The 115,343-nt window shown below is 46.9% G+C and carries 99 protein-coding genes and 1 other RNA gene (1 of these 100 running past the window's edge); 35 read left to right on the forward strand and 65 right to left on the reverse strand.

Going from position 1 to position 115,343, the window contains the following annotated elements; all coding sequences use genetic code 11:
- Positions 1–284: 284 nt before the first annotated feature.
- Positions 285–1,091, reverse strand: a complete 807-nt coding sequence (locus tag AC58QD_RS26495) for a sugar phosphate isomerase/epimerase family protein (RefSeq protein ID WP_497338046.1) — start codon at positions 1,089–1,091, stop codon at positions 285–287.
- On the reverse strand, positions 1,088–2,233 hold the full coding sequence (locus AC58QD_RS26500) for a glycosyltransferase family 4 protein (protein ID WP_497338047.1): 1,146 nt from the start codon (positions 2,231–2,233) through the stop codon (positions 1,088–1,090). Before AC58QD_RS26500 ends, AC58QD_RS26495 begins: the two co-directional genes overlap by 4 nt.
- 90 nt (positions 2,234–2,323) lie before the next feature.
- Here AC58QD_RS26500 and AC58QD_RS26505 point away from each other — a divergent pair, with 90 nt between their 5' ends.
- Complete coding sequence (locus AC58QD_RS26505; protein WP_497338048.1) at positions 2,324–3,481, forward strand: GGDEF domain-containing protein; 1,158 nt, start codon at positions 2,324–2,326, stop codon at positions 3,479–3,481.
- A gap of 45 nt (positions 3,482–3,526) precedes the next feature.
- Here the strand turns inward: AC58QD_RS26505 and AC58QD_RS26510 are convergent, their stop codons facing one another.
- Positions 3,527–4,369: a helix-turn-helix transcriptional regulator gene (locus AC58QD_RS26510; RefSeq protein WP_497338049.1), complete on the reverse strand. Its 843-nt coding sequence runs from the start codon at positions 4,367–4,369 to the stop codon at positions 3,527–3,529.
- A 121-nt stretch (positions 4,370–4,490) separates the two neighbouring features.
- On the opposite strand from AC58QD_RS26510, the gene AC58QD_RS26515 reads away from it, so the two are divergent.
- The 6 genes from AC58QD_RS26515 (at position 4,491) to AC58QD_RS26540 (ending at position 12,259) form a co-directional block, all read left to right on the forward strand.
- Positions 4,491–5,507: a Gfo/Idh/MocA family protein gene (locus tag AC58QD_RS26515; RefSeq protein ID WP_497338050.1), complete on the forward strand. Its 1,017-nt coding sequence runs from the start codon at positions 4,491–4,493 to the stop codon at positions 5,505–5,507.
- Positions 5,504–6,436, forward strand: coding sequence for an aldo/keto reductase (locus tag AC58QD_RS26520; RefSeq protein WP_497338051.1), 933 nt, complete (start codon positions 5,504–5,506; stop codon positions 6,434–6,436). The genes AC58QD_RS26515 and AC58QD_RS26520 overlap by 4 nt, the downstream gene beginning before the upstream one ends.
- Before the next feature lie 151 nt (positions 6,437–6,587).
- Entirely contained in the window at positions 6,588–7,280 is a 693-nt protein-coding gene (locus tag AC58QD_RS26525; RefSeq protein ID WP_497338052.1) for a response regulator, read from the forward strand.
- A gap of 7 nt (positions 7,281–7,287) precedes the next feature.
- On the forward strand, positions 7,288–8,622 hold the full coding sequence (locus AC58QD_RS26530; protein WP_497338053.1) for a sensor histidine kinase: 1,335 nt from the start codon (positions 7,288–7,290) through the stop codon (positions 8,620–8,622).
- 86 nt (positions 8,623–8,708) lie between these two features.
- Positions 8,709–9,431, forward strand: coding sequence for an ABC transporter ATP-binding protein (locus tag AC58QD_RS26535; protein ID WP_497338054.1), 723 nt, complete (start codon positions 8,709–8,711; stop codon positions 9,429–9,431).
- A complete protein-coding gene (locus AC58QD_RS26540) occupies positions 9,428–12,259 on the forward strand; it encodes an ABC transporter permease (protein WP_497338055.1) in 2,832 nt (943 codons plus the stop codon). Before AC58QD_RS26535 ends, AC58QD_RS26540 begins: the two co-directional genes overlap by 4 nt.
- A 68-nt stretch (positions 12,260–12,327) precedes the next feature.
- Here AC58QD_RS26540 and queC read toward each other — a convergent pair whose 3' ends face one another.
- The 11 genes from queC to AC58QD_RS26595 form a co-directional block, all read right to left on the reverse strand.
- Positions 12,328–13,047: a 7-cyano-7-deazaguanine synthase QueC gene (queC, locus tag AC58QD_RS26545; RefSeq protein ID WP_497338056.1), complete on the reverse strand. Its 720-nt coding sequence runs from the start codon at positions 13,045–13,047 to the stop codon at positions 12,328–12,330.
- 31 nt (positions 13,048–13,078) lie between these two features.
- Positions 13,079–13,759, reverse strand: a complete 681-nt coding sequence (locus tag AC58QD_RS26550) for a 7-carboxy-7-deazaguanine synthase QueE (protein WP_497338057.1) — start codon at positions 13,757–13,759, stop codon at positions 13,079–13,081.
- A gap of 3 nt (positions 13,760–13,762) precedes the next feature.
- Positions 13,763–14,230 (reverse strand): 6-carboxytetrahydropterin synthase QueD, encoded by a 468-nt coding sequence (gene queD, locus AC58QD_RS26555; RefSeq protein ID WP_497338058.1) that lies wholly within the window; start codon positions 14,228–14,230, stop codon positions 13,763–13,765.
- Positions 14,231–14,416: 186 nt separating this feature from the next.
- The gene (locus AC58QD_RS26560) at positions 14,417–15,715 is read right to left on the reverse strand and encodes an FAD-dependent oxidoreductase (RefSeq protein ID WP_497338059.1); all 1,299 of its coding nucleotides are present in this window, start codon (positions 15,713–15,715) and stop codon (positions 14,417–14,419) included.
- A gap of 42 nt (positions 15,716–15,757) precedes the next feature.
- Positions 15,758–17,308: an extracellular solute-binding protein gene (locus tag AC58QD_RS26565; protein ID WP_497338060.1), complete on the reverse strand. Its 1,551-nt coding sequence runs from the start codon at positions 17,306–17,308 to the stop codon at positions 15,758–15,760.
- Positions 17,309–17,364: 56 nt separating this feature from the next.
- Positions 17,365–18,225 (reverse strand): carbohydrate ABC transporter permease, encoded by an 861-nt coding sequence (locus AC58QD_RS26570; RefSeq protein WP_497338061.1) that lies wholly within the window; start codon positions 18,223–18,225, stop codon positions 17,365–17,367.
- Complete coding sequence (locus tag AC58QD_RS26575) at positions 18,219–19,079, reverse strand: ABC transporter permease (RefSeq protein ID WP_497338148.1); 861 nt, start codon at positions 19,077–19,079, stop codon at positions 18,219–18,221. The genes AC58QD_RS26570 and AC58QD_RS26575 overlap by 7 nt, the downstream gene beginning before the upstream one ends.
- Positions 19,080–19,252: 173 nt before the next feature.
- Positions 19,253–21,193 (reverse strand): FAD-dependent oxidoreductase, encoded by a 1,941-nt coding sequence (locus tag AC58QD_RS26580; protein ID WP_497338062.1) that lies wholly within the window; start codon positions 21,191–21,193, stop codon positions 19,253–19,255.
- Between the two features lie 124 nt (positions 21,194–21,317).
- Positions 21,318–22,820 (reverse strand): response regulator transcription factor, encoded by a 1,503-nt coding sequence (locus AC58QD_RS26585; RefSeq protein ID WP_497338063.1) that lies wholly within the window; start codon positions 22,818–22,820, stop codon positions 21,318–21,320.
- A complete protein-coding gene (locus AC58QD_RS26590; RefSeq protein ID WP_497338064.1) occupies positions 22,798–24,591 on the reverse strand; it encodes a cache domain-containing sensor histidine kinase in 1,794 nt (597 codons plus the stop codon). Before AC58QD_RS26590 ends, AC58QD_RS26585 begins: the two co-directional genes overlap by 23 nt.
- 49 nt (positions 24,592–24,640) lie before the next feature.
- Positions 24,641–26,617, reverse strand: coding sequence for an NHL repeat-containing protein (locus tag AC58QD_RS26595; protein WP_497338065.1), 1,977 nt, complete (start codon positions 26,615–26,617; stop codon positions 24,641–24,643).
- A 217-nt stretch (positions 26,618–26,834) separates the two neighbouring features.
- On the opposite strand from AC58QD_RS26595, the gene AC58QD_RS26600 reads away from it, so the two are divergent.
- The 3 genes from AC58QD_RS26600 to AC58QD_RS26610 all read left to right on the forward strand — a co-directional run bounded on the left by AC58QD_RS26600 (position 26,835) and on the right by AC58QD_RS26610 (position 30,605).
- Positions 26,835–28,454 (forward strand): RsmB/NOP family class I SAM-dependent RNA methyltransferase, encoded by a 1,620-nt coding sequence (locus AC58QD_RS26600; RefSeq protein ID WP_497338149.1) that lies wholly within the window; start codon positions 26,835–26,837, stop codon positions 28,452–28,454.
- A gap of 88 nt (positions 28,455–28,542) precedes the next feature.
- Complete coding sequence (locus AC58QD_RS26605; protein ID WP_497338066.1) at positions 28,543–29,394, forward strand: creatininase family protein; 852 nt, start codon at positions 28,543–28,545, stop codon at positions 29,392–29,394.
- 5 nt (positions 29,395–29,399) lie between these two features.
- Positions 29,400–30,605 carry an acyltransferase domain-containing protein gene (locus AC58QD_RS26610; RefSeq protein ID WP_497338067.1) on the forward strand — a complete coding sequence of 402 codons (1,206 nt, stop codon included), beginning with the start codon at positions 29,400–29,402 and terminating at the stop codon, positions 30,603–30,605.
- A gap of 55 nt (positions 30,606–30,660) precedes the next feature.
- Here the strand turns inward: AC58QD_RS26610 and AC58QD_RS26615 are convergent, their stop codons facing one another.
- Positions 30,661–32,949, reverse strand: coding sequence for a helix-turn-helix transcriptional regulator (locus AC58QD_RS26615; protein WP_497338068.1), 2,289 nt, complete (start codon positions 32,947–32,949; stop codon positions 30,661–30,663).
- A gap of 279 nt (positions 32,950–33,228) precedes the next feature.
- Between AC58QD_RS26615 and AC58QD_RS26620 the strand changes: the two genes are divergently transcribed.
- The 4 genes from AC58QD_RS26620 (at position 33,229) to AC58QD_RS26635 (ending at position 38,040) form a co-directional block, all read left to right on the forward strand.
- Entirely contained in the window at positions 33,229–34,197 is a 969-nt protein-coding gene (locus AC58QD_RS26620; RefSeq protein ID WP_497338069.1) for an ABC transporter permease, read from the forward strand.
- Positions 34,198–34,249: 52 nt separating this feature from the next.
- Positions 34,250–35,116 (forward strand): carbohydrate ABC transporter permease, encoded by an 867-nt coding sequence (locus AC58QD_RS26625; protein ID WP_497338070.1) that lies wholly within the window; start codon positions 34,250–34,252, stop codon positions 35,114–35,116.
- 89 nt (positions 35,117–35,205) lie between these two features.
- Positions 35,206–36,720, forward strand: coding sequence for an extracellular solute-binding protein (locus AC58QD_RS26630; protein WP_497338071.1), 1,515 nt, complete (start codon positions 35,206–35,208; stop codon positions 36,718–36,720).
- Positions 36,721–36,744: 24 nt separating this feature from the next.
- Positions 36,745–38,040: a neutral/alkaline non-lysosomal ceramidase N-terminal domain-containing protein gene (locus AC58QD_RS26635; RefSeq protein ID WP_497338072.1), complete on the forward strand. Its 1,296-nt coding sequence runs from the start codon at positions 36,745–36,747 to the stop codon at positions 38,038–38,040.
- 83 nt (positions 38,041–38,123) lie between these two features.
- Here AC58QD_RS26635 and AC58QD_RS26640 read toward each other — a convergent pair whose 3' ends face one another.
- The 4 genes from AC58QD_RS26640 to AC58QD_RS26655 form a co-directional block, all read right to left on the reverse strand.
- The gene (locus AC58QD_RS26640; RefSeq protein WP_497338073.1) at positions 38,124–39,290 is read right to left on the reverse strand and encodes a hypothetical protein; all 1,167 of its coding nucleotides are present in this window, start codon (positions 39,288–39,290) and stop codon (positions 38,124–38,126) included.
- Positions 39,291–39,709: 419 nt separating this feature from the next.
- Positions 39,710–40,510: a Cof-type HAD-IIB family hydrolase gene (locus AC58QD_RS26645; protein ID WP_497338074.1), complete on the reverse strand. Its 801-nt coding sequence runs from the start codon at positions 40,508–40,510 to the stop codon at positions 39,710–39,712.
- Between the two features lie 32 nt (positions 40,511–40,542).
- Positions 40,543–41,292 (reverse strand): pseudouridine synthase, encoded by a 750-nt coding sequence (locus tag AC58QD_RS26650; RefSeq protein WP_497338075.1) that lies wholly within the window; start codon positions 41,290–41,292, stop codon positions 40,543–40,545.
- A gap of 1 nt (position 41,293) precedes the next feature.
- Positions 41,294–42,805, reverse strand: a complete 1,512-nt coding sequence (locus AC58QD_RS26655) for an RsmF rRNA methyltransferase first C-terminal domain-containing protein (protein WP_497338076.1) — start codon at positions 42,803–42,805, stop codon at positions 41,294–41,296.
- Between the two features lie 140 nt (positions 42,806–42,945).
- Between AC58QD_RS26655 and AC58QD_RS26660 the strand changes: the two genes are divergently transcribed.
- Complete coding sequence (locus AC58QD_RS26660) at positions 42,946–43,491, forward strand: thioredoxin family protein (RefSeq protein WP_497338077.1); 546 nt, start codon at positions 42,946–42,948, stop codon at positions 43,489–43,491.
- Between the two features lie 62 nt (positions 43,492–43,553).
- Here AC58QD_RS26660 and AC58QD_RS26665 read toward each other — a convergent pair whose 3' ends face one another.
- The 3 genes from AC58QD_RS26665 to AC58QD_RS26675 all read right to left on the reverse strand — a co-directional run bounded on the left by AC58QD_RS26665 (position 43,554) and on the right by AC58QD_RS26675 (position 45,992).
- The gene (locus AC58QD_RS26665; RefSeq protein WP_497338150.1) at positions 43,554–43,976 is read right to left on the reverse strand and encodes a DUF309 domain-containing protein; all 423 of its coding nucleotides are present in this window, start codon (positions 43,974–43,976) and stop codon (positions 43,554–43,556) included.
- 38 nt (positions 43,977–44,014) lie between these two features.
- Positions 44,015–44,818, reverse strand: coding sequence for a GTP diphosphokinase (gene yjbM / locus AC58QD_RS26670; RefSeq protein WP_497338078.1), 804 nt, complete (start codon positions 44,816–44,818; stop codon positions 44,015–44,017).
- A gap of 76 nt (positions 44,819–44,894) precedes the next feature.
- On the reverse strand, positions 44,895–45,992 hold the full coding sequence (locus AC58QD_RS26675; RefSeq protein ID WP_497338079.1) for a quinone-dependent dihydroorotate dehydrogenase: 1,098 nt from the start codon (positions 45,990–45,992) through the stop codon (positions 44,895–44,897).
- 196 nt (positions 45,993–46,188) lie between these two features.
- Here AC58QD_RS26675 and AC58QD_RS26680 point away from each other — a divergent pair, with 196 nt between their 5' ends.
- A complete protein-coding gene (locus AC58QD_RS26680) occupies positions 46,189–46,323 on the forward strand; it encodes a hypothetical protein (protein WP_497338080.1) in 135 nt (44 codons plus the stop codon).
- Between the two features lie 70 nt (positions 46,324–46,393).
- Here the strand turns inward: AC58QD_RS26680 and AC58QD_RS26685 are convergent, their stop codons facing one another.
- The 4 genes from AC58QD_RS26685 to AC58QD_RS26700 form a co-directional block, all read right to left on the reverse strand.
- A complete protein-coding gene (locus tag AC58QD_RS26685) occupies positions 46,394–47,842 on the reverse strand; it encodes a L,D-transpeptidase (protein WP_497338081.1) in 1,449 nt (482 codons plus the stop codon).
- A gap of 77 nt (positions 47,843–47,919) precedes the next feature.
- Entirely contained in the window at positions 47,920–50,814 is a 2,895-nt protein-coding gene (locus AC58QD_RS26690) for a FecR domain-containing protein (RefSeq protein ID WP_497338082.1), read from the reverse strand.
- Between the two features lie 93 nt (positions 50,815–50,907).
- Positions 50,908–52,512, reverse strand: a complete 1,605-nt coding sequence (locus AC58QD_RS26695; protein WP_497338083.1) for a stalk domain-containing protein — start codon at positions 52,510–52,512, stop codon at positions 50,908–50,910.
- Between the two features lie 51 nt (positions 52,513–52,563).
- Positions 52,564–55,026 carry a FecR domain-containing protein gene (locus AC58QD_RS26700; protein ID WP_497338084.1) on the reverse strand — a complete coding sequence of 821 codons (2,463 nt, stop codon included), beginning with the start codon at positions 55,024–55,026 and terminating at the stop codon, positions 52,564–52,566.
- Positions 55,027–55,423: 397 nt separating this feature from the next.
- Here AC58QD_RS26700 and AC58QD_RS26705 point away from each other — a divergent pair, with 397 nt between their 5' ends.
- Complete coding sequence (locus AC58QD_RS26705) at positions 55,424–57,196, forward strand: CHASE2 domain-containing protein (RefSeq protein ID WP_497338085.1); 1,773 nt, start codon at positions 55,424–55,426, stop codon at positions 57,194–57,196.
- Positions 57,197–57,326: 130 nt separating this feature from the next.
- Here the strand turns inward: AC58QD_RS26705 and AC58QD_RS26710 are convergent, their stop codons facing one another.
- From AC58QD_RS26710 to queF, 4 genes are all read right to left on the reverse strand, one after another.
- Positions 57,327–57,563, reverse strand: coding sequence for a ferredoxin (locus AC58QD_RS26710; RefSeq protein ID WP_477545511.1), 237 nt, complete (start codon positions 57,561–57,563; stop codon positions 57,327–57,329).
- 133 nt (positions 57,564–57,696) lie between these two features.
- Entirely contained in the window at positions 57,697–58,272 is a 576-nt protein-coding gene (gene mobB, locus AC58QD_RS26715) for a molybdopterin-guanine dinucleotide biosynthesis protein B (RefSeq protein WP_497338086.1), read from the reverse strand.
- Positions 58,269–59,564: a DNA polymerase IV gene (locus AC58QD_RS26720; RefSeq protein ID WP_497338087.1), complete on the reverse strand. Its 1,296-nt coding sequence runs from the start codon at positions 59,562–59,564 to the stop codon at positions 58,269–58,271. The genes mobB and AC58QD_RS26720 overlap by 4 nt, the downstream gene beginning before the upstream one ends.
- Positions 59,548–59,907, reverse strand: coding sequence for a preQ(1) synthase (queF, locus tag AC58QD_RS26725; protein WP_497338088.1), 360 nt, complete (start codon positions 59,905–59,907; stop codon positions 59,548–59,550). The genes AC58QD_RS26720 and queF overlap by 17 nt, the downstream gene beginning before the upstream one ends.
- Before the next feature lie 200 nt (positions 59,908–60,107).
- Between queF and cimA the strand changes: the two genes are divergently transcribed.
- Positions 60,108–61,724, forward strand: coding sequence for a citramalate synthase (gene cimA / locus AC58QD_RS26730; RefSeq protein WP_497338089.1), 1,617 nt, complete (start codon positions 60,108–60,110; stop codon positions 61,722–61,724).
- Positions 61,725–61,786: 62 nt separating this feature from the next.
- On the opposite strand, the gene AC58QD_RS26735 is transcribed toward cimA, so the two are convergent.
- Positions 61,787–62,323: a TlpA family protein disulfide reductase gene (locus tag AC58QD_RS26735; protein WP_497338090.1), complete on the reverse strand. Its 537-nt coding sequence runs from the start codon at positions 62,321–62,323 to the stop codon at positions 61,787–61,789.
- 236 nt (positions 62,324–62,559) lie between these two features.
- Between AC58QD_RS26735 and AC58QD_RS26740 the strand changes: the two genes are divergently transcribed.
- Both AC58QD_RS26740 and AC58QD_RS26745 read left to right on the forward strand, forming a co-directional pair.
- Complete coding sequence (locus AC58QD_RS26740; protein ID WP_497338091.1) at positions 62,560–63,867, forward strand: MFS transporter; 1,308 nt, start codon at positions 62,560–62,562, stop codon at positions 63,865–63,867.
- Between the two features lie 53 nt (positions 63,868–63,920).
- Complete coding sequence (locus AC58QD_RS26745; protein WP_497338092.1) at positions 63,921–64,364, forward strand: M67 family metallopeptidase; 444 nt, start codon at positions 63,921–63,923, stop codon at positions 64,362–64,364.
- Here the strand turns inward: AC58QD_RS26745 and AC58QD_RS26750 are convergent.
- Genes AC58QD_RS26750 through AC58QD_RS26760 form a run of 3 tightly spaced genes read right to left on the reverse strand, consistent with a single transcriptional unit; the run spans position 64,327 to position 67,572 of the window.
- Positions 64,327–65,058, reverse strand: a complete 732-nt coding sequence (locus AC58QD_RS26750; RefSeq protein WP_497338093.1) for an exonuclease domain-containing protein — start codon at positions 65,056–65,058, stop codon at positions 64,327–64,329. The genes AC58QD_RS26745 and AC58QD_RS26750 overlap by 38 nt on opposite strands.
- Positions 65,055–66,185 (reverse strand): DUF294 nucleotidyltransferase-like domain-containing protein, encoded by a 1,131-nt coding sequence (locus AC58QD_RS26755; RefSeq protein ID WP_497338094.1) that lies wholly within the window; start codon positions 66,183–66,185, stop codon positions 65,055–65,057. Before AC58QD_RS26755 ends, AC58QD_RS26750 begins: the two co-directional genes overlap by 4 nt.
- Positions 66,178–67,572, reverse strand: coding sequence for an ammonium transporter (locus tag AC58QD_RS26760; protein WP_497338095.1), 1,395 nt, complete (start codon positions 67,570–67,572; stop codon positions 66,178–66,180). Before AC58QD_RS26760 ends, AC58QD_RS26755 begins: the two co-directional genes overlap by 8 nt.
- A gap of 318 nt (positions 67,573–67,890) precedes the next feature.
- Here AC58QD_RS26760 and AC58QD_RS26765 point away from each other — a divergent pair, with 318 nt between their 5' ends.
- Complete coding sequence (locus tag AC58QD_RS26765; protein WP_497338151.1) at positions 67,891–68,316, forward strand: MerR family transcriptional regulator; 426 nt, start codon at positions 67,891–67,893, stop codon at positions 68,314–68,316.
- A 23-nt stretch (positions 68,317–68,339) separates the two neighbouring features.
- A complete protein-coding gene (locus tag AC58QD_RS26770) occupies positions 68,340–69,026 on the forward strand; it encodes a zinc metallopeptidase (RefSeq protein ID WP_497338096.1) in 687 nt (228 codons plus the stop codon).
- An 80-nt stretch (positions 69,027–69,106) separates the two neighbouring features.
- Here AC58QD_RS26770 and gltC read toward each other — a convergent pair whose 3' ends face one another.
- Both gltC and AC58QD_RS26780 read right to left on the reverse strand, forming a co-directional pair.
- Positions 69,107–69,997 (reverse strand): glutamate biosynthesis transcriptional regulator GltC, encoded by an 891-nt coding sequence (gene gltC, locus AC58QD_RS26775; RefSeq protein ID WP_497338097.1) that lies wholly within the window; start codon positions 69,995–69,997, stop codon positions 69,107–69,109.
- A gap of 7 nt (positions 69,998–70,004) precedes the next feature.
- Positions 70,005–70,655 carry a rhomboid family intramembrane serine protease gene (locus AC58QD_RS26780; RefSeq protein ID WP_497338098.1) on the reverse strand — a complete coding sequence of 217 codons (651 nt, stop codon included), beginning with the start codon at positions 70,653–70,655 and terminating at the stop codon, positions 70,005–70,007.
- A gap of 154 nt (positions 70,656–70,809) precedes the next feature.
- Between AC58QD_RS26780 and tpx the strand changes: the two genes are divergently transcribed.
- Positions 70,810–71,328 carry a thiol peroxidase gene (tpx, locus tag AC58QD_RS26785; protein ID WP_497338099.1) on the forward strand — a complete coding sequence of 173 codons (519 nt, stop codon included), beginning with the start codon at positions 70,810–70,812 and terminating at the stop codon, positions 71,326–71,328.
- Positions 71,329–71,442: 114 nt separating this feature from the next.
- Here tpx and AC58QD_RS26790 read toward each other — a convergent pair whose 3' ends face one another.
- The 10 genes from AC58QD_RS26790 to cshA form a co-directional block, all read right to left on the reverse strand.
- The gene (locus AC58QD_RS26790; RefSeq protein WP_497338100.1) at positions 71,443–71,832 is read right to left on the reverse strand and encodes a DUF1499 domain-containing protein; all 390 of its coding nucleotides are present in this window, start codon (positions 71,830–71,832) and stop codon (positions 71,443–71,445) included.
- Positions 71,833–71,947: 115 nt separating this feature from the next.
- Positions 71,948–72,880: a 1-phosphofructokinase gene (pfkB, locus tag AC58QD_RS26795; protein ID WP_497338101.1), complete on the reverse strand. Its 933-nt coding sequence runs from the start codon at positions 72,878–72,880 to the stop codon at positions 71,948–71,950.
- Positions 72,877–73,746 (reverse strand): class II fructose-1,6-bisphosphate aldolase, encoded by an 870-nt coding sequence (gene fba, locus AC58QD_RS26800; RefSeq protein WP_497338102.1) that lies wholly within the window; start codon positions 73,744–73,746, stop codon positions 72,877–72,879. The genes pfkB and fba overlap by 4 nt, the downstream gene beginning before the upstream one ends.
- Before the next feature lie 108 nt (positions 73,747–73,854).
- Entirely contained in the window at positions 73,855–74,628 is a 774-nt protein-coding gene (locus AC58QD_RS26805; protein ID WP_497338103.1) for a DeoR/GlpR family DNA-binding transcription regulator, read from the reverse strand.
- 155 nt (positions 74,629–74,783) lie between these two features.
- Positions 74,784–75,749, reverse strand: coding sequence for a class II fructose-bisphosphatase (gene glpX, locus AC58QD_RS26810; RefSeq protein ID WP_497338104.1), 966 nt, complete (start codon positions 75,747–75,749; stop codon positions 74,784–74,786).
- A gap of 69 nt (positions 75,750–75,818) precedes the next feature.
- Entirely contained in the window at positions 75,819–76,547 is a 729-nt protein-coding gene (gene sleB / locus AC58QD_RS26815; protein WP_497338105.1) for a spore cortex-lytic enzyme, read from the reverse strand.
- A gap of 101 nt (positions 76,548–76,648) precedes the next feature.
- The gene (gene fsa, locus AC58QD_RS26820; RefSeq protein WP_497338106.1) at positions 76,649–77,308 is read right to left on the reverse strand and encodes a fructose-6-phosphate aldolase; all 660 of its coding nucleotides are present in this window, start codon (positions 77,306–77,308) and stop codon (positions 76,649–76,651) included.
- 94 nt (positions 77,309–77,402) lie between these two features.
- A non-coding RNA gene (ssrS, locus tag AC58QD_RS26825) (6S RNA) lies at positions 77,403–77,586 on the reverse strand.
- A 71-nt stretch (positions 77,587–77,657) separates the two neighbouring features.
- The gene (locus tag AC58QD_RS26830) at positions 77,658–78,509 is read right to left on the reverse strand and encodes a YesL family protein (protein ID WP_497338107.1); all 852 of its coding nucleotides are present in this window, start codon (positions 78,507–78,509) and stop codon (positions 77,658–77,660) included.
- Positions 78,510–78,801: 292 nt separating this feature from the next.
- Positions 78,802–80,433, reverse strand: coding sequence for a degradosome RNA helicase CshA (gene cshA / locus AC58QD_RS26835; protein WP_497338108.1), 1,632 nt, complete (start codon positions 80,431–80,433; stop codon positions 78,802–78,804).
- A gap of 372 nt (positions 80,434–80,805) precedes the next feature.
- Here cshA and AC58QD_RS26840 point away from each other — a divergent pair, with 372 nt between their 5' ends.
- The 4 genes from AC58QD_RS26840 to AC58QD_RS26855 all read left to right on the forward strand — a co-directional run bounded on the left by AC58QD_RS26840 (position 80,806) and on the right by AC58QD_RS26855 (position 83,466).
- Positions 80,806–81,369 carry a DUF4178 domain-containing protein gene (locus tag AC58QD_RS26840; protein WP_497338109.1) on the forward strand — a complete coding sequence of 188 codons (564 nt, stop codon included), beginning with the start codon at positions 80,806–80,808 and terminating at the stop codon, positions 81,367–81,369.
- A 24-nt stretch (positions 81,370–81,393) separates the two neighbouring features.
- Positions 81,394–82,188: a DUF4247 domain-containing protein gene (locus AC58QD_RS26845; protein ID WP_497338110.1), complete on the forward strand. Its 795-nt coding sequence runs from the start codon at positions 81,394–81,396 to the stop codon at positions 82,186–82,188.
- A gap of 96 nt (positions 82,189–82,284) precedes the next feature.
- Positions 82,285–83,121 (forward strand): YitT family protein, encoded by an 837-nt coding sequence (locus AC58QD_RS26850; RefSeq protein ID WP_497338111.1) that lies wholly within the window; start codon positions 82,285–82,287, stop codon positions 83,119–83,121.
- 156 nt (positions 83,122–83,277) lie between these two features.
- Positions 83,278–83,466: a hypothetical protein gene (locus tag AC58QD_RS26855; protein ID WP_497338112.1), complete on the forward strand. Its 189-nt coding sequence runs from the start codon at positions 83,278–83,280 to the stop codon at positions 83,464–83,466.
- A 17-nt stretch (positions 83,467–83,483) separates the two neighbouring features.
- On the opposite strand, the gene AC58QD_RS26860 is transcribed toward AC58QD_RS26855, so the two are convergent.
- Positions 83,484–84,641 carry an MFS transporter gene (locus AC58QD_RS26860; RefSeq protein ID WP_497338113.1) on the reverse strand — a complete coding sequence of 386 codons (1,158 nt, stop codon included), beginning with the start codon at positions 84,639–84,641 and terminating at the stop codon, positions 83,484–83,486.
- A gap of 179 nt (positions 84,642–84,820) precedes the next feature.
- Here AC58QD_RS26860 and AC58QD_RS26865 point away from each other — a divergent pair, with 179 nt between their 5' ends.
- Positions 84,821–86,002, forward strand: coding sequence for a putative glycoside hydrolase (locus tag AC58QD_RS26865; protein ID WP_497338114.1), 1,182 nt, complete (start codon positions 84,821–84,823; stop codon positions 86,000–86,002).
- A gap of 1 nt (position 86,003) precedes the next feature.
- Here the strand turns inward: AC58QD_RS26865 and AC58QD_RS26870 are convergent, their stop codons facing one another.
- The 5 genes from AC58QD_RS26870 to AC58QD_RS26890 all read right to left on the reverse strand — a co-directional run bounded on the left by AC58QD_RS26870 (position 86,004) and on the right by AC58QD_RS26890 (position 89,393).
- Entirely contained in the window at positions 86,004–86,549 is a 546-nt protein-coding gene (locus tag AC58QD_RS26870; protein ID WP_497338115.1) for an NADPH-dependent FMN reductase, read from the reverse strand.
- Between the two features lie 130 nt (positions 86,550–86,679).
- Positions 86,680–87,117, reverse strand: a complete 438-nt coding sequence (locus AC58QD_RS26875; protein ID WP_497338116.1) for a hypothetical protein — start codon at positions 87,115–87,117, stop codon at positions 86,680–86,682.
- A gap of 15 nt (positions 87,118–87,132) precedes the next feature.
- On the reverse strand, positions 87,133–88,134 hold the full coding sequence (locus tag AC58QD_RS26880; protein ID WP_497338117.1) for an ABC transporter permease: 1,002 nt from the start codon (positions 88,132–88,134) through the stop codon (positions 87,133–87,135).
- Complete coding sequence (locus AC58QD_RS26885) at positions 88,124–89,008, reverse strand: ABC transporter ATP-binding protein (protein WP_497338118.1); 885 nt, start codon at positions 89,006–89,008, stop codon at positions 88,124–88,126. Before AC58QD_RS26885 ends, AC58QD_RS26880 begins: the two co-directional genes overlap by 11 nt.
- On the reverse strand, positions 88,995–89,393 hold the full coding sequence (locus AC58QD_RS26890; RefSeq protein ID WP_497338119.1) for a GntR family transcriptional regulator: 399 nt from the start codon (positions 89,391–89,393) through the stop codon (positions 88,995–88,997). Before AC58QD_RS26890 ends, AC58QD_RS26885 begins: the two co-directional genes overlap by 14 nt.
- 222 nt (positions 89,394–89,615) lie before the next feature.
- Here AC58QD_RS26890 and AC58QD_RS26895 point away from each other — a divergent pair, with 222 nt between their 5' ends.
- Positions 89,616–90,896: a DUF4097 family beta strand repeat-containing protein gene (locus tag AC58QD_RS26895; RefSeq protein WP_497338120.1), complete on the forward strand. Its 1,281-nt coding sequence runs from the start codon at positions 89,616–89,618 to the stop codon at positions 90,894–90,896.
- A 99-nt stretch (positions 90,897–90,995) separates the two neighbouring features.
- Positions 90,996–91,424 carry a peroxiredoxin gene (locus tag AC58QD_RS26900; protein ID WP_497338121.1) on the forward strand — a complete coding sequence of 143 codons (429 nt, stop codon included), beginning with the start codon at positions 90,996–90,998 and terminating at the stop codon, positions 91,422–91,424.
- Positions 91,425–91,491: 67 nt separating this feature from the next.
- Here AC58QD_RS26900 and pfkA read toward each other — a convergent pair whose 3' ends face one another.
- The 3 genes from pfkA to AC58QD_RS26915 all read right to left on the reverse strand — a co-directional run bounded on the left by pfkA (position 91,492) and on the right by AC58QD_RS26915 (position 93,926).
- Positions 91,492–92,457: a 6-phosphofructokinase gene (pfkA, locus tag AC58QD_RS26905; protein WP_497338122.1), complete on the reverse strand. Its 966-nt coding sequence runs from the start codon at positions 92,455–92,457 to the stop codon at positions 91,492–91,494.
- Between the two features lie 3 nt (positions 92,458–92,460).
- Positions 92,461–93,489, reverse strand: a complete 1,029-nt coding sequence (locus AC58QD_RS26910; RefSeq protein WP_497338152.1) for a tetraprenyl-beta-curcumene synthase family protein — start codon at positions 93,487–93,489, stop codon at positions 92,461–92,463.
- A 122-nt stretch (positions 93,490–93,611) separates the two neighbouring features.
- Positions 93,612–93,926, reverse strand: coding sequence for a hypothetical protein (locus tag AC58QD_RS26915; protein WP_497338123.1), 315 nt, complete (start codon positions 93,924–93,926; stop codon positions 93,612–93,614).
- A 188-nt stretch (positions 93,927–94,114) separates the two neighbouring features.
- Between AC58QD_RS26915 and AC58QD_RS26920 the strand changes: the two genes are divergently transcribed.
- On the forward strand, positions 94,115–95,437 hold the full coding sequence (locus tag AC58QD_RS26920; RefSeq protein WP_497338124.1) for a polysaccharide biosynthesis protein: 1,323 nt from the start codon (positions 94,115–94,117) through the stop codon (positions 95,435–95,437).
- A gap of 30 nt (positions 95,438–95,467) precedes the next feature.
- On the forward strand, positions 95,468–96,700 hold the full coding sequence (locus tag AC58QD_RS26925; RefSeq protein WP_497338125.1) for an MFS transporter: 1,233 nt from the start codon (positions 95,468–95,470) through the stop codon (positions 96,698–96,700).
- A gap of 36 nt (positions 96,701–96,736) precedes the next feature.
- Here the strand turns inward: AC58QD_RS26925 and AC58QD_RS26930 are convergent, their stop codons facing one another.
- Positions 96,737–97,216, reverse strand: a complete 480-nt coding sequence (locus AC58QD_RS26930) for a DUF4871 domain-containing protein (protein WP_497338126.1) — start codon at positions 97,214–97,216, stop codon at positions 96,737–96,739.
- A gap of 243 nt (positions 97,217–97,459) precedes the next feature.
- Between AC58QD_RS26930 and AC58QD_RS26935 the strand changes: the two genes are divergently transcribed.
- Positions 97,460–98,392 carry an ABC transporter ATP-binding protein gene (locus AC58QD_RS26935; protein ID WP_497338127.1) on the forward strand — a complete coding sequence of 311 codons (933 nt, stop codon included), beginning with the start codon at positions 97,460–97,462 and terminating at the stop codon, positions 98,390–98,392.
- A complete protein-coding gene (locus AC58QD_RS26940; RefSeq protein ID WP_497338128.1) occupies positions 98,385–99,158 on the forward strand; it encodes an ABC transporter permease in 774 nt (257 codons plus the stop codon). Before AC58QD_RS26935 ends, AC58QD_RS26940 begins: the two co-directional genes overlap by 8 nt.
- A gap of 90 nt (positions 99,159–99,248) precedes the next feature.
- Here the strand turns inward: AC58QD_RS26940 and AC58QD_RS26945 are convergent, their stop codons facing one another.
- From AC58QD_RS26945 to AC58QD_RS26980, 8 genes are all read right to left on the reverse strand, one after another.
- Positions 99,249–100,118 carry a hypothetical protein gene (locus AC58QD_RS26945; protein WP_497338129.1) on the reverse strand — a complete coding sequence of 290 codons (870 nt, stop codon included), beginning with the start codon at positions 100,116–100,118 and terminating at the stop codon, positions 99,249–99,251.
- A gap of 19 nt (positions 100,119–100,137) precedes the next feature.
- Positions 100,138–101,016, reverse strand: coding sequence for a carbohydrate ABC transporter permease (locus AC58QD_RS26950; RefSeq protein ID WP_497338130.1), 879 nt, complete (start codon positions 101,014–101,016; stop codon positions 100,138–100,140).
- A gap of 97 nt (positions 101,017–101,113) precedes the next feature.
- The gene (locus tag AC58QD_RS26955; protein WP_497338131.1) at positions 101,114–102,064 is read right to left on the reverse strand and encodes an ABC transporter permease; all 951 of its coding nucleotides are present in this window, start codon (positions 102,062–102,064) and stop codon (positions 101,114–101,116) included.
- A 153-nt stretch (positions 102,065–102,217) separates the two neighbouring features.
- The gene (locus AC58QD_RS26960) at positions 102,218–103,861 is read right to left on the reverse strand and encodes a type 2 periplasmic-binding domain-containing protein (RefSeq protein WP_497338132.1); all 1,644 of its coding nucleotides are present in this window, start codon (positions 103,859–103,861) and stop codon (positions 102,218–102,220) included.
- Between the two features lie 167 nt (positions 103,862–104,028).
- Positions 104,029–107,094, reverse strand: coding sequence for a heparinase II/III domain-containing protein (locus AC58QD_RS26965; RefSeq protein WP_497338133.1), 3,066 nt, complete (start codon positions 107,092–107,094; stop codon positions 104,029–104,031).
- 86 nt (positions 107,095–107,180) lie between these two features.
- Positions 107,181–108,008, reverse strand: a complete 828-nt coding sequence (locus AC58QD_RS26970; protein WP_497338134.1) for a sugar phosphate isomerase/epimerase family protein — start codon at positions 108,006–108,008, stop codon at positions 107,181–107,183.
- Positions 108,009–108,246: 238 nt separating this feature from the next.
- Positions 108,247–109,500 carry an ROK family transcriptional regulator gene (locus AC58QD_RS26975; RefSeq protein ID WP_497338135.1) on the reverse strand — a complete coding sequence of 418 codons (1,254 nt, stop codon included), beginning with the start codon at positions 109,498–109,500 and terminating at the stop codon, positions 108,247–108,249.
- A 57-nt stretch (positions 109,501–109,557) separates the two neighbouring features.
- Entirely contained in the window at positions 109,558–113,166 is a 3,609-nt protein-coding gene (locus tag AC58QD_RS26980) for a heparinase II/III domain-containing protein (RefSeq protein WP_497338136.1), read from the reverse strand.
- A 294-nt stretch (positions 113,167–113,460) separates the two neighbouring features.
- Between AC58QD_RS26980 and AC58QD_RS26985 the strand changes: the two genes are divergently transcribed.
- Complete coding sequence (locus tag AC58QD_RS26985; RefSeq protein WP_497338137.1) at positions 113,461–114,108, forward strand: nitroreductase family protein; 648 nt, start codon at positions 113,461–113,463, stop codon at positions 114,106–114,108.
- Positions 114,109–115,034: 926 nt separating this feature from the next.
- On the opposite strand, the gene AC58QD_RS26990 is transcribed toward AC58QD_RS26985, so the two are convergent.
- Positions 115,035–115,343 carry the 3' portion of a YebC/PmpR family DNA-binding transcriptional regulator gene (locus AC58QD_RS26990; RefSeq protein ID WP_497338138.1) on the reverse strand. 438 nt of this gene lie beyond the right edge of the window, so the window shows 309 of its 747 coding nt (coding positions 439–747); its start codon lies off the right edge, out of view — the gene reads right to left on this strand; its stop codon occupies positions 115,035–115,037.

Here is a 115,343-nt window from a genome sequence, read left to right on the forward strand (position 1 = left end):
CGAAAACGATCCAACAGCACCCTTGGCTACATGTCACCGATGCGCTTCGAACAGGAGTACTACAGACACGTTGCCTGAGTTAGGGGGGTCTACTTTCTTGACAGAAGAGCATTTTCCTGCTTATTTCAACCGTTCCGCCTGCGGAGCTCATTTTAACACGGGTTTTCCTGCTTATTTCACTCGGACAGCCTCCAGCTTATTTTGCTCATTCCGTTCTCGGAGTTTAAACAATCAAAAATGCCGCCCTTTACAGGACGGCATTCCATATAAGCGTTCCTCGCGATCTAACAATATGAAGCAAACCGCTCCTTCAAACGTCCAGACATCCACGCAGTCAAATCCCACAGATCCGCAACAGGGTCATTGGTGAATGGCAGGGTATGTAAATAACCAGGAGGGCCAAATTCAGGAGTAACCGTCAGGATATCTTTGTTTCTCTTGGCATTCTGAAGCAAGATTTGCTCCCACCAGCCTTCGTGGGCTTCTAGTTCTTGCCTATATTCAGGCGCTGCTGGGTGCGGGACCTGCGGACCCTCCGCATAACCGACTCTTGCATGAATATGGATCGAATTATTAATAATGGTTCGAAGATTATCAGATTGATCCGCTAACAACGATTCACATACGCAGCAGAAATGACTGAAGTCAGCCGTAATCTTGAGCTCCGGGTATTCTTTCAGCATGTTAGCCGTGTTCCATGGCGTGAAGAATGCTCGCCCGCGATGAGTTTCATGTCCAATGCGTACTCCAACAGCATCCTCCAACCGCAATGCTTTCTCGAAGAAAGCCCGCTGTGCATCATACGGTGTGCTGTCTTTCAGGCTGTGTGAATTGATCAGGGTCGGTTCAAGCTTGGCGGCTTGTTCGACTTGTTCGCGCAAGGAAGGGAAGTGGTCCCCTCCTTCTGTGAATACTTGAACAATTAACTCGAGCTTATGCTCCTTGACCATAGCCAGGAATGGCTTAATCTCGTCCTCCTGAGGAATGACGGTCTCAATGCCTTCATAACCTGCTTCAATAATTTGTCTGGTCTTCTCTAGCAACGATGAGCCTGGCATACCCCAAGTCGATTTTATCATTTTCAATTTCATGATGGTTTTCTCTCCCTTTTTAATTGTGTAGTTTCATATTCTTGTTTTAATTGAATAATCACGCGGCTTAACGAATACGTTTGCTTCGCTTTCATCCACGCAGATCTTGCCAACTGATATCGATAAGTGGGATCGGCCATCACTAGCTCCAAGGCGTTGCACAGACCTATTGGATCATTAGGCTGCACTAACAACCCGTTGCGGCCATGCTCGATCTGTTCGGCAATTCCCCCGACATCCGTACCCACTAATGCCAAACAGCAGAGAGCTGCTTCTGCGAAAACAGATCCAAAGGCTTCCGCACGGGAAGGAAGGACGAATATATCAAAGAAAGGCATGAATTCCTCAGGATGCAGCATATATCCATAAAAAATAATTTCTTCATAGATGTTCAGGTCAATTGCCATTTGTTCCAGCTCTTCACGAATCGGACCATCTCCGATCAGGTGAAGAACGAATGGGTGCCCTCGTCTCTTAAGCTCCGCGCATGCTGCAAGCAAGGTGTCCATCCCTTTGGCTGGTACTAGCCGGCACACGGTAATTAGCTGCGGGACCACATTCTCATGGGCAAAAGGGCGGAATCTCCGCTCATCGAAGCCATTCGGGATCACACGAATATGACTGCCATCCACCATGTAGTCTGCCGCGTAGCTTTTGAAAGATTGCGACACCGTCAAAATCCCATCAAGCTGATACTCCAGCTCTCTGTATAAGGAAGTCAAGAAGTTATGCTCCGCCCCGCCTTCCTCAATCTTGCCATTCAAGATCAACTCACGCTCATAGCTGGAGTGGATGGTAAGCAGGACTGGAGTATTAGGGAACAGCTGCTTCATGACCAGAGCGGCTATAGGGTGATGAGCATGAATCAGGTCGTAGCTCTTCTTGATGCGAAGCCGCGTCCACCATACGTAGTCCTTATAAGTTTGAATGTACTTGTCTACAATCATGTTGCCTGCGTATTGGGTCCAATCGAAGGTAGCAAAGGCCACACTCTCCGTTCCTTTACTCCTTACCCGCTTAGGGATAGAGAACAGCTCCATCTCCCATCCTTTTTCGAGAAATTGCTCGCGTATATACGGAACCATGGAGGAAACCCCGCCCGGTTGCTCCGGAGGGAAAAACAAAGCTTGTAATATATTCATGTGTGTTCGCTCCCATTTCGTAATCTGCGTTGTGAGAAATCTGCTATAATACGGATACAGTCCAGTTTTCAGTTTGGAGGCAGCTTTGATTTGAATTTATCAGATTTGTTCGTCGGAGCATATGCGCAGGTATTCACGTTGTCCTGCATGTTAATCATATTACTCATGATGTTCATCATGTCCTTGCGGTTGCTCTGGGATCGCAAGCGTAAAGCGTATATGACGCTCACTGCAGCCCTGCTTCTCATTATCATTCAGCATATGATACTCATCGTGTTGGCGGTTCGCAGTGACACGGCATTACCTTGGATTAATATCGCGGAACAGGTATTGACTGTAGTTTCGTATACGACTCTGAACATGGCCATTTATCAATTATACAACTCAACAAAAACGAGGGATACCCTTTATTTCTATTCTTTTATGCTCGTCACCTTTCTCTTGACTTTTGTGCAGCTGCAAATCCCGAAATGGCTTCAGGGTACGGACAGACAGGTTCAATTGCTGCAAAATATAGGGCTGGAGCTTTACTTATTCCTACTTATCCTGATCGGACTAGTCATCATTCCTCCGCGTATCGGACAAGCCGTTAAATACCAGATCGCAACGGCAGGTTTTTTGGTCTGTCATATGGCTCACATTGTTAATTTATATCTCGTAGACGAACCGCTGCTAGTAATTAATTTGATTCAGTATTACGTACCTATCTTTATTTACTTTATTCTGTTCCTGTTTCTATTTGATCGGATTGTTGAGCTGATGCACACGATCTACCGCTCCTCTATCACAGATGGATTAACGGGACTATACAACCGCAAATACTTTGTAAAACGTGTTTCTCAGTATACTGCTCGCGAGTTGCCAGTATATATTCTTTTCCTGGACCTCGATAATTTCAAAAAGCTGAATGACACGAGAGGTCACCAAGCAGGTGATGATGCTCTGAGGCGAGTCGCTCACATTTTATTGGATGAGAGCGAACAGATTGGGATGGCTGGACGCTATGGCGGGGAAGAAATGGTCGTTCTAGTGACGGATCATTCGGTCAAACCAGGCGAAATGGCTGAACAAATCAGGGCCAGAATCGAGCAGGAGGCCGAGGTTACGGTTAGTATCGGATACAGTAAATACCGTAAGGGACAGACGGCAGAGGAATTAATACGCGAAGCGGATCATGCCATGTACAATGCCAAGGCGAACGGGAAGAACAAAGTTGTCAAGTTCACCAAAAGCATGGCAAAGATGTAGTCAGGAGTTGGGCTAGTTAATTATTGATGAGCTTCATAGCCCGCATTACCCGCGATTCCAGAATAAAGCACGGAACTCTAACGGTGTCATCCCCTCATGCTCTTGAAACTTTTTGTGAAAATAACTGATCGTAGTATATCCAGCTTGCTCAGCTATTCGATTCACCGGCCAGTCCGAATGTTCCAGCAATAGCTGCTTGGCCGTCTGTATACGGCATGTCGTCATGAACGTTGAGGGAGTCATCTGAGTCGCTTTTTTGAACAATTTGCAAAAATAAAAAGGGCTCACCTTGGCTTGCTCGGCCCATTCCTCAAGTATGAACGGCTCTGCAGATCTCCGCCTCATTTCCGGCAGAATGTGATGGATCCGCTCTAATGCTTCTGTACTCCTATTCGCCGTGAGCGGAATCGCTTGATTAATAAACTCGGCCAACACCCAGTAAGTTAACCCCGACAAACGCGGCACATGGAGGAAATTATGCTCCGATGACTCGTTTAATAGCTCCTCATGCGCCTCTTCCCAAGGCTTCAGTTGCTTAAGCGTCCACAACGGCGAGGTGCGGAAGCCTCTTTCATTAAGAAAGGAGTGAACCTCCTTCCCGTAAAAATGCACCCACCGTACACTCCATGGATCATCCTTGCTTGTATAATATTTCTGCTCCTGAAGCGGATAGTAAAGAAAAGCGTCTCCTCTTTGTAAAAGGCGGGTCTCCTGTCGATTCTCCAAATATCCCTTTCCTCCGACTATGACGTGAATACTAAATGTTTGCCAGGTGTTCTCAGCCCGATCCACTACATGCTCTTGTTCATCCCAATACCAACCTACCGATTCCGGCAAGCAAAAATAGGGATGTCCCGTTAAAGTCGGCAATGCCACGTGCAGTCTCATTTTCTCCCACCTATCGCAATATCGTGGTATCCAGACCAATAAAATGTCATGTTCATTTTATATTCTCCCTACTATAATAGCAATATAGTCCTATAATCTAACAAATAGAGGTGAATCCAGAATGAGTAGCACAAAGAAGCTTCGCTGGGGGATTGTCGGCTGCGCCGGTATTGCCATCCGTTCCGTAATCCCAGGTATTCAGGCATCACAGACGGGAGAGGTTGTTGCCATTGCTAGCCGGGATGGTGAGAAAGCCAGATCAACCGCCGAGAAATTAGGTATTCCAACTGCGTATGACAGCTATGAAGCGCTTCTTGAGGACGACTCGATCGACGCTGTGTATATCCCGCTCCCTAATCATTTGCACAAGGAATGGACCATCCGCGCCGCGGAAGCAGGTAAACATGTATTGTGTGAAAAGCCTTTTGCTCTGACGGCAGCAGAAGCTGTCGAGATGGCAGAGGCTTGCGCCAAAGCAGGCGTGCATCTTGCTGAAGCTTTCATGTATAGACATCATCCAAGATATGATCGCATCAAGGAAATTGTCGCATCTGGCGAAATCGGCACCATTCGCGGTATTCACGGGACCTTTACATTTAACTCATCCGGAGCAACCGAGAACGTTCGTTTCCATCGCGAAATGGGCGGAGGTGCTTTGTACGATATAGGGTGTTATCCGATCTCCGCTGCTCGGTACATCCTGGGTAAAGAGCCCGAGGCTGCAACCGTAACAGCATTCTTTTCGCCGCAACACGGCAACGTCGATATGATGGCATCCGGACTAATCGAATTTCCCGATAGCGTCGGATTAACCTTCGATTGTGCGATGTGGGCGGCATTCCGCAATACTCTTGAAATTCTGGGCACAGAGGGTCGCATCTACTTGCCTTCTGCCTTCATTTCACCTCCAGATCAAATATCTGAGTTCACGGTATTTGGTAAGGAAGAACGGGTGGAAACATTCGCGCCAACGAATCAATATGCTCTGCAAGCCGATGATTTTGCCCATACGGTATGGGGAGATCAAGCTGCCCGCTTCGAGTCGGCGGATGCTGTGAACAACATGAGAATTCTGGACGCCTGCCTACTCTCAGCAGATGATAGAATACGAGTGGAACTTGGAGGAACTAAATCATGAACTTTTTCTCAATTCAAGGTATTCAAAAGCAGGTCTCCCAGTTAATTATGGGAACGGATTACTTCAATCCCGATATTCAAGAGAAAGTGAACGGGATTCTCGATTCCTATCTCGGGATTGGCGGGAATACAGTCGATACGGCTTATGGTTATTCAGGCGGCGGGAGCGAGCGTGCAATCGGCAATTGGATGACAGCACGCGGCAATCGCGATCAAATTATTGTATTGACCAAGGGCGGCCATCCGAATGCAGCGGGCAAACGAATTAACAAGGCTGCCATTGCAGAAGAACTGGAGACGAGCCTGGAGCGTCTTCAAATCGATTATATCGATCTATATGCCCTGCATAGAGATGACACCGACCTGCCGGTTGGCGTAATTGTTGAGATCCTGAACGAACACATCGAGTCAGGCCGCATCCGGGCAATCGGGGGCTCGAACTGGAGCCACCAGCGGCTGCAGGAAGCTAACGATTACGCGGCTTCCCACGGTCTGGTCGGCTTCAGCTTCAGCAGCCCGAACCTGAGCCTCGCGAAACCACAGGATGCATACTGGGCTGGCTGTATCTCAGCCGATGCAGATACATGCAAGTGGCACGAAGCGACACAGATTCCGCTGCTTTCCTGGTCCTCACAAGCGCGCGGCTTCTTCACTGGACGTTACACACCAGACAACTTGGAGAACGCAGACTTGGTGCGCGTGTTCTACAACGATGCTAACTGGGAGCGATATAACCGTGCTTCGAAGCTGGCCGCTGAGAAAGGGTACACCACGATCCAGATCGCACTTGCGTACGTTCTGAATCAGCCATTCCCATCTGCCGCTCTGATCGGTCCGCAGAATCAAGAGGAAATGGACTCCTGCAAAGAAGGCGCGGCGATCAAGCTGACGCCGGAAGAGCTCGCTTGGCTGGACTTGTCGGCTGAATAAGTCTTTACAAGAACACACATCAGTAATTCAGATGCTCCGACACGCCTAATCGTGTGTCTGGGGCTTTTTTGTATTATATTGTAGTGTAGATCGCCTAAAGTTCCGCTATAATCACATTAAGATTGCAGAACGGGTTTACGGAGGTTTCAGCATGAAGCTTTTATGGGTGGAGGATGAAAAGCGTATTGTGGAAGAGGGAACTCTTTTTTTGGAGCAAGAGGGCTGTAAGGTAACACATGCCGCTTCTTCTGAGCAAGCCGTTACATTGTTGAACCAGGAAAACTTTGACCTGATGTTGCTTGATTGGATGCTGCCTGGACAACAAGGCATTGATTTATGCAAAGAAGTACAGTCCCGTTGGAAGGTTCCTGTCATCATGTTAACAGCTAAAACGGAAGAATGGCATAAGGTGATTGCGCTGGAGATTGGTTCAGATGATTATATAACAAAACCATTTGGCATGAGAGAGCTGCTAGCAAGGATCAAAGCCGTGCTCCGCAGATCAGGCAGATTACAGCATAATCCGGCTGAAGACAATAGTCAAACGATCCAGATTGATGGTTTGATCCTCGATGTTCATCGCCACGAAGTGAGCAAAAATGGTCAGCGACTACAATTAACTCCAACGGAATTTGCCCTTTTGATTACCTTAGCGAGGCAACCCAGGCGTGTATTCAGCCGCCTTGATCTGCTTGAACAAGCGCTTGGGGACGCTTATTTCGGGTATGAGCGAACGATTGATTCCCATATACGTAACTTGCGCCGTAAGGTTGAGGATGATCCAGCGAATCCAGCTTACATCGTGACGGTATATGGAATCGGATATAAATTCGGTGGTGGTTGACATGCAGATGGATAGCAAGAAAAGCCGATTATTTACCACCGTGCTTAGTATCGCGATACTTTGTGCAGCCTTCACTTGGGGGATAAGTAAATGGAAGCACTCCAAGGAAGAAGAGATCAATGACAGGCGTGCAGCTGAGCAGATATCCAGTTATCTCACCGCCATATATGCACTTTATGGAGATTGGTCTCCAATCATTGAACAGCTTGAATTTCCTCAAGCAGAGCAGCACAACGCATTTCTGAATGGAATTGGACGAAATGTTCGCATATGGTCTGTGGATAATAGCATTCTTTGGGAACCGTTAACGGCTGCACATACTCCAGGTTTTACAGAGGACCATAAGAAGAATAGGCACATTCTGCTTCAAGACAGACAGGTGATCGGATATTTTCAGCTTCAGCATGATGATCCAGCAACACCTTGGCATGTTTGGTATGCATCCATTGTTACGGGAACTATGGTCGGTGTGGTTATGTATGGACTCCTGCTTACACAAGCATCCGCACATCGCCGCTATCAGAAAAAAATCCTGCATCAATTGACTGAAATGGAGCAAGCACCTACCTCTAGCCATACTCCTACCAAATATGACCAGCTCATTGAGGATAAACTGAGCCAGATATCCCAGAGGCTATATCGATTGGAGACAGTTCGTAAATCAATGGTCGCTGATGTCGCTCATGAGCTGCGAACACCGCTGTCTATTATGCGTGCACAGCTAGACAATGCACTGTACAATCAAGCGAGTATTGAGCCGTCACACGCGGCATTGCTGCAGGCTGAAGTATATCGCATGAGTAAATTGCTTGGTGATTTGCAGCAGCTGGCTTTAGCTGAATCCGGTCATCTCCAGTTAAACCAAGCGTGGTTACCGTTACAACCCTTGTTGGCTGCCATTGTTGATGCGTTCGCGATCGATGCAGAAGAGAAAGACATTGATTTGCTCCTGAACTGCTCGCCCTCCTTCCGCGTGTATGCGGATAAGGATCGATTGCGTCAAGTGTTCGTCAATCTGATCGGTAATGCCTTGCGGTTCGCGCGATCCAAGATTGAAATTACGGTAAAGTTGGACAACCCCTACTATGTGATTACAGTAACAGATGATGGGATGGGGATTGAAGTCGAAGACCTTCCTTACATATTCGAACGATTTTATAGCGGAGTAGTGAAAAGGAGAGAACCTGCTTCTGCTTCCGCTTCAGGCCTTGGACTCGGTCTGCCCATTGTGAAGCAATGGATTGAAACACATAATGGAGCTGTAAGTGTGTCGAGTCGATGGAATGCAGGTACTGTGTTCCATGTTCAATTGCCTGTATTCTACGAACAGCGTTTGTCTTAATCTGCACAACTTCTCCATATTTTCTCCATTAACACTTCATATTTGTTTGGTATCTTGGGAGAACAATGATGATATGAAGAGGTGTAATGATGATTCGAGCTAATCAACTGACTCACACATTCGGCAAAGAAAGCACTCTCCTGTATGCATTGAAGGAAGTGAATCTACATATCGCACATGGAGAAATGGTGAGCATGGTGGGACCATCCGGATGCGGTAAAACAACATTGCTGCAAATTCTATCAGGTATCGAGACCCCTACTTCTGGCAGTGTGTATATTGACGGTTTCAATCTCCATGATGCAGATGAGAAGAAACGAGACGCTTTCCGTCTGAACCATATGGGGTTCATCTTTCAAATGTATCATCTGGTGCCTGTTTTAACGGCTGAGGAGAACGTAGCGTTACCATTAATTGGACAAGGTGTTTCAACTAAAACCGCTAATGAACGAGCACGGACCGCATTAGCCCAAGTAGGACTTGCTGATAAGTATGAAGCATACCCAGCTATGATGTCAGGGGGACAAAATCAGCGGGCCGCTATTGCCAGAGCTATTGTTGCCGAGCCAAAGGTAATATGGGCGGATGAACCGACCGGAGCGCTCGACAGTCAAACCTCACAGCAAATTATTGGACTGCTGCGTCACATCAATGAAACGATGAACACCACAGTTGTAATGGTAACCCACGATAACCATATAGCGGCTCAAACAGACCGGATCATTCGTATGGAGAACGGACGCATCACGGAATCGGAGACGACCGGAAACATACCGAAAGTCCATTCAGCCTCCATGGTGAGACCATGAAAACTTTAATGATAAGCTCTATTACATGGAAAATGGCTTGGAGAAACCTACGCTCTCAGCCCCGCCAGACGCTGCTGTCAATCCTGGGCGGTTGTGTAGGGGCAGCTCTGGTGATGGCTGCTGTCATATTTTTTCAATCATTCGACGAAAGCGGAAACCGATGGCTGGAAAAGCACTACGGTCCGTTGGATTGGGAGATGCGTCCTGCCAATCATAATACCTATTTCACAGCAGACGAGCTTCCTCCGATTAAAGAGCAGTTAAAACACGCTAAAATTTGGATTGTTCCTGCAATTACGTTAGAGTCGACTGTGACCAAGCTGGATGGTGAGCTTCAACCAGTACATATTAGCGCAAGAAACCTTGTCATTGGGGTTGATTTCAAGGAGATGGGGACTGTTGAATCAGCAAATCCGCTATGGAGTATTGGCTTGAGTTCGGATCAAGTTGTCCTTTCTTCCGCAACTGCTGCACAATTAGCTTTACGTTCAGGCGATACCGTGAGATTAACCGCAAAGGATGGCACCGATCATCTGTTTCAGGTAACCATGATTGTTAATGAACAGGGAATAACTGGGTATCGAGGGGTGACCGCGTCGGAAGGCACACTGCTCATGAGTTTGGATTCTGCGCGTCGTTTGGCTGCCATTCCTGATCACTCGGTTACCTCCATCTTTGCTGGTGCCCACAGGACTACCGGTCAACAAATCAGCGCCCCGCACTTTCCGATTCCATCGAATCTATTCGAGGTAGCGGAGTTGAAGCAGTCGGCTATGAATCAAGTTCAGCAATTAAAGGAATCGTATGGAGTTCCGTTTGCCTTATGCAGCTTGATTGCTATTTTTGCAGGTGCCCTTCTAATGGTGCAAATCCTGCTCATGCTTGCTGACTCCCGCAAAGAGACTATTGCGATTCTACGTGCGATCGGCTTTCATCGCCGGCAAACCCAGCGCATATTTTTTGCTGAAACGCTACTCTTAAATTTACTTATTACCAGTATCGGTTTGATTGTCGGGATTGTGCTGGGTGTTAGTGTAATTGGGCTTTATAATTGGTTTCACAGTGACATGATGGATGCTTATAGCACTTATTCGATTCCCATTCTTCCATTTATCTCACTTAAGGGAATTCTACTCTCTGGTGCTGCCGTACTGATTCTACTCTCATTGTGCTCTCTTATTGCTTGTTACTGGCTCGGAAAGCACAGAATCGTATCTGCTATGCGTGGGGACTCCCAACTTACATCTGAGCGCACGGGCTTACGAAAACGAAGGATTAGAATTGTACTGACAGTTGCCGCCTGTGTCACCCTGATCACTCACATCCTTCAGCTAGTGAGCGGGAATGCAGTTGAGGTGCTTGCTAGTGGGACGCATCCCTTCCTACCACAAGGCTTGATCGTCATCCTGTTATGGCTTGCATCATCCGTGGCTGCTTTATATATCGTCATTCAGTCACTCCCGCAGCTGCAAAAGCTGTTGAAGCCAGCATTTCGTTTCATTGGTGTTGATCAGGCTGCTCAATTCCTGGCTTTCCGCTACCCGACAGGTAAATACCGGCGGGCCTTAATCGTGACACTATTATTTAGCTGCTGTTTTATGCTGATGACATTTATCCTCATCCTTAACGAGCATTTCTACAGTAACCTGAAGCAGAAATCTTATACGGTGCTGGATTATCATGCTTTTGTCAAATATGACAGTGAGGACGAGAAGCAGGAAGTGCTGACCGCAATTCGCATAAACCCGGAACTTGTCAAACTGGCTCCAACCCCTTCCATTCTTGAGCCTTATATGCTTCAAACCAATATCCAGGGGGTAGAGCCAAGAGCCCAACTTAACATCATAGCGCCGAATGATGCATTCCTGCACAACGGGATACCAAAGCTGCTGTCCAGATCATCCAAGTTCGCAACTGATGAAGAGGCATGGTTGGCTGTTAAGAACGATCCACGATATGTCATATGGGATAAGAAATACAGCTTCGCTCCTGAGGAATGGCCGGAGATGTTCACAATGAATCGACTCGTATCCAGAAAGTTAAATGTCGGGGAGAAGCTGAACCTTGTAATCTACGAAAAACCTGACGGACCTAAACCAATTGACCACGTTCCGAATCAGGCTGGCACTGAGGAAGTAGAGATAGCCGGATTCGTCGATACGAATACTGGCATGCAGTTTTATAATGTTGTGTTTGCAAATGAGCTGTTGTATGACAAATTTAAGAACCAGGGATTTCGCTGGGACTATTTGACCGAAAAAGGCTATGTCATGCTGAATATGTCCTCTCCTACACTAGCTGATATTCGAGAAGCTGAGGAACTTTTCGCTATTCAAGGTGTGCAGGGGTTCATCGCACCTGCGCTAACCGAAGGGCCGAAGGATTTGGGCAGCGTCCAGATGATGTGGATGCTCGTTGGCTTCATGGCACTTTCCGTGAGTATAGGACTTGCGGGACTCGCCATTCTCCAGCTTCGTGCCGTGCAAGAACGCGCCAAAACATTCGCCATGCTGCGTTGCATGGGCTTCAGCAAGCGTATGATCAGGCAAATCATGCTGCTTGAAGGTACATCGATAGGCTGGATAGGATTGTTGAATGGTGTATGCTTTGGTTCTATCGGCGGTTACTTCATTGTCAACCTAATGGAATCTTATAAGCCGCCGACTGCTGCTGAGCTTTCCTATCAATATCCATGGCAATTGCTTGTACCTATTACTGCTCTCTTCTTACTCCTTACATGGCTGATGAATTTGCTTCCCCCCGCTTCCATTCTGCGTCTGTCTCCTGGCGAAGCCATTCGCTCAGCGGACGAAACAGCAGTCAAGTAACAGATTGCACAACAAGCCCTCAAATCGAGTTGATTTGAGGGCTTGTCTATTCAATCATTCATGTTTGTTCAATCCTGTATCGCATACACAATCGGATCCCGCAGTCCTGCGTCCGCGAAGCCTTTCAAACGCAGCCGGCAGCTGTCACAATCTCCGCAGGCTTCAGCTTTACCGTTATAACACGAGGTTGTAAGCTCGTAAGGGACACCTAATCTGCTGCCCTCGCGAATGATGTCTGCCTTCGTAAGGGAGATCAGCGGAGTCTCAACAGAGATCCCCTTTCCTTCCACTCCAACCTTGGTCGCTAGTGCAATAACTTCCTCCACCTTGCCGATAAACTCTGGCCGACAATCCGGGTACCCGCTATAATCTAGTGCATTCACACCGATGTATATGGCTTCACAGCCCATGACTTCCGCAAAGGAAGTAGCAATCGATAAGAAAAGCAAGTTGCGCCCAGGCACATAGGTGACCGGAATCTCACTTTCCTGTTCACTCGCTTCTCCTTGATCCGCTGTAGGAACAGAGATCGTATCATCGGTCAATGCACTCCCGCCGAAGTCACGCAAAAAACCAAGCTGAACGACTTTATGACGATCTTGCACCCCATAAAACTCAGCTACTTGACGTGCGTTAGTAAGTTCTATGCGATGCCGCTGCCCATAGTCGAACGTGAGCGGATAGAGTTCATATCCAGCTTCCTTCGCCATCCCCATACAGGTTGTGCTGTCAAGCCCTCCGCTCAAGATTACAACGGCTTTGCGAACCGAATGATTGCTGTCTTTCATATCCGAACAATCCCCCTTTAACAATGTATATCTATACGCCTCGGGTCGCAGGATCCCAAATTATTTTATGCAGCTGCATATTAAGCTTGATTCCGGACAACCCGTGTTCCAGCATCAGATTAACCAGCTTATGCGGAGGCATTGTCTCCCAGACAGGACTGAACAGTGGCAATGCTTGCGTCGGGTATTTAATCAGCACCTGCTTCGCCGTATTGAAATCCAACTCGCTCCCAATCACGAATTTGAGTTCGTCTTGCGGCCGCAGCAGTCCCAGATTACCAGGCAACATACGCTCCATTTCACCAGAATCAGGAAGCTTATAGTCCATAATATACCGCACTTTGGGAGAGTCAATTCCATCCATGAACGCTGCGAGATCAATAGCCCCATTCGTCTCGATATGGATATCGGTTAATCGCTCAATTTCTAGCAAACCCTGGATCAGCGCCATAGACTGCTCACCATATAATAGGGGCTCTCCGCCTGTCAGACAGAGATGAGTCGAACGATATTGCCTCACTTGCTGGACAATTTCAGAGATCGTCATCACCTTATCGGCTTTCTCCGGGGGGTAGCTATATTTGGTATCACACCACACACATCTTAGATTGCAGCCGAACAGCCGTACAAAAACAGTAGGGAACCCTGCACGAGTTCCCTCACCTTCCACCGTTTCGAATATTTCCACCATGGGTATTTTGATTTCACTCATCACTCATTCCCCCATCATGGCTTTGGTAATGGCTGCGTAACTCGTAGGAGTTTCCCACAACCGCACTTCTTCAAGCTCTACTTGCGGATATAAGGCTTCCTCTACTAACCCGCGATGAATCTCCTCATACATCCAAACCACCATATTCTCAGCCGTTGTGTTCATAGGAGGCAGTACGTCATTCAAATAGCGGTGGTCCAGCTTGTCAATAATTCGTTCTTTGGTAATCCGCTTAATATCAGCAAAATCTATCGTTATTCCGCGATGATCTACTCTACCCGCCATAATAACCTGCACCTTGTAAGTATGGCCGTGCAAGCTTTTGCACTTTCCTTCATAACAATGCAAGTGATGGGCGCTATCGAAAGTGAACTCTTTGGACACCAGCACACGTTTATTGTGGTATTTCAACTGCGACTCTTGGATATCTCGTCCCAGCTGCTGAACAGATTGGGGAATTTCATAAGTCATACTATCACCTCAGGCCTTTATGGGCAAAACTATGACTATTATACCACCAGGCCGAGGTTCTCACAATGTGTGTTGGAAGCTGGCAGGCAGCCAGGAACCAAATACAAGCGAAAAGCCCCCCATGCCGTTGAACGGAATGAAGGGCTTTTACCATTTAATACTACTAATAATTCACTAAAGTACAGTCTATTCCCCCGCTGGGCTAGGAATTTCAGTCTGAAGGCCGATTACCGCCCCTTGCTTGGTCAGCGCCTCTTGGACTTTTCGGACATCAAGCTCTCTGGGCAGTAAATGCCCGTTCACGCATAACGCCGCCGCAGTGCCCGCAGCCTGACCTATCGCCATTGCGATAGGTTGTACGCGAATAGCCGAGTGTGCTTCATGCGTAGCCGAAATTGGACGTCCACCGATCAGCAGGTTCTCGATCTTCTTCGGTACAAGCGTCCGGAACGGAATATCGTACCATTCCCCCTCAGGCAGATGCTTCAGAATGGTGCCTTCTCCATCCGGATTGTGAATATCGACCGGGTAAGCGCCCCGCGCAATCACATCCTCGAACCGGCAGGAGTCCAAAAGCTCCTCAGCCGTTAGAATGTATTCCCCCATAACCCTGCGGGATTCACGTACACCGATCTGCGGTGCGGTCGTCTGCAGGTAAGCATCCTCAAAGGCAGGAACCTCTGCGCGGAGGAAACGGACAAGCTGTTGAACTTGACGCCGCCCTTCGATCTCCGCCTCCGTTAAGTCCCAAGGATTCGTGGCGTCCTTTCGAAGGACCCTTGTTGTATTGAAGTGAATGACACCGGGCTGGTTCGCATAGAACCAAAGAACATTTTCACGCGGACAGTCGATCTCACCCCGGCGCTTCGCTTCCAAATACAGGTCTGTTATCTCCTGCCTCGTCAACATCCGGTCCATATCCACATTCGCCATCCTGAAGTTCAGAGTCATCGGCTGACTCAGACTGTCGACTGCTCTCCCCTTCTCGACGATCGCACCAGCAAGCGCTGCCAAGTCCCCGTCACCGGTGGCGTCAACGTACATGCTCGCCTTTAGGTCGACAAGCCCGGCCTTGTTAGCGAAACGAACGGACTCGATCCGTACTCCCGCCTCATCCATGGCCGCTTCTCCAAGGAAGGAGTGGTACAGCAACTGAACTCCCGCTTCCTTGCATAGCTCCTCGGCCGCGACCTTCAAGGCTTCCGGATCGAACGCGGTCTTTTGCATCGGATGCCCATACATGCCCATTGCCGTCATCCGGTCGATCAGCTCCTGCAGGACACCGAAGATCAACTGCACATTCCTTCCGCCAGCGGCCCAATACGACATCCATGGATTCACCATCATTGCTGTCCCGGCCCCTCCCAGGAAACCATACCGTTCTACCAAGAGTGTGTCGGCACCCATGCGGGCTGCTGCTACTGCAGCGGCAATTCCGCTCGGCCCGCCTCCGGCTACAAGGACGTCATACGCTTGCCTGCTCACTGTAATCCTCTCCTCTCTTTTCATTCACGCAATGGGTAGCGATTATTTCACGAAACCTTGATCCTTGATCTGCTTCGCTCCAGCATCGACATATGCTTTATACTTGAACGTTGTTTCAAGCGTCTTGATAAAGTCGTTGTATTCGCTGATCGGACGTTTACCTGAGACAAACTTGATCATTTCCTCTTCCGCATATCGGTCTGCATCGGCTTTGTTGAAATCCGTAGGCGGAATGACCGAGCTGTCAAAGGACTTGATACGCGGAGTCTTTATGGCAAAATCGGTAGCCGCGGCTTGGTTCGGGAATTTGATCTCCAAGTATTCTTTGTTCGGGCGGCCTGTAATTTGATATACGTTAAAATAGTTGCCCTCCTTGGCCATAAGTTCCGTGGGTACGACTTTTCCGTCCTTCATGTTGTAATGCTTGCCTTCAAGTCCGTACATCGTGAGTACATTTCCCTCTCGGCCGGATACGTAATTGATAAGGTCTATCACCTTCTGCAGTTTGACTTTGTCTTTCTCCAACGCCTTCGGGATGACCCAATAGCGGGATGGCCGATCGTAATCGTAAGAGCCGTCTAACTGGCCGCCTGGCCCCTTAATAGGAGTCATTTGGACCCAGTCTGCATTCGGGTTAATCGCTTTGTATTGGGCGACGAATTCGTCCTTGGCTATATCCGTCCATCCCTTGAATATAAGGCCGGCTTTGCCCTGGAATGCCTTTTGTACCTCTACATTTCCTTTATTAGTCATGATCTCGGGATCGACCACACCTGCATCAAATAATGACTTGATATATTTCAGGGCTTCGGGCATTGCTGGATCATAATAGGCGTTAATCACCTTGCCGTCCTTTTCGTAGAACGAGCCTGGGTTACCGACTCCGTATGCTCCCATAACCGTCGCAAAACTGCCAAGCTTGGCACCCGTTATACCATAAGTGTCCTTTTTGCCATTTCCGTCTGGGTCTAGCTCAGTAAATGCTTTGGCAACTGCCATAAATTCTTCAAGGTTGGTCGGCGCCTTAAGATTCAGCTTCTTCAGCCAGTCATTGCGCACCCACATAGAGGTGAAGGGGACGTCTCCGATCCGGGGAACGGCATAGATTTTGTTGTTCACATTCACTTTCTTCATAATATCCGGGGTTAGGCCGGTGACGAAGTCCTTGGCCGGCTTCAGTTCTTTGTCAAAATACGGCGTCAGGTCAAGCAGCAAGCCTTTGTCTGCAAACTCCTTCACATCCGAGAATTCGACCGAGAACAGATCCGGATAATTGCCTCCGGACAGCCTGACCCGGATTTGGCTCTTGTAGTCTTCACCTGAAGCGATTGCCGTCAGCTGGAGATCGATATTCAGCTTCTTATCAATTGCCTTCTTAATATCATCCGCTTCCGGCGCCGGAAGCCCTGAGGCTGACATCGCCATCTGAATCTTCACTGGCCCGGACGGTGCCGCAGGCTCCGCTGTCTTAGTTGCAGCAGAATTGTCGCCTGGCTTGTCGGTAGTCTTGCTGTCCCCTGAACCGCAGCCTGCCAAAACACTTCCCGTCAACAACGCAGCTAATCCAAGAGGTACCCATTTGCTCCTATTCATCCCACTACCCCTTCCTTCCTAATCGGATCTATATTGAAGCCGGCAGTACCGGTCATTCAACCTTTGATTGAGCCTAACAGCATGCCCTTGGTGAAGTGTTTTTGCAGAAAAGGATACACAGCGAGTATCGGAACACTGGCAAATACGACAGCGGCCATTTGCATTGTAACCGTCGGGACCTGATCTTCTGCGTTCTCCAACGGCTGCATAGACAGCATAAGAATCTCTCTTACAACAACCTGCAGCGGATATAGCGAGCGGTCGGTGACGTACATGATGGCACTGAAGAAGGAATTCCAATGTCCAACTCCGTAGAACAGACCGACCGTGATCATAACGGGAAGGGACAATGGCACCGCCAGCTGGAACAGGATGCGGAATTCTCTTGCCCCGTCTATCCGCGCGGATTCGAACAGTTCTTCAGGCAGCTGCTCAAAAAAACTTTTCATAATCAGCACATTAAAGCTCGAAACGGCCGTAGGCAATATTAGCGCCCATAGGCTGTCTATTAGTCCTGTTGCTTTCACGATCAGGTACGTAGGAATAATGCCGCCGCTGAATAACAAGGTCAGGACGACCATCATCAGGAAAAAATTGCGTCCGGGCAGCTGCTTGCGGCTAAGCGGATAGGCGAGCAGCGATGTCAATATGAGGTTAATCATGGTTCCGATGACGGTAATATATACGGTGACGACAAGTGCTCTCGGGATAGCAGACGTCCCGATCAACTTCTTATAAGCGTTCAACGTAAGCTCCTTCGGGAACAAGACGTAACCGCCGTGCTTGAGAACGACCGCGAACGGGGTCAGGGAGACGGACAACACATACAGTAAGGGAACGACTGCGGCCAAGCCTACCAGCGTCAAGATCACATAGCTGAATATCCGGAACAGTTTGTCTTCTGCATTTCTCACCATATGCCTTCCCCCCATCTCTTGGCTAAGGAATTCGAGATGTAGACAAGGACAAGCCCTATCGCCGATTTGAACAGTCCGACAGCCGAAGCCAAGCTATAGTTCCATTGCTCAAGCCCTGTACGGAACACCCAAGTGTCAAGAATATCCGCAACAGGATATACTTGGACATTATACAAAATGTAAATCTGCTCAAACCCAGCATCGAGCATATGGCCAAGCCGCAGAATCAGCAGCAGAATAATCACGTGGCGAATACCGGGCAGCGTAATATGCCATACCATGCTCAGACGGCTGGCTCCGTCCACGCGCGCTGCTTCGTAGAGCGTTGGATCGATTCCAGCGATTGCGGCCAAATAAATAATCGCTCCCCACCCGAGATTTTGCCAGATTTCTGAACCAACCAGCACACTTCGGAACCACTCCGTAGAGGTCAAAAACGGGATGGAATCACTGCCCGAGTCGACAAGCCAACGGTTAACGATACCAGAATCCTGGGACAGGAACATGAGCAGAATTCCGTAGATGATAACCCATGACAAGAAATGCGGCATGTAGCTCAGCGTCTGGATCAGTGTCTTGAACCACCGAACCCGGCTTTCATTCAACAAGATCGCTAGAATGATAGGCGGAACCATGCCGAAGATAAGCTTATACACACTGATGAGAAATGTATTCGTAAGCAGTTGGGTGAAATAAGGCGACTCATAAAATTGCTGAAAATATTTGTACCAAGGATCGGCCCAGGGACTGCCCAAAATACCCTCCATCATGTCAAAGTTCTTAAATGCAATGATGACTCCGTACATGGGGAAGTATTTATAGATCAAGTAATACAGTACACCTGGCAGCAGCATAACGTAATATTCTTTGAACCCCCACACGGTCTTCAGCCGCTTTCTTAGCCGTGTACGGATTGGTGGAGTAATGGCGTTGTTCACTTCCAATGCACCGGGTTTTGGTTGCAAACAGGTCACTTCCTTTCTACGTTTCTCCAATGATGGGCGAAGTGAAAATATGAGTAACCCATCTACGTCGACCGCTTTTCTTGCAAAATCGCGTAGAGGCTTGCGACGAATTCTCCCCGAGTTACGGCACGATCCCTATCGGCCGCGGGCAAGCTTCCCACAGCCGAACCGTTTGCGCGATGTCCCCGCGCCGCAGCCATCCAACGTCTCGCATGCGTAAGCGGCAACAGCGGCTGCTCTGCCCACATTTCGCGCGGGGTCGGCTCGGTCTTTGGCATCCGCGGGCCCATGTCGGTGCCGGCGGGCAATAGCCGCAAGGAGGCGGGCAAGGCGGGTAGAGAGCGACCGCCATCCAGCGAACGCGAGCGCGCGATCCAACGAGCGGCGTCAGCCGCAGCCAGCGGCTCATTGAGCCTGATGCTGCTGCTGTCTTCGAAGAAGCCTTTGGCCATGAAGTATTGCACTGCCGCTGCTGCGTCGTTATACAGCTCTTGGGGATCGACCGGGGAGATGAGTTGACCACTCGCCAGCAGGCGATCCTGCAATTGGTCGATTGACAGGCTGCGGACGGTGCTTCCAGCAGTGATGCTGAGATCGGCCGCCACGCCAGCTGCGAAGCCGATTTGCATCCAGCACGGTTCCATCCGAATGGTCCCGAACCCCATATGCGATGCGGAGACGGCAACTGGAACGAGCAAGCCGTCAACCTTCTGCGGTACGATTACCCCGTAGGGAATTTGGTAAATCTCTGTAATCCACCCCAAACCGAGAAAGCCTTCCAGTGCTTTATTGTTCCCAACCGGCTCCCGCTTGCGAGTAGCGTGTGAATCGATTGGATAATGTCCGACGGCTATGCTGTCGAACTGCAGCGGGGCTCCTTCAAGGCCGGGGGCCAACCGCGCATCATTCTCTGTGAAGACATATTCGCCCCGAATGCGTCGAGCCTCCCGCACGTAAATTTGAGGCGGAAAATGCTCCGACTCCATAAATTCGTCCGCGGCGTAACCCCATTCCAGCGCTTCGCTCCTGAAGGACCCCGGCAGCTCCTCATCATTCTGAAGAAACCACAATAGTCCTTGAATATAATCGCGGTGCCGTTTCACAATTGCCTGCCGTGTTTCTTGACTCCCAGTAGGGTAATCCAAATTCTCTTCCGGATAATCCGTTGAGCACATGCAGAAATGATGGTTGTTGCAATCTGTCTTGAGATTAGGTACCGGAAGCATGTTCATAACGTTTCGAATCGAGGATATCCTGTCTTCCATAACGTCTTCCAGCAAGCTCAGATATTTGTCCCTTTCATAATTGGCTGGCTTCTGGAACGGAACTCGGTTATTCGGTACTGTAGTCAGACACAACCGGAAGTTGTAGGCTTGTATAAGCTCGTCTCCGTCCCCGGTACTGCCCGGGAACACTTCCTTGGACGAATCGAAGTTCATGTACAGCTTACCGGCATACTCTTCGTTCCAGACGTCCCTGGATTCGCGACCCAGATCGAACGGCACCCCGGCCATGGCGGCCAGATCTCCCTCATAAGTACCGTCAATAAATGCACCCGCTCGTACTTTGACAGCGCTTTCTTTTATTTCGTCGCGAATTGTGATTTCGCTCAACTTAAGTTCTTCCACTTGCACATCAAGCAGCATGCAAGAGCTTCTCACTTCCAGCAACGCTTCAGCAGAGATCATCTCTCGTAATATACTCGCCGCAACAGAAGGCTCAAACCATAATCCCCGATTGCAGTCCTGAACCTGCACGGAATCTGCTTCAAATGTATCGTTATAGTGCGCAACCACTCTAGCCGCAAACTCACGAAAAATGGAGCCTGCCGATTCCAACGACACGATATCCGTTCGGCCAAGTCCTCCGGTCATCATCCCACCGATATGCGAGGAAGGCTCTATCATTACAGTTCTTCGACCGCATCTCGCGGCTGCAATTGCGGCACCGATTCCACCCGGAGTCGCTCCATACACCGCTACCTCATAGTGTTGCGTTTCCATGACCCATACCCCCGTTCGTTGTCGCTTTTACATTGTGCTTCTATCAGCTTTATGTCTTAACGATAGCACGAGGGTAAGTACTAGCATAAGGAACATTTTTCATCATTTCATGGAACAAATTTAGTTACTTCGGGTCGGAGCGGTATTCGCTCGGTGTTCGCCTCGTCCACCGCCTGAATATCTTAATGAAATAGTTGGCGTTCGGAAAACCGACCCGCTCCCCTATTTCGGCTACAGACAGCTCGGTCTGTTCCAACCATCCTTTGGCATGGTCGATCCGCACCTGTTGGATGTAATGAATCAGCGTAGCTCCAGTTTTCTTCTTGAATAAGCCGCTGAAATACGCCTCGTCCATTGCTACTAAGGCGGCTACTGCTTTGAGTGTAACGTCCGAGCTATAGTGTTGGTGAATATAAGCAACTGCTTTATCAACTTCCCGGTGTCCTGTAAGCGGTTGCGTAATTGCACGATTCCGGTTGCAATAGCTCTCGGCACTTGCCAACAGACGCTCTCCAAGCTCGGAATGACTGGTGCATAGAAGGAACTCTTCCTCGGCCGTAGCATTGCAGCCTGCAATTCGGGAGAGGAGACGATCAACGCGGAGTGCCATCTCTTTCACCGCTGCCATCGGCAAACGGCGCTCCCGGGTCGTTTCCCAGCCAGCCTGCAGCCGAAGCTTGAATTCATCCAGCTTGCGCTGCTCGAAGCTGCGAATCCATTCACGTTCTGTCTTCCAAGTCAACCATTCGGACGAAGCCTGTAAAGATTCTGCTGCGGCTGTCGCTTGGAACAGACCAGTCCTCTCTTCATACCAGGCATGATCCAACTCGCGCAAGACATGATTCCAAGCTGCAGGCATCTCCCGGCTCGAAACCACTGAAGAGCATGCTGCTGTCCAAGGAAAAGCTCCTTTCTCTTCTAACGGCCGGATTATCGCCGGATTCCATATGAATACCGTCGTTTGCCCTGAGTGAGCGAACGCATGCATAATCGACCGACTTCCCGGCGTCACTAACCCAAGTTGATGGAAATCCTCCAAGTTGAACTGGTTTGCGCCGTGCAGAAATGATCCGATCCAGACCGAATCAGCCTTCACTTCCTCCAACATCGACCTGTATTCCTCCAACTGTTGAAGCTTCAGCCGTTCCCCATCACCGGCTTCTGTGCCGTTATAATGTATCGCCTGCCATGTCTCGCGATACATGCGTTGGAAAGAATGAGCCATCGCTTGAGACCTCGCTTGAAAGTTGCGAACTAATTCCCGCTTTATCTTAGTCAGCGTCTCCTCCAGAGATTGGGCGTTCATCGAGAGCTTTAACAAATAAGATGTAGCTCCGAAATCCAGCGCCTGGCGGGCATACTCAAATTCATTCATACAGGTCAGCATGACGAATAATGACTCCAGCCCTTCTTCCCTTGCCCGCTTTAATAGCTCAATACCATCCATCTCCGGCATAATGATGTCAGACACGACGAGATCAGGCCGTTCGGAACGCATGATATCCAACGCTTCCTGTCCGTTTCCAGCTTCGCTTGCAATCGTGAACCCCATGTCCTCCCATCGGATCAATTGTTTGAGCGAACGTCTTACGAACACCTCGTCTTCAACGAGCAGCACTTTCCACATCCCCTGTCCCCCTTTCACTAAAAGGTGCCGAGATCAACAGCGGGAAACTGAGTCGCACCCGCGTTCCTGCCAGTGTCGGAATAATGTCTAATCGAGCGTCCTGTTTGAATAACAGCTCCAGCCGTTCCTTTATGTTCTTCAACCCAATACTTTTTCTCTTACGTCCTGCGTGCGCAGAGGCATCCGGATTCCACCCGATTCCATTATCCTCCACTTCGAGGCAGCAACGGCCCTGCTCGGCGTAGGCACGGATCCAGATTACACCCTCCCTTTCTTTATGCGCCATCCCGTGGAAGATTGCGTTCTCCACAAGCGGCTGCAGGCTAAGCTTAGGAACGAGTGCAAAGGCAATACTTTCGTCGCACTCCCATCGGATCTCAAAGCTCTTTTCGTAACGGAACGACAGAATTGATACATAGGCCTCTGTGAGCTCCCGCTCCACCTTAAAATGAATCAGATCGGCCTCCTCATTCAAGCTTGTTTCCAGCAGCTTGCCGAGTGCTATACAGATGTTGGCCGTTTCTTCATCTCCTTTGCCAAGAACGTTCCATTTAACCACATTCAGTGTGTTCAGCAGAAAATGGGGGTTCATCTGCGAAAGCAGCATCTGGAAGCGTACTGCCTCCTGCTGTCTCTCTTCCTCTTTTAGTCTTCGCAGGAGCTCCTGGAGATCATGTACCATTTTATTGAATGCACGGGCTAAAGCGAGTACTTCGCCTTTATACTTGCCTGTTGGAAGCTTGGTTAGGAAAACTTTATCCGACACCTCCGACATCTTTTTCTGAAGCAGCCTTAACGGACGGGTAATCGTCGACAGGATGAAAAATGTGATGACGATGAAGAGCAGTGTGAACAGAAGGAAGGAAGTGATCATCTGCTGCTTCATTTGTTCGATATCGCCGAAGAACAATTGTAGCGGAAACCGGCTCATGAGCGTCCACTGCATGGCCGGCACAGACATTTGATTGTACAAGTATGACCCTTCTATCAAGTGGAAAGTGCCCGAGTGTTCCGAATCGGCATGTATAAAAGCTGCAAGAGTGAGGTCCGACTGCTCCCCTGTCCCGCCTATGATGGCATTCTTTTCGTTCAGCAGAAAAAAATCCTGAGTAATGGGAAAGCTCCTCGCCATAGAAGAGAGCCAGGTCTGGAAGTCTATGCTTATGCGAAGCAGCCCTATCTCACGGCCTTGACTATCATGCAGCACCGAATACAAGGTGACGAGACGGGGGCTCTTGCTGTCTTCTCGCCCGAGATCCGACTCTTGATCCGATACCCAAAGATAGGAGGCTTGCCCACTCTTGAGGCTTTCGATTCCTTTTTGCCCCATATAGCCGTCATAAGATAACTGTTTGCTAGGGGAGTATGAGGCATACTGATGGTCTTGCCGGTCCGTCAGCCAGTAATATACGTAAGGGGAAGTGAGCGTCTTGCTCTTGATTTCATTCCAAATGCTGTCCATCATCTTACGGTTTGCTGTTTCTTCTTCCTTGGTGAAAGTATTCCCGCCCGTCAGCATTTCGACAACAGCAGGATCTTTCTCCAACCGGACGGCGATGAGGAATACGGTCCTCCGAAGATCCTCAAACGTAAGCTTCAGCTGCTCCAGCTGTTCGGTGTTCTGCTCGATGATTTGTTGCTCGAAGGTTCGTTCAATCTTGCTAATACTTTGAAATTGGAGAAATGAATACGGCAGAATTATAAGCAACAAAAACGCTAGAAAAAGACGATTTTTCAAAGAAGATAGAGCGAAAAAGTCGGCAACTTTCATGTCTCACACTCCCGCGTTACGGTTTTAATTAACTCTACCTAAATTGGGGTTATAAAGGAAGAGCATCTTTCGGAAACTCACGGACAGCTATCGGCATTTTCATTAACTGAGAACCTTGCGCATAATAAATAGTGCCGTCCAGGCCGAGTGTCATCAAGTGTACAGGCTCACTTACCAATTTCCGATACTCGAGGGTAAGAGAGTCGAACACAATAAGCTGCCGGCCAAGTGTGGTATACAGATGATGATCCGCTCCCCAACGCATAAAAAACGGACGCCAAGAGCTGGCTTTCTCTCCTGAAGTTACTATCGTGCTCTTCACCACTGCCTTGGTAATCGGATCCATCGCGAATAAGGCAAAAGCGCTGCTCACCGACTCCGTCTCCCCCCACATAATACCCCATAGATTCCCATCAGGGCCTATGCTAAGCTCTCCAATCATCTTGGGCTTCAGGAATCCGGGAACAACAGGCTGCAGCTCTGAGAGTTTCATATCAGCCGCAACATCCCATTCGAACAGCCTCGCTTCCGTCTCTGACGGTTCAATGCCGAGTCCGCCCCAAATCGTAGATCCCCCATATAGCTTCCCATTATTATAGGCAAGTCCAATGATGCTCTGATTCGGAATAACATTCCTATGAACGGTCCACGTGTCTGCTTCTTCATCATAGATTGTTAATGCGCCGCCTAATTGACCGTAATCCGCAATGGTCCCTATGAACAGCTTGCCTTCTCCAGTGGTGAATGTGAACGGCCTGCTCTGCTCGTCATCTATGTCGTAAATTACCTTAGGATTCACACCTTGCTCTAACACTTGCTTAGGATCGTACTGGGCAATAACGGCTCCCCCATATAACCCCAAGTAAACTTTTCCATTCAAGAATCCGATTCCTTCTATCTGGTGAGGCTCTTTCTCTTGAACGGAGAACAATCCTCGTGTTGTGTCATAGACACTCATTGCCCCTTGATATCCGCCCATATACAGGTTGCCGTCAGGACCGGTTTCCAGTGACTGAATCTGGATCCCGCTCTTCATTACCTCTGGCTCAAGTTGAATAAAAGTCCGGTCAATCGGATCGTAAATGAGCTGCACAATTTCATTCGTAAGCATCACAAGCACGGCTCGGCCTGCATTCGGACCGTCCTTAGGCACCGTCCAATTGATAGCTTTCAACGATTGATTCGGAAGGATAAGATCAGGATCAGCTAGAGCAATTTCATCCTTTGACAAATCGTATGTCCATAGCCGGGATGTGTTTTTATTGCGGAAATAGAGCATGTTCGGATTATACGGTGACGGGGGGGAGATCATGCCATCGAACGTATTCGCCGATTGCCAGTCCATCTGATGGATAACCTCATAATTCGTCTCATTCAGAACGAGTAAGGAAGTGCCGTAAGCGACAAGCAATCTGCCCCCGTAAGACCAAACATTGGAGATTGAGCTGTCCTTACCTGTAATAGGAAGTTGAATCTCCAGCTTTTCCCCCGTAACTCTGTCATAGCGGAATAAGTAAGCTTTTGTTCCAATTCCCGCATAAAAATAACGATCGGTTACACCGGAGCCTCTGGCATAATCCTGCCCTTCTTTGACCGTGCCCATATCGGTAAACTGGGCGGATTGAATATCGTACACGAACACTTTGGAATTGGGATAAGTTGAACCATATATAAATCCGTCAGAAGAAGCATCCAAATCCCACACCCAGGGGTTAGAAGGGTTGTTTCCAAGATTGTCCAGCTTCTGCTCTTCCGGTATGTAACGATATAAGATCCCGGTCTGTGTCCCGCTCAAATAAACATTGCGATCCGATCCTATCGTAACGGCCCAGATCACATCGTGACCAGGCAACGCTTCGCGGAATTTCACTTGTCCCGTCCATGCATCGAGCACAAAGAAAGAAGCGGGAGAACCGCTAGCTCCTACATAAATCTCTCCATTCCCGATCGCAGCTCCCTGCGTTTTGGCTACCAAGGTTGCATCTCCAAGCGATATAGCTTTCTCGTATTTAAATGGTACTGTCATTTCAGCAGCCTCCCTCTATAGTATTGGTGCTTTATTATTTCAATTTAAGGATAAATGCTCCGAGTATAGTCATTATAATGGAGTTCATTTCCGATTGCACGACCAAGTTGGTGTTGCTCTGCTTCTCTCCCTTTTGCTCTGGTTTTCTTTGCTGTCACTTGAGGATGTGGATATAATAGAAGAAAAATGCAACGTCAAGAAAGGATCATCTGTTCCTATGTCAGACTCTATTCCATCAAATACTAGTCCAATCGGTCTTCCGTTCGCGTTCGTAACCCGTATGACAGAGCTGCTTGGCAGCGAAAGTGAAGCCTTCTTCCACAGCTACCAATCTCCACGGACACAAGGATTAAGGCTGAATCCTCTGAAAATATATGCCTCTCCAGACAAGCAGCAGCTTGACTTGGAGGAAATGACCCGCTTCTTCGGATTGGAGCCTATCCCTTGGTGCCCAACCGGCTATTATTATGCGGAGTCCGCTCGACCTGGCAAGCATGCCTACCATTCTGCAGGGGTGTACTATATTCAGGAGCCCTCTGCTATGTCAGCGGCCGAGATGCTTCGTCCATTACCAGGGGATATTGTGCTCGATCTGGCTGGTGCGCCTGGAGGAAAGTCTACGCAGATCGCTGGAATGATGAAGGGTGAAGGGCTGTTAATTGCGAATGAGATCCATGCAGCACGCGCCAAAATTCTTAGTGAAAATATAGAACGCTGCGGGGTTCGGAACGCAGTCGTCACAAGCGCGACACCTGATCAGTTGGCTGCGCGGTTCCCTGCTTTTTTCGATAAAATTATGCTTGATGCCCCGTGCTCTGGGGAAGGGATGTTCCGTAAAGATGCGGAAGCTCGGGAAGAATGGTCTCCTGAGCATGTGGCGATGTGTGCTGTGCGCCAGCTCGATATTCTGGATTCAGCCGCGCGAATGTTGAAGCCAGGAGGAGCACTGGCGTATTCTACATGCACGTTCAACCGCGAGGAAAATGAAGAAGTACTCGATGCCTTCACATCGAAGTACCCGGAATTTTCCGTCCAGCGGACGGAACGAATCTGGCCGCACCTTGAGCGCGGCGAAGGCCACTTCGTGGCACTGCTGCGCAAGGCGGGAACGTCAGCGGGAGCAGTGCGCGAGGAGGGCGAAGAGGGCAAAGTGGACGACGGAAGCGGCAGCCAGCAAGGAGTGCCCGGCGGGGAGACGGAGAGCCGTGAACAGCGCGGGCGCAGGGGCAGCGGAAGCGATGAGCGGTTAGACGACCGCGGCGCTCCGCTTGGTGCACAGGAAGCGGCATATGCTGCCGCTGTCAGTGCACCAAGCGGAGCTCGCAGTCGCGGCATCCGCGCACCCAAGCGCCGCGACGGGAACGCTCCAGCTGCAGCCGCTGCTGCGGCCGCTATGCGCGATGTGAGCGCGTTCCTCGCCGCCGTGCTGCCAAGCCTGGCGCTCGGCCCAGGCGAGCCGCTGCTCTTCGGCGAGCAGCTGTACTGGCTGCCGCACGCCGCAAATGCCCCGTTCCGCGCTGCCGCGCTCGACGGGCTCAAAGTGCTGCGGCCAGGTCTGCACCTGGCCGCCATCAAGAAGGGCCGGGTCGAACCGGCCCATGCGCTGGCGCTCGCGTGCGCGCCGCACGAAGTGCCCGCAAGCAGCGTCGCCAGCTTCGCTGCGGACCACCCCGCCGTCGCCAGCTACTTGCGGGGAGAAGCGATCGCGGCCACAGACAACTTGGCCGCGGGCTGGTGCATCGTCGCTGTAGACGGATTTCCCCTTGGTTGGGGAAAGGTCAGCGACGGCCTGATCAAGAACCACTATCCCAAAGGTCTCCGTTGGGTGGGCAAATAATAAATTTGTCCCAGCAGGGTTCATCCTTTTTTTGTGGAATGTAATTTAGGAAAACAAACCCGTTTTAGTTGTTGGAGGAGGATCACGCATGTTCTGGGAGCATCTAACTGCACCTGCATTCCGACGAGCCGTCCAGGAGGTCAAGGGAGTTTGTATTGTGCCTTTTGGCGTGCTTGAATCACATGGCCCGCATTTACCGCTCGCAACCGATATGATGTTGGCCAAATCGATTGCCGCTGAGGCTGCTAAGCTCGAGCGAGCTGTTATTTTCCCCGATTATTACATAGGACAGTTGGCGGGTGTGCAGCATATTCCAGGGAACCTGATTATTAGACCGGAGCTGTTGTTAGCCATGCTGGATGATGTTTGCCGCGAGATCGGCAGGAACGGGTTCCAGAAGATCCTCATCCTTAATGCACACGGGGGCAACCCCAATCTCATTCGATTTTTTATACAGAATACATTGCAGCAGCCCCGCGACTACATCGTATACTCCATGGAGGCTCAGTCGATGTTAAACCATGCCTTCAAACAAATGGCCGCCAGTCCTTTTGGCTCCGATCCGGAATTAACCGAAGAAGATCATACACTCATTGTGGATTTAGTGGAATCCGGATATGGCACGGACCATGCGGGATTCATTGAAACATCTGCGATACTTGCGATCAACCATGAACTTGTACATATGGAGCTCATTAATGATGAGGATTTCCGTGATCAAGGGAGGTTGTCCGATCTGGGGCGAGCAGGTGTTTTTACCGCGATGGGTTGGTACGGCAGTTATCCGAACAATTATGCCGGCAATCCGGAAGGCGCGAATGAACGAGTCGGTCATGCGATTCTCCGGCGTGTGGCCAAGCAAACAGCAGATGCAATCCTAATAATCAAAGAGGATGGAGACGCTCTTACCCTGCAGCGTCAATTCTACGAACAATGGTAAATCAAATGACACTCGAACAATTAACCGAAGCTCTCGCCATCCCGGATGCTCCTGAGTCCTGGAAACGCAATTGGGAGCATGCACAAGCCAGTTATCCGACGGATAGTATTCCTTTTCTGCAGTCTTCCTACTTGGAGTCTGTGTGTGCATACTTGAGTTTACCCGAGGATCAGTCCAAGGCTGTGCTTTCAGCTGTTTTACAGATCAGCAAAGATGAATATATAAGCCAGCTGGCCTGGCTATGGCATTATATTCTGTTCGTTGCACTCGATCAAACAAGGGATGGACTCCGGACATGGCCTGTTCCTTCTGCCAGCGGACCTTTACTTGCAGCCATTTTTCCTTTGATCATTCTATTGTCTGGAACTACTCGCCTTCGTAATTTATACGCAAGCCGCAGCATTCCTAATGATATCGCAGCAGACACCGTATGGGACGTCAGCAACACAGTAGGTTTGTATCAAGAGCGTAACGGGCTCATTGGACTGGATATGACCTATTTCGCTTGGCTGATGAGTCATTATTCGGGTCAGTTGTATAAGGTAGGACGGCTCCAATTCCGCCTACAAGCATTCGGTAATTATCTGAACGCCTATCGCAATGTTCAGACGGGACAACTTGCAGCTCTATCCGCACCAGGTATCCAATATAGGAATGACGGCCTTCTCGATGGGACAAACCAGATCTACGATCGTGAGAATAGCTGGACCTCTACATTCTGTGAATCGGATGAGGCTGTTCAAGGGAATCCGATCTCTTCAGATGGATATGCGTCCCAAGAGCTGCTCACCCTTAACACAAAGGAATGGCAGCTTGTACTTAAGCCTGGAGATACGCTTTTGGATGTGCACATTCCGGCTGCAGGCAAGCTGTCTCAAGAGCTATACAACGATTCTTACGAGCAAGCGATCTCTTTTTTCAGCACCTGCTTTCCGGAACAACCTATAAAAGGGTATGTCTGCTTCACTTGGTTGTTCGATCCGCAGCTTCGAACACTGTTAGGAGAATCCTCGAATATTGTTCGATTCCAGCAGGACTACCATCTGTTCCCTATAGGCGGCGGAGATGATGCTTTCTATCTATTCCTGTTCAAATGTGTCAAATGTGAGCCTCATCTGCTGCCGGAACGCACCTCTATGCAGCGGACGATCAAGGAGTTTATGCTCTCAGGAGGACGGATGCGTACATCCGGCGGATTCATCCTCCGATAGACTTTTGTACACAGACGGGCTAAAACAGCCCGTCTTTTATCTCTCTCCCAGCACCTCACTCCACCAGCTCCTTCTGCATCTCCAGCCTTCGGAACTCCCCCGGTGTTAGTCCGCTGATACGCTTGAACATGCGAATGAAAGAATTTACGTTATGATAGCCAATCCGCTTAGCAACGTCCTGGATGCGTACATCTCTTTTGCAGAGCATTTCCTTGGCGCGTACGATTCGCAGCTCGTTCAAGTAGTCCGTAAAGGTCATTCCCGTCTTCTCGCGAAAATATGTAGACAAATAGCTTCGCGACAGATTCAGCTTATCCGCCACCAGCTCAAGCGAAATATCGTCCTCGCCGTAATGCTCCTCCACGTAATCGAACACGAAGTCTCGAATAGGATCCTGCTCCGCTTTTTTCTCGCGAATGAATAACACCGCATCCCCGATCATTCGTCTGAACAAGGTCTCGAATTCCTCACGGCTCGCGCATTCCTGCACATTCTGAAACGGGTTATGCGTGCTAAGCAGCAGGGTAATATCGACATTATGTGACAATAGCGCCTTAATGACCTTCATCGTCACTTCCTTGCCGAACTGAGAGAACTGGTACACACTGGCCTGCCGCTCCTCCAATTGGACCAAGCTCCGGCTAACCAACTCCTCTGCCCTGCTTCCTTGCCCTTGCTGCAGACTTGCATACAGCTCCTGCTCCTGAGCTGTGAAGAACATGTATAGTTCCTCTTCCGTATGGTCTTCGGTAATGATCTGCGTTTCCTTGCCGAGCAGCCGGCGTTGGATCATCGCTTGTGTTTGTTCGTATGCCTTTGTTATATCGGCCTGATGCTGCAGGACCGGGCGAAATGCAATGGTGAGATAGCAGGTATCGCGGTCGCGATCGAATACCTCCTTCAGTTTGTATAACATTTGCAGGACAACGGTCGGGTTCTCAGCGGAGAATATAAGGGTGGAAATTCGATTCTTCTCCATCTGCACGGTAACCGCATCGTGGAACATCTCGCCTAGCTCAATGTGAATAAACTCCTTAATATAGTTGGCAGCCTTCGCTTGTTCATCTGACACGAGACTGCGGAACTGCTCCGTGAACACAAGTTGAAATACGATCAAGTAAAAAGGCTTGCTCGTCTCCATTAAATCATGAACATCATTCCACTGATAAGTATTGTTAATTTTGCTTATATACCCGTAGTTTTCTAATAATTTGTTTTTCCGGGTCAAATCCTTGTTCATCGCTTCATTCTCGTCGATCATATGAGCGAGATTCGTACTGATGAGATCGAACTCGCGTATTTTGCTGTGAACATTCCCCCTCTTCCCATTTTTTTGCACCATTTCAACCATTCTTTGAATCGGATTGTTGAATTTGATGCTAAGCAGGATGGAGATCAGAACGCTAAGGAGTACAGCCACCGCGAGCAGAGTTAACAGTAGGATGGTTAGTCTCTCTACTTGTACGGTGATGCTGGTCACGGGAATTACGTTCATATAAGATAGTCCGGATATTTCACCCTTGGCATAAAAGTAATAGCTGTCGTTGCGCTCGAAATATCCTTGTGTGTCTGAATAAGAGAATCGGTCCAAAGCATTTTGGGCTACGATGCCCGGATCCGTTTCCTTCTCACTATAAGCTCGATATATGGTTTGTTTGTTATCATCCATAATAAGAAAGCTGTCATTGCCTGAGTAATGGAAAGTCTGGAACATCGCTTCCGCATCTAGTAACGCCATAATGATGTATTGATTATTGAACCTGTTCTTCACTACAAAGGGGAACATTTTGCCAATTGGATTCAAGGTGCGGTCAATCTTCGTTTCCTTGAATTCAGCAGCAGGAAATACCCGATGAGGATACTCTTCAATAAATTGTTGTTTCCAGAATACCGAATTGTACTTATCACTGATGTAATGCTTGGAGAATAAGTCCGGTGCGTTATCCAAGCCGCCCATCTCGATCACAAGAGAGTGATTGCGGAAGAACACGAATAGATTGTTCAGATGTAACATTTCATTGGAAAGCAGCGAGTTGATTTCTGTTTTAACCGCATTCACCGCATTATAGTCCACTTGCTCTCCACTGTTCCCTAACAGCAGCAATCGATCACTGAAATAGAACCGAAGCATTACGCTTTCCACCAGACGGAATTGCTTCTCATAGCTATCTACTGTGTTTTTCAGATTAAGGGTGTTGTGGTCGATAATTTCTTTTTTAATATTTTCTTTGAAGAAGGTGAACGACAGGATGTTGAAGGAAACAAGCAGCAGGATGACAATGAGAAAACCGATGAGCAGCTTTACAAACAACGAATCACGGTGGACCGGAAACCGAAAAATCATGCATGTACCTCCTCAAAGTTTGAATATATCCATCCATACCAGCCCCAGTGTCTATGCGGTACGTCTATCTTTATCTACTTTAGGTTCGATTATATTCCGTATGTTCGATTTAATAAAAACGCTTACATGTGGACGCATTGAATATATACAGCTTTCCCTCTTGCCCGTACTATAGGGGTGAGCTCATTGTAACAACACATGTGTTTGCTTGGCAACGTAAATCGGCTAGTCGTCGTGAATGAAAGTATCCTGCAGTCGACTAGTAACGGAGGCGGATCAATGAAACTGACTAAGACTGCGCAAGCATTGCCACAGGTGCCGCCGCAATCAGTGGAGCCTAGACAAATCTCATTTCGAAGAAGGTTAAATGAAAGCAAGTACTTATTATTACTCGTTCTTCCCACTGTGTTGTATTTTGTTATTTTTCATTACGTCCCCATGTTCGGAATCGCGATTTCGTTTCAAAAGTACAACCTGTTCAAAGGAGTATGGGGCAGCGAGTGGGTCGGGTTTAAGTATTACACGATGTTTTTCCAGAACCCTGATTTCTTCAAGCTGCTGCGGAATACGTTCCTGCTTGGCTTTTACAGTCTTGTATTCGGCTTTCCAGCTCCCATCCTGCTTGCTCTCCTGCTGAATGAGCTAAGAAGTATGGTGTTCAAGCGTTTCGTTCAGTCTGTCAGTTATTTGCCCCACTTTATCTCAAACGTGGTTATTGTCAGTATGATTGTCGTATTTCTATCTCCGTCTGGAGGAATAGTCAATCGACTGATCGAGGGAATTGGGCTCGAGCAGGTCAATTGGCTGATGAGTCCAGAGTGGTTCCGCACAATCTTCGTCACATCCGGGATTTGGCAAGGTGTCGGGTGGTCCTCTATCATCTATTTGGCAGCGCTTACTGCCATTGACCCTCATCTTTACGAGGCTGCTGATATGGATGGGGCGGGAAGGTGGAGTAAGATTCGACATATCTCAATCCCCGGCATCATGCCTGCTATCGTCATTTTGTTCATTCTGAACATCGGACATGTGCTCGCGGTAGGCTTCGAGAAAGTGTTCCTGCTCTATAATCCCGCAACCTATGAGACCGCAGATATTATAAGTACCTATGTGTATCGGGTCGGACTTGTGGAAGGCAATTACAGCTATGCAACCGCTATAGGTCTATTCACCTCCCTGATTGATTTGGCCTTCCTGTTAAGCGCCAACTATCTTAGCCGAAAAGCCGGAGAAACGAGCCTATGGTAGCTGGACATCCAATATCAGTTATTCCCTCCGGAGTAACCGTCAGGAGGCATTCATGAAGAGAAGACTGCAATTATTTGACGTCATCAATGTCATTCTTATGCTTGGTCTTGTTGTGGTAATGGTTTACCCGTTCGTCTACATGGCTGCTGTGTCATTCAGTGACAATGTATCTGTGCTGAAGGGGGAAGTTTCGCTCTGGCCAAAAGGATTTAACCTCGCCAATTACGAAATTGTATTAAACGATCCGAGGATCTGGAGAAGCTACCTGAACACGATCATGTATACCGTGGTCGGAACGGCTGTCTCTCTCTCCTTGACGGCAATGGGAGCTTATGCGCTATCCAAGAAAAAAATGCTGTTCCACAAACAAATCACCTTGCTGGTCGTGGTCACGATGTTCTTCAGTGGAGGAATAATCCCGACCTTCCTGGTTGTAAAAGGCTTGGGACTCGTGGACACCTTCTGGGCTATGATTATTCCAGGGGCGATGAGCGCGTGGTATTTGATCCTGATGCGAACCTTCTTCAGCGGTCTTCCGAATGAGCTTGAGGAGGCCGGCAAGGTGGATGGGTTAAGCGACATCGGATTATTCCTCCGAATCGCCCTGCCCTTATCCAAGGCTTCTCTAGCCACTATAGGATTGTTCTATGCCGTTGGAATATGGAACAATTTCTACACCGCCCTTCTCTACTTGCGAAATCCGGACCTAGTTCCACTTCAGGTGATCTTACGCAATATTGTTCTAGCTGGACAGTTCAATCTCGATGGCGGCAACTCAATCGGCAAGGATCACCAGATTGTCGAGGAATCCTTGAAATATGCCACCATTCTTATCGGAACTTTGCCGATACTGCTCTCCTATCCATTCCTGCAAAAGTATTTTGTCAAAGGGGTTACACTTGGTTCTTTGAAAGGCTGACACAACCTGTCCAATTAAAAGGCTTGCTAAATTCGAATGATGAGGGGGAAAGGCGTAAAGGTCCTTGCACTAAAAGGACTTAAGCCGCAATGATGAAAAAAACAATCGTTATCCTGCTAAGCTTCATCCTTATGTTCACATTAGCCGCTTGCGGTGGGGACTCCAACGGTGATGGAAATACTCCACAGGGCACGCCAAAAAGCACGGAGAAGAAAACATTAACCATGCTCGTAGGGGCACAGGCCAACTGGTCTTATGCCAAGGATAAGCCGATATGGAAGGCGATCTCAGACAATACGAATTATATCATCGACGGTCAAGTGCCTCCGGGCGACAATTACAAAGAAGCAGTCAACCTGACGATCGCATCAGGAAATATGCCGGATATGCTGTACATGTCGGATTTTCCAACAGCTAATAAATATGGTCAACAGGGTGCTCTGGTCAACATCCTCGACCACTTGGATATAATGCCGAACTTCAAGAAGTGGTTGGCTGCATATCCCGAGCTGAAGGAGCGCTATCTGGCTGACGGAGGCAAGATGTTCATGTTTCCGAACCAAGGCTTCGGGGAAACGAATCGGATCACCTGGCTGTACCGCGACGATGTGTTCAAGAAGCATAATCTGAAGGCTCCTACTAACTACGACGAGCTCTATGAGGTGCTAAAGGCACTGAAGCAGCAATATCCTGATAGCTATCCGCTCGTCACAAGATTCGCATTCGGCACCCTTACCCGGATGGCGCCCAACTTCGAAACAGGGAATGGCCCGTATTACGATTTTGACAAGAAAGAATGGAGATACGGACCAACGGAAGACAATTTTAAGAAAATGGTTGTTTATATGAACAAGTTTTATAAAGAAGGGCTTATTCCGCCAGATTGGTTGTCCGTCAACACGAAGAAATTCGAGGATTTCATCTCTAATAACAAAACCTTCGTGCTGCTCGATTATATGGTTATGGACACCTATAATACACCGCTGCGTAAAGAGAACCCGCAATTCGATCTGCAGTTCATGGCGCCGCCAAGCGGATTCGCAGGTGCCAAGAAACAGAATCCGAACGAGAACGTCGTCGATTCAGGTATGACGGTCGCCTCCACTTCTAAGAATGTGAAGGACGTCATGAAGTATATGGATTTCTTTTATACCGAAGCTGGTCGGGAATTGTCCAGCTGGGGGATTGAAGGCGTCACCTATGAAGTGAAAGATGGAAAGAAGAAGTACCTGGATCAATTCAAGACTTTGTCTGAATTACGTGAGAAGCCAGGTCTGGTCAACTATGGAACTTATACCTGGATCGATTATAGTGCTCACTTGTCTATTGCATCACAAGCCACCCGAGATGCTTACAAGGAAGCAACCAAGTATGATCCGAAGCTCCAGCCGAAGCCGCCATTCACCGATAAAGAGCAGGACATTCTGAACACGATTGGCCAATCGATAACGAAGCATCGCGAAGAAACGATTACGAAATTCATCCTGGGTGACAAAAACATGAACGAATGGGATGCCTATGTAAGTGAAGTGAAAAAGCTCGGAGTCGATCAATTACTCGAAGCACATAAGAGCGCTTATGAGCGGGTGTTAAAAGCTAAATAAATCGAAATGCGGGAGGTTTTTCAGATGATTCATTGCGGTATGAGTGAGGTGATCATTACCCCGCCTCTAGGCTGTTCTATGCCCGGTTACTTCCATGATCGCCGATCAACCGGGATTCTGGATGAGCTTTATGCCAAAGCCGTTGTATGGGAGTCGAGTACAGATACGGTTGCCATCATTGCCCTGGATTGTATTGATCTGACCCGACCCATCGTAGAAGCCATACGCAGTCAAGTGCGGGCTGGTACCGGAATATCTGAATCGTGTGTGATGGTATCGGCCACTCATACGCATACAGGGCCTCCAGTTAAAACCACAACATTCCTGCAGGATGATCAAGCTTATCTGGACTGGATGATCGAGAGGGCTACAGAAGCAGCGATTACGGCTTATCACAGTCGCCAAGAGGCGATCATCGGGGTCGGTCTTGGTCAGGAAGACCGTATTGCCTTTAACCGCCGTTTCTTCATGCAAGATGGAACTGTACGTACGAATCCCGGAATTGGCAACCCGCATATTGTTCGTCCTACCGGCCCCATAGATCCGCAAGTGATCGTACTGCGTATTGATGATACGCAAGGACGGCCTATCGGTGTCATTACGAACTATGCCACCCATACGGATGTGGTTGGCGGTACTGAGTATAGCGGAGATTATCCAGGTGAGCTCTCTGTTGCGATCAAGGAAGCGTTGGGTAGTCAGACGGTAAGCATGTTCTTAATGGGCGCTAGCGGGAATATTAACCACTACAATGTTGTGAGCGGTAAGGCAAGCGATTATGCCAAGCCCTCGGATTATTACCGCCGCATGGGTCGAATTCTCGCAGCCGAAGTACTAAGAGTGAGAGACGCTGTGAATACCGACAATGGGCAGAAGCTATCTCTGCACACGCGCCGAGGCACAGTGACAATACCGTATCGCAAGCCTAGCGAAGAGGATATTCGCGCTGCCGAGCATACATTGCGAACTGAAGCTCCAGAGCATGTAGAGTGCGCATTTGCCGCTGAATTGTTGCGTGCGAATGAGAGACAGGAGCCTTCCGTTGATGCAGAGATCCAAGCCATATTGTTGGGCGACCTCGCCATTATCGGACTGCCGGGAGAATTGTTCGTAGAGTTCGGGCTAGAGCTGAAGGAGAAGTCTCCTTTCCCGATCACCTTGGTAAGCGAGCTGAGTAACGGCTCGGTCAGTGCTTATTTATGCACCAAGGAATCGTATGCACAAGGCGGATACGAGCCCCGTATCACAGATAACAATCGCCTTGCAATCGATGCTGGCGAGCTGCTGACGGAACATACTCTGAAGCTGTTGAACCGCTAGATTTCATTATTGCATTCCTATACGAAGATGGCGGATCAGAACCTGTTCAAGTGTTCTGATCCGCCATATTTGATCAACTCGAATTAATGTAACGGGTCCGTCTCATACGTGATCTCGTCAATCGGCCTGTTGTTCAGCAGCATGGTGAAGTGGACGGACTCGTAATCACGCTCCTTATCCAGCTCATGCAGCAAAAGTGCGCCAATCTGCTCCCGATCCGTGGAGCTGGCAAAATCACGAAACTCAATAAACCCGGTCAGCTTACTTAGGCTAATATCGACTGTAGCTGTCCCAATAGGGTAGCTGCCTTGTGATTTTTCGAATATTTCGTAAGTCAACGCGTCCCCGTCATCTCGAGCTAACACAAAGGAGTACTTGGAATGCTCATCCGAGTCGGATACCTCATATTCTTGACGATTGGAGCGGGCTGAGTAAGTCCACTCTTCTTCTTCTTCCTCGTCATCCAATTCCAAGTCTTCCTCATCTAGCATATCCTCATGAGTCAGCTCCAGGGATTCTATGATCTCCCCTTCATACAGCATGTCCAGCTGAATCGTATCGACCTCAGAATCATTCAAGTCCGCAATGATAAGCTCTGCAACGTGCTCAATCTCATTTTCAAGCGGTTCGTAAATCCAATTGATCTCTCCTGATACATCGGCTCCGCGAATGCGCAAGTAAACTTCCGCTATCCATTCATCGTCTCTGTCATATACATGATACTCGACCCGATTGCGGCTCTCCCCAACAATAACGAGCTCATAAAAGGTTGGATCACGCAGCACTTGTGAAGAGATTTCGCTCTCTTCCGAATCCACTAACGAATAGGACGTCTCCTCGTCCTCTCCATCGCCAATCACATACTCATCATACTCATCATATTCATCATCGTCTTCCTCATCCTCGAATAGCAATTGACCCTCGTCGTCCATATCGACAAACTCTTCAATCATTCCAATCTGGTCTTCCGAAGCAATAATGACATCGTAGGGGCTGCAGGTCACAACGACTTCACAATCTTCTGCTCCTACTGCTGCTACGGTTTGCTCCACATAACTTTGAATAAACTGAAGGGCTTCTTTTCGTTCCGATCGGGTCAAAGATTCTTGTTCCAATTGAACGGAGCCGGCCACTCGATGTCCTTCTCGAATGACAAGAACTATAGTTCCAATATATCCGCCATCTAAACAAATGTCACATACTTCCCCGCCGGATGTTTTCATATCAGGTCTAATTGTGAATTGAGCCACTTCCATTCGCCTCCAGTTTACAGTTTCTGTTTACATTATTCATATTTAGCCCAAAATCTATACCTTATAGTTATCTGTCCATGCGCATTGACCCTGTAAGTAATACATTAGAGTATACCGAGTGCAAGATAAACGCACTACATGCTGATGCGACTTGAACATCTCCCAGTTTTCACGGATCGCACACACCAACAACACTTGCTTCGGATCAATAAACATACGGGGAGGAATTAGAATGTCTGCTGGTATAGGTTTTACTTCTGTAGGTGTAATTCTTGTTTTGTACATCCTGCTGGTGATTGTAACCCGTCCGGTCATATGCTAAGACGGAGTCCTCACCAATCTTCGTTCCAAACAAAAGAAGGATTGACGCATTAGGCGTCAATCCTTCTTTGCTTACCGGCTTATTCAACTTACGATCAATCACTCAAGCAATGCTTGAGAAGCGATAAATAGACGCCTCCGTCATTGTTGGAAACGGTAATTTCATCTGCTATCTGCTTCACTGCATCTGGGGAGTTGTCCATCGCTATGCCCATTCCAGCAAACTTCAGCATATCCACATCATTATAATAATTTCCCATAGCAAGCACTTCCGACGGCTCTATGCCAAGAGATTGCGTCAAAGCACGCAGGGCATTTCCTTTGGAAGCTTCAGCATGCATCACGTCGATGAATTCATCGCTGCTGCGTAACACTTGCAATCCCCAGCTTTCCTGCTTCCAATCTGCCTCTACACGATCCATGACCAGCATATCAGCTGAATAGGCAGTGAACTTGACAGGCAGCTCTTGCAGAGCGATTACATCGGTAACACGCACAGGTTCAATCACGAACTTAGCATACATTTGACCAACCGCACCCGGATATTCCGTGTCCGTGTGCAGTTCAGTTGGTGTGGACAAATCGTAATGGATCCCGTGCTCTCGGCAATAGTTGACGAAGTAGGCCAAATTCTTCGGTTGGAATGGATACTGGTGAATGATTGAACGGTCCTCCGTCCTGATCGTAGCAGCTCCATTATGCGTTATAACGGTCCCTGTCAAGCCAAGCTCCTCCATAACGGGAATGGCATTGCCTGGTCCTCTTCCTGTACATAGGACAATCGTTGCTCCCAGATCATGGACTAATCGAATCGTTTGTTTCGTCTGCTCAGTCAGCTCATGCTCATCGTTAAGCAGCGTTCCATCGACGTCTAAAGCAATTATTTTGTATTTCACTTGAAATCCCCCTATCCTTCTATCGTTGCTCCTTATTCATCTTGTAGAGAAGGTTGAAGCGACTCCAGCTCCTTATCCGTCAGTTCCCGGTATTGTCCTGGCAATAAATGCTCATCTAGCAACAACGCACCCATGGACATTCTTTTCAGGTACACAACCTTTTTCCCTACAGCCTCAAACATGCGCTTCACCTGATGGAATTTTCCTTCCATAATGGTAAGCTCGATCTTGGAACGGAACCCCTCTCCCTCGCCTATAACACTTAGAATGGTAAGCTTGGCCGGCATCGTAACATATCCGTCATCCAGCCTCACACCTTCACGAAAAGCTTCCGCATCTCGTTCATCCACTTGCCCCTGTACTTCTGCAAAATACATCTTGGGCACATGCTTGCGCGGAGACAGCAATTGGTGAGCCAGCTTCCCATCGTTAGTCAGCAGCAGTAATCCTTCTGTATCCTTGTCCAATCGACCAACAGGAAAGGGCTCGAACACCTGATATGCAGGCTCCAACAGATCTATGACGGTACGATCCCGGTTATCCTCCGTTGCAGAGATTACGCCCGGCGGCTTGTTCATCATGAGATAAATAAATTCCCTGTAGACCACGAGCTCTCCATTCACATGGATTTGATCCTCATAAGGATTGACCTGTAATCCGAAATCTGTTACCGTAAGTCCGTTCACAGCCACTGCCTTTTGTTTGATCCATTTTCTTAACTCACTTCGCGAACCATAACCCATATGGGCCAACACCTTATCTAATCTTTGAGTCTTTCTCATCCTAGGTCCACCTCCACCCTGGCGGGTATTCATTCTTCAGCATGCCGTCCTGCCATTTGGCCCAACCTAGCGGATATCCATCCATACACACGAGCGTATACCCTTTAACAGGCACAGTTGCTGCAGATCGCACTAGAGCGGAATCCGGCAGATGGAGCGTTTCCCCTTTTAAGTACCGGATTACATCCGCGGATTCTCCATCTAGATCTACACGGCGAACGGATTGATCGGCCTGAACGCCCATTGCCAAAGCCTGCGACGGTTCGAACCGTTCCTTTCGAATCGAGCCGAGAAACCAGCCCGGACGCACTACCTTAATGCCTGACAAATCCGGGATATCCGGGGGGACTTGGTATACATAATCCCCTCTTAATTCGAGCTGACCAGCCCTATCGATTACAAAATGCTCACTCCAAAAACGTTCCAAAACCGCTGCTGAAGGAGCATCTCCAGTATGATTAGATCTAGAAGACGGCTTGGACACTCTTGCAGTCTTCGCCTTGTTACTTGGCCGATGCAGGGCTTGCTCAGACTCATTGGATACTGGAACAACATCGGGCTCATTATCCCGCTCTAATACAGCCACATAGTGACCTTCTCCCCGCACCAAATGAGGCCACAGTCTTACAGTATCGCGAGTCGCTTCAACTGCCTGGTTTCTCGTCTGACTAACCGCTTGAACTGGTGTCTCGTTCAACCACTCCGGTCTGCCCGCGGCAAAACCATGCGAATAAGGCACCTTCACGACTCTGAACTGGGGATGCTCCTCCAGAAATTCAGCAATGGTCGCTTCGTTCTCCTCCGGAGAGAACGTGCAGGTCGAGTACACCATTCTTCCCCCTGGTCTCAGCATCTTGGCCGCACTGATCAGAATAGCTCTCTGCATGGAGGCGTATCGACTTACTTCAATCTCATTCCAAGACTTGGTCATCTCCGGCTCTTTGCGAAACATCCCTTCCCCGGAGCAAGGAGCATCAACTAATATTTTATCGAAATACTGGGCAAAGGGCAGTGCCAACCGCTCCGGCAAATCATTCACCACGACCGCATTCATCACACCGAACAATTCCAAATTTTTGACCATTGCCTTCACCCGGTCCGGATGATTATCATTAGCTACAAGAACTCCTTGCTGCTTAAGCTTGCCTGCTATTTGCGTTGACTTGCCTCCAGGTGCGCCGCACAGATCCAATACTTTATCACCAGGCTTCACATCGAGCAGCTCCACAGGCGCCATCGCGCTTGGTTCTTGAATATAATAGAGTCCCGCATGATAATAGGGGTGCTTGCCAGGCCGATCTCCTTCGTTCAAATAATAGCCTTCCTCTGACCAGGGAATGGACTCGCTGCCAAAAGGAACCTGCCTCTCGAATACAACCGAGCTAATCTTGAGAGGATTCCTTCTTAAGCCAAATACGCGCGTATCCTCGTAGGATGCAAGAAAAGAGGGATATTCGTCCTGTAATAACCGGTTCATTTTATGTAAAAAGGTTGTTGGAAGTTTCGTAGTCATAGAGGTGCCTGCACTTTCACTAGTCGTTAAAGGAATGTTCAATAAATCCTCAAAATTTCCTCCATAGGGAAGAAGGATAAGAATCGTTAGAGGAAGAACTTAATAAAGAGAAGCAACTATATTAATGAACCTAGGGGTGTATGATGAAAAAATTATCGATTTATCTTGGAATTATCGTGGCTCTCTTTGCCCTTTTGTTTATTGTAAACCAACAGAGCGAAAAGTCCAAGAACGCAGCACGTCTCGGCAATTTGGATGAGGCCACCAAGGCTAAGGCTGAACAGCTATACGGAGTAGATGCAAGTAAGCTTAAAGCGGAGACCGTGCAGCAATTGAAAGATGCTAATTACCAGAACATCATTCAGCCCGATGAGCTTAAGAAAAAGATTGCAGCTAAGGAAGAAACATTCGTCTACTTCTTCTCCACCACATGTGTGCATTGCCAAGCCACTACTCCAATCCTGAACCCAATCGCCAAGGATGCGGGCGTCGACTTGAAGCAGTTGAATCTGTGGGAGTACGAATCGGATTGGAATACGTACAAAATTACAGCAACCCCTACACTCGTCGTATTCAGAGATGGTAAGGAAGTAAGCCGTCTTGAAGGCGGAGTATCTCATGATGGCCAACCAGGGCTGTCCCCAGATGCATTCAAGCAATTTTTCGCAACGAACAAGAAGAAGTAAAAAATACAAACGCCGGAGCCATTATAGAAATGGTTTCGGCGTTTTGTGCGTGTGTAACCCCATTACGTCTCCTCATCGTGCTTAACGGGAGGAAAATCCCGCATTTCCTCGACCATTCCAACCAAATCCGAATGGATGATGGCAATGTTCAGATCGTAGAAATCGAATGGTTTCTCCTCTATATTTTCCAGCTTGGCCAAGTACTGCCTTGAGTCTTCTACAAGCTTCCCCAGATCAATGCCCATGCTGATCCGAGGGTAATTTTCCAACTTCTCAATTGCCTGATCGAATAGCTTGATCGCGCCCCCGATATTGCCATTCCGATGATGGTACAGGCCTACAGCAACCTGCAACAAACCTTGATGCAGAGGATTGCGGCCTTCCTCCATCCATAGCTCCTCCATTACTTCATGACACTCGAAGTAGTCCCTTTCTATGTTGAAGTAGTACAGGAACTCGATGTACAACTGATCGTAGCCTATCATCAACGGAATTACTCCTTTGCTTCGCTCTACATTATCGGCTAATGATTCCCCGATTTCTTAGCTCTCAGTAACGCTTCTTGCAGATCTTGAGACAGCTCCCTCAAGCTCCACACATCTTCCGTCTCCCAGAGCTCATTGAATTTCAACTGGAATTGAGCTGCTTCCCTAATACGATGGTAGTAGTATAAATCCTGGATCCCATTCAATACATTGGATACCAGATTCGATTTGTCTTCAAAATGCTGCTGTGCCGCTATGATCTCATTCCGGATGCTCGCCATTTCTTGATCCAATTGGTAGGCTGCTTCGGCCGCTGTTTGCAGTCTGGCTTTGATGTCCGCCGGCAAATGCTCTTTGAATTTATAACTCAAGGAGTGCTCGATCGTAGCCCAGAAATTCATAGCTAATGTACGGATCTGAATCTCCGCCAGTACCGGCTTCATCCCGAGCGAGGTTTGAACAGGATACTCCACAATAATGTGATAGCTGCGATAACCGCTCTCTTTGTTGTTCGTAATATAATCTTTTTCGAATATGACCGCCATATCTTTTCTGGTTCGAATCATTTCCGCCAAACGATGGATATCTTGTACGAATTGACACATGATCCGGATGCCGGCAATATCTTCAATACCGGTCTCTAATTGGTCCATTGGTACATTTAATCGTTTCGCCTTTTCCAATATACTTGATATTCGCTTAATCCGCCCCGTAACAAATTCAATTGGGGTGTATTCTTCTCTGCTTTTAAACTCTGTACGAAGCGTCTTGAATTTGACTTTAAGTTCTTCAACCGCCTGCTCGTAAGGGAGCAGGAATCTCCCCCAGTCTCTGCTGTCCATAGAATGAAACCTCCGTCCTGAAATTCCGAAGAAATCCAGTTGTTCTGCTGTGTGAATCGAACAAGGCTCGATCCTGTTACTTATGATCTGCACCTACCGCTTGTGAGATATGGCTGTAGCCGTCAAGTCTTAATAGCTCCAGCAACCCTTCATTCAGTTCACGGATTAATCTTGGTCCTTTATAGATTAACGCAGTGTACACCTCTACAAGCGATGCTCCAGCCCGTATTTTGTCATATGCATCCTTTGCCGAAAAAATACCCCCGCAGCCGATAATCGGCAATGCTCCTTGCGTATGTTTGTAAACACCTCTGATAATCTCGGTAGAGCGAGTTGTAAGCGGCTTACCGCTTAAACCTCCGGTTTCCTTGCCATTGTGATGCGTTAAGCCGTCGCGAGAAATCGTTGTATTCGTGGCAATGATCCCTGATACACCGCCTTGCACCAGTGTCTCCACCATATATTCTAACTCATTTTCTGTTACGTCTGGAGCGATTTTGACAAACATCGGCTTGGACGCTCCACCGAATCGTTTTTGCTGCTGGGCCATTTCCTCTTTGACCGCTGCTACAAGTCTTTGCAGCTCGGCTCCATGCTGTAAATTACGCAGCCCTGGTGTATTCGGTGAGCTAATGTTAACTACAAAGAAGTCTCCATATGTATAGAGCGTTCTGACACATTTGCGATAGTCTTCCTCCGCATCTTCATTGGCGGTATCTTTGTTCTTCCCGATATTGACAGCTACAGGAATCGTATGCCTGCCTGTCTTCCGTAGATGCTGGGCCATCGTTTCTGCCCCTACATTATTAAAGCCCATCCGATTAACGAGGGCTTCGTCAGACGGTAGACGGAATAATCTTGGTTTATCGTTGCCTTGTTGCGCTCGGGGCGTTACGGTTCCCACTTCCATGAATCCGAAGCCTAGGGACGAGAAGCCTTGAACGGCTGCTGCATTCTTATCGAGTCCGGCTGCGAGTCCCACTGGATTATGAAAATCCAGACCGCATAGCTGAACCGCGAGCTCCGGGTGTCTGGCCACTCCGTACATTTGCTTAAGCAACGACAATGCACCAGGGATCCGAGAAGCTTGTCCTAGTCCGTCCACCGTTAGATGATGAGCTCGTTCTGCATCCATACGAAATAATACAGGTTTTGCAATGTTACTGTAAAGCATGATAGGTACACTCCGTTCCTCATTAGACTCTATCGAACAGTTTATCTGTTTCATTGTCAAAAAGAAAGTACCTATTTACAGAATAGATTACCCTAACGTTTTGTTTCTATGTAAACCTTTTCATTTCCATATTAGGTTTGCTATAATGAAGACAGTTCTAGTCTTCAGAGTCCAATAGGATGTGAGGTCGATTTCCATGAGCAAACGGAAGCCAAGTTATATGGAACGAAGGCATAAGGAAACGGTGAACAAGAAGGCTATTATATGGGCCGGCTCTATTGTGGCAGGGATTATTATCCTGATGTCCGTGTTATTGATCTGGAATCCATAACGCAACATGTATCAGACATCATTCATTGAAAAGGCGTGCAGAGAAACCTGCACGCCTTTTATATTGCAGCTTATGTCAACCAACGATAAACTTTGGTCGGGTTGGTCTCGTTCCCTTTGACAGGGAGGCTGAAAGGGGACTTGGATCGTAATATGTCCGCAGGCAATAAGCCTGTTCCTATAATCACCTTGGTTCCCATGGGAACCATATCGAAGAGCTCCTCTACGTCGCCCTTCAACATTCGAACACATCCTAGCGATCGATCGGAACCGATACTGGTAGGTTGATTCGTGCCATGAATTGCGAACAGAGTATCGGACAGTGTCATGCCGCGGCTGCCGAATTCTCCATTGTCTCTTCCATTCGGATTCCGCACTTTTTCGCTTATCGTGAATTCACCCTCCGGGGTGCGGTTGCCTCCAAGTCCTACTGGATATGAACGCACAATCATATTACCGTTAACCAAAGCCAGCCTATGCGTCGATTTGTCCACGATAATCTGCAGCGGTCCACTTAACAGGTCAGTGGAAGAGATGGATTGTGGTGCTGCTGATTGGGATTGTTGGAGATTGGGCTGCTGCTCGATGGTACTGGTTGGAGAGGATGGATCATTGATCACCTCTTCCGCTGCTGCTCTCATTAACGGAGTGAGTCCGGACAAGAAATTATTCGGATAATCCTGAGTCAGCTTATCTACCGACTCCGGAAGCTTGCCGGTTATGGATTGATAGCCTTTGAGCGCAGAGCGTACAATCATCCTCTGTTCTTCCTCCGACTTCCAAGCATTGAACTGCTGCTTCGCTTGTGAAGCATCTCCAGGCTCACAAGAGCACAATTCTTTATCATATTCCGACAACTTGTATGCGCCATCGCTTTCAACCGTTTTCTCGGCACTGAACAGGAGCTTCGGCTCTGCCTGCCAATCCTTCCACTTCGTCCCGACTGGCGGAGCTTGGACCAGCAGAGCAGTCAGAGCTCCATCCATCACTTCAGATAGAATGGGGCTGACAAGATCAGATTGACGCTTGATTGTGCTGAGATTGCCCTCCGCATAATGTACAACGGTTTGTGGCTTCTTAAGGAGAGCTTCTTCCCCATGTGCCGCTGGCGATTGCATCCCTGTTGCCGTCGATTGAGAGTTGGAATTGGCAGCCGCAGCAGCAAGCTTGGATCCCGAGTTATCCGCGGCATGATCGGTCTGTACTAGCAGCAAGACCATGGCGAGCCAAGCCAGCATCCACTTCCAGGATTGTCGCATTGAACTTCTCGATTTACGGCTTGACTCACGCAAGGGATTATCGGATTTATCCAAGGGACGATCAACTTTGATGTCCGGCAGCGGGATGTCCTCGTAAGCTTCGTATACTTCCCCTGCTCGAATGTAGCAATACTTCGCTTTGGCTATTTCTCCATGTTCCGCATAATCCTTTCCAAGCAAGTACCAGGCCATCTTATTGTGTGGATGCTTCTGAACGTATTCCTTTAATGCATCTCGTTGATTGATGTGGAGGTTGTTCACTGCTGACGGCCACCACCCTATTCGATAGTAAGTGTTATTTGTATCCTATTGATGTTATCGGTAATAGGACCGTTGAATTACACTGGATGCCCCCATTCAAGATCGGATCCATAAATCACATCCATTTGTTGGAGAGTTTTGTTGATTACCCGTACTTCGCTAATGCTAAAGTATCCGTATCCTTCAGATCGTTGGAAGGGAAGTTTAATCAGTAACCCTTCACCATTAACTGTTATATTATCACTGCCGGTCCCGGTATCGAAGTTAGTAACAATGTAAACAAGAGAGGAATAGTCCGCGTTCACAATTTGAGCACTAGCTTCTGGATCAAAGATCGTAGGTTCTGCGTCAGGTGACCCTTCACTCAAATAAAAGCCTCCATAATTCAAATGCACCTCAACGGCATAGAAAGCATTTGGCCCAGTGAAATTAGCCATTCTTAATTCAAGATTAGTAACCTCACCAATACCATCGCTCGCTTCTAAATATACCTGATTTAATAATTGGATCGAAGCGCTATAAATATTTGTTAACTCTGCCTGTGCACTGTCTCTAAATTTCACATAAATGGTGTTGTGCGCTTTTCCAGTTGATAATGTGAAATTCACATTGCCCGATTTTGGAACCCAGCTCTCTTCATAAACATCCGCAAAGTCATCATATTCTGAGAGCAACATTTCAGTTGCTTCATCAGGTGGAGTTAATTGTAGATTAACATTCCTTGATGCTGTTGTGAGAGAACCTCCATTAATAACAATTACGTAATTCGTTACCATCACATGAACGGATGTAGTAAATACATTGCCCGCCTCATCTCTCAAACGCATGCTTACAGTCTTGGCGCCTATCCCCGCTGATAAGTGATAATTAGATTTTGCGGGGCTGAAGGTTTCCCAGTTACTGTAAGGTCCGGAAACATCCGAATTCGAGACACTCATCTCCGTATAAGCATGGGCACCGTCAGTTGTGAGTTTAAGATCCACTATGTTCGAATGAACAACATTCCCTACGGCTCCAACAATTTCGATCGTACCCGTTGGTGCTATGGTGTCGACTTTGATAAGAGGTACTGTCGCCGGAGTGCTCTCATTACCTGCTGCGTCAGTTGCCTTCACAGTAAAGTTGTACTCTCCATTGTTAGGAACGCTAACGGGTATTGATACTGGTGTTGTACCGTTGCCTGTGCCTGTTCCCACAAGATGCGTCCCATTATTGTAGACATGAATGACAGATCCTGCCTCTGCTCGAACCTGTAAGCTCTTGTCGCTGCTTGCATTCCAGTATGGAGGAGTTGTACTCACTGCAGGTTGGGCAGGTTTGATCTTATCTAGGGTCACACTTACTTGGCTTTGTAAGCTCGTAATTCCTGCATCATTAGTAGCAGTCACTCGGAATGTATACACTCCATCCTCACTTAATGCCACTGGAATTATCGATGTGTTGGCAGTGGTTTTGGGTGAAGTATAGAACGGAGTTGCACTGCTTCCTATATAAGCTTTGATGATTACACCTATTTCAGCTTGGACCTCGATTCGTTGGCTGCTTGCAGCATTCCAATAGGTTGGAAGAGCTGTTAGCACAGGCTTCGAAGGAGTTGGCGTTGGTGTTGGAGTCGGCGTTGGCGTTGGTGTTGGTGTTGGTGTTGGTGTTGGTGTTGGTGTTGGTGTCGGTGTCGGCGTTGGCGTTGGTGTTGGTGTTGGTGTTGGTGTTGGGCTGTTACTGCTTCCCTTTACCTTATCCTCTTCGAACTTAGCCTTTTCCTCCTCCGATAAGCCGCTCTTATAAGCTTGCTCTGCTTGTTCCTTCTGCTCCTTTTGTGCTTGGCGATTAGCTTCATCCTGCTTTTTCTTTTCTTCTTCTATTTGAGCAAGCAATGCAGCATTTTGACGTAGTTTTTCTTCTTCTTGCAAGCGTCGCTCTTCTTGCTTTGCTCTCCGCTCTTCCGCAAGTCGAGCAAGCTCCGCTTCCTTTGCTTTTATGACGTCAGGATTGGTTGCAATGCTTTTGTCGAACGGTTTGACATTGTTCAAATCGATTTTCTCTCCTGAGCTGCTCTCATTCACTTTATTAATAATCGATTTCATCTCATCCGGTTCGAATTTCTTGGCGTCCAGAGCAGCCTTTGCCACGTTAGCTACTAGATTGTTAAGGTTGGCGCCAAAACTGGAAAGCGAAGCTTGATCACTTAACAAAAGTCCGGATTTTGGATCAATCACCTTCGATCCATCCCCAACCTGTTTCACCATCGTTTCATTTTCCTCACGAATTTGTTCAATGGTTGTGATTAACTTCTCGATCATTTCTTTTGGGGCTTTTGCTATAAATTCATCGATATCTAGAGGCATTACTCCCGTTGAAGCGTCTGCTCCATCGCCGGAGAGCTGAATCTGTTGTCCTGGATATACATATGCTGATCCGCCGTCTCCGCTGCCTGAATCATCATTGCTATTGCTAGGGGATGCTTGGAGTACTCCAGAGGCCATAATCGCGAATATTTGTCCAAACCTGGATTCAATAAACCCATTAGAGCCGCGAACACCCATAACTGCTGTTGGGGTATCCACCTCAAATTCATCTTCTGCGCTCACAAGTTTCTTGACCTTGAACCACATCGAGCCTGCCCACATCTTAAGCTTAGATTTCTTCCCCCCGCCACTTGCTTCAACCAGACTTGAGATGTACATGTCAGTATTCTCACCGATCGTCACCTCATCCTCCTGGTCAACAATTTGCAGAATTAGGCTAGCTCCTGATTCTGTCCGGATATGATCTCCCTGATTCAAGCTCATTTCTTGGAATGCTTGATACTCATTTGATCCTCCAGCTTTGGTCACCATAACGGTTCCTGACACGCTCGTTACAATAGCAGCACGATTTTCTTTGGCAGATGCTTTACTTGCACCTAGTACTGGAAATGAACTCATACTTAATACGATACAAATGATTACAATTGAACTTATTATCCGTGTCATCTAGCTTCTCCGCTCCTTCGCTAAACCAGCATTTACAAAAAAAGAAGCCAGCACTTGTGCCGGCCTATGATAGTAAAAGAATCAAGTATGTAGTTATCTTATGATAACGGTCTGGGTATCCTGATGCCATTGTACATTTTGTCCAAGCTCTTCAGCGAAGAAACGAATCGGAACGTAAGTTAGATCATGATTAATATACGGAGCCACATCGATTGGCTTGACCACATCTGGTGTGTTAGGTACTATTCTCTTAATCTCTTGCTTGCCGATCGTTAACTCTACACTTATTGTACCTTTGGTCAGACGAACCGTTCTTTCCCCTGTGGCCACATTCTCGTTGTAGCTAACTGTATAACCAAGCGCTTCTGTAACAGCTCGCACTGGAACTAATACACGGCCATTCACATTCTCAGGTTGAGCTTCGAAAGGAATGAGGTTAGTCCCGTTCACAACTTTCACTACTCCATCATTTGTAATGCCTGTCGGAAGTTCATAGAATTCTAATTTACGAATTTTATTGTTATAGGAATCCGCTATCCAGATGCTGCCATCCGTTGCAACAGTCACATCAGTCGGATTTTGCAATCCGGAAGACCGTTCCGCACCATCCGTGAACCCGCTTAACCCATCTGTATCTCCAGCCAGTGTATAGACAACTTGATCTTTCAAATAACGTATAGAGTGGTTCAAGCTATCCGCGATAATAAGACCTCCCTGGTCCGTAACGGCAAGACCTTTAGGGAAATTGAACTGAGCCTTGCTTGCATCGCCATCAATAAGGTCACCTGCAGCATATAGCGCACTTTTCTCATATAGAGATGCGTTATTGGCTGGCACAAGACCAGCAACCGTAGTAACCTTTCCAGCAGACAGGTCAATATATCGAATCAATTGATTGCCGGTATCACTTACATATAGATTGCCTTTGCCATCAAGAGCGAGTCCCGCGGGCTCATTGAACAAGGCAGTCTTCAAATCGCCATCCTTATAATCTCCTCCCGGAACAGCCTGCCCCGGTACTACCTCTACAACTCTAGTAGATAGAGCATTCAGCGTAGATACATCACCAGTCGCTGAAATTATCCGTATAGCGTGATTTAAAGTATCTGCAACATAGAGCGTACCATTAGCCGCTATCGCTACATCCTGCGGGGAGTGGAAGGAAGCATCTTTCCCTTTTCCATCCTTACTTCCAATTACTCCATTCCCTGCAACCGTCGTTACATTACCGGCAGTGTCTATTTTGCGTATAGCATGATTGCCTGAATCTGCAATATATAAATTCCCTTGTAGATCGGCAGTGATGCCCTTCGGTTGTTCAAAGACGGATACTTCCGCTTTGCCATCTGCGAGCCCGCCTATCGGATTCTCATAAGCATCTTTTTTAAATGTAATACCAGCGAATGTCGACACAGCATTATTACTTAGTTTACGTATTAAGTGACTCTTGGAATCCGCAATAACTACGGAGCCATCTGGCATAGCTGCAATACTCCATGGACTGCGGAACAATGCGGATGCAGGCGGACCATTCTCCTCACCTAATTCCCCTTTTCCGGCAACCGTAGTCACACTTCCTAGAATCTGATTGTCGATGCCTACTGTTGCTTGATCGATCTTACCTGCCCATGCGGTTGTGCTGCCCATAAGAAGGGAAACTGCAAGCATTGGAATACTAAGTTTACGCAGTGGTTTCATCTCGTTCTCCTTTATATATCCAAAATTATTTGGCTCAGTTCTCTCAAAACACTACAATTTTGCACCACTGCCATCAAATAGGATCTCAATAAGGATCGGACTCACGGAGTTAAAAATGACTTCTCCGTCTTTATCGACTAACATGATCTCGAATTGTAGTGTTCTTGTAAACGACTCGGAACTATCGAACGAAGGAGCAGCAAGTAAAGGAATTTGGATCAATCGTTTGAAACCCGTAACCGGAATTCCACTAGTACCTGAATCCGCTGATGGATACTTCGAAATCGTATATACGATTTCTTTAATATGATCTTCATTCGCTGGGTATTCCTGTAAATTCGCTATACTGGATTCACTTGCGAATATTTGATTCCCATTGAAGCTTGGGTCTGTACCATGTAATGGATGAAAGGAAAGCGCACTATTATACTGCATATGAATTTCCGCGCCATAGACGGCTTGCGCATCGACCAAATCATTCAACACAATATTCACAAACAAATTATCATTAGGTCTTAATGTAATCTCGTCCCCTGAAGCTGTTAATTGATCGGATGAAGCTGTGATTGTAACAGCCTTACCTGGCATCGATGACGGCAGTAACTCGATATTGCCCGTGAATGGATTGGATTCATTGCCGGCTCGATCGACCAGCTTCACATAGATGTCTCGTGTCACAATACTTGTTCCGTTATTCGCAAGCAGTGTATGCGAGATCCCTGCAGGATCATAGCTCTTCGTGACAGCAGAAGTAAAGCTTGAATTATCCGCAATAATTACGGAAACGATCTGTTCTGTAACATCCAAGAATTTCAAATTAACTTCAGCTGATGATGCAGTTGTATTCCCGTTGTTAACGATTAAGCGGCTCGCAGAAGGCAGGGTTGTATCGAGTGTAACCTCAAACGTAGCCGCCAGACTCTCATTGCCAGCAGCGTCCGTAGCGGTAACACTGAGCTGGTTATTCCCATTGGTCAATGTAATAGGAACATTCGCGACACCTGCGGGATTAGCAGATGCATTCCCTCTAATACTCGAGCCCAGCTTCACTCTAACAGTCGAACCCGCTTCAGCATCTACCGTAATCGTGATATTCGGATTCTTGACCGCAGCAGGTACGGAGCGGACAACCGGTTTGCTAGGAGCAGTTGAGTCAACCGGATCTTCGCCAGTATTGTTGTTATTCGTCGGCTCTGACGGCGTCTGCTGATTCTGCTGCTGTTGTTGCTCCTGCTGCAATTTTTCTTCCTCTAACTTTGCCTTCGCGGCTTCAAATGCTGCTTTTGCGGCTGCGTCCATTTGTTGTTTCAACAACTCTTCTGCTTTCTTCTTTTGCTCCTCTTGAGCCTTTTTGTTCGCTTCTTCGATCCTCTTCTTATCTTCTTCCAACTTCTTCAATAAATCTGCGAGCCGTTTTTGCTTCTCTTCCAATTCTTTCTTTTCTTTTTCTTGCTTCTCGAGCTTTTCCTTCTGCAGCTTATCTAATAATTCCTTCTTCGCTTTCTCCGCCTCAGGGTCGGTTCCCACCGTTTTGTCGAAAGGCTTCACGTTGTTCAGGTCAAGCTTCTTATTCGGATCTGTAATGGATGCATTGGCTTTATCTATCAAACTCTTAATCTCGTCCTTGCTCAGCTTGTTCTCATCTGCTGCTGTCTTCGCCACGTTTCCGATCAGGTTATTCAGATTGTCTGCAAATTTGTTCAATACACTTGCATCAGTAAGAGCGAGACCCGTTTTGGAGTCAACGGTCTTCTCACCCGCTTGAATACTGCGGACAAATGCATCATTTTCTTCTTGAATGGCTTGCATGGACTCAATCAACTTCTTAATTACACTCGGTGGTGCATTTTTTACAAATTCATTCACATCTAACCCAGTCGGTCCAATATCGGAATCCTGCCCCTCAACAAAAGTGAATTGCTGGCCTGGGTAAATAGGTGTTGTCGAGCCGCCGGCCTCGTTATCAGAAGAACTGGTTGTACTTTGAGACTCTAGGATCCCCGATGTCATCATGGCATAAATTTGCCCTAGCTTCGCTTCTATATATCCATTGGAACCGCGTACACCCATGACTGCAGTAGGCGTTTCTACTTCGAACTCGTCGTCCTCGCTCACCAGCTTCTTCACCTTGAACCAGACAGATCCGGCCCACATCTTGAACTTGGACTTCTTGGCGTTGCTATCGGTTTGCAGCAAGCTTGATATGTATAAGTCGGAATTGGGTCCAATCGTAATTTCATCCTCTTGATCGACAATTTGCAGAACAATACTTGAGCCGTCTTCTGTCTTGAGATGGTCTCCCTGACTAAGACTCATTTCCTCAAATGCACGATAAGCGTTCGAACCGCCCGCCTTGGTAACCAGGACGGTTCCTTCTACGGTGACAGCAATTGCTGCACGTGTTTCCTTAGCAAGTGCTACCCCCGTAAACCCTTGCGATACCATACCGAACACTACAGTAATGCTAATGAGCTTAGCTATCCCTTTACGTCTAAATTTACTCGTTTTCCTCACAATCGACACATGCTCCTCTCCGTTATTGAATCTCTGTCTCTCTTAAAATAATCGGCTAAATCTATGTAATAGTTTACTTAAAACTTCAGAAAAACCATGTCAAAAATCCCCAAAAATCCGCATCTAAATTATACCAGAAGATTTTCATTTGTGACATATAAATCAGAACAAATTACCTAATAGGCGACTAACGAACTAACATTGCGACTCTTCTCGACATCTAATAAATAATTCGAATTGCTCTTTTCGGCATATAGGATCTTTTGATATGGAGCGACATAAAACAAACATTTTGAAAATACATTGGAATATTGTTGTTTCTGAAGGAAAATTATGCTACGTTCTGTTTGATAATAAGGAATTTGATATTTTCAAGGGAATGAAAGGGGAAGCGGAATTGAGTAAAAAAACGGCTATTATATTAGGAAACTTTATTGTTTTATTGCTTACAGTGCTCTTATTTACATTAGGCAGCTTTCAATCGTTTTCGAACACTATTTACAGCTACATATCCAAGTGGTCGATGACCGGAATGCCGCATGAGGACATTATTGTAATCGGGATTGATGAGAAATCACTCCAAGATTACGGAGCTTATCCGTTCGACAGAAAGCTTTACGGCAAACTTGTCAATATTATGGAAGAGTCTGGAGCTAAGGTTATTGCTTTCGATGTAATGTTCAATAACTCAAGTAATCCCGAGAGTGACAAAGCATTCGCGGATGATCTAGCCAAGTACAAGAACGTTATTATCCCCTCTGTGGCCGTATTAGAGAATCAATTCAGCCGATCTACGAAAGTCAAAGCGGATGAAAGAATCATGGCTCATGATGTAACCAAACCTATTGACGTCTTGGGCAAAGTATCTCAAACCGCCCATATTAACGCCTTGTTCGATGACGATGGAGTGATTCGCAAAACTTGGTTGGAGCTTGATACAGCAGACGGAGTGCTTCCTTCCCTTGGTTTGAAAATCGCCCAGATGGTCGGAACAGATGTAGACAAATATTTAGTCAATAATCCTCAAAAAGAACTTACCATCAATTATCAAGCGATGACCAAAGACTTCTTTACGATTTCTTTCTCAAAAGTATTAAGCGGAACGTTGCCTAAGGACACATTCAAAGACAGAATCGTTCTGATCGGTTATGTAGCACCAGGCTCAGACCAAGGAATCACGCCAATTGAAAAGCATATGAACCTGGTTTACGCCCATGCTAACATCGTATCCCAGTTGCTGAGCGGTCAGAATGTCACTAATTTGAATCAATGGACAACGATTGGCATTATGTTTGGCGTCATCCTGTTGTTCGCCTTTGCCTCTTGGCGTATCAAACCTTTCCTTACACTAGCCGGTATATTCGTGCTCACCTTGGGCATTTTATTCCTGCAGTATCAGCTTTTTGCTACCAAAGGACTGTTCATCGATTCCGTTAATCCATTGGTTGCCATTTATTTGACCTTCGTCGTCAATATTGCAACCAAGACATTTTACGAGACCAAACAGAAGAACTTCATCACGAAGCAATTCGGTAGATACATCTCCCCTGAGCTGGTCAAGCAGATCGCAGCCAGTAACCAGGAGCTTCAATTAGGTGGGATGAATAAAGATCTAAGCATCCTGTTCCTGGACATTCGCGGTTTCACGGCTCTATCCGAGAAGCTGAAGCCGGAGGAAGTCGTTGATTTCCTTAACACTATGTTCGACGTGATCACGAGTGTTACATTGCAGAATAAGGGAACCGTAGACAAATTTATCGGAGATGCGGCGATGTTAATCTTCAATGCGCCATTAGACGTTGCGAATCATGAGTACTATGCTGTTAAGACGGGTTACGATATCCAACAAGCGATGGTTGGCGTTCGAGAAGAGATCGAGAAAAAGCATGGCATTACAGTCAATGTCGGGATTGGGATTAATTCAGGAAATGTGGTCGTGGGTAATATCGGATCGTACTTGCGGGTTGACTATACTGTAATTGGAGATAATGTCAACACGGCAGCTCGAATCGAATCCAGTACGACAGCCGGACAAATTCTAGTATCCGAGCAAACATACCTGAAAACACACCAGTACATCGAATACACATATGCAGGGGAGAAGTTGTTCAAGAATAAATCCATCCCAACCAAATTGTATGAGGTTATCGGAATTACGAATCCTTTATAAGCATAGAACCGACAATAGCCGTATCCTTCTCTCAGCGAGAATGGATACGGCTATGTTTATTCGATGTAAAAGAAGCCTATAGCCTGGTTTCCCAGGGCTATTGACTTCAAATAATATACAACATCGTATATTACTTATTGAACGGGCTGTCACCAATCTTGATGGAATCTGTCGGACAACCGTCAGAAGCATCCTGCAAATCATCATAGAGATCGTCCGGAATCTCAGTGTTTCCGTGGTTGTCGTCTCCGTCAAAAATTACTTCAGCCAAACCTTCATCGTCATAGTCATAAATATCAGGTGCAGTCGCTCCGCAAGCACCGCAAGCGATGCAAGTATCTTTTTCGACCCATGTGTACTTTGCCATCGTGGTAATCCTCCTTAAATAATAGCCTCATTATAGAATATAATACAAATCCATAGAAAGTTCAAACACTTTGAGACAACCTGTTCCATCCCAAGCTAACTTATGTCTATTACGAACAACTTATTCCTAGATCTCATCCTGACCGTTCCTCCATATACTGGATAATGAAACGAACTATTTGCGAGGGATCGTCCAAATCAAACATGGGCACGTTAGCAGAATCAGTATATAGTTCCTTGGAAGCCGCTATCGCAAGCAATTCAGTACCAACATGATCGAGGATGGATAAATGCTTAACCTCCCGCACAACAGCGATTTTAGGAATGGGACTTGCTTTAAAGCCTTCCACCACAATCAAATCAAAGCTGTTCTCGTTATGATAGAGCTTTTGGAGCACGTCTTCTAATGTCGGTTCGGCCTTTTTCTCATAGATCACTAGACTATCCGGAGAAACAACCGCCACCGTTGATGCGCCTGCAGCCCTATAAGCAGCAGAGTCTGTACCTTCTGCTTCCTTGTAGTGTCCATGACCATCATGCTTGACGACGGCAACCCGCTTACCTTCAAGCTCCAAGCTCCTTATGACCTCGACAGCAAGTGTAGTTTTCCCGCTTCCTGAGAATCCGGCAAACCCGATAACTGGAATCCGGCTCTTATTCTGAGTTTCCTGTTTCAACTTATCGGTATCGGCTCCACGCTCTCTCCTCATGCTTCGTCCTCCTCTTTAGGTTGGCGGAGGTGATCCATCTGCAAAGATGTACCCCGAACCTTATGATTCCGAATTAAGGACGAAGGATCATCCCCCAGCATGCCTGCTGTAAGAATGGCGCTCTCCCCGTATTTATCACGGATCTTATCCATCGTTTTGTTTAACTGCTCTTTACGCGGCTTCTCCTCGTAGTCGAACAGATCTAATTGAATGGTGGCCGTTTGCTTGGGTTGAAGACTTTGCAGCGTAATTCCTAGCAACCGAATCGGCTTGCCTTCCTTCCAATGCTTGGCGAATAAGCTGCATGCGGTTTTATGAATCTCGTCCGCATTTTCTGTCGGAGCAGGCAAAGTTAGGGCACGATTGATTGTTTTCATGGCTGGGTCGCGAATCGTAATCTGAATCGTACCCGTGACAAACTGCTGTTTTCTGAGCCTGCGGGCTACTTGATCGGCCAGGTTCAGGAATATGCGTGACACTTCGGTGAAGCCCGCAATATCTTGCGGTAATGTAGTTGTATGCCCGATTGACTTGCTTGGTTCCCGTTCTTCCAATACCGGCGAATCGTCGATTCCATTGGAAGCCAGCTTCAACCAGGATCCGTTTACTCCGAACTCTCGAACCAGGAATGCTTCATCAGCAGCGGCTAGTTGTCCAATAGTAGTAATATTGAGCTTCGACAGCTTCTCAGCCGTCCGGGTTCCAATACCGTACAAATACGAACAGGGCTTGTCCCACAACAGCTGCGGTACATCCCTTTTGCGAAGCACAGTTAATCCGTTCGGCTTCTTCATGTCCGACGCCATCTTGGCGAGAAGTCTGTTCGGCGCTACTCCGATCGAGCATGGCAGGCGAAGCTCCTCCTTGATCCGCTGCTGGATCTGGGAAGCAATGTCGAGCGGTGTGCCGAATTGACTGGAGCCTGTTATATCCACGAAGCACTCATCAATCGACATCGCCTGCATTAGAGGGGAATACTCGTACGCGATCTTCATGAAGCGGCGTGAGAATTGACGATACAAATCAAAGTCTGGCTGCAGCAAGATCAAGTCTGGACAAAGCTTTAGCGCTTGTCTGACTTGCATCCCCGTCTTCACACCTAGCGACCTCGCGGTATAGGACGATGTAACGATGATCCCTTTGCGTAATTCTACACTTCCCGCGACAGCCAGAGGTTTATCCTGATACAGAGAAGGCTCTACCGCTTCATGAACGGAGCAGTAGAACGCATTCATATCAATATGAAGGATCACTCTGCCATTCTTCGGGTAATGATTACTTAGGTTGTTCATACTCCGTCCGAACTGTTGTATAAATCCCGCCGCGAACGTTGAACTTGCCGATAACTTCCAGCTTGCGCGGCTGAATCATATCAACGAAATCTTTCAGTATGCGATTCGTTACATCTTCGTGAAAGTGCCCTTCGTCGCGGAAGCTCCACAAATATTGTTTCAATGACTTCAATTCTACTATAGAGGGCCCAGGAATATATTTAAAAGTAATAGTGGCGAAATCAGGTTGGCCCGTAACCGGACAGAGCGCAGTAAACTCAGGACATTCAATCTCGACCAAATAATCACGATCTTGGTGCGGATTAGGGACAGGCTGTAAAGTTCTTGATGGTACTGTTGACATCGGTATAACCTCCAAAAGTATGTTTAAACATCAGAAAATCAATTAAAGCATACCTTTTCGATCTATACAGGTCAAGTCAATGTATGTTGCAATGCCTGCAAATTCCCTAATGAAAATTAATTCAACAAATGGACAGGGAAATGGTATAATGAAAGGAAACTTTTTTGGCGTATTCTGAAAGTGTTTAAGGAGGAAGTTCCATGTCAAGCGCAGTAAGTATTTTCGACACCACCCTACGGGACGGAACACAGGGTGAAGGGATCAGCTTGTCCGTTGATGACAAGTTAAAAATAGCCCAGAAGCTGGATCAACTGGGCGTTGATTATATTGAAGGCGGCTGGCCTGGAAGCAACAGCAAGGATATTGAATTTTTCCGTCGTGCGAACGAGCTGAACTTGACTCATGCCAAGATTACAGCATTCGGCAGCACAAGACGCAAGGATTCCAACGCAGCAACGGATGCTAACCTGAACCGTCTGGTTGAATCTGGCGTCAGCGTAGCTTCGATTTTTGGCAAGTCCTGGGACTTTCACGTCCATACTGCCATCCAGACAACTCTAGAAGAGAATCTGGCGATGATCTTTGATTCGGTTCAATATTTGAAGACGAGCGGCTTGGAAGTCATATATTTGGGGGAGCATTTCTTCGACGGCTATAAGAATAACCCTGATTATGCGATTCAGACTATTATGAAGGCCGAAGAAGCAGGTGCTGATTGGATTGTACTGTGTGATACGAATGGCGGATCATTGCCTGGTGAGATCTACGACATCGTTTCCAGCGTCTGTAGTAAAGTAAACGTCCCTGTAGGGATACATGCTCATAATGATTGTGAATTGGGTGTGGCCAACAGTATCGCCGCTGTTCAAGCAGGGGCCCGTCAAGTGCAAGGTACGATCAATGGCTTTGGGGAGCGGTGCGGGAACGCTAACCTATGCTCCGTCATTCCGAATTTGCAGTTGAAGTTAAACTATTCCTGTATCTCTGGCGAGCAGCTGCAGAACCTGACATCTGTCGCTCGATATGTAAGCGAGATCGCTAATGTTAACATGCCGGTGAACCAGCCGTTTGTAGGGGCGGCAGCTTTTGCGCACAAAGGCGGGATTCACGTATCCGCCATTATGAAGCATCCGAAGACCTATGAGCATATTACGCCCGAGCTTGTCGGGAATAAGCAGCGTGTATTGGTATCGGAGCTTGCCGGTCAGAGCAATCTGATGGCCAAGGCACAGGAGCTGAAGCTGGATCTCAACAAGCAGCATAACCAAACTCGAGACATCATCGAGAAAATCAAGGAACTTGAGCATCGCGGTTACAAATTCGAAGGCGCAGACGCTTCACTGGAGCTTCTCCTTAGACGGGCTTATGGCGATATTAAAGAAGCCTTCACCGTGGAATCCTTCAAGCTTCTAGTTGAGAAATCAGCAGGCAACACGGTTGCATCAGAAGCAATCGTAAAGCTTAAGGTGCATGGCGAGACCGTATATACGGCAGCCGAAGGCAACGGACCCGTTAACGCCCTGGACAACGCCTTGCGTAAGGCGCTGATCCCTTATTATCCTGATATTAAGCAAATGCACCTCAGTGACTATAAAGTCCGTGTATTGGACGAGAAAGACGCCACAGCCGCCAAGGTCCGCGTTCTGATCGAAACGACTGATTTCCAGAACACGTGGAATACGGTAGGTGTGTCCGAGAACGTAATTGAAGCAAGCTGGGAAGCACTCGTAGACAGTATCCAGTACTCGCTTATTGGCAAGCTTCATGTAGAAGGCCAATCCGCTCAGGAAGAGCATGTTGGGATCGCCAATCATTAATCGTTCACAAAACCAAACAACCTGCTCGCTCGCTTCCAAGCGAAGAGCAGGTTGTTTCTGTTTCACTTAATCAATTGTTGTATCCGTTTCTCTAGCTCCGCAGGATTCAATAAGTTGAATACGTCTGTAATGACGCCCTCCCTATTGACTAGATACGTGGTTGGAAGTCCGCGAACCCGGTACAAGTCAGCTGCACTCCCTTCCTTATCAAGAAGAACTGGAAAATCAAAGTTAAAATGCTTCACGAATGATTGAAGATTATCCATTCGATCTTGTGAGGTTACATTCACGGCATATAGATCCAACCCATCCTTGTACTTATCCGCCAGCCTCTTCAAGTCCGGCGCTTCTGCCTCACAGGGTCCGCACCAGGATGCCCAAAAGTTAATGACCAGCACCTTGTCACGAGGGCCGCCAACCTGATATGGATTTCCATCCAGGCCCTCCAATGAGAAGGAAGGGGCTTTATAATTCGGTTTGGGCGCTGTTTCATTCGGCGCAGACACTTCTTTATTAGCAGTCGCCATGTTCTGATACACCGCGAACCCAGCAAGCACAAGCACTAACAGCATCACAGCTATATTTTTTTTGTTCTTCATAGGAATTGTCCGTCCTTTGTCGTTTGACTTGGAGACTAATAACGCATCGAATCCTTTATTAGGCTATCCATTTGGTACGCGCTTCAATCTTCCGCTTCAGTTTAGCATGCCCTCTTCCTTATTTTCCACAACAGATATGGCAATTAGCTGAAATTTGGCAAAACAACCCGGAATGGATGAATCTGACTGAGGAGATAGTATATTTATCAGAGAACTCCCTCAGGAGGAATATACGCATGTCAGCAAATACGAAGTCACGTAAGCTACAGATCGTGTTCGAGAGCGATATAGACAGTCTAACACCCGAAGAAGAGCAATCGTCCAGCAAGAAATCATCCAATTCGACAAGTGGTAAAGGAAACCGGCTCACTTTTATGGCGATTGCAACAATCCCTTTAGTGCTCGTTCTGGGCAATTCGATGCTTGTTCCCATACTGCCGGACATGCAACGCGAGCTGCAAATCTCACAATTTCAAAGCAGTCTTATCATCACTCTTTTCTCCTTCTCGGCAGGCATATTCATCCCGGTAATCGGATACCTCTCAGACAAATTCACTAGAAAATCCATTATCATTCCCTCCCTAATCATATATGGAGCAGCGGGTATCCTGGCTGGGTTCGGCGCAATCTGGAAATCCTATACGATCATCATCATAGCTCGAGCGATTCAAGGAATGGCGGCAGCAGGAACAGCTCCAATCGCAATGGCGCTAGTAGGCGATCTCTACAGCGGTCCTACAGAAAGCAAAGCGCTCGGCTTGACGGAGGCTTCTAACGGAGCAGGGAAAGTGTTGAGTCCTATTATCGGCTCCTTACTCGCCCTTATTATTTGGTATGCATCGTTTTTTGCTTTTCCTGTGTTTTGCGCACTATCCCTAATCGCTGTGATCTGGTTGATCAAAGAACCCAAGAATAAGAAAAAGCCGCTTAAACTAAAGGCATACCTGAAGTCCATCGGAGATATTATGAAGAAAAAAGGGCGTTGGTTAATTACCTCTTTTTTCGCCGGTTCGTTAGGTTTGTTTATCTTGTTCGGGGTGTTGTTCTATTTATCCAATAGCTTGGAGGAGGAACCCTATAACATCGACGGGATAGCAAAAGGGTTAGTATTGGCGATACCGCTGCTCGGATTGGTCGTAACCTCTTATACCACGGGAAGCTTCATTAAAAAGAATGGTGTTCTTATCCGGTGGTTAATGCTTATCGGACTTTCTCTTATGGTGATTTCTTTAGGCTCGACGATCTTTTTCTTCAAAAATTTATACATCTTTATCGGCTTGTTGACCCTAAGCAGCATCGGAACAGGCTTACTTCTTCCGTGTCTGAACACCATGATTACTGGAGCTGTGGAGAAGGAACAAAGAGGAATGATCACCTCCCTCTATAACAGCTTGCGATTTCTGGGTGTCGCTATAGGACCTCCCCTGTTCGGCTGGATGATGGATAAGTCAGAACGAATCATATTCATCTCCGTATCCGCTCTTTCACTAATTACACTTGGTCTTGTTTTTTTCCTTATCAAGCCGGATAAACAAGTGAATTAGCACCCTGAACTCCGTTATACTGTAGGGGAATCTATTTCCCGCAGAGGAGCAGCATGGACACCATGGTTGTAATTGATCAGATGACAGTTGAACAGCTAAAGGCTTACTGCAGATCAACATTGCCCGAGGAAGCTTGCGGAGCATTAGAAGGATTTGTACGGGGTGAGGAGGTTTATATAAGCGGGTTTATCCCAGTCACGAACCGCGCATTTCACCCGTCTGTGAGCTTTACTTTTGACGCAGAAGAATGGGTGGAGCTTGTCTTGAAACGGGAGCATAGTCTGATCGGGACTTTTCATTCCCATCCTGCTGCTTCTGCTTATCCGTCTCAAGCTGATCTGCTGAGTGCATGGCCACACTTCCCTGTCCACCTTATTCTCTCAATGAAAACAGAGGTTATATTCGCATACAATCAAACAAAAAACCATTCAACCGCCAAGCAGCGCGATGGTGAATGGTTCAATGGCTTAAATATTCGTATAAGTCCCCGAGCGTAGTCACTTCACGTTCCAGCACTTCCTGCAACAGCTTCCCCCAAAGCTTCGCGGTCATTACCGAATCGTGCAAAGCATGATGGCGACTAGCTGATTCGATCTCATAGCTGTCTAACAAGGCATCCAGACTGTAGCTGGCCCGTTTCGGATGGATGCGTTTGGCTAGAATCATACAATCAAGCAACCGATGAGATAAGTTCACTTTTGACGTCTTCCATAACGCCGAGTTCAGAAAATGTTTGTCGTGTCCGCTTCCATGAACGATCAATACTCGATGTTGAACAAATTCGAGAAATTCCCGCAGAACAGTAATGAGTTCCGGCGCATCCGCGGCCTCTTCTTCCGTGATACCTGTGAGTTGTATTACTTCATCCGGAATTCTACGCTTAGGTTGAGCCAAGCTGTAAAAGGTTTGATCTGTGATGATCTGCTCCCCGGTTACAGATATCGCGCCAATGGATATAATCTCGTCACCATTATAAGGAGAGAAGCCGGTCGTCTCCAGATCGAAGACGACCGCATCAAGGGATTCCAAGGATACGTCGTATAGGCTATTCTTTCGCTGCTCTTTCATGAAAGATCGGATGAAGGCCATATGTTGGGCATTCTGAGCATCGAACATAGAAGCAACAGCAGGCGTAATACCGCCTTTTTTGTATAAGTGCCACATGCGTCCAACGGCAGACATATCTTTCATTGGGTGCCCCCCCGTTCCGTCCGGTATTCCGACAGCAACCGCTCGGTCCGCTTCTTCACAAGTGTCTGGAGCTCCTGGCCGCTCCGGAGAGCTCTGCGCAATCTTTGCTTCAGTTCCCGATCCAGCTGTTCTTCCTGAAGAATCCCTCTGGTCGAATAAATGCCATTCTCTAACTGAAAAGGTGTCTGAGTTCGCAGCCATAGTGTGAACTGTAGCGCTTCCCTCCACCTCAGGCCAAGCTCCTGCTCAATGAACCCTTGCTTTATTAATGCTTCTATACGCTGCATAGAAGAAGTATACTGAACATCACCTTCAACAGATAGCAGCCGGATGCCGTTGATCAGCGGAATGTAGGCGCCATATTTGATATCGAGACCGCCTGCATCCAATCCGTACCGTTCCGTGATCAGATTGCCGAAGGGTCCGAGTGAAGGCTTATGATGAAGCGTATTGCGCAGCATATCTCCCATAATCAAGGGACGCTTCTTCACTTCATGATGAATGGCATTCTTCAGCGTCTCGACAAGCGATTCGTCACCGTGCACACATCTCATATCTACCGCGATCAGCAAGTAACGCACATTTTCCCATTGCGGATCACCGAACCAGCCTTGAAGCATACGCACCCAATCGGATACCGACTTTCTCCACTGCGGGTTCGTGCTGATCACATTGCCCTCGCAGGGCGGATAACCGATCTCCCGTAATGCCTGGAAGGTCACTTCAGAGAGTTCCTGATAATATTTTTCCGTCTTCTCCGCCTCATTCACCGAAGGTTCCGCATACACCAACCCATTATCTTGATCACTCCACTGAGTCTGTTCGGCTCTCCCTCCGCTGCCCACGAGTACATACGCATAAGGAACGGGAGGAGAACCCATCCCTTCTTCACGTAGCCGACGCTCGCTTAGAATCAAGGTTCTCCTGATAAAATGATCATGAAGCCGATTTAGTTGGTCATACCATTGTCCGATGAACAATAGAGCAGGAGGGGCCGGGAATTTCTCTACCATCTCTTCCCGCAAGGAGCGCAATTCCGGGATGCTTGCCGCCCGTTTAATACGTTCTTCCAGTCCGGACATCTTATACCCTTCCATAAGCCCCTCCAGCAGCTTGAATTTAGACACTTATCGTCTCGTTGCCTGCCTTTTTCATTTGCTCCGGGTAGCCATACGTCCCGTGCTCACTGATGTCCAAGCCCATGATTTCTTCTTCTTCCGTAACACGCAGTCCCATTGTCTTCTTCATAATACTCAAGATCACATATGAAAGGACGAAGACGAAGACGAACGATACAGCTACACCCATCGCTTGAATACCTAATTGATGTAATCCGCCGCCATAGAACAGACCCTCTCTACCTACACCTACAATTTCTACTAACCGAGGCGCCGCGAAGAATCCAGTGGATAACGAACCCCATATACCTGCGATACCATGAACCGAGAAGGCATAGATCGGATCGTCGATACCCGCTTTCTCAAACCATTGAGCCGTGAAAAATGTAAGTGTACCTGCTATTAGACCGATCACTACTGCTGCCCATGGCTCTACGAATGCGCAAGATGCAGTAATGGCGACTAACGCAGCCAGAACACCGTTCAACATACTAGGAATATCTGCTTTACCGAAGTACATCCAGGATACGACCAATGCAGCCACCCCGCCTGCTGCTGCTGCAAGGTTCGTGTTCAAAGCGATGAATCCGAAGAATCCATCATTCACAGCCGTCAACGTACTGCCTGGGTTAAATCCGAACCACCCGATCCAAAGAATGATTACACCGAGTACGGACAACACCTGGTTATGTCCAGGAATCATATTCGGCTTACCGTCTTTATTGTATTTGCCAAGACGCGGTTTCAGCAAGAGGGTTGCAACTAACGCAGCTGTAGCACCTTGTAAGTGAACAACCGTTGATCCTGCAAAGTCTTGTTTACCGTGTTCAGCGAGCCAACCGCCACCCCAGATCCAATGCGCAACGAATGGATAAATTACAACCGTGAACAGTATTCCGAACACGAAGTATACCGACAGCTTCGCTCTTTCAGCGAATCCGCCCCACGCGATGGCAAGCGCAACTCCAACGAACGCCAACTGGAACAGGAACTTAATGCCTATTGGGACTACTGAGAAGGATAAAGAACCAAATGCTTCAGCTGCTTGCTCTTCAGTCCCATTTACGAAAAATCCACCCCAACCAATAATCTTGTTCAGGTTCCCTCCGTCGCCGAACACTAATCCGAATCCAATAGCCCAGAACGCAAGAGCAGCGATTCCGAAGGTTAAAATCGTCTTACCTGCTACGTGACCAGCATTCTTCATTCTGGTCGAACCTGCTTCCAGGAGTGCAAACCCAGCTTGCATGAAAATGACTAAGATTGCCGCTAACATGACCCATACAGCATCTACTGCGCGAAACAACTGCTCATTTGTAGGAGGGTCACCTGCTGCTAAAGCCAGTGTCGGAAAGGCCAACACCATTAAACCTACCATTAATAGTACCCGTTTCATTCGATTACCCACCTTCGTGTCAATTTTTATAACATGATATGAAACCGATAGTGTCATTATAACTAGGGAATCAGGATTTGACAATATGCTATTTCATGTTTTTCGCAAAAAACCGTACATTTATCTTGGAAATCTATCGTATTATTCGTAAGTACAAGCTATTCATGTTAGGTTATATGACTCGAATTAATATTTTCCGCAATTTCACCATATTGTCGGAAGCATAACGTTTGACTGTATGGTTGGCATTCGTTATGATGAGAGAAGAAATAGAAATCGGTACATAATAGAGGGGGGAGCAGAGATGGGGTAACGACTCTGTATAAGATTGGGGAACTTGCACGCCTCTCCAATGTCAGTCCGCGCACGATCGATTATTATACGAAGTTAGGGCTGCTTGCACCCGACAAACGATCAGACAAGAATTATAGGTTGTACAGTGATGAAACCGTTGCACGTTTGAAACGTATAGAAGATATGAAGAAAGAGAAATACACCCTAGAAGAGATTAAGGAAAGCTTGGATTTGTGGCAGAAAGTTAGTCGAAGCGAGGCTGTGACAGAAAAGCTTACATCCCTCCAGATGCGCCTTGTGCAATTGGAGCGGGAAGTGAAGGAAATAAGTCCGCTGCTCTCGCAGATGAAGCCTAAGCAAGCCAACAATGCTTTTAATAACTTAGCCACACAGAGCGCAGCTTGTATCGAAGCCTTATTGCTTCTTCTTGGGAAAGGTCCACTCATGTAGACTATATTAATGGAGGGTATGACATGTTTTTTCATCCTATGGACTTTTTGATTATTATCGCCTTCGGTGTTTCTTTGTGGGCACAGTTCAGAGTCAAGGGAACGTTTAAGCGATGGTCCACCGTCCCTGTCTCTTCCGGAATGAATGGTTATGAAGCCGCAAGAAGGATGCTCGATGATAATGGTCTTGAAGATATTCCGATTGAACCTGTACCGGGCGTTCTATCCGATCATTACGATCCGATTAGACGTGTTGTCCGATTATCCGAGCCTGTCTATTATGAGAGCAGCATCTCCGCCGTGTCGGTTGCTTGTCACGAAGTAGGTCATGCTATCCAGCATAAACAGAGTTATCCGATGCTTGTTGCTCGTCACAACTTGTTCCCTGTAGTCAATATCACATCAGGGGTAGCACCTCTCCTTATCATTGCAGGATTGATCTTCCAACAGTTCTCTTTCTTGCTTGGACTTGGGATTGTCTTCTTCTCCGCTGCCGTAGTGTTTCAGTTGATCACTCTGCCGGTAGAATTCAATGCTAGCAGTCGAGCTAGAGATGCCATGGTTATGAGCGGTTACATCTCCAATGATGAAGAGCGCGGAGTAGCCAAGGTTCTGAACGCTGCTGCACTCACATACGTAGCGGCTGCATTAATCTCCCTGCTTGAGTTGGTAAAGTATATTATGATTTTCAACAGTCGCAGCGACGATTAATGAACGATATAACCACAAAAGCTTTCTTCCATTGTCGAGTTCCGACGTGAGAAGAAAGCTTTTTTTGCTGCTGTTTTCCTTCATTGGGTTTTGAATTGTTCGAATAAGAACTTTTGGAACATCTCAGCTACAATCGGCAGCTTTTCCCCTTTGCGTCTGACTAGCCCGATCGTTCGCGTTACGATCGGCGCTGTCAGCCTCACTTTGACAGGCATAAGCGGACTAATCTCAGCCAGCGCCATTTCCGGAAGAATGCCGACCCCCATCCCAGCCGCTATTAGCCCTCTTATAGTATCCGTCTCTTCCCCTTCAAATCCTATCTGAGGTGTGAAGCCCGCTTCCTTGCAAGCTTCATACACGATAGTCCGCAAAGAATAATTATCACTGAACATGACGAATGGATCATCCTTCAGCTGCTCGAGACGGATAGACTCTTGCCCTGCTAACGGATGGGTACTTGGGAGGACGGCATACAGCTCTTCCGTCAACAGCAGCTCCCCTGCCACCTGATCATGCTTCTCCGGGAACGGAGAGATGAAGGCCAAGTCTACCTCTCCTCTGGTTACATCATGAATCAAGCTAGTGAACGTGCCTTGCTTTAACCGGAACTTGACATCCGGATGTCCTTTGCGAAAGTCCGCTACAACCGTTGGAATCAAGCTAATGCCAAGTGTATGAGGGAATCCAATGCGAATTTCCCCTTTTTCCGGATCGAGAAATTCTCGCATCTCCATCACCGTTTTGTCCAGGCCATTCAACATCTCATCTATTCGAATCAGGAATAATTTACCTACTGGTGTCAGCTGAAGGTTGCGTCCCTTCTGAACGAACAGCTGCATCCCCAGCTCTTCCTCCAATTGGTGGATTTGCCGACTGACTGCCGATTGCGCTACATGAAGCTCCGCAGCTGCTTGCGTGACGTGTTGCTTCTTTGCCACCTTCACGAAGTACTGTAATTGCCTAAGTTCCACTGCCTTGTTACCTCCTAATCATTTGACGAAACAGCAGCATACCGCCCAAAAAGCCGCCCAGATGCGCATACCAGTTTACATTGGGCACGATTAGAGAGTACACCACTCCGACAACCAGAACGGTCTTGATTGTAGTGGATGATTGTTTATCCATCGCTTCCTTGCGGAATAATGCAATGTACAGATACGCCGCGAATATCCCATATACAGCTCCTGATGCTCCAGCCGAAAGATGTGTCCCGCGAAACAACAGTTCACTAATAAGATTTCCTGCCAGCCCGCTTCCCAGATAAAAGACTGCATAGCGCCATTTTCCAAGCAATCGTTCTAGTGGGGGAGCAAATACGAAGATGGAGAAGCTGTTGAACAACAAGTGATCAAATCCGATATGTAGAAAAACGGCCGCGAGATACCTCCAATATTCCCCAGAGTAAGGAGGAACGTTCACCAAGGCACCAAATTGGATTAACGTCTCACTATCCGTAGAGCTCCCTACAATGGACATCCATACGAATAGAGCGGTCTGAATAAGCAATATGGCTGTTGTAATCGGATAGGATCGCACATACTGGGAGAAGCTTTCGTAACGTAAAAATAAAATAAGGATCCCTCCTCGTTCTTCTGACTGTCCATAGTTTAGTGTTCCTCTTACCATCATACCTTAAAACAATGGGGCGCATAAGAGAGCTTATTATTTATACGAAATGCCTCGGCACTCGTTTCATATGACCTCTTATTGGACAAGTGTAGAAATGTTAGATTATAATAAGTATTGGTAAAAAGCTTAAAAATCATGATAGGAGATGGTCCTTTTGGCACAAGAACGTACTGGAGTCGCTACATTTAAGAGCAACCCGATCACATTGGTAGGTCCGGAATTGAAAGCAGGAGATCAAGCTCCTAATTTTACAGTAAACAAGAACTTGTTGACTGAAGTTACACTTGCAGACTATGCAGGAAAAGTGAAATTGATCAGCGTAGTACCTTCACTCGATACAGGTGTCTGCGATCAACAAACTCGCCGCTTCAATGAAGAGGCAGCAGGACTCGGCGACAATGTTGCCATTCTGACGATCAGTGTGGACCTTCCTTTCGCACAAGCACGTTGGTGCGGAGCTGCAGGGATCGACAAAGTAGAAACACTGTCCGATTACAAAGCGAAATCATTCGGTCTTGCTTATGGCGTAGTGATCAAGGAATTCCAGCTGTTGATGCGATCGATCTTCGTTATCGATGCTAATGACAAAATTGTTTACGTTGAATACTTGCCAGAAATGACTGAACACCCGAACTACGAATCAGCAGTTGCAGCAGTTAAGGGTCTTCTGTAAGATTTTTACTGCTACATAATACGAGAACGACCTGGCCAATGTTATTGGTCAGGTCGTTTTTGGATCCATAAAAAAACAGCTCTTAAGCGATATGCTCAAGGCTGTTCTCCTGCATTACTTGTCAACTTTATAACTAGCCAACTTCTGATCGAAAATCTTGAACAATTCCAAAATCGTTCTGTAGTTCGATCCCAAATCACCAAGCGAGCCTCGTGAAGCGGAATAAATATCAACTGCCGATTTCACGGGATTAATCGCAAATAAAGTAAGAGTAATATCCTGCGTGCGACCTGTCATCGTCTTCTTCGTAACTACAATTTCCCCGACGTTCTTCACTTCGTGAAGGATAGTATACTTTGGAACCTTCTTCAGCAAGGTAACGACTTCTTCCCAGAGCTGATCCTTGGAAATTTTGTAATAGCGGGTTTTCAGTTCCGGGTCCTTTGCTTTCTCTCCCGTCACTTCATGGCTGCGCATAAGTCCAATCAAGGTTCTTTTCAACAACGGTGTTATCCCCCTCTATCCATTCAAGCAAGATATGCTATTTGTCCTACCTTACATATTATCATGAAAACGCCAAACAAAAAAGCCAATCCTAGCAGATTGGCATACGTTTCTATTAAATAATTGCTTCTATTTCAACTTCCAGCTGCAAACGCGCTACGTCCTCCAACCGAACGTTCCCTGCTTCCGCCATAAGCGCATTTGCTGTTCCTGTCGCTGTTGCAAGGCGCAAAGCATCCTCAATTGAGTCACCGCGCCGCAACGATACAGCCATGCCGGCAACAAAGGAATCGCCGCAGCCTACTGTGTTCACCGGTTCGATACGCGGTGCATGGACACGGTACAAGGAACCATCATAACCAGCTACACATCCATTCGCTCCCAACGAAACTACTATACACGTAATCCCATCCCGCATAAGCTGATGTATACTGTCGTACAGATCACTCTCTTGCTCCAGTTTCTTGCCGAGCAGCTTCTCAACCTCCTGCTCATTCGGCTTGATCATGAATGGCTTCGCTTGAATACCGTGGAGCAACGCATCACCGCTCGCATCCAGAATGGCAAGCGCCCCCTCCTCACGAACAATTCCTATCAGTTCAGCGTAGAATGAACTTGGCAGTCCCTTGGGCAAGCTGCCTGACATAGCAACAATTCCAGAGCCGGCTGCCAACTCCCTTATACGGCGTTTCATTTCTTCAGCTTGAAACTCAGAGATCTCAGGTCCGGGTTCGAGCAGCTCGGTTGATGAGTGATTGACCGAGTCAATAATGTTCAGGCACAACCTCGATTCACCCTCGACACGAACAAATCCACTACGAATCCCTTGTTTCTCCAGCTCACGTTCGATGAATTGCCCATTGCTGCCGCCAACGAAGCCTGTCGCCTGAACAGAACCGCCTAATAAATGCGCAACACGAGCAACGTTCACTCCTTTTCCCCCTGGGTAGCTAATCAGCCGGCCTATACGAGAAACTTTACCTAGCTCAAAACCTTCAACAAAGTAAGTTTTATCTATCGCTGCATTCAAAGTAACGGTTGTAATCATCCGCGGAAATCGCTCGCTTTACCGATACAACCGCACAAGCGCATCTTCTCAATCGCTGCCGCTTTTAATGCTTTCTTGGCAGGGATCATATATTTGCGCGGGTCATTCTCATCAGGATTAGCTGCGAATACTTCCTTGATAGCATCAGAGAATACAATCCGCAGCTCGGTAGCTACGTTCATCTTCGCCATCCCCAGTGATACCGCTCTGCGCACTTGCTCTTCTGGAATACCAGAGCCGCCGTGCAAAACTAGAGGAACAGGTACTTTATCCGCAATCCGCTTAATTCGGTCAAAATCAATCTTCGGCTCACCTTTGTAAATGCCGTGGGCTGTACCAATTGCGGGGGCAAGTGTGGGAACCCCTGTCCGTTCAACGAATAACACACACTCATCGGGATCGGCCATTAACGCTTCATTATCCGCTACTACAATATCATCCTCAACGCCGCCTACCTTACCCAGCTCGGCTTCAACGTTGACACCTGCTGCGCGAGCAACCTCAACGACCTTAAGTGTCTGACGTACATTCTCCTCAAATGGTGAATGGGATGCGTCGATCATGACCGAAGTGTAACCCGCCCTTATACAACGAACGATTAAGTCAAAATCCGTGCAATGATCGAGGTGAAGAGCGATCGGCACTCTGGACAAATTCGAAGCAACTGTCGAAGCAGCCGCGATATACTCAGGTCCAAGATGTTTTACAGTTCCAACTGTGGATTGAATAATAAGCGGCGAGTCTGTTTCTTCTGCAGCCTCTACTACCGCCTGTAACATTTCTAAAGTGTGCACATTGAACGCACCGATACAATATCCGTTGGCGCGGGCAGTCTGGAGCATTGGGGTAGATGATACTAATGGCATGATTAATTCCTCCCGTTTAGTTACATTTATGATAATTTGCTTTCGTTTAGTTTCTTTTCTTATTGTAACGGATGAACCTTCTTAATGACAAGATGAGGGAACAAATTTTTATACGAGTATGAGTTGAATGCCTTTATCCCTGATCTTGTCACATGTATCCTTATTCAATCCGCGATCGGTAATCACGGTATGCACGGCTTGTAAAGGCGCTATGTGAGAGAAGAACACTTTACCGAATTTGCTGTGATCAGCAACGACGATGACTTCTTTGGCTATAGATATCATTTGCCGATCCATGCTCGCTTCCGAAATATTAGGCGTGGTGAGCCCTTCCTGCAGATCAAAGCCATCAACTCCGAGAAATAACTTGTCCACCCGCACGTTCTTCAATGTGTCTTCAGCCAATGGACCAACAAGGGCAAAGGATTTCGGTCTAAGCTTCCCACCAATCAGTATAATTTCCAGATCAGCATAGTTACCTATTTGAACCGCTATATTGGCTGCATTTGTTACAATCTTAAGCTTTTTCTTCCCTACTAGCCTTTTGGCGATAAACATGCTGGTCGTACCAGGCGTCAGCATAACGGCGTCCTCATCATGAATGAGCTTGGCTGCTGCTTCCGCAATTCGTTCTTTCTCTTCCACTAACGCTTCAGCTTTCTCAGAAAAAGACTTCTCGTGCGCCACTTCATTCACATGGGCATGAAGCGCCATAGCTCCGCCATGAGTGCGAAGCAGCAGTTCCTTCTCCTCAAGCTTCTCAAGATCACGGCGAACAGTTACTTGCGATACACCCAACGCTTCACTTAGCTCAGACACTGTCGCTTTCCCCGCTTGATTGACGACTTCCATAATACGTACATAGCGTTCCTCAGCGAACATGAAGGCCTCCTGTATAAGGATAATATATAGTTACCTTTTCTTTATTGATCATTTCCCTTCTTTTTTGATCATAATCAATATTCGATGATTAATCCAGAAGTTTTTATTTCAAGCAAAAAAACCGCCGGTATTTCCCGGCGGTTCAACCCTGCAGTTCATTTGTGGAACAGCTGCTTATTCGGCAAGTAGTGTTGAGTCTGAATATGACGGATGGTGCGCGTTTTTGCACGCATAACAAGTGAATGTGTCTCAGCTCGTTCCCCTGCTAAATATCGAACACCCTGCAGGAAGCTTCCAGAGGTAACACCTGTAGCTGCAAAGATTACATCGTCCTTGCCTACCATGTCATCCATCGATAATACCTTGTACGGATCGCTGAGTCCCATGGATACACAACGTTGATACTCTAACGCATTACCTGGCATCAAGCGGCCTTGAAGCTCGCCGCCCAGGCATTTCAGAGCAGCTGCAGCCAACACACCTTCTGGCGCTCCTCCAGAACCCAGGAACAGATCAATCCCGCTCTCTGCCATCGCAGGTGCAATAGCGCCGGCCACATCCCCATCGGTGAGGAACTTGATACGAACGCCTACTCGGCGCAAAGTATTCACGATTGTTTCATGACGTTCTCGATCCAACATCATAACCGTGAGGTCACTGATGTTCTTCTTCTGGGCTTTGGCTGCAATTTGCAGTGTTTCCTCAAGCGGAGCATTAATATCTACTTTACCAACCAAGGAAGGACCTACAGCAAGCTTCTCCATATACATATCAGGTGCGTGAAGCAAGTTACCTTTCCCTGCAATAGCCAACACCGAGATCGCATTATCGAGTCCTCTAGCTACAATATTCGTGCCTTCCAGAGGGTCAACCGCAACATCCACCTCAGGTCCTTGCATACTGCCTACCTGCTCGCCAATGTACAGCATCGGCGCTTCATCCATTTCCCCTTCACCGATTACGACTGTTCCCCGGATAGAGACCGTGTCAAACATTCGACGCATTGCGCTCGTAGCGGCTTCGTCTGCTTCATTCTTTCTCCCTCTACCCATCCAGTGTGCTGCAGATAACGCCGCCATCTCTGTAACTCTAACTACTTCTAGCGCAAGCTCCCTCTCCACTTCCAGTCCCCCTTATATAATACGTCCTATTGCTAAATATTGTAGCATATTAAGAAGGGTTCGTTAAGTTTATTTGCAGAAAATGTGCTTCCCAATTTTTTTGATTTGCGGACGGGTCCAGATCCATGCGGATGTTGCTGTATCCGGATTGAAATAGTATAACGCATTACCGCTAGGATCCCAGCCGTTGATTGCATCCCGTACGGCTCTCAAAGAGGTATCATTCGGCGTTAACCAGATTTGCCCGTCCGCAACCGCAGTGAAAGCTCCTGGTTGAAAGATGACACCTGACACCGTATTAGGAAAGGACGAACTCCTTACCCGATTGAGAATGACAGCTGCTACCGCTACTTGTCCAACATAAGGCTCTCCCCTGGCCTCTCCGTATACCGCTTGCGACATGATGCGAATTTCCTGATCGCTGAATGATTGGGCGCTTGGCAAGCCGCCGCTTCCTCCAATGGCTCCGGGAGCCCAATTCTTAGTTGCATTATACAGCCTGAGCTTAGTCTTAGCTCCTGCCACTCCATCCACTTTCATCCCGAATCTGAATTGAAAGTCTTTAACCGCGCGAAGTGTCTGACTTCCGAAATCACCGTCTATTCGTCCCCTGTAATAATCCAGATACGCCAATCGGCCTTGAAGCTCCCTTACATCCGCGCCTCTAGATCCATAACGCACATCATTCGTGCTGAATGAATACGAAACCTTAGGCAGCAGAGCACCTGCAAGCATAGCTATGCATAGGAATACAATAATCGTCCAGCTTATTCTCAATTGATCCGAATTCCTCGACATAGTAAAAACCTCCATCCTAAAAGGAAGCTGCCTCACGCAACATTCAACTTAGTATGAAGGAATATAAGAGGTTCTATGCAGTTCAAGAGCATAAGCATCCATTAAAATTTACTTAGCTTGGCACTTTCCCAATCGGCTGTAAATTTCTCAATACCTTGATCTGTAAGCGGATGTTTGATCATTTGTTGAATGACTTTCAGAGGTACAGTCGCGATATGCGCTCCCAACAAGGCGGCTTCAATAACGTGAGCCGAATGACGAACGCTTGCTGATATAATTTCGCTCTTTATGTCATGGACTTGGAAAATCTGGCTGATCTCTCGAATCAGATTCATGCCCACTTGATTAATATCATCTAGTCTCCCAATGAAAGGAGATACATATGTGGCGCCTGCACGGGCAGCTAGAATAGCCTGGGTAGAGGTGAAGATCAATGTAACATTCGTCTTGATACCGTGCGCTGTAAGCCTGCTTGTAGCTTGCAGACCATCTGCTGTCATAGGAACCTTAACTACAATATTAGGACTGATCGCCGCTAATTTGCGACCTTGCTCAACCATTTCATCAGCTTGCAAAGAAATAACCTCTGCACTTATCGGAATTTCATTCCCGACAATAGAAATAATCTCTTTCAAGGTTTCGAAGAAGTCTTTACCTTCCTTAGCAATTAGCGAAGGATTCGTTGTTATCCCAGCCAGAATACCAAGTGAATGCGCTGTGCGAATTTCCTCTACGTTGGCCGTATCGATAAAAATTTTCATTTTCTCGTCCCACTCCCACTATGTAGTTGATCTAATAACATCCATAAGCAAGGATACGCATTAATACTAAAAAAACAAACCGAATGAATAACACAAAAAACCCGCATATGTCGTTCGATTCTCTTGTTTCAAACCCGCTCTCGCAGGTGGGTGTCCGCAACCATCAGTCTGAAGTCCCCTTTAGAGGGCATGTCATCGGGACGGCAATATTGGACTCCCGAACAATGTTTCATTGGTTTAAAACATTAGGAAAATCGTGACGAACATCGCAGGACCATTCGTGCTTCATTCGATTGTAGCTCAATTATAGGCTTAACGTTACTAAAAGTAAACCAAGAGACAACTAATGTTATTTCCGTTCCTGATTTCCATTTGCCGGAGGATAATCATTAGATTCCTCATGACGTTCAAGATTAGAGTTCGGAGACTCCGCTTCCAGGCGTTCAGCCTCCTGGCGTTCGGCCTCTTCCTTCTCCTCCTTGATCTTCTGTTCCTTCTCGGTCTTCATCTTGATCTTATCGAAAATCCGATGGAAGTAAAAGAACGAAACCGTTGCCAAAATACTACCCATGAAGAAAGGAATCAAGAATGTAAATTTGTAGAAACTGACGTATAGAACAGCCACATTGGTGACCATTAATAAAAACGTGCTAATCGGATTCCCGATGGTCAAAAGAATGGCATTCTTGATTAGCTGGAAAATCTTCATGTGAAAATGAACCATCAGGGAGAAGAAATGAAACATAGAGCTCGTTAAAATAACAAGGAGAACAATAAATAAAATCGACAATACACTAAGTGTGTTCCCTTGCTTCAAGTAAAACGTATAGTTTACGTATACGATTACATACAGCAGGATAAAGAAAATACCGCCAAGCATACTCTGCAAATAATTTTCCTTATATGCGCGAAAATAAGTTTTGAACAGTGGCACATCCGCATCACCTGTTACCCACTTACGAGCTACCGCGAAGGTTGCTGCAGTTGCAGGAAACAATGTAAATGGCGTTACAATCGCAATTAATGTAAGGGATTGTATGGCTATCTCCGGATTCTCCGATACAGCCAAAAGTCCAGCCAGCACCAAATAGAAGAACGGAAACGAACAAATGACCCACAATACATTAATGACTGACAATCTCATAATCCATTCCGATATTCGGTAAAAACCACCCATTAGCCCACGAAATTCCAATCCCATATCCTCCTTCAACCTCTTGTCCATTACCATAATAACTTATCCCGTTCTGGAAATGCAAAAAAATGTTTCAAGTGTTCCCCAGAAATTGGTCATCCACGTTTATGTAAACAATCCGAATGCCAGACGGTTATTTGTAGCTGAGTTCAGATTTAATTGCTTTTTTGCAACTAAACCACCCATCGGCAGTCTTAAACCATGCTGTAAAAAGCAAATATACGACATTGCCGTCCTTTTGAGCGTGAAAAAAGCCTCCGTAGAGAAGATCTCTACAGAGGCTGGTTGCATACACCAATTAGTTATTCACGAACTCTTTGGAGCCGTTCGGCTTGCGGCGATCGTCGCCGCCTTCACTGCGCTTGCGCTCTCCGCCTTCACGGCTTCCTCCGCGATCGCGGTCATAGCTGCTGCGGCTTCCGCCACTGCTGCCGCCACTGCTGCCTCCGCGGTACGAACTGCCTCCGCGATCGCTGCTGCGACCACCGTATCCGCCACCGCCGCCATATCCACCGCGGCTAGCGCCGCTGCTGCTGCCCTGACCGTCGCGAACATAAGAGCCCGGCATTCTGCGTCCGGAGCTGCGAACGTCTGGACGACGCTTCTTAGCGCGAAGCGGATCTTCAGGTGTCAACTCGACTTCTACATCGCGTTTCTCACCTGTCATAAGCTTCAATGCAGCTGCAATCAGCTGTACGGAATCATATTGCTCCAGCAGTTGAATCGCAATACCCTTAAACTCACCGAAGTTGTCAGAGTTCATAACTTCAATTACACGCTCAGCAGTAACACGTTGCTTGCCTTCAATCGCCTCAGCCAAGCTTGGCACAGGCTTGCGGGTAATTTTGTGACGAGTAAGCTTCTCAATGAAATGCAAGTGATCAATTTCACGGTGAGTAACGAATGTCCAAGCACTTCCTTCGCGTCCTGCACGGCCGGTACGGCCGATACGGTGAACATAGCTCTCAGGATCTTGCGGAAGGTCAAAGTTAATAACGTGAGTTACACCGGATACGTCCAGCCCGCGAGCTGCTACGTCGGTTGCAACCAGGACATCGATGCTGCCATCGCGGAATTTGCGCATAACGTGATCGCGCTGGTTCTGCGACAAGTCGCCGTGTAATCCTTCAGCAGAGTAACCGCGCTTTTGAAGTGCCTCAGATAGCTCATCCACCCGACGCTTCGTGCGTCCAAAGATGATCGCTAGATCAGGTGACTCCATATCGATCAGACGACAAAGCGCATCAAACTTCTGCTTCTCGTGCAGCTCGATATAGTATTGAGAAATAAGCGGTGCGCTAACTTGCTTAGGGATAACCGACACATGCTCAGGGTCACGCAAGAATTGCTTAGCAAGCTTCTTGATGTTCTCCGGCATTGTAGCTGAGAACAGCATAGTGTGGCGTTCTGCAGGCACAAGGCTCAGAATGGATTGGATATCTTCCATGAAACCCATATCCAGCATTTCGTCTGCTTCGTCCAAAATAACTGTGGATACATTATCCAGTTTGATCGTCTTACGGTTAATGTGGTCTAACAATCGTCCTGGTGTTCCGATAATGATTTGCGGTTTCTTCTTCAAAGCACGGATTTGCTTCACAATATCCTGTCCGCCGTATATCGCTAATGAGCGAATACCTTTGAAACGGCCCAGTTTGCTAATTTCTTCCGCTACTTGAATGGCCAACTCCCGCGTTGGGCACATAATCAGAGCTACGATGCGGTCTTCTGTTACCTGAATGCGATTAATAACCGGAATACCAAAAGCCGCTGTCTTCCCTGTTCCTGTCTGTGCTTGACCGATCAAATCCTTACCTTCCATAGCTAACGGGATCGTCTTTTCCTGAATGGGGGTTGACTCTTCAAAACCCATCTCAGTGATCGCCCGAAGCACGTTCGGGTCTAGATTAAAATCTGCAAAAGCTTTCAAATTGTTTATACTCCTTTACTCTAAGGGCTTTATATATCCCTTACCAAGTATTAAATTTACCCTTAAGCACGACTTTTATTGAAGACATCGGGTTCTCCGAATAGTGTACCTTTTTCCAACCGGCACGGTGCAACGTCTGACAAGTTTAGCATGCTGATCGCAAAAAAAAGCATTTTCCGCCTGGAAAATACTAGCCGAACTTAAGAATATCTTTGTTATTATAACACAGCACAGTTGTACATTTCCAGTGGCGGGTGCCTTTTACTTATTTTTCGATCGCAATCCCCTCTGCTTGGCATTATTTTTTGCAACGTTCCTTAGGTTTTTCCCGTATAATGTAACAAGAACATGTTTCGTGAGGAGAGACTACCTATGTCCGTTTGGAAAAGAATCCGTTCAATAATCAGAAGCGAATCTCATAAACCAGAACCTGCATCAGCCCAAACTTTGCATCCTTTGGAACAAACGACGGTTGGCGATATCCTGAGCATTGATTTGGAAGAGTACATCGTTACCGGGAAGGTCAGCTACTTCGATCGCGGTTATGCACCGCACCGATTTGCTTATTATGTACAGAATGGCCGAAAAATTGATTGTTTAATTGTGGAGAAAGGTCGAGCGATGGATTGTTATCTATGTGAATTTCTCGAAGGTTCATTGGATGATCCGAACGATGTGCCAACAAAGCTTGTCCTTGACGGAGAGACTTCCTTCGAGATGGAATACAACCGTAAAGATGTCTCCCGAACAGAGGGAAACACCGACTTGCGTAATGGAGACGATGTGCTGATATGGCGGTATTTCGCAGATCAGGAGCGGCATTTCTTCTTGCAATGGCAGGACGGCAAATTCATCGCTATGCAAGGGAACCGAATTCCGACAGCCGAGATCAAACGACTTCAGTCCACAACCACATCGGCGTCAACGAAAAAATAGCAGCAACAGGAGGTGAACGCCCCTATGAGACGATGGAAAGTTTGGATAGCCTTCCTTCTGATGGCGGCCTTAATTGCAGGTTGTACGAACGCTAGCAGTTATGTAAAAGATTCTTACCAGCTTGTCGACGTAGACGGGAAAGGGAAAGCCTCCGCCAAGATATACTCAGCAGAAGGGAAGACCGTCCCGCAGACAGCGCAAGACATCGCCGCCCATGAGAAACCTAAGGAGATCAGCAAAGAAGATCCCGAGCAGATGTTTCTTGTTTATGGCAATCGTATTATTAATGTTCATAAAGACCCCAATAACGAGAACAATGCACTGGTAGAAATTGATTCGATTGAGTATGCCAAGCAGAATTATAACTCTTCGTTTCTCGAAGGGTACATGACTGCTGTGCTTTTGCAATCTTTGTTCGGATCGGATTGGTCCAGTTCCAAGAAAAGCACCACATACACCGGATATGGCAGTAGCAGTAAGAACACGACAAGCTCAACCTCGACTAAGCAAGGGACGGATGTCTCCAACCCTTCCACCTCAGATCGAACGGGGAGCTTCAACTCTAAGGGGAGTACGAGCAGCAGCACCGATACGTCCAAGAGCGGCTCCAGCTCAGCGACATCGCCGTCAAGTTCCAGCTCTGGAAGCACAGGTAACTTTACGACCAAGCCATCAACATCATCTTCATCATCATCATCGAAAAGCAGTTCCTCTTCATCCGTACGCAAAAATGATGGTTCCTCACCAACAGTGAAATCATCAACAAGCAAGCCCAAGACCTCTAGCAGATCCGGCAGCTTCTCATCCAAGAAACGCTAGCCATTGCGATGAATACAATTATGAAGTCCGCCGACTCTCTATAGTCTGCGGATTTTTTACTTTGTCAGGACATACTAAATGTGGAGGGATCCAATAATGAGACAAATGATAACAGTGCGTGATGCAATCCATATGCTCGTAATTGCGTGCGGCGCGCTTCTGATTGCTACTGGCTTTAACATGTTCCTTATTCCTCATCAGTTGCTTAGCGGCGGAGTATCCGGTATTTCCATGATTGTCGGTTATTTTCTCAATTGGAACATTGGACTCGTCTATTTCGTCTTCAACCTCCCTATTCTGATCTGGGGTTGGATTGTTGTGGGCAGACGTTTCGTCTTGCTAAGTATTCTGTCTGTACTGCTGACCTCCTGGTTCATGCAGATTGTACCAAGTGATAATTTCAATCAAGACCCTTTGCTTGGAGCCGTATTCGGGGGCGTATTGATTGGATTAGGTACTGGAATTTCGCTTCGCGTCGGAGGCTCTTCTGGAGGGTTCGATATTGTCGGTTTCATAGTGACGATGAATCGTAATTTTCAACTCGGGACCCTGCTCTTCTTTTTAAATTCTTCCGTTGTGTTTGCCTTAGGTTACTTGTTCAACTGGGATCTGGCTATGCGCTCGATGCTTGCGATCTTCATCACAGGTAAAGTAATAGACACCATACATATTCGTCAGCTCAAAATTACAGCCTTCATCATCACTCAATACAAACAACAAATTATTGAACGACTGCACCAGCTTCCCCGCGGAGTCACCCTGGTCAAGACTGAAGGAGCTTTTACTGGCAATCACCAGGATATGCTTATGACTGTAATGACCCGTTATGAACTTGCGGAACTGCGTAAAATCATTCGTGAAGTAGATCCGAAGGCATGGGTGAACATCGTGGAAACCGTTGAGGTCATTGGAGAATTCAGACGTTTGCGTTAAAAAGGGCATGCCCTTTCGCAAATATGTGCTTCATCGATGCTCTTTTTATGGTATACTTAAGTAGTAATTTCATAATAGTTCTGGTTTACCCCTTGGCTCCAAAATTTGTATTTTCTGATCACGAATTTAAATTCGAAGGATTGGAAGGTGACGAAGATGGAAACCGTTAAACTGTCCAGGATTGTAATGAAATTAACTCCAGAATTGTATCCGTTTCTTCGCTATAGCGAACTGAATTCGGAGATCGTGCTTAAGAACGGCCTTGAAGCACTGGAGTCAGAAGATGTCATGGAAATTATTCAGTACAGCATTTCAGAACACCAAAAAGACGCCTTTCTCCAATAGGCGTCTTTTCTTGTATCTTATACTCTTCGTTTCCAATACAGCTGGGTAGCGTACATAAGCAAAGCGCCGAGCAAGCAGATGGCCGCCCCTGTGTTATACAGGTAAGCTTTTCCCCACACATCCATGATCCAGCCACCGCCAATCCCGCCAACAATCCCAGCCAAGCCCAAAAATATAGAAGAAAGAATAGCTTGACCTGTTGAACCGAATTCCTCAGGAACCAGACGAACCAGATATTGTATAGCGGCAATCCAGAATACGGCGAAGGTAATAGAATGGGAAGCCTGCAAAGCAATGAGAATGTTGGGATTCTCTACCGCTCCAACAACGAACCAGCGAACGGTGTATAAAAGAGTAGCCAGCAGCATGATGGTCATTTCATTATATCTATACAAATATCGGCCTAGCAGGGCAAATGTAGGAATCTCGCTGGCTGCTGCGAAGAACCAAGCCATCCCTAATCCTTTTTCCGTTGCCCCAAGGTCTATTAAGACCAGAGAAATCATAACATCGTTCATACGATGCGGTATAGAAACCACAAGAACGAGCAACAGAAACCATAGTAGCCGCCGATTACGATACAGAATCGTAAGATCTTTGAATTGCATGGGACGATGGTTGGGTGATGGATCCTCTCTTAATCTAGCAATTAATAGAAAAGGTATGATCCATAGACCCCAGAACAAATATTTGATACTGTCGACACCGCCTATCGACTCCAATGCATAGCCGCTAGTTAAAGCAACTACACAGAACCCGATCGAGCCCCACAGACGAACCGAACCATAGCTTTTTCCAGAACCATGAACGGATTTGACGATTAAATTATCAATCAACGGTACAGCCGGGTACATGAAAAAGTAAAGCAGCAGTACAAATAGAAAGGCAGCCGCGAAGCTATCCTGAAAAAACAGACCCAAGCTCGAAACGATCGTCAGCCCCCATAGAAGAACAATGATTCGTTTCAATGTACGATAGCGATCGCTTATAATTCCCCATACCGGCTGTGCAAACATGGCCATGAAAGGACCTATGTTCATCAACCACCCGATCTGTACAGCAGAATACCCCTGCTCTCCAAAATAACTAGGCAAATAAGGAAGCAGCACAGCCTGAATAGCGTAATAGGAAAACAAAATCCCTTTGAGGTTAAATAAGCTCGATCGTTCTGCCATAATATCTCCGCTTGTACAATAATTAATAGCCCATTCTATATCCTAACCGATGTTTCGCCAAAAACCAACACAAACCTACAAGCCGTTTCTTTCTGATTTTTCGTAAGCTCGTTGATGTTTGGTTACAAGGAAATAGGGTTACCTACTTCTATACATCATGAGGATCGAGGGGATATGCAATGGAATTGCTACTCACTGCACTATTATCGCTCTGGGGAGCGGTTAGCGGCTCGTATTCCGAATTGACCATGGAACAGATGCTGCAAGCTTACGCACACTATGCCCAGGTTATCCAGCAAGCTGAGCAGGCAGGTCAAAGCTCTTCTCAGGGCGCCCTGGTCAAGCAGGACCCTCAACGGAATGAGGCGCCTGTGGTGAAAGGAGTGTATGTAACAGCCCATAGTGCTGCAGGAGCTCGTATGGAGACGTTATTGAAGCTGCTTGACGAAACAGAATTGAACTCATTAGTCATTGATATCAAAGACGACTTCGGTTATATCACTTACCCTACGGGCAATCCAGAGCTAGAATCCTTGGGGACTACCAAGAAAATAATTGCTGATATGCCGAATTTAATGGCTAAATTGAAGCAGCATGATGTATATCCGATAGCCCGCATTGTTGTGTTCAAGGATACGATTCTGGCTAAAAAGAAGCCTGAGTTCTCATTCCTTAACAAGGACGGGACGTTATGGGATAACGGTAAAGCAGTGCCCGATAGCTTCGTCAATCCTTATAAGAAAGAAGTGTGGGATTACAACATCGCGGTTGCTAAGGAAGCGGTCAAAGCGGGGTTCAAGGAAATTCAGTTCGACTACGTACGATTCCCGGAAGGATTCGAGTCTCGTGCTGACCAATTGATCTACGATCATGATGAACGAACACGAATCGATGTAGTCGCCGATTTCGTGAAAGCGGCTAGGAAAGAGCTGAATCCGCTCGGCGCTCGTGTTTCGGCCGATATATTCGGGTATGCCGCCTCGGTGCCAGCCGCAGAGGGAATCGGTCAAGATTTCAAGAAAATCTCGAAGCATGTAGATGTCATTTCACCTATGGTCTATCCGAGCCATTATGGAGCGGGCTGGTTCGGCTCCAAGGTTCCGGACGCCGCCCCCTACGCCACTATTCTCGGAGCGATGACGGACACCAAGAAAAAGCTTGCATCCCTACAGGCCGAGAAGCCGATCATTCGGCCTTGGCTCCAGGATTTCACAGCCAGTTGGATCCAAGGATCGATTAAGTATGGGAAACACGAAGTGGAAGAACAAATTCGCGCACTAAGAGATAGCGGTGTTGAAGAGTTTCTCTTATGGAACGCCGTTAACACCTATACTCCAGGCGCGAGATATACGACCAAATAAACTATACTGCGGGTCCTCTCAACTGGCCTGCCATTTTCACGAAATAATGGAGCGTCTTCAAGGTCCTCTCCTTGATTTTCACATTCGTAGGTGCGCCTTCTTCATCGAACGCACGGTTCTCCGCACCAATGGAAATCCATTCCGGACAGTTGATTCCATGTACATTGCGGACCATCACCTGCATCTGTTGGAGCGGGCTCACCCCAACCGCACCGCCTGAGGAGCTGAGGGAGAGCACCGCCTTGCTGTCAAAATGATCGAATCCGAGATGATCGAGAGCGTTCTTCAATACACCTGATACACTGCCATGATAGTCAGGCGTACTAAGAATGATAGCATCTGCTCGCAAAACCGTTTCTTTCATGGCAATCAGATTGGCATCATTCGGATTGCGATTGTCAGGTGTATAGAATGGCAACGGTGTCTTATACAGATCGATTAAGGTTACTGTACAGCCCATCGCCTCCAGCTGTTTCATTAAATAACGGCATAATCTCGTACTGGTCGACTCCATCCGATTGCTGCCTGCTAGTATGGCAATATTCATTAATAATTCCACCTTTACTTTTTACACTTATGATATAGTTTAGTTTGTTATTTCGATGTATGCAACTTATTAGAGACACAAAACCGCCCATGCTGCTTGTGAGCAAAGGCGGTTTTTGCGGTCGTTTGCATTATTTCACTGTTGTATTCGATGCTGAATCCTTCAGTAATGGATCGATGAACGTTTTGGGAACTTCATAAGAAACACCGGTGTTGAATGGGTTCAGGTAGACCGTCGCGCCATTGATGAAATAGTGCACGAAGTAGGTTCGAGAAGAACCATCCTTGAAATTAAAACGAATGCTGAAGTTGCGGTTCTCTCTGTAATTGCTATTGCTCTCGCGAGACACTTCTTTCATATTCTTAAGAATTTCAACGGCACTGCGAATGGTTGCCGAATCTTTGTAGTTACGGTACCCGCCTTGCGTATGGTCGTCTACCGAAACGGACTCCATATTTTGTTCTGTTACGGCTTGGCGTCCTGGCTGCACTCCATAACTGAATCCTGTCAGCAAAATGACAATAACGAGCATGGAAAGCAATTCTTTGGACCATCTATTCGATTTCATCGCGATCTCCTTTCGTTACACTTTAAAGCGGATTCTCGTCAACCGTCTGATTAGAAGGGTACTAAGCACCAATGAAATGAACAGACCAATGTAGTACGAGACTAGCTCATTTCGGAATATGGAGCTTAGGAAGGCTGCTCCCAGGAGAGAGGCGCAGATGACAAACCCGATCTTCAACACGGTCTCCCCTATAGGAAAAAGCATTAATTTACCGTTATTCTCACATTTGTTGCGGCTGTAAGCCGCATAACCGCCAATCATGGAAATGATCAAGTAAATGGCTGGTATTAATATCGGCAAATCGTAGGCATAATCCATATTGATATTCAAGTATTTCACCAATGAGATATCTTCCATGAACCCATTGAAGGAATCGCCGCTTCCGTAGTAATTCATAGAGCGTAAGCCATGAACATCCAGGAATCTTTCAATTAAGACGGACAATCCCACTGGAAAATACGCAAGAATCACGGAAAAAATCATCTGGGAAGCCATACTTCCGCTTAATGTGCCGATGAACAAAACGGTAGAGTATACCGCCATGAGCACGAAGCAGGTATATATAAATTGAAAGCCATGATAACGAAGATTCATATACTCATGAATCGGCGAATTCAGTATGACAGCCATATCGATGACTGTATTCACCGCGGCTGATATCAGAATTAGCACAAATCCGAGCATCCACTTCGTCCAGAACAATTGAACCCGAGAGAATGGCAAGGCAAATGTCATTTCTTGTACTCCGTTGCGTCGTTCCGCTCCCATTAACATCCCAGCCATAATGGCAAGCAATATAGCGAGTACCATTCTGGAGGCACTCTCCAGGTCTCCACCGCCATAGGCGCCTGCTGCATCCACTACATAACGCACCATATGATCAATACGTTCTTCATCATCCAGGATCCATTTATCCAGTCGTTGAAGACCGAGGGTTAAGAAATGAATAATCGGGAATAACCAGATGATCCATTTCACTTGCTTATAATCTTTCCACCATAGCGCTTTACTCAGCATCTGTTTGACCCCCCAGCTTCCATATGAACAAATCCTCCAGCTTGACTGGCAGCGATTCGTTCAACAGAGGATCCACTGCATTCAAAGTATCCAGCGCCTCTGTCCCTTGTTCGGTTTGAATGAGCACTGTATATACCTTGCCTATATGTTCAAGCAGGTGAACATCCGACCGGTTCAGCCATGCATCTGGCGCTTGACCTTTGAATACGATCTGGCGTTTCATTACAGAGCCCGTTGAGGAGTCCATGGACAGCGATTGCTCGATAAAACCATTCTTCATTAAGAGTACGGTATCGGTAATCCGCTCTAGCTCATCCAGCAGATGGGAAGAAATGACGAGTGTTACCCCTTCCTCAGCCGCTTCCATGAGCAGTGTCAATACTTGTTTCTTCGCAATCGGGTCAATGCCGTTCGTAGGCTCATCGAGCAGTACAACCTTTGCCCGTGTAGCAAGTCCCAAAGTAATATTGAACAACATCCGCATCCCTTTGGAGAAGGATCTTACTCTGCGGGTGAGAGGCAATCCGAAGCGATTCATCGTTTCCTTGAAAAATTCCAAATCGAAATCAGGGTAAATCATGCTGTACAGTTGCGCACTTTCCTTGGGTGTGTAGCTATAGAACGCTTCAGGTGTATCTGGTACGAATACAATGCTGCGTTTGACCTCTGGATTCATGTGAACAGCCATTCCGCCATATTCTACCGTACCCAGATCAGGGTCCAGAATACCTGCCATCGTCTTGAGCAGCGTTGTCTTGCCAGCACCGTTACGTCCGATAAGTCCAGCTACGCTTCCAGGAGGCAAAGCGAAATGAATATTCTCCAGAACGATCCGGTTCTCGATACTTTTCCTTACTCCTCTAACGGTTAACATCTTCATCTCCTCCAAAACGTTTCCATTCTTCATCGGTCCAGACTACGAACTGTTCTCGGCTCACGCCTAGATGTCTGGCCTCCACCACAACTCTGCGCAGCTCAGTCTGAAGATGCTCCATTCTCTCGCGCTCCATCCCTGGGGCAGCAGTCCTTTTCGCAACAAATGTTCCTTTACCGCGCAAGGTGACGATTATGCCTTGTCTCTCCAACTCCTGAAACGACTTGGCCACTGTATTCGGATTCACTAGCAGCTGTGCAGACAGTTCACGCACAGAAGGCAATTTCTCATCTTCCTGTAAGACGCCTTTGGCGATCAGCTCTTTCATCTGCTGCACAATCTGCTCATAAATGGGCAGCATACTTCGTTCGTTAATATGAATCATAGCGCATTGGTTCAACTCCTTTATCGCGGAGTAGTGTACTACTCTAACTAATACACATAGTACATTAAATATTTTCATGTTGTCAAGACCCAAACCCTCTGCTTCATGTAAGAATAGATTCCCCGACTTAAGTCTAGCATTATGACGTTCTCTAGACCGTTAACACTTTCCCCTGTCTTCCTTATACTAATGTCTATGAGCTAACTTAGGAGGAAATTTAGAATGAATCACTCATCACAACACCAGTCACCACCCGACAATCCGAACAAACAAAGCACAGCAAATAACGGCGGCGTTCCACCTGGCGGAAATCGCGGTTCAGGGGGACGGATAGCAGGGGTCATTTTAATCTTGATCGGCGCCGTAATCGGTCTGAATTGGTTATTTCCAAATGCACTCCCTGATTTATTCCGTTCTCTCGGCGCTTCAGTGATTGGTTTGGTCATCATCTCCCTAGGGATTTTCTTCATCGCACGAGAATGCACTCCAAACCGGAAAAAGCCTTATCGACTTGGTCGAATAACAACGGGTGCTGTATTCATATGGCTTGGTATTGGGATCGCTGCAGCTTCGATCATTCCGGCAGGTTGGTATACGATCGCCTTAAAGTTATGGCCGCTTGTTCTTATCGGTTTCGGTCTCGAGTATTTATTCAGAAGACATGAGGGTTTAAAAACAAAATTAGACATCAGCGGACTCTTTTTGATTGCGTTGGTCTATATCGTAACTGCAGGCGTTCAGCTCGATCGTTCGTTCACTTTTCTTGTCGAGGGTTATGGTTACACCGTTCAGGATACACCGATTGTCGTCACACCTGCTCGGCTCGGTTCATTCCAGTTGGAAGCTAGCGTTGGCAATATTACGATCATCCCAGCGACCGACGATAAAGTTACCATCACGCCAACCTATCGGACATGGAGAGAACAAAGCTTGGAAAACTTGAAACAAAAATCAGAATTCGATATCCAGGAAAAGAATGGTGATGTTACCGTTCTGCTTCATAGCAAAAAAGCAATTCAAGGTATTCATTTCGTCGGCTTATATGAATACTCGGTCGATCTGCAAATCGCAGTTCCAGCAGAAATGCAGCTTAACGTAACAACAGAGGTCGGGAAAATTGATGTAACAGACCAAAACAATGTTCACAAGCTTCAGACAGACGTCGGCATAATTGATTTGAAAAACTCTAAGGGTGAAGATACAAGACTGCAAGTTGCGGTTGGAAAGATTACTGTGGAACAATATAGCGGGAAACTAGCGGCTGGTGCCGATATCGGCAGGATTGAGGTTGAGGGGGAACCAACTGATGATTGGTCGCTAACTTCAAGTATCGGTTATCTGGAAACCAAGCTTCCAACCAGTGGAAGTTACCGTTTTGATATGAACGTCGAGGTCGGCAGTTCGGATTATCCTCCTTCTGAATCCGCAAACGCAAGTAATGGTTCTCAGCAAATTCGCATGAGCGTGGATATTGGTCAAGCGGTTGCCAAATATGCACAGTGATCGACCTGTTGCACTTGAATTCTGTTGAACTTGGTAACCTGTCCAGTGGAAGGGTATAATGTTGCTTAACATACTATCTTACACAAGGAGGAGTTCAGGATGCTTGAAGTTGGCCAACCTGCACCATTATTCCAAGCAAACAGTACGCAGGGGACAATTAAGCTCAGTGACTACATCAACAAACAGCCGATCGTATTAATCTTCTACCCCATGGACGATACGCCTGGTTGTACGGCTCAGCTCTGCGCAGTACGCGATTCCAAGGCACTCTATGCCAAATATGACGCGGTCATATTCGGAGTGAATCAAGGAGACGTGAACAGCCACCAAGCTTTCGCCGACAAGCATGGCTACGATTTCCCCATCATCTCAGATGCTGACAGCTCCATTCGTAAGGCTTACGACGTCGGCAAGGTTCTCGGATTATTCCTTCAACAGCGAATCGTCTATGTAATCGGCCGTGATGGAACAATCGCTTTTGCCCGCAAAGGGACTCCGTCTACTGAAGAAATCGTAGCGGTTATGTAAATAAATAGAGCCGTCCAATCCTGCATATAAAAGCGCAGGATTGGACGGCTTATTCCATTATTGAATATTATTGCGACAAGCGAATAGCTAGCTCGTACAGATCACGGTCGAACTCTTTCTTCGTATTCACAACCGTATTAATATCGGTTACAGACAGCTGACCCTTAAGTACTCCGCAGGCCTTACCGGAATCCCCTTCAATCAGCTTCCGAACCGCGTAATCGCCAAGCTGGCTTGCTAATATCCGGTCATTGTGTGTTGGCGCGCCTCCGCGCTGAATGTGGCCCAGTACAGTTACACGCGGCTCGATGCCTTGGTGCTGCTTGATATGCGCAGCCACATCATGCGCGCTTCCGTACCCTTCAGCTACTACAACGATACTGTGACGTTTACCGGTATTGAAGTTGTCCTTCATCCGATTCCCTACATCGTCAAGCGCAAACGGAACCTCAGGGACCAGAATCGTCTCCGCTCCGCTCGCCAAGCCTGCATGGAGGGCAATATCGCCGCAATGGCGTCCCATAACCTCGACAATCGACGAACGCTCATGCGAGCTCATCGTATCGCGCAGCTTGTTAATAGCGTCTACGACAATACTAACAGCGGTATCGAAACCTATCGTTGTGTCCGTGAATGGAATATCGTTGTCAATGGTCCCTGGCAAGCCCATTGTCTTAATACCCAGCTTGCTAAGCTTATTCGCGCCTTGATAAGAACCGTCTCCGCCAATAACAACAAGACCGTCGATTCCGCGTCTCCGCAGGTTGTCAGCTCCCAGCTGCTGGCCTTCCGGTGTTTGGAACTCTTTGCAGCGCGCTGTTTGCAGAATGGTTCCTCCGCGTTGGATAATATCCCCCACACTGCGCAGATCCATTTGACGGATATCGTCATTAATCAGACCTGCGTATCCCCTCTGTACGGCAAATACTTCTAACCCATGATACAAAGCGCTTCTAACAACCGCTCGAACGGCTGCATTCATCCCTTGTGAATCTCCGCCGCTAGTCAGGACGGCAATTGATTTAACAGACATGCTTTATCCACCTTTCCTTCGAATCCATACACTGTTAGCCCAGAAAAATAACCTTGTCATTGGGCTGCCTCTCATAAGCTTCTTGGAAACCAATCTCACTTCTGGTTGACCATTCACCTTAGGGTCGGACAAATAGAGCGCCAATAAGCCTTCAATAATCATACGATGAAAGGCAGTATGAGTAAGGGTGGCAATATCAGCGCGTGCCCGTTCCACAATCCATTCTATCCGATTCACCGTAAGTGTAAGATCACCATAATAATTGCAGAAATTCAAATCCCCGCCAGCCTCGTCTTCTTCCTGATCAATCAAATAATCGAGCAGAATGTGCAAGCTGCATACATGCGGGAAATAAGCGCGAAATATCGCCTCAGACTGCTCAGCCGAGAGCTGCTCGTCCGAAGCTGCAAGAAACAGAAAGAACACGCCTAATGTGGATCCCGTTGCAGCAGCGAATTCATTCCATTGCAGTTCAGGATACAGCGCACGGTTCCGCTCCCACCACGCGAGCAGTTCAGCTTCTCTAAGATCCTTATGGATATGCTTGTACACTTGCAAATCACAGTATAGGCCAACCAGAACCTCCACACGCTGTTGGACAAATGCATAACCGGGCAATAAACATACGCAGGACTGACAAGTCCTCACGAGCTCGTTAAGATACCCGCCATCCTCGCGTTCCGTTCGTAACGCATAATAATCTTGCAGCGATGCAGACGGATTCACGGCATCTAACATAGATTGGTGAAGCCTGCGAAAATCCTCCGGATCAAGTGAAGTACTCCGATCACATAAATTGTCCAAGTAATCACTGATCGTCTGGAAAGCTACGATCAAAGGAATTAATACGTGACGCATCGATAAATTGGCTGCGGCATACACCGCACCGCCTTCACAGTGAAACTGCTTGTGAGTCATGCTGTCGATCGCTTGTTTCCTCAGTTCTTCGTCAGGTATCCGGCCCGCAGCCGTTCGCCAAGACGCAAGCTGAGCGCGCACTTCAGGGAGAACATACCGGTACACTCGATGCATCAATGTAACCGGGTTGCGGGGAACCTTCGCCGTGTTAGTCCATGTGCTTATCACGATGCTTGTTCCTCCATACGAATCCGATGATATATAGGTTCTATTATAATATAAATGAAGCCATATATCTATTGATGCGATTTCGATGAAAGTTCTTGATTAGCTCGGTACCATAAATGCAAGTCAGTAATGCAGCTAGCCAGCTCCGAGATTTCATAGTTTAATTTGCACGACAACGGGAAATCGTCTTCTACGTTCAACTGAAGCTGCTTGGCTATAATCATTCTCTCTATCTCATAGATCCGCTCTGGAATGCGCCCGCGGATTTCTTCCCACTTAGCCAATGTGTCGGATCGTTCTTGCACACTGTACTGCTCCCAATCTTGCTCGAACACAGGAAGTTCTATTCCCAACCGTATATCCATAACAAACAGGATCCTCATTATTCAATCCCCTTTTCATACCCGAGAATACTTTACCATGGAGGGCTTATTCTCGCCAAGTAAAAAAATAGTCTCACTCTTCTGCAATTAATTGTTGTCCCAAATGTTGGTTTGCCCCTATGCTTTATTGCCAGATTGCTTATGCAGTCTTATACTAGACTTTAACTAGTTCAAGGGGAGTCCTGACAATGTCCGAGACAGACAGTAGCCGGTTAACTATGAGGCAATTATTTGCTTTTTTTATACCTCTAGGTTTTTCAGCGAGCTTAGTCACCATTTCACATGTCATTATTAATAGTACATTGGCTCGTTCAGCCAATCCAGAAACGATTATTGCCAGCTATTCCATCGGTCTTAGCATGTTAGGCATTATAGAACGGCCTGCTATTCTGCTCAGGCAAACCTGCTCTGCACTCGTGCGTGACAGGAAGTCTTTCCGTGCCATGACAGCCGTAACGATCTATGTGCTGTTAGCCATGTTCATCGGGGGACTGATCATTTCTTACACACCGGCAGGCAGATGGATCTTCTTATATGGCTTCGGAGTAAATGAAATGTTGTTAGAACGCATTATTGATGTATATCGCATTCTGATGTTCGTCTCCATATTCTCAGGGATACGCTGCTTGTATCACGGCATTATAATAAGCAATATGCGTACCAAATGGCTAACGATCGGCATGGCGATACGACTTGTTGTGATGTACTTGATCTCTCTATATTATATTCATTTTGCTGGGGTCAATAGCGGCTCTGTAGGAGCTGTTATTTTCTTGGCAGGGATGATGGTTGAAGCGGCCGTGAGCAGTTGGGAAGGTCGTAGAGTACTGAAGACGTTGCCCGTGAAAAAGGAAGACCATGGTATCCATAATCAAGGTCAGATCTTTCGTTTTTACAAGCCGCTTGCGCTTTCCTCCCTGATCGTCATTCTGGTGGGTCCAGCGATTAACGCCATATTAGGTAAGACCGTAGATTTTGAATTAGCCATTGCCGCTTTTGCCATTGCTGGGAGTCTGGCCCAATTGGTCCAAAGCTTTTTCTCTTATATGCACCAAATCGTGCTGAATTTCTACCGAAAAGATGCAGCGCTTGTATATCGCTTCTCCTTGCTGCTAGGATTTATACCTTCTATTTTAATTGGGATTCTTGGATATACTCCTGTTGGCCCTTGGTTCATGGAACACATAATGGGTGTAAACGAGCGATTGATGATCGCAAGTCTGCATACCCTAAGAATATTCATGCTTCTAACCCTCGTCTACCCCTGGGTGGATTTCTTAAATGGACTTGTCTTGCTTCGGGGACAGACTAAGATTATGCTCTATTCCCAATCGGCTAACGTCATCATCACAATCGTTACGTTAATTGTATGCATCTTAACCGTTCCCCATTGGAACGGGATGATTGGTTCACTTGCACAATCTCTTGGACTTACGGGCGAAATAATTGTATTGTTATACGTGCTTCGCGCCTCCTCCAAGAATACAACCCGTTCCTTTCTATCTCCATGACGAGAGAAACTAACTTAAGGATGGACTGCTATGGCAACAGAGACCGATAATCTCCCTTTAAAAGGGACGCAGCACCTGTCTGAAGTAAAGAATGAACAGCTTCCATCCTCCCGAGATGAAGTTTTCTTGAAGATGTTTTCGTTTGCTTTCTTCATGACAATGGCAATTAGTGTCTCCTTCTTTCCCTTATATTTCGATAGTAAAGGTTATACCAAAATTCAGATTGGAGCCCTCTACTCCATCGGTCCTCTGATTGGCATCTTTGCCAACTTGTTCTGGGGGCTGCTCAGCGATAAGTATCAGACTATCAAGAAATTGCTAATTCTTTTAATAGCCGGTCAACTGGCCACGATGTTTTTTCTGATCGGAACGGACACGATTACCGTGTTATATATCCTGATGACCTTCTTCTATTTTTTTCAGACGCCAGTAAACCCCCTGATCGACAGCTTGACGATGCTGACAATCCGCCACACAGGCAAGAGCTACGCCTCTTTTCGCGTATGGGGTTCATTGGGCTTTGCCTTTTCAGCGCTCGTATTCGGAATGCTGCTGAAATTAATCGGGGTCCAGTATACAATGACACTGTGCATCGGCACCATTACCTTCACTCTCATAATCGGAGTGCTGCTTAAGGACCGAATTGGAAGCAGCACGGGCAAAATGCAATTCTCAGGATTCGGACAAGTTATTGGTTCACCGCGTTTCCTGTGGTTTCTGGTGCTCATCTTAATTCTCTCGATCGCACATCGTATGAATGACGGTTTCCTAACCCTCTATTTACGTGAGATTGGAGCAAGCGATTCTATCGTGGGGTGGGCGTGGACCGTTTCGGCTTTGAGCGAGATTCCCGTTTTTTTCTGGCTTAGCCGCTATGGTCACCGATACAAAGAATTACCGCTGCTCATGATTGCAGGACTTGTTTACGCGGTTCGCTTCTCCCTGGTAAGTATAGTGACGGAACCCGAATGGATTATTCTCCTGCAATCTATGCACAGCTTTTCCTTCGGCATATTCCTGTTCACTGCACTTCGATACATCCAACAGCTGATCCCTGATCACTTCCGAGCAACAGGTCAAGCGATATTCGCAATCGTCTGGTCATGCCTCGCCGGTCTTGCGAGCGGGATTCTGGGAGGATGGATCTTCGATGCCTGGGGACCGCATGTGATGTACCGCTTCGCAGCCGTATGCGCTCTTGTAGCAAGCTTCTTCTTCCTTCTAACCCATCTGTCGCAAAAGGAAGGGACTCCCTCCAAATAGGAGGCAGTCCCCAGAACTATTTATTAGATCCACAAGCTAAGGCACAACATCTACAATAATTTCATCAAACGGTTTCTCATTGACTGAAATGTTAAGCTTCCATAATCCTGGTTGGCTAAGCCCGAATCTGCCGCCGCTTTGGCCAGCTGCTCCAGCATCATTGGCTCCTTTTACAATCGGCCACTCGTACAAATGAATCGTTTGACCAGATTCTTTGTGCGTTGCGGTTATACTATACTTGCCGGATACTTCGTCCCCTTTTCCCCAAAAATACAAGTAATACAATCCGCCTCTGCCGCTTCGAAACAATACATCTCTCGGGCTATTCATCTTGATAATACCGAACTTTCCCTCAGTCCCTTGAAGAGTGAGCTTTCCAGCAAGAAACGTCGGGGAGACTTTCCAAATGTCAGGCTTGTTGATCTGCAGGTAAATGGATAGACACACGATGAAGATTGCAATAATACCAAGGGATTGCAACATTTCTTTCCTGGACGCTTTAACGGCTGCCTGCATGCCCGATCACAACCTTAGTATAAGCTAGATTTCAACCCTACAATACCATATTTTAATACAGAGTGGAACATGTTAAATGTCGGTTTGGCAGGATTTTAGATCTAATAAGCGAATAACAACTTGGAACGAATATTTTATTGTAAAAATATAGACTTTTTTACAAATGTACGATTTGTTCAAAGCATATGTTTATGCTTACGAAGTGAAGTCATTATTCTTCGTAAAATCTTAAGGAGGATCCATATGAGTCAAGAAATCGTGGTGCAGCTACGAAATGTAACGAAACGGATAGGATCAAAAACGATAGTAGACAACCTATCGTTCGATGTTCCTCGAGGTGAGGTATTCGGCTTTCTGGGACCTAACGGAGCCGGTAAGACAACGACGATCCGAATGATGGTCGGGCTGATCTCCATGTCCGAGGGGGAAGTTCTCGTGAACGGGATTAACGTCAATCGCCATTTTGAACAAGCTATGATGCATATTGGAGCGATTGTAGAAAATCCAGAGCTATATAAATTCCTTACGGGCTATCAGAACTTGGTCCACTTTGCAAGAATGATTCCCGGTATCCCCAAGGAACGTATTGATGAAGTCGTGAAGTTGGTGAAGCTCGAGAACCGGATCCACGATAAGGTAAAGACGTATTCCCTCGGAATGCGTCAGCGGTTAGGTGTCGCACAAGCTATTCTCCACCGTCCTGATGTTCTGATTCTGGACGAGCCGACTAACGGACTGGACCCGGAAGGCATTCGTGAGCTTCGCGATTATTTGCGGCAGTTGGCTAAGAGCGAGGGAACAGCGATAATCGTATCGAGCCACCTTCTCTCCGAGATGGAGTTAATGTGTGATCGAGTTGCCATCATCCAGAACGGGAAGCTGGTGAATGTGCAGCTGATGCGTGAAATGGTGCAGCAGCAATCAGATGAAGCAAGCCTAGTTGTGATGGAGGTTGACGAGCCGCAGCGAGCCCTGCAGCTTCTCTCGGATACGATTAGTGTTGCAGAAGCAGCAATGACGGCCGAAGGCATTACCCTATTCTTACAACGTGAACAAATACCTGATGCAATCAAGCTGCTTGTTCAGGGCAATGTGCGCGTCTTCTCGGTGAAAACCGCCTCCACTTCGTTGGAGGACAAATTCCTTGAATTGACAAGAGGTGGTCAAATTGTCTAATCTGCTGAATCTCATTCAAAATGAAAATATGAAAATTTACCGCCGTCCTCGCACGTGGGTGATGTTCGGCCTAGTGTTGGCGATTACCTTAACCGTAGCAATTGTAATGTTAAATGTTGGCGGTGATGATCCTTCTCGCGGTAATATGCTTCAATTTATGAATATTGGAAAGAACTTCAGTATCATTGTGTTCGTGTTCTCCATCGTAATTGCAGCTGAGATCGTCGCGGGAGAGTTTACTTGGGGCACAATCAAGCTTCTTTTAATTCGACCAGCTACACGTTCCAAGATTCTATTATCCAAATATATTGCGTCTATTCTATTCTTACTGCTTATGCTGGCTTTCTTGTATGTGATCACTGCGATTGTTGGACTGCTTTTCTTCGGTAATTCCGGGGATGCGGGCGGTTTAAGCTTGCTTAGCATATTGAAATCATACGGGTTTATGACCATTGATTTGTTCATGAGCTTGACCTTTGCTTTCATGATCTCAACCGTATTCAGAAGCAGCATGCTAGCCATAGCATTATCCTTCATCCTTACCTTTGTCTCTGGAACGGTTATGGCTGTTCTTGCTCAGTTCAAATACAACTGGGCCAAATATATCCTTTTCGCCAACACAGACCTGAGCCAGTATACGGGCGAACGTAAACCTATTATTGAAGGTATGACACTAGGCTTCTCCGTAACAATGCTGATCATCTATTACATTGTGTTCATTGGACTGGCATGGACTCTCTTCCGCAAGCGGGATGTTGCAGGATGACATCAGTCATAGGATTCCACTAAGATAGCCAATCAACTGCGTTTTGGTTAGCAGCGCATTGCCTGCCATAAGCAAAAAAAGGTGCACGGATTACACTTCGTGCGCCTTTTTGTATAATGATTTCTCCCTCTCCCGCTGTTCGCCCCGATCGCCACGGATAGCGTTGTTCCAATCTTCCAGATCGTACACGAATCCGAACATCAGAGCAACGTACCACAAAGCCAACTCTTTAGCCTGTTCGCCCCCAGCGGTTTCTTTATTCTCAATTGCTGTCACCGCCTGACGGATCGCAGAGCACATCATGCCCCGCTTCTGCATATCGATCATTCCCCCGGGGGATGTTAGCAAGCATCCGTTGATAGCAAATCCGGTGTAGATCAGGTGATTGATGCCCTCTTGCTTACAAAGGGCAAACAATTGATCGGCGTTCTCGGCAATCCCTTCAGTGCCAACCGGCATTGCTTCTTCAGGAAAATCTATTGCCGCTTGTCCAGAAGGAATATCCGCCAAGTTATGCATTCCAGGAAAAGAGTTATCCCTTCTGAACCGGTGTAATTGATCCAGAGCGGCGTCTGTTCCGATCCTTTCGTAAGTTTCAGAAGTACCTGCTGCCAAAGATTGCGCTAACTTGTATCCCGGGTATTTTTTGTAATAAGCACTATTCGGTCGAACAACGTGAAACACCCTTATCCCTTCAGATCGGACAGTTTCAAGAAGATCAGGGAACACTTGCTTGCAAATCTCATATGATCTCGGAATGTATTCAACAGCCCGATGCCATCCGGGATACTGATCCCATGTTCCGCAATCCCAAGCATGCATGACTATAATGGCCGTATGGTTGGCGTCAATCTCAAGATCAGCCTTTTTCCATCCGCCATAACCTTCTGCTGGAATGTCCAAATTTCGATCTGCGTCAAACTGCTGATAATACCACGCGGGAACGGTTATTTGTCGCATACGTAAATCTCCTTCTTAGTCAGCCTTTCACTGCCCCTACAAGCTGACCATGAATAAAGTATTTTTGCATGAAAGGATACACCATGATGATGGGCAGCACCGTAATCATTAACGCCGCCATCTTCAAATTCTCCGGATGGACTTTCGCGCCATCCGCAAGTGTAGAGGCATCGGCATCGCTTACAAGCGAAGAGTTAACGAGTATGTCCCGCAGTTGGAACTGTAGGGTCCATTTGGTATTATCGCGAATATAGAGCAACACGCTGAACCATTCGTTCCAGTAACCTACAAGACTGAAAATGGAGAACGCCATGGTCATTGGCAATACAAGCGGAAGAACGATTCTGAACAAAATTCTCGCTTCGCCGGCACCGTCGATTTCAGCCGATTCCATCAATTCCTTCGGCAGCTGATCGATAACGTTCTTGAATATAATGATCATTGTAATACTGACAAAGCTAGGCAGAATAAGCGCCCAATAAGTGTTGTTCAGACCAAGGCCGTTGACGAGCAAATAAGTCGGAATGAGTCCTCCTCCAAAAAACATAGGGATCAGAATAAAAGTGAACACGATCTTTCTCCCAACTAGATGCTTATGGGATAACACATATGCGGCTGCAATCGAACAAATGATCACCTGAACGGTATTGATAATGGAGAGTCCAACCGTGTTGATGAAGGAGCGCACAAACGTATAATTGCTCATCAAATCCTTGTAGGCTTGCAAATTGAAGCCTCTTGGCCAAATCCCGATTGGGCCTTTAAGAACCTCATCGTAACTGCTTAATGAAATGGATATTGCATTCAGAAAAGGCACCAGGATTGAAATACAAAGAACAGTAAAAAAAGTATAGTTGAAAAATTGAAACACTACTCTGGAAGTGGATCTGTATTGCATCGTTGTTCCTCCTGCTGTCTATGTTAATATAACCCCACAAAGTGACTTTTGGTCTTCGAAGCTGATTCCGATACCTTTGCGGAGACTCGATATCTTATTAATATAGGCCGAGTCCAACTGTTTTTTTGGCCAACCTGTTTGAGCCGATCAACAGCAGAAAACCTAGAACGCTTTGTGTAAGCCCGATAGCTGTCGTCAAACTGTACTGTGCTTTCTCCAACCCGATCCGGTAAATGTATGTGCTAATGACCTCAGATACATCGTACACAAGAGGATTTTGAAACAAAAACACGCGTTCGAAGCCGATTCCAAACATACTTGCGAGATTTAGTAGCAGCAGCAACACGATCATCGGGAACATTCCTGGTAAGGTGATATGAATCGCCTGACGGAATCTGCTGGCTCCGTCGATCCATGCCGCTTCGTATAGATGTGTGTCAATCCCCGCAATAACGGCAAAATAAAGAATGGCCGACCACCCAACATTTTTCCATATATCCGCAATGACCAATATACTTCTGAACATACTTTCTTCCGTCATGAAAAAGATCGGCTCAATCCCGAAAGCATAAGTAAGAAAGGCGTTCAAAAGTCCCGTTGTCGGGGATAACATTTGATAGAACACACCTGCGACGACGACCCACGACAAGAAATGAGGCAAATAAGAAATCGTCTGAAACACTTTTTTGGCAAATTTGTGATAGATCTCATTCGCGAGCAGAGCAAAAACAATCGGAGAGGTAAAACCGAATATAAGGTCGTAAAAATTCAAAATAACTGTGTTTTTCATTACAGACCAGAACTTCGGATCACTCAGAAAAAATGCAAAATGCTTGAACCCTACCCAATCACTTTGAAAAAAACCTTTATAAACCGAGTAATTCTTGAAAGCAATTATGATGCCGTACATCGGAATGTAATTGAAAATAAAAAGAGAAATGAGTGCTGGGGATATCAAAAGATAGAGCATGAAAAGCGTTTTGGGGGGAACTTTCTTTCTTCTCACTGCTGTATTCAGATTTGGAACTTGTAATGGTACTTGCTGCATACGTTCTTCCTCCTCGAGCATAAGCTTCACGGTGTAAGGAGCTAAATGTGTTGTTAAGGATAGCAGTCCAAGCCACCAGCTACGGGAAACGTAGGCTTCCAAACGGGCTTTAACTGCTATCCCTCCAAACTTATTTTTCAGTCAGCATTTATTCTACCAATCTACCTCGACAACGCCCTTCTTGCGCAGTTCATCCTTGCGGGTGTTCATTTCCTTTGTGTAGAAATCGTCCATTGCGCCAAACTTCTCCACATAGGATTTCACGCGATTGTCAAATTCAGCCATTGTGATTTTGCCCATTATCGCTTCAACCGTAGCTTGTGTGATGTACATGCGCATATCCGGAGATTTTATGGACAATTCGCTCGGTAGGTTGACAAAACTGGTAACACCGAAACCGGCTTTCATCGCGTTCTTGCCGATCAAATCCTGGCTCTCCATCAACGCAGTGTAATGATCTGGCTTCATCACTTGCTGTGCTTTAGCCTGCTTCACGTCCTGACCGTCGGAGAATCCAAAGATGATAGCTAGATGCAGCGACCAGTAACGCTTCGGATCATTCAATTTAACCGCGTCCGGAATCCGCTTTCCGTCTTTTACGGTGTACGTCTCCCCTTCCTTGCCCCAGAAGATCGACTCTCGCAGCTTGTCTTGTGCGAACCCTTCAATGACTTTCCATGCACGGTCAGGTTCTTTGGACTTGCTCGAAATGTACATCCCGTGACTGTTAATAGGAATGGATCGTTTATTCAGCGTATACTTGGCATCTCTCACAACTGAAGGCAACTTTTTCAGTGGAGGAGTCATGATGAGTTGCTGAGTTTTTAGGATCTCATTCGTGCTGGTTAACCGGCCATTTGCTACTCCAAGCAGTTGTTCAGCCGTATCCGACCACAAGAGCGTGTTCTTTGTCGTTACAGTCGTGGAATACTTGGCAGAGTCGTTGGTTGCGAATTCTTTGTCCAATATTCCTTCGCTGTAAAATTGTTTCAACTGTTCAACAGCCGCTTTGTATTCAGGAGTACGGAATTCATTGATGACCTTTCCGTCCTGCACTCGGAACGAGTATGGACGAACCCCGTACCATTGGAAAACGGCATTACCGCCATAACTAATTCCATAATCACCAATTACCCAGTTGGAGAGCGGTACGGAATCCGGCTCGGCTTTCTTAAATTTGCGAAGGAGATCAACCCACTCTTCTACCGATTCCGGAATCTTTCCGGCATTGTATTTCTGGATCAAATCATATCGGACGTAGTTGCCGTACCCTTGTGGAGCTTGTGCCGTCGACATAGGTATCCGCCATAGCTTCCCTGTCTGAGGGTCTTTGGCCAGCTCTATCTGCTCAGGGGTAATGTACTTTTGGACGAGCGGCGATTTGTCGTAATACTTCTGCAGGTCGATAAATGCGCCTTGGCGAGCGGCATCATAAGGCGCATCGGTTGAACGGGCATGTACAATGTCCGGCAAGTTTGCGGATGACAGGAGCAAATTCATCTTGGTCGCCTCGTCTGTTGCGTTCGGCACTTCCAAGTCAAGATCTACATTGGCGTAATCCTTGATAAGGTTGATGAATTCGTTGTCATTAGGAGTTATGCCATCCGGATGTTTAATTCCGGAGTTGGACATAAACATTGACAGCTTGATGCGCTTTTCCGGTTCTTTTACCGTAGGCTGTGGGCTGCTGCTGTTTGCAGGACCTTCCTCGCTGTTTTTGGAACAGCCTGCTGCTAACACCGAAACGGATAATAAAGCAGCCAAACATACCGGTAGTACTTTTTTCTTTTTCCACATTGTGCTTGTTAACCCTCCCTTTAGTGAATGCGCTTTCCTAACAAACTCATATTACTCCCGGTTTAAGAGTTGTGTCAATACGTTATTTGCAGAAAAAAACTTACTAAAATCCACATCAAAGTACTCCTTGCTTACTCGCACATCAATCTACTCGATTTCTTGTTATTTTAGGCCCGCCACTCATAAGATAGTGGAATTTGGAAGGCTGCCCCTTCTCCGATATCGTAGATGTAACCGGCAGCGAAGTCATCCGGATTCTTGTACCTGCGAATTAATGTGCTGTCGCCGATATCCAGGACATATAAACCATCGCCTACCCGACGTACTTTAAGGATCCGGTATACCGCATTACGTACTTTATCGTTGTCAATATAAATATATTGATTGACCATAACACCTGAATCTAATTCCAACTGCTCAAGATTCATTTGGACTGTAATTTCATTCGTCCTCTGCAATGTTCTCGTAAAGTCCACAATGGTTCCCTCGAGATGATTTATTGCTTCCAGGACAGCCGTTTGTCCCTCATGACGTATAGATGTGCCGTCATGCAGGTAGGCATAGACGGGTTCTCCAGACTGTTCGGAATACACCCCAAAAAATCCTTGAAAGGTGAATTTTCCATCCACAACATAGGCAGTGTTTGATCGAATAGAATTAACGATATAATCGGTTCTCCCGTTACTCAGAACAACCTTGACGGCAGAGGCGTCCTTATCGGCAATAACACGTCCGTTCACAGTCAGTTCAACAGACTCGATGCTATGAATGAATCTCTCTCCTGCGTAAGGTTCAATAACAGAAACAAATTGACTTTCAAGATTTTCGCCTGCTCTTGCGGCTATCACATACTTGAATGTCCTTGGATTGCCCGGGATTTGCGGCGGTTCTCCGTCGGCCAGCACAACTTCACTATGCTCTCCCAGCATGGTTAGACGGAGATGGACGTCTGCTGCGTCCTGCGCCCTTACCCCCCACGTATCTCGAATAAGCCAATCGATGCTAAATGAGCTCGCTGGGGCTTTGTCGCGTTCTAAGTTTGCAAGGTAATGGAACCCGCTTCCAGCATAAGAGGCGGATGTGCTGTCTGGGTCACTATATGCGAATTCCACGTTTTCTCCGGCATAGGATCCTTTTTCTTGCGCCTGCAGATTCAAACTATCGGTGCTTACGTCTCCCTCAGCCGCATGGAAACAGTAATGATGAGTTTGCCCTCCCTTCACCCGAAAAAAATCGACAGCGTAAGAGTGAGCATCATCAACCTGAATGTAAGCAGCGGTCCTGCGGTATAAGCTTGCACTTGAATAAACACCCGGGGCTTCAATATCGAATAATTGCACAGTTCCACCACCGTCATAATGATGAGGAATACCTACCCATCCGTTGCGCTGCTTGGATTCGTCCACAACTACCGTATTATGACTTACTGTATTGTTGATCCACTCCCATCTTTTCGGCCAATCAGCTGTCGATTCCGGGTATCCAAGATCCGGCGTTAGATCGATTCCGAAGGCATGTAGACCAATATTGAGCGTATCCTTGTGGCCGTGTCCCGTATTTCGACCGTAATAGATCCACAAGTCCCGGAGTGTGTTTTGATGCATTTCCTCAGCTGTCCCGTGTCCATGCTTTAATGCTGTAAACCCGTAGCCTGTCAAGTTTGTACTAGGATTCATCATGGGGCCGCAGCGTTCAATAACGTCTCGAACATCGGCAGCTGTCTTTTCTGGATCTTCGCTAAAGATGTCTCCCTGGAGACCATCGAAATGATTACCATTAAGAAAATAAGCGAATTGGGCGTAAATAGGGTCGCCGTATTTCTCAAATGCTAACAAATGCTCTCTCACGTTGCCGACAATCATCGGGTTTCCAGCCTTTCCAGTGTCCCCGATCGTCGGCGTATACCGATTTGCCATTACAAGAGGATAGCGCGTGTCGAACATTTTCTTGAATTTCACGTGGTTGAACAGATCGGCTTCTGCTGCCGTTCCGTAGAGATCCAATATTTCTGCAACCGATTTCATTTGATCGAGCCAAATGCTGTTGTACCCAGGCGAGGCTTCATTGCCGAAGCCGTCCCGATCCACTTCATCCACAAGCGTAGCTAGCACATTGCCGCCAGAAAGGCGCAGCTCCGGATCATATACCATACCGCCAGACTTCAGGATCCAGCTTACCCATTCCCCAGTAATTTGCGGTTTGTCCAGAACGATGGCCGCCATCGCAAGGGTCCTCTGATGCATACCGAAATTTCCTCTGATTTGCGCGTTCTTTACAGCAGGGAATACTTGAAGAACAATGCCTTCTTCGATATTTTTTTTAATTGCTTCAGGTGTATTTTTGGGGGTTCTGAATCGATACTGAGCTGCTTTTTCTGTCAGAAATGCGACAACATCGGCGTCTTCCATAACCGGGAAAAAAGCATCATAAGCAGCCAGAAAATCCCATACGAGTGTAGGTTCCCATATACATCCCACTATTTTTCCTTTTCCGGTCCCACCGTGACAATGGGCATAACCATCCTTCCATTTATGTACGGAAGAATCCATATCCGGATAAACATCTGCAACCCGATCCAACAAAACGATACCTGCCTGCGCGTATCTCAAATCTCCTGTGTACAAAAAGGCGTCTCGAAGCGCAATAACAGCGTTTGATACAAATCCTCTGTACCATATGTGCCAGTGATTGTAATAAGCCACAAACGTCCACTTGTATCCGTTCTCGTCTATCCACCCGAACCCGTCGTCAACACCCCAGCGATCTCCTCTTTCAGGGTAAAGTTCGTTCACTAGGTACTGGGGATCGCCCAAGCTCGGGTCAAAGCATCCGTCTTCGTCCAGAGCGCTGTTATAATAAGCTTGAAAATTATTAGTCGGAAACTTGTAACCACTGCTCGGATCCGTTAATTTCCAGGGCTCTTGCAGCGGATCCGCGAGCCATCCGTAAAAACCGTAATCTCGTAAAAAACTATCTCCGGTAATAGGCGAACCTTTGTCGATCCCAACCCTTATACTTCGGGGCAGCTTCTGGGTTGTAACCGCAGTCCACAAACCATCAAGCCCCATTTCCAAAACCTTTTCCGCTTCTCCTACAGCAGAATCTCGCTTACAAGCCGCCCATTCGTATTTACTGATATTGTTTCTCCCATGCATAACTTTTTGTTCTGTGTAATAAGTGCTCTTAGTTTTGATACACATTCGTTCTTGCCCAACACTTCCGTCTGCTTTCATTCGTAACCCCTCCATGAAATAGTACAGGAAGCACAAACTATATCAGCTTGCACCTCCTGGAAATGAACCTAATTATTTTGATAAATCTATTTCGGCAACTGTGTTCTTAGAATTTCCAAGCCTTGTGGAACACCGATCTGTGGGTCCATTTTCCCCTCGAACTCCAGCGTTACGTACCCGTTATACCCCTTATCAGATAGAATGCTGCCTACTCGCTTATAATCAATGTCAAGGTCATACCATTCTCCACCGCCGATATACGATTTGGCATGAACCAGTACAGCAAGCTCCGCAAGCTCCTCCATCTGCTCGTACATACCCTCTTTGAAATTCCCGGTATCGAGCACTACCCCCATATAAGGTGAAGGCAATTGATTATAAATCCGTTTGACTCCTTTTGCCGTGTAGGTGATTCCCCAATGGTTCTCCAGCCCTAATATAACGCCTCTCTTTTCCGCCTCGGGAATTAATGCGCCAATACTTTCAATCACCCACTCAAAAGCGTCATCTTCGGTATAACCGGGTAATGGAGGTTCTTTGGCATTGGCGGCCATCAAATCATCGAAGGACTTAATCGTTTTCCACCGGCCGGAATTGATTCGGATGCAGCCTGCTCCAAGCATTTCCGCCACTTCAAGCGAACGAATCGTATTATCGATTTGCGTCTGTCTGTCCGTTTGATCAGGATATACGAAATCCTGGTGAGTCGAAACCCCAAAAATATCGAGCCCCAAAGTAAGCGCTTGCCTTCTGAGCCGATGCAATCTTGCGGGAGATACATCCTCTCCAAGCTGCCGCTCAAGCACCTCAATTCCGTCAAAACCCATTCTTTTGGCATCCTCCAGAACGCTTTCCATAGGGTACGGCTCTCCCTTAAAATGCCAAAAACTGTAGCTGCTTACTCCGATGCGCATTTGTATTCCTCCTGTGTGTTCGTCGTTAGTATTAATGTTTCTTTTTAAATAAAACTTACTAAATACAACTTTATTTGAGCCGCTATATTTTGTCAACCTAATCCTGGCGTGGAAATAGATAAATGGTGTGAGTCGGCGGACTACAGGGAGGAGAGTTTGAGGGCATAACAATCAGGGCCTAATCCGGCAGGGGACACTCCCTACAGCTTAGACCCTAATGTTCAACGAATCATATTGCTTATTCTGGAGTATCTGAAGGCATGCCTCTGCCGGATTCAAACGCCCTGAAATACTGGGACGACACCAATACCGACGCGCCTAGAGCTACGCTATTCTCTTCTAGCAATGAAGGAAGGATATCGGGATATTCTACCGCAAAAGTCGGTTGTTCCTCGACATAGGCGGCTCTTACGTACTCCAGATATTGAGGGAACGCTCTGAGTATAGCCCCTCCGATGATGATTTTCTCAGGATCAAGAATACGCACCAAATCGCAGAGCACCCGTCCGATCAACCTGCAGCTTTCTCGTATCCGATTCTCAACGACAGGTACGCCAGCTTGGAGAGCCTCAAACACTTTGGCCCGGTCCAACTCCTCAATAGAGCCAATGATTCCATTGAAGGAAGCGACACCGTTCCTGCTGATGTACTCCTGCAGCCATTTCATCACGGCAGTCTCTCCGGCGATCGTAGTCAGACAGCCATGCCTCCCACATGCACATAACGTTCCGTTCGGATCTACAATGATATGTCCAATGTCACCTACTGACTGCAGCTTCCCCCTGTAAATAGCTCCATTAATAACTACTCCCAGTCCAATCCCCTTTAACAGGCCAACACATAACAAATGTGAGGCGTTTTGTCCTGCTCCATACCACTGTTCTCCTAATGCCATAACCTGCATATCTCCTTGGACATAAACAGGCAGCGCAAAATGATCTTCCAGGATTTGTCTTACGGGAACATCGTGCCAATTGGAGAAATCTAAAGCGTAGTAGGAAATCCCATTATCGCTGTCCACTCTACCCGGAAGACCTATCCCTATACCTCTGATTTTTTTACCAACCTGTGGATTGTTACCTATGATCTGTTCGATCGTTTCCTTGACCGCTCCCATGATCATCTCGGAAGATTCCTTAAAGGGGCACTCCTTGACAACTCTGTAAACGATCTCGCCGTTCAAATTCACAAGAACCGTAATAATCTCATAAGCTCCAAGATCAACCCCGATTGCATATGCTCCCTCCGGGTATAACTCCCACAGGCCGGCCTTCCTTCCACCCTTCCGGCTGGCCTCCCCTATCCCGGTCTGATGGATAAGCGACTCGACATCAAGCTCCTTGACTAGTCTAAGAACTGTCGAAGGCTGCAACCCCAATATTTTGGCCATATCAGCTTGTGAAATGGGTCCTTTTCTTCTTATCAAATCAAGAATATTGGCACGGTTCATATCACGCATTAACGAAGAATTACCAGAAAAGAAATCGTTCATCGGCCTCTTCCCCCTTTCTGCAGTTAGCTGGCTGCTGTGTCATAAGATAGTTCTACTCTACTTCTCATACAAATCGATTGAATCGATATAAAAGTAATGTTTCTCGCACCACTTGGTGTGTGGAAAATAGTTCATTTCCGAAGTCCCGTCGTCATGAATAGTGAATCCTGGATCCATATCTGCCAAATCCAAAACAGTTCCTCTTTGTTCTGTATGGATATCCTTGATTTGGTAACCATGCGTTTTGCCGTCTGGATGGCTTACGATCATGTGGCTCCCTATTAAACGCACAGGCACAGGAACATCAACAATAAACGCATTGCAGGTGTTCCCGCCCATTCGACGAAGCACCGCGCAGACTGTTCCTTTCAGAGTGCCTGTCCCTTGGAGAATGAGATTTCCTTTCTTAATTAGCGAACCTCCCAGAAGCATCATCTGTTGGACTACTTCTCCCTCCATGCGGATGAAGCCCATTTTCCCTTGCAAACAAATGTCGCCGAGTATGATTTGCCCTCCATCAGGCATAACCGTGCTGAGAATGATATCCTTTATTTTACCATGCTTGACGACTACTGCAACATCGCCATTATGTGATCCGGAGAAACGGAATATTTCCAAACTTTGAATGTTGGATTCTCGTCCGGCGCCAATCGGTTCTATTAAAGTGACAAAAGCGCTCTGAAGCTGCTCTCCATCCCTCCTGACGATCATCTGTGGCGCAAAATATTGTTCTGCCATATCGTTCGTATCCTGCTTGTACATCCTGGTCCCTTTGAGGGAAGGCGAATGACCGATAAAAAGTTCGTTGAGGCCGTCCCCTGCATTTCCCATGATACGCAATTGAGCTCCATCCGCGCTTCCATCCTTGGTAACCAAAGTCAGCTCGTATGTTCGATCTTCGATCACGGCTCTCTTCACTTGTTTAACATACATATACGGGGCATAATGCTCCCCAGCAAATCCTTGATCCGTTTCCACAGCAGGTTCTATAAATTCTACACCCTTGGGGAGCAGAGTCGGACCGAATGGAAGCAATGGCGCATCGGTCTGAAAGCTTGATTCGTGATTCGCATCGCCGTGCAACGTATATTCATGTCGATTCCCTCCGTGGATGCGAAAGATGTCAAGCACATAACTTTCACTAGCATTTTCGCCTGAGAACCCGATCGTCCAAAGTTCCCTGTCATATAGCTCCGCCACTTGGTATGCGTTCTCTTGGCCTGCGCGCATCACTTGCAAGAAAGGGCTAACGGGTGCAAATACTGTTATATTCCCGCCGTGTTTGCCCTGTTCGATGTCCATATCTTGACTGTCCACGACGACTGTGTTGTGTCCAATTGTTGAAACTAACGAATGACGGTATTTAGTATGGGTATACCCTAAATCAGGTAATAGCTCCTGTCCATGCGCAAACAAAACTAGATTTAGGGGATCCAGATGGTTATGGCCATATTTCGGTACAAAGGTAAGATAAACCTGCATTTGATTGTGATCTGTACCTCTCGTCATCTTGCCTATCCCCGCCGCAGGCAGCAGGAACGAACCCGTATTGAGATTCGGATGATCTGTTTTGTCATATGCCCACGTGTCCATAATGGGAAATGCGCTGCCGTTCGGATAAGCCAAATCGTCAAGCAGACGTTGCGCTTTCCTAAGAATCGGAAGATCTTTCTCCATATCCAGACAATCGATCGTTCCACCTGTGATCGGCGAAACATATCCTTCCGGATCATTCCAACCTAATAGCGCATCAGTAACCTTCTTTAATCCTTCCATAATTTGACGGTGATAGGAAAGGGTAACCTCTTTCCAAAAGCCGTCAAAAAGAAACTGATTCATGCAAAAAACCTTCATATTTTCTACAATTTCGTGAATATACTTCGGATCATTCAAAGCTTTTCCCAGAGCGGCGAGGCCGATCCAATTCGCGAAATCCATATTCGTATTCATAATTGGATATGTTTTAATAAAGCTTACGGAAGGCAGAAACATTTGATCGACAACCAGGGATCGGACATCTTCGCCCTTCTCCTTGCTAAGAAGCTGAAAAGCATTCGTTCGATTGATTTGACCATATGCGCTGAATAAATACCGCAGCTGATAGAGGTCCATATAGAACCATCTGTTCCATAGCCCACCCCAATAAGGGTATGGCGGGCCTGCTTCCTTTTCAATTGGATAGAAAAGCCATGGGTAATCATAAACGGGGACATATCCTTTATACATTTGCGCAAACCTGTATAGAAGTCTGGCCGCCCCTAAGGGGTCAACCGATGCAAGCCTGTCGGTTTGCTCTAGTACATAGTCGCGCCTTCTAGACCAAATATGAGCAGTTAGGAAAAACTTTTGTCCATTCTCATTTTCATAATAAGGGTATCGGACTGTTTCTCCTTCTGAGTTTTTTACAAGAAATTCTCGATTTTCCGGATAATCTTGATTGGGATAAATAAGCGATGATTTCCCACTTGTTAATTCGTTCGGATTCTCCGCCTGCCAATCATATAGCATGTATGGCCAAAGTTCTGGTCGGTCAGGCAGTCCTGCGAACGTAATCCCCATTTTATCGGGTATCAGTTCTATTAGTCGGTGCACTTCATCTGAAGCTGGAGCCGATTCGATAGAAACTGGCTCATCCTGTATTGCTGATGCCTCGACCATACTAGTCCATAGAGTTTCAGGCAGTAATGTTCCATAACCCGCCTCCATTAAATCCATTCGGTCAAAGCAAAGTGAGGTTGATCCGATTACCTCGCCTCGTTCCCCAAGCATCGTTACATCGAGTTGGTAAAGACCATTTTCCAACGGCTCTGGATGATCAAACGCAATCGAATAAGAATTTTCTCTACCGGTAATAGTAAACGGGGCGATGCGATGTACTTTACCTGTAGGCGTTTTCCATTCTAGCTGTACCACCGATCCTAGTACGTCAACACCCTTGGCGTGAAGGGTAATCTCCTTCGAGTTGAAACCGACATAAGTCATTTCACAGATTTGGAGACTACTGACGTTCGCATCGGCGCCGAAGATAATCGTTCCCAAGCGCCCTTCTTCAGTAACGACAGTTTTAAGAAAGTAGGAAGCTCCTTTGTCTATGAAATAGGAATGGCGAATCGGCACCCAAGAATTCGCAGGTCGATAACCGATTGCATGGCGAAGTATGTTCATCCTCCATACATCCCCTGACTGAATGCGCTTAACATTCAAGCTCAGAAACGGAATGGCAAGCTCAATAAACCAATACCCATCACATTCCGCAATGTACGGGTTAATGTGCTCGAGCTCAATACACTCCACCCCAATATCCGTATGAACATCCTTGGACGAACCAGGAAACAAGATCTTAACCCGGTAGTATTGAGGTCGCGATTGTTCAGGATTCAATACGACCTCTATGCTTTCACAAGCTGCAATGGCCATAGCTTCGGAATCAAAGTATGCTTTAATTCCAATAAACAGATGGCTTTGATCGTAGGCAAGCATGACCTGGGTTTTCGGATAAGCGGTTTTATAATTGAAAAAGTTCATAAATGGACTTAATTGGGCTGCATCTTCCCATATACGATCATTCTGTTTTCCGCTTATAGGGGTAACTTGCCTTACTTCCGGTATATAAACTCGATGGCTATCATGAATCCGAATGAGTGCTTTCGTACAGTTGTGATTCATTATCTTCTCCCCACTATTCCCTATTACGTTTTTCATAGATGTTTGGTCGCATCTTCATGTTAGCTGTTTGAATTTTAGCCAAATAAATCTTACTTTGATAGCCTTTTGGTGTCAATAAGTTTTTTGTTTGAAGTTACTTACTAAATAGTATGAATTATTAGATTCTGTTGTCCTTAGATGACACGACGGCCCGATTCCGCTATAATGGAGAAATGAGATTTAGGACCTGGTCATAATTGTTAGAAGTTGCGGCAGTTTCTATTCTCCATCTTATTCACAAAGGCGGAACGGTTAATGAATTATGAAGATTTCAAACATATTGTTCTCGATCGAAGAAGTGTAAGAAAATATACAGAGCAGGCCGTTAGCGCTGAAGACATTCGCGAATTAATCGATTGCGCTCGATATGCGCCTAGCGATACAAACTCTCAGACTTGGGAATTCATTGCGATCCTGAACAAGGATAAGATTAAGGAGATCGAGGCGATTACCTGGGAAGAGCTGCACAAACGCGCTGCAATCGCTGAAGAGAAAGGACTAAACAAGGAAGCACGTCTGTTAACGAAATCATTCGGTCCTTATGCCACCGCCTTCTCCGATGCTCCTGTCCTTATTTTCTGCTTGGCAACACCTTATACATCCAAGTTCCGTGAACGCATCTTTGATCCAATCAACCTGGTTCCGGACTCTGTATGGGAAGAAGAAGGGATTAAGAGCAGCTGCCTGGCCTCACAGAATCTCATGTTGGCGGCGCATGCGCGCGGTTTAGCAACCTGTCCGATGACAGGCCCCGTTCTGCTTGCTGCCGATCGTCTTCGTGATTATTTGGGTATCGAGTCCAATCGTCAGATAAATATGGTGATCTCGCTTGGTTACCCTTTAGAGCGTCCAGGAAGACTTCCTCGCAAAGAAGTGGATGAGATTTTGACGATTATTGAATAGTAGTATGGGGAAGAAAGAGGCTATCCAGCAAGGTTTATTAACACCTTGTCGGATAGCCTCTCTGTTATTTCTTGTTAGACTTGCCGTTTGATCCAGCTACTTCGGAATCTTGATTGTTTCCAGGCTGCTCTTTCTTCCCTTTATTGGTTGCGGTTGTACGCGACATACGGTTTACCTCCCTTCCTGTTATCATAAAAATTATGTCCAGCACGAATCAGCAATATTCTAATATTATTCCTGTTTGTCCTTAGGTTAAAAATAAGAAAAACCGCTAGAGAAGATCACTCTAGCGGTCCTTGGCCATTGAGTTCAGTTGTGCGCGTGGAAGGGCAGAAAGGCGGGCTACGATTGCTGTTGTGCTAGGGTTCCCTTTATTATGATGTTTAGAGGTAGGAACCCAAAAACAAAGGCAACTACTTCGTTTCTCCGCTCCACCTCCCTGCCCTTCCTGTTCGACTTTGGATGAGGAGCCTCTTAGATCAGATTCATGTATGGTAGATGTAGACGAATTCGACATCTAACCCGGAAAATAGGCCGTTTACGGATCTAGATGTCGAAGAATTATACATCTAAACCCTCAAACTCTTCAAATTGCACCCCTACAGGCTCAAAACTCGTCGAAACGGGCCTTAGATGTCGAAATTTTGTACATCTACACGCGAAAACTCACGGAAATAGCCTATCTGTGTATAAATCATCGACATCTACTTTAATCCGCTAAAGAAATTCCGTGGTTCTGGGATGCAAAAATGCAGTTCAAATTTCTGAATTTGGTCAAAATGAGCCAAAAACAGAAATTAAACTGCACTCAGATACAATTCAATATCGTATTTTACCATAATTTGCAGGAATTAATTGCGCTTTTGCAATTGGATTCTTCAAATTGTGCCTTGCTAAATACGGTGAAGTGTCTCATTCACCACGGCTTATCCTAATTTGTTCATTTCCTCATCATCGATCTCGAAGTTCGCGTAGACATCTTGAACGTCGTCATTCTCGTCGAACCCGTCCATCATCTTCATAAGCTTCTCGGCGTTCTCGCCCTCAGCACTTACATAGTTCTGAGGCACCCAACGAATCCCTGCGCTGTTGAAGGTAAACCCTTCATGCTCCAGATTCGTCTTCACCGTCTCGAACTCATGCGGATGGGTGATGAACTCGAAGCTGTCTTCGTTCACAATCAGATCTTCAGCGCCTGACTCCAATGCTTGCATCATCAGGTTATCTTCGTCGTA

This window comes from Paenibacillus sp. J2R1T-4 (assembly GCF_059692235.1).

Bases quoted from the DNA above. Each gene is read 5' to 3' on its own strand.
- AC58QD_RS26495 (WP_497338046.1), bottom strand. From the start codon at position 1,091: ATGAAATTGAAAATGATAAAATCGACTTGGGGTATGCCAGGCTCATCG.
- AC58QD_RS26500 (WP_497338047.1), bottom strand. From the start codon at position 2,233: ATGAATATATTACAAGCTTTGTTTTTCCCTCCGGAGCAACCGGGCGGG.
- AC58QD_RS26510 (WP_497338049.1), bottom strand. From the start codon at position 4,369: ATGAGACTGCACGTGGCATTGCCGACTTTAACGGGACATCCCTATTTT.
- AC58QD_RS26515 (WP_497338050.1), top strand. From the start codon at position 4,491: ATGAGTAGCACAAAGAAGCTTCGCTGGGGGATTGTCGGCTGCGCCGGT.
- AC58QD_RS26520 (WP_497338051.1), top strand. From the start codon at position 5,504: ATGAACTTTTTCTCAATTCAAGGTATTCAAAAGCAGGTCTCCCAGTTA.
- AC58QD_RS26525 (WP_497338052.1), top strand. From the start codon at position 6,588: ATGAAGCTTTTATGGGTGGAGGATGAAAAGCGTATTGTGGAAGAGGGA.
- AC58QD_RS26530 (WP_497338053.1), top strand. From the start codon at position 7,288: ATGGATAGCAAGAAAAGCCGATTATTTACCACCGTGCTTAGTATCGCG.
- AC58QD_RS26535 (WP_497338054.1), top strand. From the start codon at position 8,709: ATGATGATTCGAGCTAATCAACTGACTCACACATTCGGCAAAGAAAGC.
- AC58QD_RS26540 (WP_497338055.1), top strand. From the start codon at position 9,428: ATGAAAACTTTAATGATAAGCTCTATTACATGGAAAATGGCTTGGAGA.
- queC (WP_497338056.1), bottom strand. From the start codon at position 13,047: ATGAAAGACAGCAATCATTCGGTTCGCAAAGCCGTTGTAATCTTGAGC.
- AC58QD_RS26550 (WP_497338057.1), bottom strand. From the start codon at position 13,759: ATGAGTGAAATCAAAATACCCATGGTGGAAATATTCGAAACGGTGGAA.
- queD (WP_497338058.1), bottom strand. From the start codon at position 14,230: ATGACTTATGAAATTCCCCAATCTGTTCAGCAGCTGGGACGAGATATC.
- AC58QD_RS26565 (WP_497338060.1), bottom strand. From the start codon at position 17,308: ATGAATAGGAGCAAATGGGTACCTCTTGGATTAGCTGCGTTGTTGACG.
- AC58QD_RS26570 (WP_497338061.1), bottom strand. From the start codon at position 18,225: ATGGTGAGAAATGCAGAAGACAAACTGTTCCGGATATTCAGCTATGTG.
- AC58QD_RS26575 (WP_497338148.1), bottom strand. From the start codon at position 19,079: ATGCTGCTGCCAGGTGTACTGTATTACTTGATCTATAAATACTTCCCC.
- AC58QD_RS26580 (WP_497338062.1), bottom strand. From the start codon at position 21,193: ATGGAAACGCAACACTATGAGGTAGCGGTGTATGGAGCGACTCCGGGT.
- AC58QD_RS26585 (WP_497338063.1), bottom strand. From the start codon at position 22,820: ATGTGGAAAGTGCTGCTCGTTGAAGACGAGGTGTTCGTAAGACGTTCG.
- AC58QD_RS26590 (WP_497338064.1), bottom strand. From the start codon at position 24,591: ATGAAAGTTGCCGACTTTTTCGCTCTATCTTCTTTGAAAAATCGTCTT.
- AC58QD_RS26595 (WP_497338065.1), bottom strand. From the start codon at position 26,617: ATGACAGTACCATTTAAATACGAGAAAGCTATATCGCTTGGAGATGCA.
- AC58QD_RS26600 (WP_497338149.1), top strand. From the start codon at position 26,835: ATGTCAGACTCTATTCCATCAAATACTAGTCCAATCGGTCTTCCGTTC.
- AC58QD_RS26605 (WP_497338066.1), top strand. From the start codon at position 28,543: ATGTTCTGGGAGCATCTAACTGCACCTGCATTCCGACGAGCCGTCCAG.
- AC58QD_RS26610 (WP_497338067.1), top strand. From the start codon at position 29,400: ATGACACTCGAACAATTAACCGAAGCTCTCGCCATCCCGGATGCTCCT.
- AC58QD_RS26615 (WP_497338068.1), bottom strand. From the start codon at position 32,949: ATGATTTTTCGGTTTCCGGTCCACCGTGATTCGTTGTTTGTAAAGCTG.
- AC58QD_RS26620 (WP_497338069.1), top strand. From the start codon at position 33,229: ATGAAACTGACTAAGACTGCGCAAGCATTGCCACAGGTGCCGCCGCAA.
- AC58QD_RS26625 (WP_497338070.1), top strand. From the start codon at position 34,250: ATGAAGAGAAGACTGCAATTATTTGACGTCATCAATGTCATTCTTATG.
- AC58QD_RS26630 (WP_497338071.1), top strand. From the start codon at position 35,206: ATGATGAAAAAAACAATCGTTATCCTGCTAAGCTTCATCCTTATGTTC.
- AC58QD_RS26635 (WP_497338072.1), top strand. From the start codon at position 36,745: ATGATTCATTGCGGTATGAGTGAGGTGATCATTACCCCGCCTCTAGGC.
- AC58QD_RS26650 (WP_497338075.1), bottom strand. From the start codon at position 41,292: ATGAGAAAGACTCAAAGATTAGATAAGGTGTTGGCCCATATGGGTTAT.
- AC58QD_RS26655 (WP_497338076.1), bottom strand. From the start codon at position 42,805: ATGACTACGAAACTTCCAACAACCTTTTTACATAAAATGAACCGGTTA.
- AC58QD_RS26660 (WP_497338077.1), top strand. From the start codon at position 42,946: ATGATGAAAAAATTATCGATTTATCTTGGAATTATCGTGGCTCTCTTT.
- AC58QD_RS26665 (WP_497338150.1), bottom strand. From the start codon at position 43,976: ATGATAGGCTACGATCAGTTGTACATCGAGTTCCTGTACTACTTCAAC.
- yjbM (WP_497338078.1), bottom strand. From the start codon at position 44,818: ATGGACAGCAGAGACTGGGGGAGATTCCTGCTCCCTTACGAGCAGGCG.
- AC58QD_RS26675 (WP_497338079.1), bottom strand. From the start codon at position 45,992: ATGCTTTACAGTAACATTGCAAAACCTGTATTATTTCGTATGGATGCA.
- AC58QD_RS26680 (WP_497338080.1), top strand. From the start codon at position 46,189: ATGAGCAAACGGAAGCCAAGTTATATGGAACGAAGGCATAAGGAAACG.
- AC58QD_RS26690 (WP_497338082.1), bottom strand. From the start codon at position 50,814: ATGACACGGATAATAAGTTCAATTGTAATCATTTGTATCGTATTAAGT.
- AC58QD_RS26695 (WP_497338083.1), bottom strand. From the start codon at position 52,512: ATGAAACCACTGCGTAAACTTAGTATTCCAATGCTTGCAGTTTCCCTT.
- AC58QD_RS26710 (WP_477545511.1), bottom strand. From the start codon at position 57,563: ATGGCAAAGTACACATGGGTCGAAAAAGATACTTGCATCGCTTGCGGT.
- mobB (WP_497338086.1), bottom strand. From the start codon at position 58,272: ATGAGGAGAGAGCGTGGAGCCGATACCGATAAGTTGAAACAGGAAACT.
- AC58QD_RS26720 (WP_497338087.1), bottom strand. From the start codon at position 59,564: ATGAACAACCTAAGTAATCATTACCCGAAGAATGGCAGAGTGATCCTT.
- queF (WP_497338088.1), bottom strand. From the start codon at position 59,907: ATGTCAACAGTACCATCAAGAACTTTACAGCCTGTCCCTAATCCGCAC.
- cimA (WP_497338089.1), top strand. From the start codon at position 60,108: ATGTCAAGCGCAGTAAGTATTTTCGACACCACCCTACGGGACGGAACA.
- AC58QD_RS26735 (WP_497338090.1), bottom strand. From the start codon at position 62,323: ATGAAGAACAAAAAAAATATAGCTGTGATGCTGTTAGTGCTTGTGCTT.
- AC58QD_RS26740 (WP_497338091.1), top strand. From the start codon at position 62,560: ATGTCAGCAAATACGAAGTCACGTAAGCTACAGATCGTGTTCGAGAGC.
- AC58QD_RS26745 (WP_497338092.1), top strand. From the start codon at position 63,921: ATGGACACCATGGTTGTAATTGATCAGATGACAGTTGAACAGCTAAAG.
- AC58QD_RS26750 (WP_497338093.1), bottom strand. From the start codon at position 65,058: ATGAAAGATATGTCTGCCGTTGGACGCATGTGGCACTTATACAAAAAA.
- AC58QD_RS26760 (WP_497338095.1), bottom strand. From the start codon at position 67,572: ATGAAACGGGTACTATTAATGGTAGGTTTAATGGTGTTGGCCTTTCCG.
- AC58QD_RS26770 (WP_497338096.1), top strand. From the start codon at position 68,340: ATGTTTTTTCATCCTATGGACTTTTTGATTATTATCGCCTTCGGTGTT.
- AC58QD_RS26780 (WP_497338098.1), bottom strand. From the start codon at position 70,655: ATGATGGTAAGAGGAACACTAAACTATGGACAGTCAGAAGAACGAGGA.
- pfkB (WP_497338101.1), bottom strand. From the start codon at position 72,880: ATGATTACAACCGTTACTTTGAATGCAGCGATAGATAAAACTTACTTT.
- fba (WP_497338102.1), bottom strand. From the start codon at position 73,746: ATGCCATTAGTATCATCTACCCCAATGCTCCAGACTGCCCGCGCCAAC.
- AC58QD_RS26805 (WP_497338103.1), bottom strand. From the start codon at position 74,628: ATGTTCGCTGAGGAACGCTATGTACGTATTATGGAAGTCGTCAATCAA.
- sleB (WP_497338105.1), bottom strand. From the start codon at position 76,547: ATGTCGAGGAATTCGGATCAATTGAGAATAAGCTGGACGATTATTGTA.
- fsa (WP_497338106.1), bottom strand. From the start codon at position 77,308: ATGAAAATTTTTATCGATACGGCCAACGTAGAGGAAATTCGCACAGCG.
- AC58QD_RS26830 (WP_497338107.1), bottom strand. From the start codon at position 78,509: ATGGGATTGGAATTTCGTGGGCTAATGGGTGGTTTTTACCGAATATCG.
- AC58QD_RS26840 (WP_497338109.1), top strand. From the start codon at position 80,806: ATGTCCGTTTGGAAAAGAATCCGTTCAATAATCAGAAGCGAATCTCAT.
- AC58QD_RS26845 (WP_497338110.1), top strand. From the start codon at position 81,394: ATGAGACGATGGAAAGTTTGGATAGCCTTCCTTCTGATGGCGGCCTTA.
- AC58QD_RS26850 (WP_497338111.1), top strand. From the start codon at position 82,285: ATGAGACAAATGATAACAGTGCGTGATGCAATCCATATGCTCGTAATT.
- AC58QD_RS26855 (WP_497338112.1), top strand. From the start codon at position 83,278: ATGGAAACCGTTAAACTGTCCAGGATTGTAATGAAATTAACTCCAGAA.
- AC58QD_RS26860 (WP_497338113.1), bottom strand. From the start codon at position 84,641: ATGGCAGAACGATCGAGCTTATTTAACCTCAAAGGGATTTTGTTTTCC.
- AC58QD_RS26865 (WP_497338114.1), top strand. From the start codon at position 84,821: ATGGAATTGCTACTCACTGCACTATTATCGCTCTGGGGAGCGGTTAGC.
- AC58QD_RS26870 (WP_497338115.1), bottom strand. From the start codon at position 86,549: ATGAATATTGCCATACTAGCAGGCAGCAATCGGATGGAGTCGACCAGT.
- AC58QD_RS26875 (WP_497338116.1), bottom strand. From the start codon at position 87,117: ATGAAATCGAATAGATGGTCCAAAGAATTGCTTTCCATGCTCGTTATT.
- AC58QD_RS26880 (WP_497338117.1), bottom strand. From the start codon at position 88,134: ATGCTGAGTAAAGCGCTATGGTGGAAAGATTATAAGCAAGTGAAATGG.
- AC58QD_RS26885 (WP_497338118.1), bottom strand. From the start codon at position 89,008: ATGTTAACCGTTAGAGGAGTAAGGAAAAGTATCGAGAACCGGATCGTT.
- AC58QD_RS26890 (WP_497338119.1), bottom strand. From the start codon at position 89,393: ATGATTCATATTAACGAACGAAGTATGCTGCCCATTTATGAGCAGATT.
- AC58QD_RS26895 (WP_497338120.1), top strand. From the start codon at position 89,616: ATGAATCACTCATCACAACACCAGTCACCACCCGACAATCCGAACAAA.
- AC58QD_RS26900 (WP_497338121.1), top strand. From the start codon at position 90,996: ATGCTTGAAGTTGGCCAACCTGCACCATTATTCCAAGCAAACAGTACG.
- pfkA (WP_497338122.1), bottom strand. From the start codon at position 92,457: ATGTCTGTTAAATCAATTGCCGTCCTGACTAGCGGCGGAGATTCACAA.
- AC58QD_RS26910 (WP_497338152.1), bottom strand. From the start codon at position 93,489: ATGCATCGAGTGTACCGGTATGTTCTCCCTGAAGTGCGCGCTCAGCTT.
- AC58QD_RS26915 (WP_497338123.1), bottom strand. From the start codon at position 93,926: ATGAGGATCCTGTTTGTTATGGATATACGGTTGGGAATAGAACTTCCT.
- AC58QD_RS26920 (WP_497338124.1), top strand. From the start codon at position 94,115: ATGTCCGAGACAGACAGTAGCCGGTTAACTATGAGGCAATTATTTGCT.
- AC58QD_RS26925 (WP_497338125.1), top strand. From the start codon at position 95,468: ATGGCAACAGAGACCGATAATCTCCCTTTAAAAGGGACGCAGCACCTG.
- AC58QD_RS26930 (WP_497338126.1), bottom strand. From the start codon at position 97,216: ATGCAGGCAGCCGTTAAAGCGTCCAGGAAAGAAATGTTGCAATCCCTT.
- AC58QD_RS26935 (WP_497338127.1), top strand. From the start codon at position 97,460: ATGAGTCAAGAAATCGTGGTGCAGCTACGAAATGTAACGAAACGGATA.
- AC58QD_RS26945 (WP_497338129.1), bottom strand. From the start codon at position 100,118: ATGCGACAAATAACCGTTCCCGCGTGGTATTATCAGCAGTTTGACGCA.
- AC58QD_RS26950 (WP_497338130.1), bottom strand. From the start codon at position 101,016: ATGCAATACAGATCCACTTCCAGAGTAGTGTTTCAATTTTTCAACTAT.
- AC58QD_RS26955 (WP_497338131.1), bottom strand. From the start codon at position 102,064: ATGCAGCAAGTACCATTACAAGTTCCAAATCTGAATACAGCAGTGAGA.
- AC58QD_RS26960 (WP_497338132.1), bottom strand. From the start codon at position 103,861: ATGTGGAAAAAGAAAAAAGTACTACCGGTATGTTTGGCTGCTTTATTA.
- AC58QD_RS26965 (WP_497338133.1), bottom strand. From the start codon at position 107,094: ATGAAAGCAGACGGAAGTGTTGGGCAAGAACGAATGTGTATCAAAACT.
- AC58QD_RS26970 (WP_497338134.1), bottom strand. From the start codon at position 108,008: ATGCGCATCGGAGTAAGCAGCTACAGTTTTTGGCATTTTAAGGGAGAG.
- AC58QD_RS26975 (WP_497338135.1), bottom strand. From the start codon at position 109,500: ATGAACGATTTCTTTTCTGGTAATTCTTCGTTAATGCGTGATATGAAC.
- AC58QD_RS26980 (WP_497338136.1), bottom strand. From the start codon at position 113,166: ATGAATCACAACTGTACGAAAGCACTCATTCGGATTCATGATAGCCAT.
- AC58QD_RS26985 (WP_497338137.1), top strand. From the start codon at position 113,461: ATGAATTATGAAGATTTCAAACATATTGTTCTCGATCGAAGAAGTGTA.